Source organism: Achromobacter pulmonis (genome assembly GCF_002885955.2).
Lineage (GTDB): Bacteria > Pseudomonadota > Gammaproteobacteria > Burkholderiales > Burkholderiaceae_B > Achromobacter > Achromobacter pulmonis_A.
Genome location: NZ_POQS01000004.1, coordinates 635,773 through 723,829 on the forward strand (window position 1 = coordinate 635,773; position 88,057 = coordinate 723,829).

The 88,057-nt window shown below is 68.4% G+C and carries 67 protein-coding genes, 2 pseudogenes and 2 riboswitches (1 of these 71 cut by a window edge); of the genes and pseudogenes, 27 read left to right on the forward strand and 42 right to left on the reverse strand.

The annotated features are described in order from the left end of the window. Positions 1 to 158, forward strand: partial view of a dihydrofolate reductase gene (locus C1I89_RS18135; RefSeq protein ID WP_102774020.1) — the 3' end only. It extends 331 nt beyond the left edge of the window; 158 of the gene's 489 nt are visible here — the last part of the coding sequence; its start codon lies beyond the left edge, outside the window; its stop codon occupies positions 156 to 158. A 2-nt stretch (positions 159 to 160) separates the two neighbouring features. On the opposite strand, the gene C1I89_RS18140 is transcribed toward C1I89_RS18135, so the two are convergent. After that, positions 161 to 1,585 (reverse strand): aminotransferase-like domain-containing protein, encoded by a 1,425-nt coding sequence (locus tag C1I89_RS18140; RefSeq protein ID WP_102774021.1) that lies wholly within the window; start codon positions 1,583 to 1,585, stop codon positions 161 to 163. 160 nt (positions 1,586 to 1,745) lie between these two features. On the opposite strand from C1I89_RS18140, the gene C1I89_RS18145 reads away from it, so the two are divergent. The 10 genes from C1I89_RS18145 to C1I89_RS18190 all read left to right on the forward strand — a co-directional run bounded on the left by C1I89_RS18145 (position 1,746) and on the right by C1I89_RS18190 (position 16,596). Then, entirely contained in the window at positions 1,746 to 3,068 is a 1,323-nt protein-coding gene (locus C1I89_RS18145; RefSeq protein ID WP_168202184.1) for an aspartate aminotransferase family protein, read from the forward strand. Between the two features lie 61 nt (positions 3,069 to 3,129). Continuing rightward, positions 3,130 to 4,623, forward strand: coding sequence for a CoA-acylating methylmalonate-semialdehyde dehydrogenase (locus C1I89_RS18150; protein ID WP_102774022.1), 1,494 nt, complete (start codon positions 3,130 to 3,132; stop codon positions 4,621 to 4,623). 190 nt (positions 4,624 to 4,813) lie between these two features. Next, a complete protein-coding gene (locus tag C1I89_RS18155; RefSeq protein ID WP_102774023.1) occupies positions 4,814 to 6,322 on the forward strand; it encodes a M81 family metallopeptidase in 1,509 nt (502 codons plus the stop codon). An 84-nt stretch (positions 6,323 to 6,406) separates the two neighbouring features. Then, positions 6,407 to 7,972, forward strand: coding sequence for an ABC transporter substrate-binding protein (locus C1I89_RS18160; protein ID WP_102774024.1), 1,566 nt, complete (start codon positions 6,407 to 6,409; stop codon positions 7,970 to 7,972). 27 nt (positions 7,973 to 7,999) lie between these two features. After that, positions 8,000 to 8,941, forward strand: coding sequence for an ABC transporter permease (locus C1I89_RS18165; RefSeq protein WP_102774025.1), 942 nt, complete (start codon positions 8,000 to 8,002; stop codon positions 8,939 to 8,941). A gap of 15 nt (positions 8,942 to 8,956) precedes the next feature. After that, complete coding sequence (locus tag C1I89_RS18170) at positions 8,957 to 9,847, forward strand: ABC transporter permease (protein WP_102774026.1); 891 nt, start codon at positions 8,957 to 8,959, stop codon at positions 9,845 to 9,847. 5 nt (positions 9,848 to 9,852) lie between these two features. Then, on the forward strand, positions 9,853 to 11,538 hold the full coding sequence (locus C1I89_RS18175) for an ABC transporter ATP-binding protein (protein ID WP_102774027.1): 1,686 nt from the start codon (positions 9,853 to 9,855) through the stop codon (positions 11,536 to 11,538). 26 nt (positions 11,539 to 11,564) lie between these two features. Continuing rightward, positions 11,565 to 12,971, forward strand: coding sequence for an amidase (locus C1I89_RS18180; RefSeq protein ID WP_102774028.1), 1,407 nt, complete (start codon positions 11,565 to 11,567; stop codon positions 12,969 to 12,971). A 30-nt stretch (positions 12,972 to 13,001) separates the two neighbouring features. Beyond that, positions 13,002 to 14,477, forward strand: coding sequence for a M81 family metallopeptidase (locus tag C1I89_RS18185; protein ID WP_102774029.1), 1,476 nt, complete (start codon positions 13,002 to 13,004; stop codon positions 14,475 to 14,477). Positions 14,478 to 14,640: 163 nt separating this feature from the next. Continuing rightward, positions 14,641 to 16,596: a DUF945 family protein gene (locus C1I89_RS18190; protein WP_102774030.1), complete on the forward strand. Its 1,956-nt coding sequence runs from the start codon at positions 14,641 to 14,643 to the stop codon at positions 16,594 to 16,596. Between the two features lie 80 nt (positions 16,597 to 16,676). On the opposite strand, the gene gcvP is transcribed toward C1I89_RS18190, so the two are convergent. The 9 genes from gcvP to C1I89_RS18235 form a co-directional block, all read right to left on the reverse strand. Next, on the reverse strand, positions 16,677 to 19,550 hold the full coding sequence (gcvP, locus tag C1I89_RS18195; RefSeq protein ID WP_102774031.1) for an aminomethyl-transferring glycine dehydrogenase: 2,874 nt from the start codon (positions 19,548 to 19,550) through the stop codon (positions 16,677 to 16,679). A 79-nt stretch (positions 19,551 to 19,629) separates the two neighbouring features. Further along, complete coding sequence (gene gcvH / locus C1I89_RS18200; RefSeq protein ID WP_102774032.1) at positions 19,630 to 20,007, reverse strand: glycine cleavage system protein GcvH; 378 nt, start codon at positions 20,005 to 20,007, stop codon at positions 19,630 to 19,632. Positions 20,008 to 20,090: 83 nt separating this feature from the next. Next, positions 20,091 to 21,191, reverse strand: a complete 1,101-nt coding sequence (gcvT, locus tag C1I89_RS18205; RefSeq protein WP_102774033.1) for a glycine cleavage system aminomethyltransferase GcvT — start codon at positions 21,189 to 21,191, stop codon at positions 20,091 to 20,093. Between the two features lie 87 nt (positions 21,192 to 21,278). After that, positions 21,279 to 21,402: riboswitch (glycine riboswitch) on the reverse strand. Positions 21,403 to 21,436: 34 nt separating this feature from the next. Continuing rightward, positions 21,437 to 21,532: riboswitch (glycine riboswitch) on the reverse strand. Positions 21,533 to 21,591: 59 nt separating this feature from the next. Continuing rightward, positions 21,592 to 22,485, reverse strand: coding sequence for a ZIP family metal transporter (locus C1I89_RS18210; protein ID WP_102774034.1), 894 nt, complete (start codon positions 22,483 to 22,485; stop codon positions 21,592 to 21,594). Between the two features lie 30 nt (positions 22,486 to 22,515). Further along, complete coding sequence (locus C1I89_RS18215) at positions 22,516 to 23,130, reverse strand: superoxide dismutase (protein WP_102774035.1); 615 nt, start codon at positions 23,128 to 23,130, stop codon at positions 22,516 to 22,518. Between the two features lie 140 nt (positions 23,131 to 23,270). Continuing rightward, positions 23,271 to 24,473 (reverse strand): NAD(P)/FAD-dependent oxidoreductase, encoded by a 1,203-nt coding sequence (locus C1I89_RS18220; protein WP_102774036.1) that lies wholly within the window; start codon positions 24,471 to 24,473, stop codon positions 23,271 to 23,273. 16 nt (positions 24,474 to 24,489) lie between these two features. Beyond that, the gene (locus C1I89_RS18225; protein ID WP_102774037.1) at positions 24,490 to 26,751 is read right to left on the reverse strand and encodes an arginine/lysine/ornithine decarboxylase; all 2,262 of its coding nucleotides are present in this window, start codon (positions 26,749 to 26,751) and stop codon (positions 24,490 to 24,492) included. A gap of 229 nt (positions 26,752 to 26,980) precedes the next feature. Further along, entirely contained in the window at positions 26,981 to 27,889 is a 909-nt protein-coding gene (locus C1I89_RS18230) for an NAD-dependent epimerase/dehydratase family protein (RefSeq protein WP_102774038.1), read from the reverse strand. A 128-nt stretch (positions 27,890 to 28,017) separates the two neighbouring features. After that, a complete protein-coding gene (locus C1I89_RS18235; RefSeq protein ID WP_102774039.1) occupies positions 28,018 to 28,470 on the reverse strand; it encodes a hypothetical protein in 453 nt (150 codons plus the stop codon). 110 nt (positions 28,471 to 28,580) lie between these two features. Between C1I89_RS18235 and C1I89_RS18240 the strand changes: the two genes are divergently transcribed. Then, positions 28,581 to 29,099 carry a GNAT family N-acetyltransferase gene (locus C1I89_RS18240; protein ID WP_102774040.1) on the forward strand — a complete coding sequence of 173 codons (519 nt, stop codon included), beginning with the start codon at positions 28,581 to 28,583 and terminating at the stop codon, positions 29,097 to 29,099. A 30-nt stretch (positions 29,100 to 29,129) separates the two neighbouring features. Next, a complete protein-coding gene (locus C1I89_RS18245; protein ID WP_102774041.1) occupies positions 29,130 to 29,981 on the forward strand; it encodes a GNAT family N-acetyltransferase in 852 nt (283 codons plus the stop codon). 4 nt (positions 29,982 to 29,985) lie between these two features. On the opposite strand, the gene dcd is transcribed toward C1I89_RS18245, so the two are convergent. The 4 genes and pseudogenes from dcd to apbC form a co-directional block, all read right to left on the reverse strand. After that, positions 29,986 to 30,549, reverse strand: a complete 564-nt coding sequence (gene dcd / locus C1I89_RS18250; RefSeq protein WP_043546327.1) for a dCTP deaminase — start codon at positions 30,547 to 30,549, stop codon at positions 29,986 to 29,988. Between the two features lie 89 nt (positions 30,550 to 30,638). After that, a pseudogene (locus C1I89_RS18255) lies at positions 30,639 to 34,417 on the reverse strand (translocation/assembly module TamB domain-containing protein). Next, on the reverse strand, positions 34,414 to 36,309 hold the full coding sequence (locus C1I89_RS18260) for an autotransporter assembly complex protein TamA (protein ID WP_102774042.1): 1,896 nt from the start codon (positions 36,307 to 36,309) through the stop codon (positions 34,414 to 34,416). Before C1I89_RS18260 ends, C1I89_RS18255 begins: the two are co-directional and overlap by 4 nt. A gap of 3 nt (positions 36,310 to 36,312) precedes the next feature. Next, positions 36,313 to 37,404: an iron-sulfur cluster carrier protein ApbC gene (apbC, locus tag C1I89_RS18265; RefSeq protein ID WP_102774043.1), complete on the reverse strand. Its 1,092-nt coding sequence runs from the start codon at positions 37,402 to 37,404 to the stop codon at positions 36,313 to 36,315. A gap of 101 nt (positions 37,405 to 37,505) precedes the next feature. On the opposite strand from apbC, the gene C1I89_RS18270 reads away from it, so the two are divergent. Both C1I89_RS18270 and metG read left to right on the forward strand, forming a co-directional pair. Next, complete coding sequence (locus C1I89_RS18270) at positions 37,506 to 37,781, forward strand: hypothetical protein (protein WP_102774044.1); 276 nt, start codon at positions 37,506 to 37,508, stop codon at positions 37,779 to 37,781. Between the two features lie 230 nt (positions 37,782 to 38,011). Beyond that, a complete protein-coding gene (metG, locus tag C1I89_RS18275) occupies positions 38,012 to 40,078 on the forward strand; it encodes a methionine--tRNA ligase (protein ID WP_102774045.1) in 2,067 nt (688 codons plus the stop codon). Here the strand turns inward: metG and C1I89_RS18280 are convergent. From C1I89_RS18280 to C1I89_RS18290, 3 genes are all read right to left on the reverse strand, one after another. Further along, positions 40,075 to 40,809 (reverse strand): sulfurtransferase, encoded by a 735-nt coding sequence (locus tag C1I89_RS18280; RefSeq protein ID WP_102774046.1) that lies wholly within the window; start codon positions 40,807 to 40,809, stop codon positions 40,075 to 40,077. The two genes, metG and C1I89_RS18280, sit on opposite strands and share 4 nt — an antisense overlap. A gap of 62 nt (positions 40,810 to 40,871) precedes the next feature. Next, entirely contained in the window at positions 40,872 to 41,669 is a 798-nt protein-coding gene (locus C1I89_RS18285) for an META and DUF4377 domain-containing protein (protein WP_102774047.1), read from the reverse strand. Between the two features lie 9 nt (positions 41,670 to 41,678). Then, positions 41,679 to 42,206 (reverse strand): META domain-containing protein, encoded by a 528-nt coding sequence (locus C1I89_RS18290; protein ID WP_102774048.1) that lies wholly within the window; start codon positions 42,204 to 42,206, stop codon positions 41,679 to 41,681. Positions 42,207 to 42,482: 276 nt separating this feature from the next. On the opposite strand from C1I89_RS18290, the gene C1I89_RS18295 reads away from it, so the two are divergent. After that, positions 42,483 to 43,616, forward strand: a complete 1,134-nt coding sequence (locus tag C1I89_RS18295; RefSeq protein ID WP_369008019.1) for an acyltransferase family protein — start codon at positions 42,483 to 42,485, stop codon at positions 43,614 to 43,616. Here the strand turns inward: C1I89_RS18295 and C1I89_RS18300 are convergent. Beyond that, positions 43,597 to 43,968 carry a helix-turn-helix domain-containing protein gene (locus C1I89_RS18300; RefSeq protein ID WP_102774050.1) on the reverse strand — a complete coding sequence of 124 codons (372 nt, stop codon included), beginning with the start codon at positions 43,966 to 43,968 and terminating at the stop codon, positions 43,597 to 43,599. The two genes, C1I89_RS18295 and C1I89_RS18300, sit on opposite strands and share 20 nt — an antisense overlap. Before the next feature lie 493 nt (positions 43,969 to 44,461). Between C1I89_RS18300 and C1I89_RS18305 the strand changes: the two genes are divergently transcribed. After that, on the forward strand, positions 44,462 to 45,274 hold the full coding sequence (locus tag C1I89_RS18305; RefSeq protein WP_102774051.1) for a response regulator transcription factor: 813 nt from the start codon (positions 44,462 to 44,464) through the stop codon (positions 45,272 to 45,274). 351 nt (positions 45,275 to 45,625) lie between these two features. Next, positions 45,626 to 46,837 (forward strand): voltage-gated potassium channel protein, encoded by a 1,212-nt coding sequence (gene kch / locus C1I89_RS18310; RefSeq protein ID WP_102774052.1) that lies wholly within the window; start codon positions 45,626 to 45,628, stop codon positions 46,835 to 46,837. Positions 46,838 to 46,849: 12 nt separating this feature from the next. On the opposite strand, the gene C1I89_RS18315 is transcribed toward kch, so the two are convergent. Then, positions 46,850 to 48,403 carry an EAL domain-containing protein gene (locus tag C1I89_RS18315; protein WP_102774053.1) on the reverse strand — a complete coding sequence of 518 codons (1,554 nt, stop codon included), beginning with the start codon at positions 48,401 to 48,403 and terminating at the stop codon, positions 46,850 to 46,852. An 88-nt stretch (positions 48,404 to 48,491) separates the two neighbouring features. After that, complete coding sequence (locus C1I89_RS34115; protein ID WP_146196919.1) at positions 48,492 to 48,761, reverse strand: hypothetical protein; 270 nt, start codon at positions 48,759 to 48,761, stop codon at positions 48,492 to 48,494. On the opposite strand from C1I89_RS34115, the gene C1I89_RS18320 reads away from it, so the two are divergent. From C1I89_RS18320 to C1I89_RS18335, 4 genes are read left to right on the forward strand one after another with little or no spacing between them, the layout of a single operon-like run. Beyond that, positions 48,760 to 50,196: a cytochrome ubiquinol oxidase subunit I gene (locus C1I89_RS18320; protein WP_102774054.1), complete on the forward strand. Its 1,437-nt coding sequence runs from the start codon at positions 48,760 to 48,762 to the stop codon at positions 50,194 to 50,196. The two genes, C1I89_RS34115 and C1I89_RS18320, sit on opposite strands and share 2 nt — an antisense overlap. Positions 50,197 to 50,200: 4 nt before the next feature. After that, entirely contained in the window at positions 50,201 to 51,208 is a 1,008-nt protein-coding gene (gene cydB, locus C1I89_RS18325; protein ID WP_102774055.1) for a cytochrome d ubiquinol oxidase subunit II, read from the forward strand. Then, positions 51,208 to 51,351, forward strand: a complete 144-nt coding sequence (locus C1I89_RS18330) for a DUF2474 family protein (protein WP_102774056.1) — start codon at positions 51,208 to 51,210, stop codon at positions 51,349 to 51,351. The genes cydB and C1I89_RS18330 overlap by 1 nt, the downstream gene beginning before the upstream one ends. A gap of 15 nt (positions 51,352 to 51,366) precedes the next feature. Beyond that, positions 51,367 to 52,797 (forward strand): aminotransferase-like domain-containing protein, encoded by a 1,431-nt coding sequence (locus C1I89_RS18335; RefSeq protein WP_102774057.1) that lies wholly within the window; start codon positions 51,367 to 51,369, stop codon positions 52,795 to 52,797. Here the strand turns inward: C1I89_RS18335 and C1I89_RS18340 are convergent. The 17 genes from C1I89_RS18340 to C1I89_RS18420 form a co-directional block, all read right to left on the reverse strand. Beyond that, complete coding sequence (locus tag C1I89_RS18340; RefSeq protein ID WP_102774058.1) at positions 52,769 to 53,746, reverse strand: Bug family tripartite tricarboxylate transporter substrate binding protein; 978 nt, start codon at positions 53,744 to 53,746, stop codon at positions 52,769 to 52,771. The two genes, C1I89_RS18335 and C1I89_RS18340, sit on opposite strands and share 29 nt — an antisense overlap. Before the next feature lie 43 nt (positions 53,747 to 53,789). Continuing rightward, positions 53,790 to 55,004 (reverse strand): tricarballylate utilization 4Fe-4S protein TcuB, encoded by a 1,215-nt coding sequence (tcuB, locus tag C1I89_RS18345; RefSeq protein WP_102774059.1) that lies wholly within the window; start codon positions 55,002 to 55,004, stop codon positions 53,790 to 53,792. Further along, entirely contained in the window at positions 55,001 to 56,410 is a 1,410-nt protein-coding gene (gene tcuA, locus C1I89_RS18350; protein ID WP_102774060.1) for an FAD-dependent tricarballylate dehydrogenase TcuA, read from the reverse strand. The genes tcuB and tcuA overlap by 4 nt, the downstream gene beginning before the upstream one ends. A 77-nt stretch (positions 56,411 to 56,487) precedes the next feature. After that, a complete protein-coding gene (locus C1I89_RS18355; RefSeq protein ID WP_102774061.1) occupies positions 56,488 to 57,414 on the reverse strand; it encodes a LysR family transcriptional regulator in 927 nt (308 codons plus the stop codon). A gap of 7 nt (positions 57,415 to 57,421) precedes the next feature. Next, on the reverse strand, positions 57,422 to 58,120 hold the full coding sequence (locus C1I89_RS18360; protein WP_102774062.1) for a glutathione S-transferase N-terminal domain-containing protein: 699 nt from the start codon (positions 58,118 to 58,120) through the stop codon (positions 57,422 to 57,424). A 401-nt stretch (positions 58,121 to 58,521) separates the two neighbouring features. Then, the gene (locus C1I89_RS18365; protein WP_102774063.1) at positions 58,522 to 59,451 is read right to left on the reverse strand and encodes a DUF6708 domain-containing protein; all 930 of its coding nucleotides are present in this window, start codon (positions 59,449 to 59,451) and stop codon (positions 58,522 to 58,524) included. Continuing rightward, entirely contained in the window at positions 59,451 to 62,090 is a 2,640-nt protein-coding gene (locus tag C1I89_RS18370) for a T6SS effector BTH_I2691 family protein (RefSeq protein WP_102774064.1), read from the reverse strand. The genes C1I89_RS18365 and C1I89_RS18370 overlap by 1 nt, the downstream gene beginning before the upstream one ends. Continuing rightward, the gene (locus C1I89_RS18375; protein WP_102774065.1) at positions 62,080 to 62,925 is read right to left on the reverse strand and encodes a DUF4123 domain-containing protein; all 846 of its coding nucleotides are present in this window, start codon (positions 62,923 to 62,925) and stop codon (positions 62,080 to 62,082) included. The genes C1I89_RS18370 and C1I89_RS18375 overlap by 11 nt, the downstream gene beginning before the upstream one ends. 25 nt (positions 62,926 to 62,950) lie before the next feature. Continuing rightward, complete coding sequence (locus C1I89_RS18380) at positions 62,951 to 65,653, reverse strand: type VI secretion system Vgr family protein (protein ID WP_102774066.1); 2,703 nt, start codon at positions 65,651 to 65,653, stop codon at positions 62,951 to 62,953. 16 nt (positions 65,654 to 65,669) lie between these two features. After that, positions 65,670 to 68,348 carry a type VI secretion system ATPase TssH gene (gene tssH / locus C1I89_RS18385; RefSeq protein ID WP_102774067.1) on the reverse strand — a complete coding sequence of 893 codons (2,679 nt, stop codon included), beginning with the start codon at positions 68,346 to 68,348 and terminating at the stop codon, positions 65,670 to 65,672. A 10-nt stretch (positions 68,349 to 68,358) separates the two neighbouring features. Continuing rightward, a complete protein-coding gene (tssG, locus tag C1I89_RS18390; RefSeq protein ID WP_181390983.1) occupies positions 68,359 to 69,456 on the reverse strand; it encodes a type VI secretion system baseplate subunit TssG in 1,098 nt (365 codons plus the stop codon). Next, positions 69,420 to 71,258, reverse strand: a complete 1,839-nt coding sequence (gene tssF / locus C1I89_RS18395) for a type VI secretion system baseplate subunit TssF (RefSeq protein WP_102774069.1) — start codon at positions 71,256 to 71,258, stop codon at positions 69,420 to 69,422. The genes tssG and tssF overlap by 37 nt, the downstream gene beginning before the upstream one ends. Before the next feature lie 55 nt (positions 71,259 to 71,313). Then, positions 71,314 to 71,799: a type VI secretion system baseplate subunit TssE gene (tssE, locus tag C1I89_RS18400; protein WP_102774070.1), complete on the reverse strand. Its 486-nt coding sequence runs from the start codon at positions 71,797 to 71,799 to the stop codon at positions 71,314 to 71,316. Positions 71,800 to 71,868: 69 nt separating this feature from the next. After that, positions 71,869 to 72,372, reverse strand: coding sequence for an Hcp family type VI secretion system effector (locus C1I89_RS18405; RefSeq protein ID WP_006384074.1), 504 nt, complete (start codon positions 72,370 to 72,372; stop codon positions 71,869 to 71,871). Between the two features lie 44 nt (positions 72,373 to 72,416). Beyond that, positions 72,417 to 73,910 carry a type VI secretion system contractile sheath large subunit gene (gene tssC, locus C1I89_RS18410; RefSeq protein WP_102774071.1) on the reverse strand — a complete coding sequence of 498 codons (1,494 nt, stop codon included), beginning with the start codon at positions 73,908 to 73,910 and terminating at the stop codon, positions 72,417 to 72,419. After that, positions 73,903 to 74,427 (reverse strand): type VI secretion system contractile sheath small subunit, encoded by a 525-nt coding sequence (gene tssB / locus C1I89_RS18415; protein WP_006384072.1) that lies wholly within the window; start codon positions 74,425 to 74,427, stop codon positions 73,903 to 73,905. The genes tssC and tssB overlap by 8 nt, the downstream gene beginning before the upstream one ends. A 44-nt stretch (positions 74,428 to 74,471) precedes the next feature. Then, positions 74,472 to 75,146: a hypothetical protein gene (locus C1I89_RS18420; protein WP_102774072.1), complete on the reverse strand. Its 675-nt coding sequence runs from the start codon at positions 75,144 to 75,146 to the stop codon at positions 74,472 to 74,474. A gap of 189 nt (positions 75,147 to 75,335) precedes the next feature. Between C1I89_RS18420 and tssJ the strand changes: the two genes are divergently transcribed. From tssJ to C1I89_RS18445, 5 genes are read left to right on the forward strand one after another with little or no spacing between them, the layout of a single operon-like run. Further along, positions 75,336 to 75,953 (forward strand): type VI secretion system lipoprotein TssJ, encoded by a 618-nt coding sequence (tssJ, locus tag C1I89_RS18425; RefSeq protein WP_246842458.1) that lies wholly within the window; start codon positions 75,336 to 75,338, stop codon positions 75,951 to 75,953. A 51-nt stretch (positions 75,954 to 76,004) separates the two neighbouring features. After that, a complete protein-coding gene (gene tssK, locus C1I89_RS18430; protein ID WP_102774073.1) occupies positions 76,005 to 77,351 on the forward strand; it encodes a type VI secretion system baseplate subunit TssK in 1,347 nt (448 codons plus the stop codon). Positions 77,352 to 77,400: 49 nt separating this feature from the next. Further along, complete coding sequence (icmH, locus tag C1I89_RS18435; RefSeq protein ID WP_247747573.1) at positions 77,401 to 78,156, forward strand: type IVB secretion system protein IcmH/DotU; 756 nt, start codon at positions 77,401 to 77,403, stop codon at positions 78,154 to 78,156. A 9-nt stretch (positions 78,157 to 78,165) separates the two neighbouring features. Beyond that, positions 78,166 to 83,043 carry a type VI secretion system Vgr family protein gene (locus tag C1I89_RS18440; protein ID WP_102774075.1) on the forward strand — a complete coding sequence of 1,626 codons (4,878 nt, stop codon included), beginning with the start codon at positions 78,166 to 78,168 and terminating at the stop codon, positions 83,041 to 83,043. Continuing rightward, positions 83,024 to 83,641, forward strand: coding sequence for a hypothetical protein (locus tag C1I89_RS18445; RefSeq protein WP_258231471.1), 618 nt, complete (start codon positions 83,024 to 83,026; stop codon positions 83,639 to 83,641). Before C1I89_RS18440 ends, C1I89_RS18445 begins: the two co-directional genes overlap by 20 nt. A gap of 6 nt (positions 83,642 to 83,647) precedes the next feature. Here the strand turns inward: C1I89_RS18445 and C1I89_RS18450 are convergent, their stop codons facing one another. The 5 genes and pseudogenes from C1I89_RS18450 to C1I89_RS18470 form a co-directional block, all read right to left on the reverse strand. Further along, the gene (locus C1I89_RS18450; protein ID WP_102774076.1) at positions 83,648 to 84,019 is read right to left on the reverse strand and encodes a hypothetical protein; all 372 of its coding nucleotides are present in this window, start codon (positions 84,017 to 84,019) and stop codon (positions 83,648 to 83,650) included. A 111-nt stretch (positions 84,020 to 84,130) separates the two neighbouring features. Continuing rightward, entirely contained in the window at positions 84,131 to 84,925 is a 795-nt protein-coding gene (locus tag C1I89_RS18455; RefSeq protein WP_102774186.1) for a DUF3304 domain-containing protein, read from the reverse strand. Positions 84,926 to 84,952: 27 nt separating this feature from the next. Further along, complete coding sequence (locus tag C1I89_RS18460; RefSeq protein ID WP_102774077.1) at positions 84,953 to 85,441, reverse strand: hypothetical protein; 489 nt, start codon at positions 85,439 to 85,441, stop codon at positions 84,953 to 84,955. Between the two features lie 107 nt (positions 85,442 to 85,548). After that, a complete protein-coding gene (locus C1I89_RS18465) occupies positions 85,549 to 87,843 on the reverse strand; it encodes a DUF2235 domain-containing protein (RefSeq protein ID WP_102774078.1) in 2,295 nt (764 codons plus the stop codon). Further along, a pseudogene (locus C1I89_RS18470) lies at positions 87,836 to 88,057 on the reverse strand (hypothetical protein); the annotation flags it as partial. The gene C1I89_RS18465 and the pseudogene C1I89_RS18470, both read right to left, overlap by 8 nt.

Sequence of the window (88,057 nt, forward strand, 5' to 3'; positions counted from 1 at the left end):
CGCAGCGCGTGCTGGCCACCGAAGTCCACGCCCAGGTCGAGGGCGACGCCTTCTTCCCGCTGCTGCCGGCCTTCCAGTGGAAGGAAACCGCGCGCGCCCCGCAGCCGGCCGAAAACGGCTACGAATACGATTTCGTCACGTACGAGCGCGCCGCTTAGGGTCACCCGTCCCACGCCCCCGTATTCCGCATGAACCGCCACAACTCGGGCGCATCCGAATACGCCACGTTGAACCGTATCCACGGGGTATCGGCCTCGTCCACCTCGAAGTAGGACCCCGGCGCCAGCCAGATGCCGTCCTTGAGCGCCAGTTCGGCCAGGCCGCTGGCGCCGCGTTCGCGCCATTGCCCGCCCGGCCGAGCCCACAGGAACAGGCCGCCCTGCGGCCGTCCGTAGACCTCGAAGCCGTGCTGCGCCATCAGCTGCGCCACGCTTGCGTGGGCCTCGGCCAGGCGTTCGCGGGTGCGGGCGATGTGGGCGCGGTAGCGCCCTTCGCGGATGACCTGGTGCACGATGCGCTCCATGATTTCCGGCGAGGTCAGGCCCACCGCCATCTTGGTGCGCGCGATGTCGCGCGCCAGGTCGCGGTGCGCGACCACGTAGCCCACCCGCACCGACGGGCTGATGACCTTGGAATAGCCGCCCAGGTAGACCACCCGGCGCGCCCCGTCCAGCGCGGCCAGCATGGGCGTCACGCCGGGCGCCAGTTCGCGCGAGATGTCGTCCTCGATCACCCATAGCCCGTGGCGCTCGGCCGCCTGCAGGATGCGGAAGGCGTTGGCCATGCCGATGCTGGCGCCCGACGGATTCTGCAGCACGGTATTGATGAACAGCGCGCGCGGCCGGTGGCGCGCCACGGCGGCGTCCAGCGCCTCGCAGTCCAGGCCGTCCAGCGTGCGCGGCACGGCCACCGCGCGCAGCCCCGCCAGCCGCAGCATCTGCAGCAGGTTGGCGTAGGCCGGCTGCTCCACCAGCACGGTGTCGCCCGGACGCAGCAGCGTGCGTATCACCATGTCCAGCCCGTGGGTCACGCCCTGGGTCAGCACCACCTGCGAGGCCTCGACCTCCATGCCCTGCGCGCCCAGGCTGGCGGCGATGGTGTCGCGCAGCGGCGCGTAGCCGTAGGGGTGGCCGTAGTTCGCGATGCGCATGGCCGGCACCCGGCCCATGTGGCGCAGGGCCAGGTGCAGCCCTTCCTCGTTCAGCCATTCGCCGGGCAGCCAGCCGCAGCCGGATTTGATGGGGATGGAGTGGTCGGCGAAGATGTCCGACAGCAGCCAGGCCGCGTTCAGCCGCGGCGGCTCCCATGCCGGGGCCCGGGCCGGACGGGCCGGCGCGTCGGGCGTGGCGACGCGGTAGCCGGCGCCCGGGCGGGCCGCCAGCCAGCCCTGCGACACCAGCCGGCTGTAGGCGCTGGCCACGGTGAACGTGCTGACGCCGTACTGGCGCGCGCACTCGCGCACCGAAGGCAGCGCCATGCCCGGGCGCAGCGTCTGCGCCTCGATGCCTTGCAGGATGGCGGCCGCCAATTGTTCGACCAGGCTCGGGGCCTGGCCGCGGGCGCGGATGGGCTGGAAATCGATCACGGAGATAACTGTACAGTTGTGCCGTTTATAACTATACAGTTAGCGGCAATTGCGCGGATCGTATATTTGCATTCCCCGGCGTACGCACCAGAATCGTCTGCATGCCGCTGGCTGCGCGATCGCCGCGCCGGCCCGGCGTCCACCTATTTCAGGAGCCGCCATGAACGCCCCCGCCCTGCCCGACCTGTCCCATCTCTGGATGCCCTTCACCGCCAACAAACAGTTCAAGGCGCAGCCGCGCCTGCTGGCCAAGGCCAAGGGCATGTACTACACCTCGGCCGACGGGCGCCAGGTGCTGGACGGCACCGCCGGCCTGTGGTGCGTGAACGCCGGCCACGGCCGCGAGGAAATCGTCGCGGCCATCGCCAGCCAGGCGGCCACGATGGACTACGCGCCGGGCTTCCAGCTCGGCCACCCGCTGGCCTTCGAAGCCGCCACCGCCGTCGCCGGCCTGATGCCCGAGGGCCTGGACCGCGTGTTCTTCACCAACTCGGGCTCGGAATCGGTCGACACCTGCCTGAAGATCGCGCTGGCCTACCACCGCGCCCGCGGCGACGGCCAGCGCACCCGTTTGATCGGCCGCGAGCGCGGCTACCACGGCGTGGGCTTCGGCGGCATCTCGGTCGGCGGCATCTCGGCCAACCGCAAGACCTTCTCCGGCGCGCTGCTGCCGGCCGTGGACCACCTGCCCCACACCCACAACCTGGAGCAGAACGCCTACTCCCAGGGCCAGCCCGCCTGGGGCGCCCACCTGGCCGACGAGCTGGAACGCATCATCGCGCTGCACGACGCCTCCACCATCGCCGCCGTGATCGTCGAACCCATGGCAGGCTCGACCGGCGTGCTGATCCCGCCCAAGGGCTACCTGGAAAAGCTGCGCGAAATCACCGCCAAGCACGGCATCCTGCTGATTTTCGACGAGGTCATCACCGCCTACGGCCGCCTGGGCGCGGCCACCGCCTCCGAGTACTTCGGCGTGAAACCCGACCTCATCGCCATGGCCAAGGGCGTGAGCAACGCCTCGGTGCCCGCCGGCGCCGTCGCCGTCAAGCGCGAGGTGCATGACGCCATCGTCAACGGCCCGGCCGGCGGCATCGAGTTCTTCCACGGCTATACGTATTCGGCGCACCCGTTGGCCGCCGCCGCCATCCTGGCCACCCTGGACGTGTACCGCCGCGAGGACCTGTTCGCCCGCGCGCGCAAGCTGTCCGGCGCCTTCCAGGAGGCCGCGCATTCGTTGAAGGGCGCGCCCCACGTGATCGACGTGCGCAACCTGGGCCTGGTGGCCGGCGTCGAGCTGGCGCCGCGCGACGGCGCCCCGGGCGCCCGCGCCGCCGAAGTGTTCCAGCGCTGCTTCGACAGCGGCCTGATGGTGCGCTACACCGGCGACATCATCGCCGTCTCGCCCCCGCTGATCATCGACGAGGCCCAGATCGGCCAGATCTTCGAGCAGATCGGCAAGGTCCTGAAGGAAGTGGCCTAAGCCGCGCGGGGCGGACGGCCGCCCCGCTTTTCATCCGTTTCCCGCCTTGAGCTTTGCACCCATGAAGACGATTCCCCATTTCATCAACGGCCAGCGTTACGACGGCAGCAGCAGCCGCTACGCCGACGGCTTCAACCCCGCCACCGGCGAGGTCACTTCTTCCATCCCGCTGGCCTCCAACGAGGACGTGGCGCTGGCCGTGGCCGCCGCCCGCGCGGCCTTCCCGGCCTGGTCCGAAACCCCGGCGCTCAAGCGCGCCCGCATCCTGTTCAATTTCAAGGCGCTGCTCGACCAGCACCAGGACGAACTGGCCGAACTCATCACGCGCGAGCACGGCAAGGTGTTCTCCGACGCCAAGGGCGAAGTCACCCGCGGCATCGAGATCGTGGAGTTCGCCTGCGGCATTCCGCAGCTGCTCAAGGGCCAGTACACCGACCAGATCGGCGGCGGCATCGACAACTGGAGCATGCGCCAGTCGCTCGGCGTGGTGGCCGGCATCACGCCGTTCAACTTTCCCATGATGGTGCCGTGCTGGATGTTCCCGGTGGCCATCGCCTGCGGCAACACCTTCGTGCTCAAGCCTTCCGAACGCGACCCGTCGGCCTCGCTGCGCCTGGCCGAACTGCTGACCGAGGCCGGCCTGCCTCCCGGCGTGTTCAACGTGGTGCAGGGCGACAAGCAGGCGGTGGACGCGCTCATCGCGCACCCCGACGTCGAGGCCCTGTCCTTCGTCGGCTCCACGCCCATCGCCGAATACATCTACGCCGAAGGCACGCGCCGCGGCAAGCGCGTGCAGGCGCTGGGCGGGGCCAAGAACCACCTCGTGGTCATGCCCGACGCCGACCTCGACCAGGTCACCGACGCGCTGATGGGCGCGGCCTACGGCTCGGCCGGCGAACGCTGCATGGCCATCTCGGTGGCGGTGGCCGTGGGCGACGTGGCCGACGAGCTGGTCGAACGCCTGACGCCGCGCGTCAAGGCGCTGGTGGTCAAGGACGGCATGCAGGCCGACGCCGAAATGGGCCCGCTGGTGACGGCGCAGCACCGCGGCAAGGTGCTGGGCTATATCGAGGACGGCATCGCCGCCGGCGCCGACCTGGTGGTCGACGGCCGCGACCTGAAGGTGGCCGGCAACGAGAAGGGCTTTTTCCTGGGCGGCACGCTGTTCGACAACGTCAAGCCCGCCATGAACATCTACCGCGAAGAGATCTTCGGGCCGGTGCTGTGCATCGTGCGCGTGCCGGACTTCGCCACCGCGGTGGACCTGATCAACGCCCACGAGTTCGGCAACGGCGTGGCCTGCTTCACGTCCGACGGCGGCGTGGCGCGCGCCTTCGCCCGCCAGATCAAGGTCGGCATGGTCGGCATCAACGTGCCGATCCCGGTGCCCATGGCCTGGCATTCCTTCGGCGGCTGGAAGCGCTCGCTGTTCGGCGACCACCACGCCTACGGCGAGGAAGGCATCCGCTTCTATACGCGCTACAAGAGCGTGATGCAGCGCTGGCCGGACAGTATTTCCAAGGGCGCTGAATTCACGATGCCTGTAGCCAAGTGATGGTCCCCCCCGAAGCGCTTACGCGCTTCCCCCCCAGGGGGGCGTCGCTGCGGACCGGCGGAGCCGGATCCGCGCGACCCGGCTTGGGGAGGGCCTGGTGGTTTGGGGCGGTTTGCTTTTTGTGTAGGGGTTCGCAGGGAGGCGCGGGTGATTCCCGCGCCTTCCTGCGTTTGGAGACTGGGGGATTTTGATGCGTATCGGGATCGGCGGTTTTCAGCATGAGACGAATACGTTCGCGCCTTCGCGCGCGGCGTGGGAGGACTTTGCCGAGAAGGGCGGCGGCTGGCCGAAGCTGGTCAGCGGGGCGGCGATGTTCCAGGCGGTGGCGGGGGCCAACATACCGGTGGCCGGGTTCATCGAGGCGATGGGCGGGCATGTGCTGGTGCCGACGACCTGGGCGGCGGCCAGTCCGTCGGGGCCGGTCACCAAGGATGCGTTCGAGCGCATCAGCGCCATGATCCTGCAGGGGCTGTCGCAGGCGGGGCCGCTGGACGGGGTCTATCTGGACCTGCACGGCGCGATGGTCACCGAGCACCTGGACGACGGCGAAGGCGAGCTGCTCAGGCGCGTGCGCGAGCTGGTGGGACCGGACGTGCCGGTGGTGGCCAGCCTGGACCTGCACGCCAACGTGACGCGCGCCATGGTGCGCCACGCGGACGCGCTGGTGTGCTATCGCACTTATCCCCACGTCGACATGGCCGAGACCGGGCAGCGCGCCGCGCAGTTGCTGGCGCGCCGCCTGGCCGGCGAGCCGCGGCCCTGCGCGGCGCTGCGCTCGCTGCCCTACCTGATTTCGCTGTGCTGGCAATCGACCGACATCGAGCCCTCGCGCAGCCTGTACCAGCTGGTGGGCGAGATCGAGGCGCGCGGCGCGCTCAGCCTTTCGTTCGCCACCGGCTTTCCGGCGGCCGACTTTCCCGAATGCGCGCCCACGGTGTGGGCCTATGGCCAGACCCAGGCCGAGGCCGACGCCGCGGCCGACGAGATGACGCGCGCCGTGCTCAACGCGGAACGCGATTTCGGCGGGCGCCTCTACACGCCGGACGAAGCCGTGCAGGAAGCCATGCGCATCGCGCGCGAGGCCTCCAAACCGGTGGTCATCGCCGACGCGCAGGACAACCCCGGCGCCGGCGGCAGCTCGGACACCACCGGGCTGCTGCGCGCGCTGATCCGGCACGACGCGCGCGACGCCGCCATCGGCCTGATCGTCGATCCGGCCGCCGCGCTGGCCGCGCACCGCGCGGGCGTCGGGAAGAAGATCCGGATTGCATTGGGTGGACACTCGGGAATACCCGAGGACGAACCGCTGGACACCGAATTCATAGTCGAGAAAACTTCGGATGGGCGCTTCGATACGCACGGCGCGTTCTACCGCGGATTCCACATGGACCTGGGCCCCAGCGCCTGTCTGCGCATCGGCGGCGTACGCATCGTCGTCGCCTCCAACAAGGTGCAGATGGCGGACCAGGAAATGTTCCGTTTCGCGGGCGTGGAACCGCGGCGTGCGGCGATCCTGGTGGTCAAGAGCTCCGCGCACTTCCGCGCGGATTTCACTTCCATCGCGCAGACGATACTGGTGTGCGCAGCGCCCGGCTCCATGCTGATGGACGCCGCGAAACAACCGTGGACACGGTTGCGTCCGGGCATCAGAATGGCGCCTTGCGGACCGGTCTTCGCGGGCCGGCCCGCTACCGCCTGAACCTCGCACGCCGCCTCTCGCGGGGCGGATCAACGACGCAGCGGCGCGAGAGCGCCGCTCATTGACGCATCAAGGGGAAGATTCATGCTGAAGTTCGTCCGAGCCGCCGCGCTGGCCGGCGCAACCCTCATGGCGGCTCACGGCGCCTATGCCGAGACCGTGATCAAAACGGTAATGCACTCGCCGCTGCGCCTGACCGATCCGCACGCCACCACCGCGTACATCACGACGTGGCATGGCTACATGATCTACGACACCCTGCTGGCGACCGACGCCGACAACAAGATCCAGCCCCAGATGCTCGAAAAATGGGAGGTCTCGCCCGACGGCAAGACCTACACCATGACGCTGCGCGACGGCCAGAAATGGCATGACGGCAAGCCCGTGACCTCCGAGGACTGCGTGGCCTCGATCAAGCGCTGGGCCGCCGGCGACGGCATGGGCCGCACGCTGATGAAGTTCACCGACAAGATCGAGGTGGTCGACGACAAGACCTTCCGCATCGTCATGAAGGAGCCCACCGACCTGGCGCTGCGCGCCCTGTCCAAGCCCACCGGCACCGCGCCCTTCATGATGCCCAAGCGCATCGCCGACCTGGCCATCGGCCAGCCCATCACCGACATGACCGGCTCGGGTCCGTTCAAGGTCGTCGAGTTCAAGCCGGGCGTGAAGACCGTCTACGCCAAGAACACCGACTACGTGCCGCGCAAGGAACCCGCCAGCGGCCTGGCCGGCGGCAAGGTGGTCAACGTCGACAAGGTCGAATGGGACGTCATGCCCGACGCCCTGACCACCGCCAACGCGCTGCTGGGCGGTGAAATCGATTTCGTCGAGCAGTTCCCCTACGACCTGCTGCCGATGATCGAAGGCAACCCCGACCTGAAGGAAGAATCCCTCAGCCCGGTCGGCTACTTCACGATGTACCGCTTCAACTTCAAGTACCCGCCGTTCAACAACAAGAAGATCCGCCAGGCCGCCATGTACGCCATCGGCCAGGAAGACGTGATGAAGGCGCTGGTGGGCAATCCCAAGTACTGGAAGACCTGCGCTTCGCTGTGGGGCTGCGGCACGCCGCTGGAAAGCGACATCGGCAAGGACATGGTGGTGCCGTCCAACATCGAGAAGGCCAAGGCCCTGCTGAAGGAAGCGGGCTACGACAACACGCCGGTGCTGCTGATGCACGCCACCGACGTGGGCACGCTGTCGGCCCAGCCCGTGGTGATGGCCCAGGCCCTGCGCAAGGCCGGCTTCAACGTCAACCTGGCGGCGATGGACTGGCAGAGCGTGGCCACGCGCCGCGCCTCCAAGGCCGCGCCCGCCGAAGGCGGCTGGAATATCCACAACACCAACTGGTACGCCACCGACGTGATGGACCCGGTGCGCTCGGCCCCGGCCGCCGCCAACGGCGACAACGCCTGGTTCGGCTGGCCCGACTTCCCCAAGATCGAGGAACTGCGCACCAAGATGGCGCTGACCTCCGATCCGGCCGAGCAGAAGAAGATCGCCGACGAAGTGCAGCGCATCGGCATCGACGAGGGCCTGTACGTGCCGCTGGGCCAGATGTCCGTGCCCACGGTGTATTCGGCCAAGCTCTCGGGCCTGGTGCACGCGCCGGTGTTCGCGTTCTGGAACGTCAAGAAAGCCCCTTGACGGGCAGCGTTGTTGAAGGGGTATTACATGCTGGCATTCGTCTCGCGCCGGCTCCTCGCGACCATCCCCGTTCTGGTGATGGTCGCGGTGGTGGTCTTCGCGATATTGCGCTTCAGCCCGGGGGACCCGGCCATCATCATGGCCGGCGACGGCGCCACGCCTGAACGTATCGAGCAGATACGGCAGACGATGGGCCTGGACCAGCCGGTCGCAAAACAGTTCTTTCTCTGGGGCGGCAGGCTGCTGCAGGGCGACCTGGGCACCTCGCTCATGTCCGGCGTGCCGGTCACCAAGCTCATCGGCCAGCGCCTGGAGCCTTCGCTCAGCCTGGCGGTGCTGACCCTCGTCTTCACGCTGATCGTCGCCATTCCGCTGGGCATACTCGCGGCCTGGCGCCAGGGCCGGCTGCTGGACCGCGCGGTGATGGGCTTCTCGGTGCTGGGCTTTTCCGTGCCGGTGTTCGTCACCGGCTACGTGCTGATCTGGCTGTTCGCCATCAAGCTGGGCTGGTTCAACGTGCAGGGCTATACGCCGCTGGCCAAGGGCTTCTGGCCGTACCTGCACCGGCTGATCCTGCCGTCGCTGGCGCTGTCCACGGTCTACGTGGCGCTGATCGCGCGCATCACGCGCACCAGCGTGATCGAAGTGATGGGCGAGGACTTCATCCGCACGGCCCGCTCCAAGGGCCTGGGCGAGACCGGCGTGCTGCTGGGACACGCACTGCGCAACGCGGCCGTGCCCATCGCCACGGTGGTGGGCCTGGGCATCGCGCTGCTGATCAGCGGCGTGGTCGTGACCGAATCGGTGTTCAACATCCCCGGCCTGGGCCGGCTGGTGGTGGAGGCCGTGCTCGCGCGCGACTATCCGGTCATCCAGGGCCTGACGCTGTTCTTCGCGTTCGTCTACGTGTTCATCAATCTGGTTGTCGATTGCGCCTACACGGTGTTCGACCCGCGCATCAGATACTAGGTAGGGGTCCGAACCATGCAAACGCCAACCGACGTCGCCGACCTGCCCGGCGGCGGCAATCCTCAGACCACGGCCTGGCGGCAGATCCGCCAGGGCCTCAGAAGCTGGCCCGTCATGCTGGCGCTGGCGGTGCTGGCCGCCATCGTCGTCATCGCGCTGTTCGCCCCGCTGCTGGGCACGGTCGATCCCACGCTCATCAATCCGGGCGCGCGCCTGAAGCAGCCCTTCACCGACTACCTGTTCGGCACCGACGCCTTCGGCCGCGACGTCTGGTCGCGCGTGGCCTACGGCGCGCGCGTCTCGCTCATCGCGGGCCTGGGCGCGGCGGTGGTCAGCGTCGCGATCGGGCTGGTCATCGGCGTGATCGCCGGCTGGTTCCGCTCGCTCGACGGGATCATCATGCGCACCATGGACGCCATCATGGCCATCCCCGGCATCCTGCTGGCGATCGCCCTGGTGTCGGTCACGGGCGCCAGCCTGGCCACCGTGCTGGTGGCCATCACCATCCCGGAAATCCCGCGCGTGGTGCGGCTGGTGCGCGGCCAGATCCTGACGGTGCGCGGCGAGCCCTACGTCGAGGCCGCGCTGGCCCTGGGCACGCCGCTGCCGCTGCTGCTGTGGCGCCACATGGTGCCCAGCACCATCGCGCCGCTGACCGTGCAGGGCACCTACGTCTTCGCCTCCGCGATGCTGACCGAGGCCATCCTCAGCTTCCTGGGCGCGGGCATCCCGCCGGAGATCGCCTCGTGGGGCAACATCATGTCCGAAGGCCGCATGTATTTCCGCATGCTGCCCGGGCTGATTCTGTTTCCCGGGCTGTTCCTGTCGCTGACCGTGCTCAGCGTGAACATCCTGGGAGACGCCTTGCGCGACGCGCTGGACCCGAAAATGGTGCGCAGGATCTGATGCCGATGACCTATACCCCCACTCCCCCCGCGGGCGACACCTCGTCCGCCGTGCTGGCCATCCGCAACCTGTCGGTGGAAGTCGCCGGCGCCGGCAACCGCGTGGTGCGCAACCTCAGCCTGGACGTGCACGCCGGCGAAACGGTGTGCGTCGTCGGCGAATCCGGCTCCGGCAAATCGGTCACGTCGCTGGCCGTCATGGGCCTGCTGCCGCCGGGCGTGCTGGCCGTCAGCGCCGGTTCGATCCGGGTCGAGGGCGAAGACGTGGTCGGCGCCACCCAGCGCCGTCTGCGCGAAATGCGCGCCACCCGCATGGCCATGGTGTTCCAGGAACCCATGACCGCGCTCAACCCGGTGCACACGGTCGGCAAGCAGGTCGACGAGGTGCTGCGCCTGCACCGCAAGAACATGTCGGCCGCCGAGCGCCGCGCCAAGGTGCTGGAGATGTTCCAGTCGGTGCACCTGCCGGACGTGGAGCGCATCTACGACTCCTATCCGCACCAGCTGTCGGGCGGCCAGCGCCAGCGCATCGTCATCGCCATGGCGCTGATCCTGGAGCCCAAGCTGCTGATCGCCGACGAGCCCACCACCGCGCTGGACGTCACCACCCAGAAGCAGATCCTGGCGCTCATCAAGGAGCTGCAGGTCAAGCACCGCACGGCCGTGCTGTTCATCACCCACGACTTCGGCGTGGTGGCCGAAATCTCCGACCGCATCGTCGTGATGAACCGCGGCGACCTGGTCGAAAGCGGCACGCGCCACGAGATCCTGGCCGAGCCCAAGCAGTCCTACACGCGGCGCCTGGTGTCGTCGGTGCCCAGCCTGGTGCCGGCGCGCCGCGAGGCCCCCTCCGGCATGCCGGTGCTGCACGTCAAGGGCCTGGGCCGCACCTACGGCGGCAAGCGCGCGCTGCTGTCGCGCAAGTCCGCGCGCGACATCGTCGCCGCCGCCGACGTCAACCTGACGCTGCGCAAGGGCGAGATCCTGGGCATCGTGGGCGAATCCGGCTCGGGCAAGTCCACGGTGGCGCGCTGCATCGTGCGCCTGATCGAGCCCAGCGCCGGCCACATGATGATGGGCGGCGAAGACCTCAGCACCCTGTCGGGCGCGGCGCTGCGACCGGTGCGCCGCCGCATCCAGATCGTGTTCCAGGACCCCTACCGTTCGCTCAACCCGCGCCGCACCATCGGCGAGTCCATCATCGAGGGCCTGCTCAATTTCGGCGTGCCGCGCGAACAGGCCCTCAAGCGCGCCGGCGAGACCCTGGCCGTGGTGGGCCTGAGCCCGGACGCGATGCGGCGCTATCCGCACCAGTTCTCGGGCGGGCAGCGCCAGCGCATCTGCATCGCGCGCGCGCTGGTCATGGACCCGGAAATCCTGGTGGCCGACGAGGCCGTGTCGGCGCTGGACGTGTCGGTGCAGGCCCAGGTGCTGGAGCTGCTGGAGCAGGTGCGCCAGCGCACCGGCGTGGGCGTGCTGTTCATCACCCACGACCTGCGCGTGGCCGCGCAGATCTGCGACACCATCATGGTGATGCAGCGCGGCAAGGTGGTAGAGACCGGCACGGCCGAAACCGTGCTGACCGAACCGCGCCACGAATACACCCGCGCCCTGATCGACGCGGCGCCCGGACGAGACTGGGACTTCCGCAATTTCCGGCCGCTGTCGGCCGGCATGGCGCCCGCGCCATGACGCATTGATACGCTACAGGAACCGAAATGCCGCAACCGCATGAACTGTCCGCCGTCGAGCTTATCCAGGCCTATCGCGACAAGACCCTGTCGCCCGTCGAGGCCACGCGCTCCGTGCTCGAGCACATCGGGCGCTGGGAGCCGCGCCTGAAAGCCACCTATGCGCTGGACCCCGACGCCGCGCTGGAGGCGGCGCGCGCGTCCGAAGCCCGCTGGATGAAGGGCCAGCCGCTGTCGGCCGGCGGCTACTCGCTGGACGGCGTGCCGTCCACGATCAAGGAAAACATCGCCACCCGCGGCGTGCCGGTGCCGCTGGGCACGGCGGCCACCGACCTGACGCCGGCGGCCGCCGACGCGCCGCCGGCCGCGCGCATGCGCGAGGCCGGCGCCGTGCTGCTGGGCAAGACCACCATGCCCGACTACGGCATGCTGTCCTCGGGGCTGTCCAGCTTCCACGAACTGACGCGCAACCCCTGGGACCTGTCCAAGAACCCGGGCGGCTCCAGCGCCGGCGCAGGCGCGGCGGCGGCGGCCGGCTACGGCCCGCTGCACGTCGGCACCGACATCGGCGGCTCGGTGCGGCTGCCGGCGGCATGGTGCGGCGTCGCCACGCTCAAGCCCAGCCTGGGCCGCATTCCCATCGACCCGCCGTTCATGGGCCGCTGCGCCGGCCCCATGACCCGCACGGTCGCCGACGCCGCGCTCATGATGGGCGTGCTGTCGCAGCCCGACGCGCGCGACCACATGAGCCTGCCCTACCAGGCCTTCGACTGGCTCGACCTGGAGCGCGACCTGCGCGGCCTGCGCATCGGCCTGCTGCTGGATGCGGGCTGCGGCCTGCCGGTGGACCCCGAAATCCTCGACGCGGTGCAGGCCGCGGCGCGCGCCTTCGAGGCCGCCGGCGCCATCGTCACGCCCATGCAGCCCTGGATGACCCCAGACATGCTGGACGGCGTGGACCGCTTCTGGCGCACCCGTTCGGCGCTGGACCTGGCGGCGCTGCCCGAGGAACGCCGCGCCCGCATCCTGCCTTTCATCCGCGCCTGGGCCGAAAGCGGCGGCGGCCAGTCCGGCGAAGCCGTGTTCCGCAGCTACTACGAGACCCTCAACGTGCGCGCGCGCACCGTCGCGGCCTGCGCGCCGTACGACTACGTGATCTCGCCCGTGGCGCCGGTGGTGGCCTACAACGCCGAATGGCCCTCGCCCACCAACGAGGTCGCCACCACCATGCACCACATCGGCTTCACCCTGCCCTACAACATGAGCGAACAGCCCGCGGCCTCGGTCAATTGCGGCTACACCCGGGCCGGCCTGCCCATCGGCCTGCAGATCGCCGGCCCGCGCTTCGACGACCTGGGCGTGCTGCGCATGGCGCGCGCCTGGGAACGGATGCGCCCGGCGCAGCACCCCTGGCCGCAGCCGCCCGAGGCCTGATTCTTTCCCCCCAACCCGACAGGAATCCCCATGCGCTGGCTTTTGGCAATGATCAAGCACGAGACGAACACGTTCTCGCCCGTGCCCACCCCGCTTGAACGCTTCTTCCGCGGCAATCCCGAAATCCTGGCCGGCGAGCGCGCCATCAAGGCCTACGAGAACACCGACAGCGGCCTGGGCGGCTATATCGAAGTGGCGCGCCGCGAAGGCGCCGAAATCGTGGTGCCGGTGGCGGCGGAATCCTGGCCCAGCGGCCCGGCCAGCGCGCAGACGCACGAGCAGCTGTGCCGGCTGGTGCTGGACGAAGTGGCGCGCGGCGGTTTCGACGCGATCCTGCTGGACCTGCACGGCGCCATGGTCGCGCAGGGCGTGGAGGACGCCGAGGGCGACCTGCTGCGCCGGCTGCGCGAGATCGATCCGGTCACGCCGGTGGGCGTCACGCTGGACATGCATGCCAACATCTATGACGACATCGTGCGCAACGCCACGGTCGTCAGCGGCTTCCATACCTATCCGCACGTGGACATCCGCGAGGCCGGCGTGCGCGCCGCCGACGTGATCGCGCGCACCCTGAAAGGCGAGATCAAGCCCGTCATGGCCTGGGCCAACAAGCCCATGCTGCCGCACATCATGCGCCAGGGCACCCATGCCGCGCCCAACCAGCCGCTGCAGGCGCGCTGCAAGGAGCTGGAAGCCGCCGGCGTGCTGGCCGCCTCGGTCTTCGTCGGCTTTCCGCACGCCGACATCGCGCAGGCCGGCCTGAGCGCCGTGGTCTGTACCGACGGCAAGCTGGACGAAGCCGAACGCCACCGCGACGAGCTGCTCGAACGCGCCTGGGCCGGGCGCGCCGACTGGGTGTTCCATCCCGAGCCGCTGGCGCCCACCATCGCCCGCGCCAAGGCCATCGAACAAGGCCCGGTGGTGCTGCTGGACCATTACGACAACACCGGCTCGGGCGGCACCATGGACACCACCGCGGTGCTGGCCGAAGTGCTGCGCCAGGAGCTGGACAACGTCGTCTTCTACGCGATCTGCGATCCGCAGGCCGCGCAGCAGGCGGCCGCCGCCGGCGTCGGCAGCAACGTCACGCTGCAACTGGGCGGCAAGATGGCCATGCCCGCCATCAAGCAGCCCAGCGAACCGCTGGCGGTCACCGGCCGGGTCAAGCTGGTGTTCGACGGCGTCTATCTGAACCGCGGCCCCATGTACCGCGGCGTGCGCAACGACACCGGCCTGACCGTGGTGATCGACACCGGCCGCGTCGAGATCGTGGTGGTGTCGCGCCACCAGGAACCCTTCGACGTCAACTGCCTGCTGTCGGCCGGCATCGACCCGCTGCAAAAGCGCTACGTGGTGCTCAAGAGCCGCGTGCACTGGCGCGCGGGCTTCTCCGACATGGCCACGGCCGTCATCGAATGCACCGGCGTGGGCGTCACGACCTCGGATTACGGCGAACTCGAATTCAAGAACGTGCGCCGTCCGATCTATCCGCTGGACCCGCTGTAGCCCCCCAAGCTCGCGCTTGAAAGGCCGGCGCCCAGCGCCGGCTTTCATTTTGAAATCTTCTGTAACTGCACGCGCGCTCGGCCGCCCTGCCGCCTCGGTATACTCGCCGCGGGCCTGACAGGCCGATGAATACAACTAGATAATCAACGATATAAGCAGAACGATGAAAAAGAGCGTAGCGATCACCCTCGGCGTGGTCATAGTGGGAGCGGGAAGCTGGGTAGGCGCCACGTGGTACACCGGCAAGCGCATCGAAGAAAGCTCGCAGCGTCATCTGGCCGAGGCCAATGAAAAGCTGGCCAAGATCACGCCGCTGTTCGGCCTGCGCATCGACCAACTGAAGTACGAGCGCGGCCTGTTCTCGACCCAGGCGCGCTACGGCCTGTCCTTCGTCAAGAGCGACAAGGATTCCGACATGCCCGAAGGCATGGTCGAATTCGACACCGCCATCGAGCACGGCCCCTTCCCCAAGAGCGCCGTGGCGCAGGGCGCGATCGCGCCCAAGCTGGCCTTCGTGCGCACCGAAGTGGCCAAGACGGACAACCTCAAGGAACTGTTCGAGCTGACCAAGAACGTGACGCCGGTGGCCGGCGACGCCATCATCAGCTTCGGCGGCCAGGCTACCTCCAGCGCCCGGATCGCGCCGGTGCAGGTCGAGCACGAAGGCACCAAGGCCGAGTTCAGCGGCATGACCATCAACGGCACCTTCGACCGCAAGCTGCAGGCCGTCACCGCCCATGCGCTGATGGAAAAGCTGTCGGTCGACGGCGAGAAGTCCGACGATCCGATCAAGATGACGGTCGCCGGCCTGACCATGGACATCGACAGCCGCATGGGCAAGTTCGGCCTGTCCATCGGCGACTCCAGCCTCAAGGTCAAGCGCCTCGACATCGCCAGGCCCGACGAAGACGTCAAGGTCTCGCTCGACAACCTGGGCTACGGCGTCAAGCTGACCGAGGACGACAAGACCCTGAGCGCCGAGGCCACCTACCAGACCGGCGACATCGTGCTCAACGACGTGGCGCTGGGCAATGGCCAGGCCGTCATCCGGCTGGCCAAGCTGGACGGCCCGGCCGTCAAGCAGCTGTCGGACACCTATAACCAGATCCTGCGCCAGGTCATGATGGGCGCCAGCGACGAGGGCCTGCAGGACGAGCAGTTCGACGTGCTGCTGGACAACGCCGGCAAGCTGCTCAGCGGCAACCCCTCCTTCAGCATCGACCCGATCAGCTGGAAGACCGCCAAGGGCGAAAGCAAGCTGACCTTCGCGCTGGACCTGGCCAACCCGAAGGACGTGAAGAACCTGACGCCGCAGGAAATCGCGGTCCAGGCCATCAAGAAGATCGACGCCACGCTGGTCATCTCCAAGCCCATGGTGCGCGACCTGATGGTGCAGTACGCCATCAAGCAGGAGGGGCTGGACGAAGTCGCCGCCGGCGGCCAGGCCGACGAGCAGATGCGCTCGGTGTCCGGCATGGCCGAAATGCTCAACGTCGGCAAGAACGACGGCGACAACATCATCGGCAAGTTCACCTTCGCCGACGGCATGGGCGACCTCAACGGCACCAAGATCCCGGCCGAGGAGCTGTTCGCCGGCCTGCTGGGCGCCGCCGGCATGAATGGCATGGACGAGGAAGGCGAGCCGGAAGACCCGACGCTGGGCGGCGAGCTGGAGCCCGCCGCGACGGCCAGCCCGGCCGAGCTGATGCAGGACTTCGACCTCGACACCGTCAACGCCATGCTGACCGACATGGCGTACTCGACCCGCAAGGAAGACGGCGAAGAAGGCCCGGTGCTGATCATCGACCCGGCCCAGACGGGCGCCAGCGACCTGCGCATGCAGCTCCTGTGCAACGACTTCACCGAACAGTGCCAGGACCTGGTCGCCACCGCGACCTTCCGCAGCAAGAAGCCGGTCTCGCTCAAGGCCATCAACGCCTGGAACCAGCAATACCGCTGGACCCGCGCCTACCTGGACGACAAAAACCAGGCCGTGCTGCAGATGGACATGAACGCCGAAGGCGGCATCGGCAAGGAGAACCTGCAGATCATGCTGAACACCTACTTCAGCATCGTGGAGGATTTCTCCGCCACCATCGAGGCGACGCCGGCGCGCTAAGCCAGCGCGTCAGGAATAAAAAATCCCCCATCGTTTTTTCGATGGGGGATTTTTTTTGCCGGCGTGCGCCGGGCGGCGGGTTACGCGTAGGCCTCGACCGGCAAGCAGGCGCACACCAGATTACGGTCGCCGTAGGCGTTGTCCACGCGCGCCACCGGCGGCCAGTACTTCGCCTCGCGCAGCGACGCCACCGGATAGGCGGCCTGCTGGCGCGGGTAGTCGTGCAGCCATTCTTCGGCCAGCAGCATCTGCGCGGTGTGCGGCGCGTTCTTCAGGACGTTGTCCTCGCGGTCGCGTTCGCCGCGCTCGATCTGGGCGATTTCCTCGCGGATCGAGATCATGGCGTCGATGAAGCGGTCCAGCTCGGCGCGGCCTTCCGATTCGGTCGGCTCGACCATCAGCGTGCCGGCGACCGGGAAGCTCATGGTCGGCGCATGGAAGCCGTAGTCCATCAGGCGCTTGGCGATGTCCTCGGCGCTGATGCCGCTGGTTTCCTTGAGCGGACGCACGTCCAGGATGCACTCGTGCGCGACGCGGCCGTCGCGGCCCGCGTACAGCACCGGGTAGTGGTCGCGCAGGCGCGTGGCGATGTAGTTGGCGTTCAAGATGGCCACTTCGGTGGCGCGGCGCAGGCCGTCGGCGCCCATCAGCGCGATGTACACGTAGGGGATGGGCAGGATGCCGGCCGAGCCGAAGGGCGCGGCCGAGACCGGGCCGACCTTGGCGTCGCCCGACAGCTTGCCCTGCTCGTTGACCACGCCCGGCAGGTACGGCGCCAGGTGCGCGCGCACCGCCACCGGACCCACGCCCGGGCCGCCGCCGCCGTGCGGGATGCAGAAGGTCTTGTGCAGGTTCAGGTGCGACACGTCGGAACCGAACTTGCCCGGCTTGGCCACGCCGACCATGGCATTCATGTTGGCGCCGTCCAGGTAGACCTGGCCGCCGGCCTGGTGCACCAGGTCGCAGATTTCGGTGACGGCTTCCTCGAACACGCCGTGGGTCGACGGATAGGTGATCATCAGCGCGGCCAGCTTGTCGCCCACCTGGGCGATCTTGGCGCGCAGGTCGGCCAGGTCCACGTTGCCGTTGGCGTCCGAGGCCACCACCACCACATCCATGCCGGCCAGCTGGGCCGAGGCGGGGTTGGTGCCGTGCGCCGAGGCCGGGATCAGGCAGATGTTGCGCTGGTGCTGGCCGTTGGCCTGGTGGTAGCCGCGGATCGCCAGCAGGCCGGCGTATTCGCCCTGCGCGCCGGAGTTCGGCTGCAGGCTGATGTTGTCGTAGCCGGTGATTTCGCACAGCGCGGCCGACAGGCGGTCGATCAGGTCGACGTAACCCTTGCTCTGCTCGGCCGGCGCGAACGGATGGATCAGCGCGAATTCGGGCCAGGTGATGGGGATCATCTCGGCCGTGGCGTTGAGCTTCATGGTGCACGAACCCAGCGGGATCATGGTGCGGTCCAGGGCCAGGTCCTTGTCGGCCAGCTTGCGCAGATAGCGCAGCATGTCGGTCTCGGACTGCACGCTGGAGAACACCGGATGCGCCAGGATCGCGCTTTCGCGCGCCAGGCCGGCCGGAATGCCGCCGGCGGCGGCCGCGTCCAGCGCGTCGAGGTCGAGTTCGACGTCGTCGCGCTGCAGGCCGGCGGCGAAGACGTTGACCAGCGCCTGCAGGTCGGCGGCGGTCACGGTTTCATCCAGCGACACGGCCAGGCGCGCGCCGTCGACGCGGCGCAGGTTGATGCGGGCGCAGTCGGCCGCCGTCACGATGGCGGGCGTGGCCGCGCCGGTTTCGAGCAGCAGCGTGTCGAAGAAGGTGTCGTTGGCGACCTTCACGCCCAGCTTGACGAGCTCGGCGCGCAGAATGGCGGTGCTGCGCTGCACGCGCTCGGCGATGCGGCGGATGCCGGCCGGGCCGTGCCAGACGGCGTACATGCCGGCCATCACGGCCAGCAGCACCTGCGCGGTGCAGATGTTGGAAGTGGCTTTCTCGCGGCGGATGTGCTGTTCGCGCGTCTGCAGCGCCAGGCGCATAGCCGGGTTGCCCTGCGCGTCCTTGGACACGCCGACCAGGCGGCCGGCCATGTTGCGCTTGAAGGCGTCCTTGCAGGCCATGAAGCCGGCATGCGGGCCGCCGAAACCGAACGGCACGCCGAAGCGCTGGGCCGAACCGATGGCGATGTCCGCGCCCCACTCGCCCGGCGCGGCCAGCAGGGCCAGCGCCAGCAGGTCGGTGGCCACGGCCACGATCGCGCCCTGCGCGTGCGCGGCCTCGGCCAGTTTGCGGTAGTCGGCCACCGAGCCGGTGCTGTGCGGGTACTGCAGCAGCACGCCGAAGCACTCGGGCAGGCCTTCGGCCTCGTCGCCCACGGCCAGTTCGATGTCCAGGCCCTCGGCGCGCGTGCGCACGACTTCGAGGGTCTGGGGGTGCACATGGCGCGAGACGAAGAACACCTGGCTCTTGGACTTGGCGCTGCGGCGCGCCAGCGTCATGGCTTCGGCCGCGGCCGTGCCTTCGTCCAGCAGCGAGGCGTTGGAGATGTCCAGCCCGGTCAGGTCGGCGACCATGGTCTGGTAGTTCAGCAGGGCTTCGAGGCGGCCCTGCGAGATTTCGGGCTGGTACGGCGTGTAGGCCGTGTACCAGGCGGGATTCTCGAGGATGTTGCGCAGCACCACGTTGGGCGTATGGGTGCCGTAGTACCCCTGGCCGATGTAGCTGCGGTAGACCTGGTTGCGGCCGGCGATCTGCTTGAGCTCGGCCAGCACGTCGGTTTCGCTGCGCGACTGCGGCAGCGCCAGCGGGGCCTGGCTGCGGATCTTGGGCGGCACGACTTCGTCGATCAGGGCGTCCAGGCTGGGGCTGCCGATGACGGCGAGCATGGCGGCCTGGTCGGCGTCGGAAGGGCCGATGTGGCGGGGAATGAAGTCGGTATGGGTGGCTAGGGCGCGCGACATGGGGGGAGATCTCGGGATGGCGGGGACGGACGCGATGGCGGCTTGCGCGGGCGGACGGACCGCCCGCGCAAGAACCGGCTTAGCCGTTGGCGACGGCTTCGTAGCCGGCGGCGTCCAGCAGCTTGTCGGCGTCGGCGGCGTTGACCGGCTTGATCTTGAAGATCCAGGCGGTGAAGGCGGATTCGTTGATCAGGTTGGGGTTGTTTTCGAGTTCTTCGTTGAACGCGACGATTTCGCCGGCCACGGGCGCGTAGATGTCGGAGGCGGCCTTGACCGACTCGACCACGCCGGCGGTCTCGCCGGCCTTCAGCTGGGCGCCGACCTTCACGTCGCCGACGAAAACCAGGTCGCCCAGCTGGTCCTGGGCGGTATCGGTGATGCCGACGACGAACACGTCGCCCTCGGCTTTGACCCATTCATGGGACTCGGTGTACTTGCGATCGGTGGGCAGACTCATGGGAGCTCCTGGGAATACGGGTAGATGAATGGTGTTGCGCGCCTCGCGCGGGCGGCCATGGCGTCCCGCGCGAAGCTTCGAGTTTACGAGTGTTCGACGGCCTTGCCGTTACGTACGAAGGGCAATTTGCAGGCCAGGGCGGGCACCCATTTGCCGCGGATGTCGACCTCGACCGTGTCGCCGGGCTTGACGCTCTGCGGCAGGCGGGCGAAACCGATGGACACGCCCAGCGTGGGCGACATGGTGCCGCTGGTCAGCTCGCCCATGCCGTCCTTGGTGCGCACGGCCATGTGCGCGCGCATGACGCCGCGTTCCTGCAGCTTCAGGCCGAGGAAGGCGGCCGGGGTGGCGAACTGTTCCAGCGCCTCGCGGCCGATGAAGCGGCGCTCGGCGTCCTTCAGCGACACCGTCCAGGTCAGGCCGGCCTGGTTCGGCTGGATCAGTTCGTCCATGTCCTGGCCGTAGAGGTTCATGCCGGCTTCCAGGCGCAGCGTATCGCGCGCGCCCAGGCCGCAGGGACGCACGCCCTGGGCGGCCAGGTCGCGCCACAGCTGCACCACTTCGGTGGCGGGCAGCACGATTTCGAAGCCGTCCTCGCCGGTGTAGCCGGTGCGGGCCACCAGCGTGTCGTCGCCGACCACGGCGGCCACGAACGGGGTCAGCGGCTCGGTGGCGGCCTGCCAGGCCGGGCGCGCGGCCCACACCTTGGCGCGGGCGTTGGGGCCCTGCACGGCCACCATGGCGAGGTCGCGGCGGGCCGTGATGGCCACGTCGAAACCGCCGGCCTGCCTGACGCGCTGCATCCAGGCGATGTCCTTGTCGGCGGTGCCGGCGTTGACCACCACGCGCCATTCGTCGGCGGCGAAGAAATAGATGATGAGATCGTCGATCACGCCGCCCTGCGGGTTCAGCATGCAGCTGTACAGCGCCTTGCCGGGCACGGTCAGCTTGGCCACGTCGTTGGCGACCAGGCGCTGCAGGAAGGCGAACGCGTCCGGGCCGGCGATGTCCACGTTCAGCATGTGCGAGACGTCGAACATGCCCGCGTCCTGGCGCACGGCGTGGTGCTCTTCCAGTTGCGAGCCGTAGGCCAGCGGCATGTCCCAGCCGCCGAAATCGACCATTCGGGCGCCGGCGGCGACGTGTTCTTCGGCTAGCGGGGTGCGTTTGAGGGTTGCGGACATGCGCGGAAACTCCGGGGCGGCTTGGTTGCCAGGGTTACGGAATGCCGGTGGTGCCAGGCGGGCTGCGCCCTGCACTACGGCTGAATCTTCCGCCCCTCTGTCCTTTTGCCTGAGAGTTGCCCCGCTAGGCGGGTTTGCACCTTCGGCGCCTGGGCTGCTCGACATGTCCCTTGTTTCAGGGGCGGCGCCAGGTCTCTCCAGAGTACTGTTTTGCCGTGTCCACGCGGTGATAAACCGGGACGGGGCAAGCATGGGCGGTATGGGTTACCTGAGCGATTCCGGGCGAATTGCGCCTTCGGCGGCGGCCGGATGGACAGGCCGCTCTCTCCCGCAACATGCGTGACAGCGGCGAAAGCATACAACGAAAGCCATCGGCAGGGAATGGGAACCGCGGCCCGTGCTAGCCCAACGCGGTATCCAGCAGCATCATCAGCACGAAGCCCAGCATCAGCCCGCAGGTGGCGTAGACCTCGTGCCCCTTGCGGTGCGACTCGGGGATGATCTCGTGGCTGATGACGAACAGCATGGCGCCGGCGGCGAAGCCCAGGCCCCAGGGCAGCATCGGCGCCGACCAGCCGACCACGGCCGCGCCCAGCACCGCGCCCAGGGGCTCGACCATGCCCGACAGCATGCCCAGCGCCGCCGCGAAGGCCCGCGGATAGCCCGCGGCCAGCAGCGCCACGGCCACCACCAGCCCCTCGGGGATGTCCTGGATCGCGATGCCGGTGGCCAGCGCGGTGCCGCGCAAGGGATCGTTGCCGGCGTAGCCCACGCCGATGGCCAGGCCTTCGGGCAGGTTGTGCAGCGTAATGGCGAACACGAACAGCCAGGTGCGGCGCAGCCGGTGCGCCTCGATGCCTTCGCGTCCCTTGATGAAATGCTCGTGCGGCAGCGTGCGGTCCATGAGCAGCAGCACCGCGGCCCCCAGCAGCACGGCGCCCGCCACCGTAAGCCCCGCCCCCCAGGGGCCGTAGCCCAGCCCGCGCGCCGCGGCGATGCCGGGCGCCACCAGCGAGAAGGCGCTGGCCGCCAGCATCACGCCGGCGCCGAAGCCGAACATGCTGTCCTGCAGTTTCTGCGGGATGCTGCGGGCGAACAGGATGGGCACGGTGCCCAGCGCCGTCGCGGCGGCCGCCACCAGCCCGCCCAGCAAGGCATCGGCCACGTGCGGCGCGCGCACGTCCAGGTACGCCCACAACTGGTGCAGGGCCAGGCAGGAAACCAGCACGGCCAGCGTCCAGACGCTGATGCTGGTGGCGGCGGGCCGCACACGATGGCGGCTGAAGGTATTCATACGGCGCTGCCCTCCTTCAGAGAGTCGCGTTCAGCGCTGCGCCGCGGCGTAGCGGCGCGCCACTTCAGGCCAGTTGACGACATTGTAGAAGGCCGCGATGTATTCCGGCCTGCGGTTCTGGTACTTCAGGTAATAGGCATGCTCCCAGACGTCCAGCCCCAGGATGGGCGTATTGCCGTGCATCAGCGGGCTGTCCTGGTTGGCGCTGCTCTCGACCGTCAGCCGGCCCTCGGGCGTGACCGAGAGCCAGGCCCAGCCGCTGCCGAAACGGGTCAGCGCGGCCTTGGTGAACGCCTCGCGAAACGCGTCCATGCCGCCCAGCTCGGACGTGATGGCGGCGGCCAGCGCGCCGTCGGGCGCGCCGCCGCCGGCCGGCGACATCACGGCCCAGAACAGGCTGTGGTTGGCGTGGCCGCCGCCGTGGTTGCGCACCGCGCCGCGCACGGCCTCGGGCAGCTGCTCCAGGCGCGCCACCAGCGCTTCGACCGGCTCGTCGGCGGCGATGCCCGCCCCTTCCAGCGCGGCGTTCAGGCTGTTGACGTAGGTCTGGTGATGCTTGCTGTAGTGGATCTCCATCGTCATCGCGTCGATGTGCGGCTCCAGCGCGTCGTAGGCGTACGGCAAGGGGGGCAGTGTGTAGGCCATGTGTATCTCCGTGGGTGGCGCGCCCAAAATAGGACGGGCGAACTCAATCCTTGAAATACAAATGATATTTATTTTTATTTAATGCCGCAACGCCGATATTTCCATCCCGGCCATAGCCGCGCGCTATCGGCGCCGCCGTCCTACAGCGCGCGCCCGCAGGCCACGCCCGAGGCCCAGGCCCACTGGAAGTTGTAGCCGCCCAGCCAGCCCGTGACATCCACGGTTTCGCCGATGAAATAAAGGCCGGGCACGGCCTTGGCCTGCATGGATTTCTGGTCCAGGCCGCGCGTGTCCACGCCGCCGCGCATGACTTCGGCCTTCTTGTAGCCGGCCGTGCCGCTGGGCACCAGCGTCCATTGGTGGATGTCCTGGGCCAGCGCGCGCAGGGTCTTGTCGGGCGCGTCGGCCAGGCGCAGCGCCGCCAGCCCGGGCTTGCCGGCCTGCTCGGCCAGGTGCAGCCAGCGGTCGGCCAGGCGCTTGGGCCACAGCCCGCCCAGCACGGTGTGCAGCTGCTGGCGGTTGCCGGACTTCGAGGCCAGCAGCTCCGCGGCCAGGTCGCGGCCCGGCGCCAGGTCCACCACGATGGGTTCGCCCGGCTTCCAGAAACTGGATATCTGCAGGATGGCCGGCCCCGACAGGCCGCGATGGGTGAACAGCAGGTCTTCCAGGAATTCGCCGCGCGCCTTGCCCTGCCCCGTGTGCAGGCCGACTTCCAGCGCCACGCCGGACAGCTCCGACAGCGGCTGCCATTGCGCGGCATCGAAGGTCAGCGGCACCAGGGCGGGCCGCGGCTCGACCACTTTCAGGCCGAACTGGCGCGCGATCTTCAGGCCGAAGTCGGTGGCGCCCAGCTGCGGGATCGCCATGCCGCCGGTGGCCACCACCAGCTTGGCCGCGCGGATCGTTCCCTGGCCGGTGTGCAGCGTGTAGCCCTGTTCGCCGTGGCCGATCTCGGCCACCGGACAGTTCATGCGCCACTGCACCGCGCCGGCGTCGCATTCGGCGCGCAGCATGTCGATGATGGATTCGCTGGAATCGTCGCAGAACAGCTGGCCGCGGTGCTTCTCGTGCCAGGCGATACGGTGGCGCTTGAGCAGCGCCAGGAAGTCCTGCGGCGTGTAGCCCGCCAGGGCCGAGCGGCAGAAATGCGGGTTCTCGGACAGGAAGTTGGCCGGCCCGGCGCCGATGTTGGTGAAGTTGCAGCGTCCGCCGCCGGAGATGCGGATTTTTTCGGCCAGGCGCTGCGCGTGGTCGACCAGCACCACGCGCAGGCCGCGCTGGCCGGCCACCGCTGCGCACATCATGCCGGCGGCGCCGGCGCCGATCACGGCTACATCGAACATCGACACGCGCGACCCGTCACTCTTCCTTCAGGCAGTCGACGTAGTAGCGCTTCTCGCCGTCCTCGCCCACTTCGTCGGCCAGGCCGTGGATGTAGGTCTCGAAGCCGGGGAAGCGTTCGTTGAACTCGCGCGCGAACTGCAGGTACTGGACGATGGTGCGGTTGAAGCGCTCGCCCGGGATCAGCAGCGGGATGCCCGGCGGGTACGGCGTCAGCAGCACGCCGGTGACGCGGCCTTCCAGCTTGTCGATCTCGACGCGCTCGACTTCGCGGTGCGCCATGCGGGCGAACGCGTCCGAGGGCTTGAGCGCCGGAACCATGTCGCTCAGGTACATCTCGGTGGTCAGGCGGGCCACGTCGCGCTCGCGGTAGGCCTCGTGGATCTGCTGGCACAGGTCGCGCAGGCCCATGCGCTCGTAGCGGCGATGGTCGCGGCAGAATTCCGGCAGGATGCGCCACAGCGGCTGGTTGCGGTCGTAGTCGTCCTTGAACTGCTGCAGGGCGGTCAGCAGCGTGTTCCAGCGGCCCTTGGTGATGCCGATGGTGAACAGGATGAAGAACGAATACAGGCCGGTCTTCTCGACCACCACGCCGTGCTCGGTCAGGTACTTGGAGACCAGGGCGGCCGGGATGCCGGTTTCGCCGAAGCTGCCGGACATGTCCAGGCCCGGGGTGATGACCGTGGCCTTGATCGGGTCCAGCATGTTGAAGCCTTCGGCCAGGTCGCCGAAGCCGTGCCAGTGGTCGTTGGACTCCAGGATCCATTCGTCGCGGTTGCCGATGCCTTCGGACACCAGGCGGTTCGGGCCCCAGACCTTGAACCACCAGTCGTTCTTGCCGAACTCGGATTCCACCTTGCGCATGGCGCGGCGGAAGTCCATGGCCTCGCGGATGCTTTCCTCGACCAGCGCAGTGCCGCCCGGCGGCTCCATCATGGCCGCGGCCACGTCGCAGGACGCGATGATCGCGTACTGCGGCGAGGTGGACGTGTGCATCAGGTAGGCTTCGTTGAAGACGTTGCGGTCCAGCTTGCGGGTCTCGGATTCCTGCACGATGATCTGCGAGGCCTGCGAGATGCCGGCCAGCAGCTTGTGCGTGGAGTGCGTGGCGAACACCATCGCGTCCTGGCTGCGCGGGCGGTCCTGGCCGATGGCGTGCATGTCCTGGTAGAACTCGTGGAAGGACGCGTGCGGCAGCCAGGCCTCGTCGAAGTGCAGCGTGTCGACGTAGCTGCCGAGCTGCTTCTTGATCATTTCGACGTTGTAGATGACGCCGTCGTAGGTGCTCTGCGTCAGCGTCAGGATGCGCGGGTTCTTGTTCACCGCCTCGCGCGCGAAGGGGTTGGCCTCGATCTTCTTGCGGATGTTGTCCGGGTGGAATTCTTCCAGCGGGATCGGGCCGATGATGCCCAGGTGGTTGCGCGTGGGACGCAGGAACACCGGGATCGCGCCCGTCATCGTGATGGCGTGCAGGATGGACTTGTGGCAGTTGCGGTCCACCACCACCACGTCGCCGGCGGCGACGTTGGCGTGCCACACCACCTTGTTGGAGGTGGAGGTGCCGTTGGTCACGAAGAAGCAGTGGTCGGCGTGGAAGATGCGCGCCGCGTTCAGTTCGGATTCGGCCACGGGACCGGTGTGGTCCAGCAGCTGGCCCAGTTCGTCGACCGCGTTGCAGACGTCGGCGCGCAGCATGTTCTCGCCGAAGAACTGGTGGAACATCTGGCCGACCGGGCTTTTCAGGAAGGCCACGCCGCCGGAGTGGCCGGGGCAGTGCCACGAGTACGAGCCGTCCTGCGCGTACTTGACCAGTTCGCGGAAGAACGGCGGCGGCAGGCCGTCGACGTAGCTGCGCGCTTCGCGGATGATGTGGCGCGCCACGAATTCGGGGGTGTCCTCGAACATGTGGATGAAGCCGTGCAGCTCGCGCAGGATGTCGTTCGGAATGTGCTCCGAGGTGCGGGTCTCGCCGTACAGGTAGATGGGGATGTCGGCGTTGCGGAAGCGCAGCTCGCCGATGAAGGCGCGCAGGTTCTTGATCGCGCTGGCCACGTCCTCGGGCGAGTCCTCGTCGAATTCCTCGTCGTCGATCGACAGGATGAAGGCGCTGGCGCGGCTCTGCTGCTGGGCAAAGGAACTCAGATCGCCATAACTGGTCACCCCGATCACCTCGACGCCCTCGGCCTCGATCGCGGCGGAAAGGGCGCGGATGCCCAGGCCGGACGCGTTCTCGGAACGGTAGTCCTCGTCGATGATGAAGATGGGGAAGCGGAATTTCATGCGGGCGCTCCTGGGGGCAAGGCGGAATCGGTCGCGTACGGCGACACGAATGTACAGCTGGTAAAAATCCGCCTGATGACAGACGGCGCGAGCACCCGCCGGGGCGGCGGGAATGGGCGAATTGTAGGGCGGTTTTTCCTGCAGGCCTAAGGGAAATCCCGAAATGCCCCGAACGCCGTTGTGATCACGCTAAAACCCGCCCCGGCCGCGCCGGCCCGAACGCCCCTGCTCAGCCCCGCAGGCGCCGCCGCACGTCGTCGCGCGGCGCGTAGCCGATGGTCGCGCGCCCGTCCTCCACGTCCCAGGCGCTGCCCTGGTTGGCCGACACCCCGTTGACGATGACGCTGCCGTCGGGCCAGCCCGAGGCGTCCGCGGTCAGGGCGGCGACCAGCAGGCGTTCGAAATCGCCGTTGGACAGCCACATGTCGTGGAACCACGCCAGGGCGCGGCGGGCGGGCTCGTCCAGCGCCTGCGGGTCGGGCGCGCGCCGGTGGGCCACGCCGGAATACGTCATGTCGCGCGGATCGTTGTCGCCCGGCAGGATCCAGCCGATGCGCGCGGCCACGGTGGACAGGCGGCCGCCGGTCATGGCCGAGCACGCGCGGCACAGGCGCTCGCCCATCTCCTTCGAGGTGGCGTAGGCCAGCGCATGCACTTCGCGTTCGCCGTCGAACCAGCGCGTGCCCGGCGCCGGTTCGCAGCGCACGGTGAGCCTGCCCGGCCCCATCGAGGCGGCCAGCGGCTCGTCCTTGTAGCCGCCCATGACGTGGTTGGACGAGGAGAAAAACAGCCGCCGCGCGCCGTGCGTGGCGGCGGCCGTCAGCACGTTCAGGGTCATGCCGTAGGACGCCAGCGCCTCTTCCCAGCTGGCGTCGGGCGTGGAGTGGCGGGCCGCCAGGTGCACCACGGCGTCCACGTCGGCGAAATGGCGGGTCCAGGCCGGGTCGGGACGCTCCAGGTCGGCCGCGACCAGCGTCAGGCGCTCGCGCAGCGCCGGATCGAACGCGCCGGCGTCGACCTGCACGTCGATGCCGGTCAGCTGCGCGCACCAGGGCTGGCGCGCCAGGATGGCCAGGGCCTTGCGGCCGAGATGGCCGGCGGCGCCGGTGACGAGGATGCGGGCGGGCGGTGGGGGCATGTCAGTCTCCTGGTGGCGCATCGCGTTCGGGCAGCGATGCAGGCGACCTGGTAGGAGCTGAGGCCAGGCGTGGGCCGATCCAGTGTCTGGAAAACCGGCGGCGCTGTCAATGCGCCGCCCGCGGGCCGCTACCGGATGGTGCGGGCCTCGCCCGCCTGCAGCGCCGCCATGAATTGCTCGAAATAAGGCGGAATCGCTTCGGCGGCGCCGTAGCGGATGCGGCGTTCGACCTTGGCGATCGCGCCGAAGCAGACTTCGGTTCCGGGTTCGCCGCAGACCAGCACCACCGGGTCCTCGTCGTCGCACACTTCGTACAGGCCGCCGTGCGCGCGGCGTCCGACCTCGTAGAGGTAGGCGGCGGCGCCGACGGTCTGCATGGGGGTAAGAGGCAGGTTGCCCAGGTGGGCGGCCTCCAGCGCTTCATCGAGCGCGTGCACGCTGGATGGTGAGTAGTCCAGCACTGCGCCGGTCTGGCCGGCGGCTTGGACAAAGTCCTGCGCGGCATCCGCCACGCGCGCTACGAATTCTTCCTGGACTTCGTTGCGCTTGGCGTCCTGGTTTATCTTGAGGAAACCGAACATCGATGGCTCCTTTGTGAAAACCGCAAGCGGCATTGAACCCATTATAGGCAACCCGACCCTCTATACTGCCCCAAACGCCCTCAAAACGTTACCTATTCCCAACACTCTCCATGTCCTCTCCCCTGGTCCGTCGCCTGGTTCCCGCCGATGCCGCGGCCCTGCGCCAATTGCGCCTGGACGCGCTGGTCGAAACGCCCGAATCGTTCGGATCGAGTTACGAAGAGGAACACACCCTGACACTGGAAGACATACGCGCCTGGATCGCGCCGGCCAACGACGGCGCGATGTTCGGCGCGTTCGACGGACCGGCGCTGGCGGGCATCGTGGGGGTGTCGCGGCAGGGCAAGCTGAAGATGCGCCACAAAGCGCACATCTGGAGCGTCTACGTCGCGCCCGAGCGGCGCGGCCGCGGCCTGGCGCGACTGCTGATGCAGGCCGCCATCGCGCACGCCGCGACCATGCGCGGCATCCGCCACGTGCAATTGAGCGTGACCTCCAACAACGCCGCCGCGGCCGCGTTGTATCTCGGCCTGGGCTTCGTCGAATACGGGCGCGAGCGCGAGGCCCTGTGCGTGGACGGCCGCTACTACGACGAAACCCTGATGACGCTGGCGCTGCCGGCCCGCTGAGCGCCCCCGACAACCACAGAAGCGACTCCCATGCGTATCCTCGTCAATATCGACGTGCCCGAGCTGGAACCCGCCATCGATTTCTACCGCCGCGCCTTCGGGCTGCGGCTGCAACGCAGGCTGGGCTCCAAGGTGGCCGAAATGCGCGGCGCCGAAGCGCCCATCTACCTGCTCGAAAAAGCCGCCGGCACGCCCGCCGCGGGCGCCACGCGCCAGCCGCGCGACTATGCGCGGCACTGGACGCCGGTGCATCTGGACGTGGTGGTGGACGACGCCGATCTCGCGGTCGAGCGCGCCGTCGCGGCCGGCGCGCGGCTGGAAGACCCCGCGGTGTCGCATGACTGGGGCCGCATCGCGCACCTGAGCGATCCGTACGGGCACGGCATCTGCATCCTGCAGTTCCTGGGACAGGGCTATGACGCGCTGGCGCGGCCGGCGCTGCGCTACGAGCCGGTCGGCGAAGCCGATTTCGAAGCCCTGCTGGCGCTGCGCATCGAGGCCATGCGGCCCAGCCTGGAGCGCCTGGGGCGCTTCGACCCGCAGCGCGCGCGCTCGCGCCTGCGCGCCACGTTCCGGCCGGAACATACCTGGTCCATCGAGCTGGACGGGCAACGGGTGGGGTTTTATGCGCTGCGCCCGGACGGCGACGGCCTGCGCCTGGACCATCTGTACCTGCGGCCCGACGCCTCGGGCCAGGGCCTGGGCGGCCAGGTGCTACGGCGGATACTGGACGAGGCCGACCGCCTCGGGCTGCCGGTGCGCGTGGGCGCGCTGCGCGGCAGCGACTCGAACCGCTTCTACCGCCGGCATGGATTCGTCCAGACCGGCGAAGGCGAATGGGATATCGATTACCTGCGGCCGGCGCCCGCGCCGGCCGGCTGAGGCCTCAGGTGCGCGGCAGCGTCACGCCGCGCTGGCCCTGGTACTTGCCGCCGCGGTCGCGGTACGAGGTTTCGCAGATCTCGTCGCTTTCCAGGAACAGCATCTGCGCGCAGCCTTCGCCGGCGTAGATCTTGGCCGGCAGCGGCGTGGTGTTGGAGAACTCCAGCGTCACGTGGCCTTCCCATTCGGGTTCCAGCGGCGTGACGTTGACGATGATGCCGCAGCGCGCATAGGTGCTCTTGCCCAGGCAGACCGTCAGGACGCTGCGCGGGATGCGGAAGTACTCGACGGTGCGCGCCAGCGCGAACGAATTGGGCGGGATGATGCAGACATCGCCCTTGAAATCCACGAACGAGCCTTCGTCGAAATTCTTGGGATCGACGATGGTGGAATTGATGTTGGTGAAGATCTTGAACTCGTCGGCGCAACGCACGTCGTAGCCGTAGCTGCTGGTGCCGTAGCTGACGATGCGCCCGCCATTGGCCGTGCGGACCTGCCCCGGCTCGAAGGGTTCGATCATGCCGGCTTCGGCCTGGCGGCGGATCCAGCGGTCGCTTTTGATGCTCATGGTGGCAATGGTGCTAGGGGATGGAATGGCCGTCATTTTATCCCGAGCGGACGGCCCCCGCCCGAGGCGGGGGAACGGCGCCGTCCCCCTCAGTTGCCGAAGAAGGTCCGGTACACCAGTTCGATGCCGTTGACCGAGCCGCCTTTCAGGTCCAGCGACAGGCCGCGCGCCAGGCGGTAGCTGGCCCGCCCGACGGTGTCGCTGCCGGCCAGCGCCTGCTCGACGCTGAGCGTGATGCCGTTGGCGAAGGACTTGCTGGCCACCAGGAATTGCGTGGCCAGCTGGCTGTCGCTGTCGCGGTTGACTTCGCCGGCCACGGTGCGGTCGGGCAGCAGGCTGCCCGAACTGCCGATGTTGCCGGTGCGGATGCTGACGTCGTCCAGCCCGAACTGCTTGTAGAACGGCTGCCCGCCGCCCAGCAGCGCCGTGCCCACCGACATCAGCAGCGCGGCGTCGCCGCCGCTTTCGTCGGGGCCGCGACCCAGCAGCAGCCAGGACAGCTTCTCGACGTCGCTGACGTCCGGATAGGACACCAGGTCGATGCGCGGGCGCTGGGCGGTGCCCACCACCTTCACGCCGGCCTCGACCTGCTCGCCGGTGCGCAGGGCCTCGATATCCAGCAGCGGATTGTCCAGCCGCCCCTGGAACGTGAGCGTGCCGCGGCTCAGGCGCAGCTTCTGGCCATAGGCCTCGATGCCGCCGCCGCGCGTGCGCAGCTGGCCCCAGCCGGTCAGCCGGCCCTCGTTGAGCCGGATCTGGATGGCGCCCAGCAGGCCGGCGTCCAGCCCCATGCCGGTGATGTAGAAGCGCGGCCCCATGTCGAACTTGAGGTCCATGCTGGTCTGCAGCGGGGTGGACACCGTGTTGGGGTCGTCGCCGGCGCGGCGCACCTTGACGTCATCGTCCAGCGACGGCACGCCCTGCAGGATCTCCAGGCTGAACCAGCCGGCGTCGGCCTTCAGGTCGCCCACGATCTCCAGGCGCGGCATGGCCGCCTTCAGGTCGATGGTGCCCGACACCATGGCGTAGCGGTCCGAGCGCTGCAGCGCCGGGAACCGGTACAGGGTCAGGCGCACGTTGCCGCCGCCGTCGATGAAGTTCCATTGCCCCTTGGCCTCGGCGTAGCCATCCTTGGCGCCGGGGTTGGTGGTGATCCATTCCTTGGTCCGCCATTCCGCCGGCATGACCCGCAGCGAAGCCGGAAAGCGCAGGCTGTCGAGCACCAGCGTGTCGCCGTTCACGCGCGCGGCCAGCGTGCCGTCGATCAGGCGCACGCCGTCGTCGATCCGCACCACCCGCAGCTTGTCGCCGCGGATATTGCCGCTGGCGCTCCATTTGCCGGCCAGCGTGCCCTGCGCCTCCAGGTTGGCCTTGAGCGTGCCGCCGACTTCCATCGTGTCGCCCACGAACAGGCCGAGCCAGCCCAGGTCGGCGATGTCGGCGTCGAGCTTGGCGCGCAGCGGCTGGCGCGCGTCCAGCGCCATGCCGCCCTTGGCGTCGACCAGCAGCACCGCGCTGCCGGTGCCGCTGACCACGCCCATCTTCTCCGTGACCACGTTGAGCTTGGCGTCCAGCCGGCTGGCGTTGGCCGAGATGGGCGTGGCGTTCAGGTCCAGCACCAGCGTGCGCAGGCCCAGCGGCGTGGGCGGATCGCCCGGGATCAGCAGGTCGCCTTCGCGGCGCGACAGCCGCGCGGCGCCGGCCAGTCGGCCGTCGAACTTCAGGTCCCACAACGCGTCCAGCGCGATGCGGCGCTGGCCCTCGGGAATCATCGCGTTTACGCGCCCCGGGCGCTTGCCCAGCCGCGCCGCGGCCTCGGGATCGAGCGCGGCGGCCACCTCGCGCGCCATGGCGGCGGTGATGACCAGATTGTCGGCCTGCCCGGCCGTCTCCCAGCGCTTGCCGCCGCCGCGCGAGCCCTTGTGCGCCAGCGTCAGGCGTTCCTTGCCCGGCAGGGTCAGGCTGAGCGCGGTCTGGCCGACCCGCCATTGCCACTGCGGCGCGACGGCCGCCGGCAGATAGGCGACGGCGACCGGCCGGTCCACCGTCACCGTGAAGCCGGCGGTATCGGCGCTCAGGCGCGAGATCTCGCCACGCCAGCCGGTCAGGGCGGCGTCGGCCTCGCCCTGGCGCCCCAGCCCCCAGCCGCCCGTGAACGTGACGCTGGCCTGGGCCTTGGACGCGCCCAGCTGCTTGGGGCGCGGCTTGGCGGGCGTGTAGCTGGCGGTGAGATCGCCGCGGTGCGCGGCCGCCGTTCCGCTCAGCTTGCCTTTGAGCTCCGCGCCGCCGGGCACGTCCGGCCAGAAAGCATCGAGCTGCGGCGCCTGGACGTCCAGCGCCAGCGCGCTGTCGGCCGCGCCCAGCTCGCCGCTGGCGCGCACGCGGTTGCGCCCCAGCTTCAGGTCCACGTCCAGGCCGTGGATGCGCAGGCCGGCCAGGGGATCGGCCGCGGCGCCGGAGGCCTCGGCGGGCGCGCCGGAGCCGGTCACGTCCACCTGGGCCTTGAGCGCGCCGGCCAGGGCCTGGCGGTTCCAGCGGCTGCCTTCCTCGAAGCGCAGGTCCACGCCGGCGTGGCGCAGCTGGCTCAGATTTTCGATCTCGGCCTGCACGTCGGCGCGCAGGCTCAGCAGCGCCGGGGGAATGGCCTCGCCCAGCCACGGCGTCAGGTCCAGGCGCTGGGCGCTGAGCGAGCCGGTCAGGCGGTCGCGCCCCTGCCCCGGCTGCAGGTCGAACTGCGCGGCCAGCGCGGACTTGTCGGGCAGCGCCATGTTGGCACGGGCGCTGCGCAGCACCAGGGCCGTGCGCGGCGCCAGGTCGGCGACCACGTCCAGCACCAGGCCGGAGCCCGAACCGTCGAGCTTGGCCTGGATGCCGTCCAGCGAACCGGCGGCATCCGCGCGCAGCAAGACCTGACAGGACGGCGCGCCCTCGCCCAGCGCCGGCGGCGGCGCCCCCGGGGCCTGGGTNGGCCGGAGCCCGAACCGTCGAGCTTGGCCTGGATGCCGTCCAGCGAACCGGCGGCATCCGCGCGCAGCAAGACCTGACAGGACGGCGCGCCCTCGCCCAGCGCCGGCGGCGGCGCCCCCGGGGCCTGGGTCGCGGCGCGGATCGCGGCCTGTTCCCGGGCCTGCCTGGCGGACACGGGGGGCTTTTTGGGTTGATACCGGTCGCGCAGCCTTTCCGGCTCGCACAGCGGAGAATCGGGGCCGGCGCCGTGCGCCGTGACGTCCAGCCGCGCGGTGAACGGCCAGGGGTCGGCCAGCGCCTGGAGATCGGCCTGGCCGCTCAGGTCGGCCGTGCCAACCTCGTGGCCGACTTGCAGGCTCGCGATGCGCAGCTGCGCGCCGCCGGTGCGCCCAGCGGCGAACGTGGCTTCCAGGCCGCCCAGCGTCACCGGCAGCGGCTCGCCGTCCTGCCGCAGTTCGAAGGCGCCCAGCGCCACCCGGTCGACGGCGATGTCCACCGGCAGTTCGGGCAGCGTGAACGGCGCGTCGTCGCCGGCCTCCGCGGGCGTTTCGGGCGTGGAGGTCAGCGCCACCTGCACCGATTCGGCCGCGATCTCGCGCACGTGCAGCCGCCGGTCGCCCAGCGCGCGCCAATGCACGTTCAGGCTCAGGCCATCGATGCCGATGTGCGTGCCGTCGAAATCCAGCTCCAGCCGGCCCACCGTCAGGCCCCGCAGCAGCGAACCGTTCACGTCCAGCGCCTGGCCGTTCAATTGCTGCGCGGCCGTGGTCAGCAGCAGCCGCGTGCCGTTCTGCGAGCCGGCCAGCCAGAATACGAAGCCGCCGGCCAGCACGGCCAGCATCGCCAGGCCCGGCAGCCACCACACCAGCACATGCCGCAGAAACTTGCGCAAGCGCTTCAAAACGCAATCCCCAGGGAAAAATGCAGGCGCAGGTCGCGCTCGCGCTGGCCGTAGGCGACGTCCAGGAACAAGGGGCCGGCCGGCGTGCGCACGCGCGCGCCGACCCCGTAGCCCAGCGCCAGCGACATGTCGCCGAAGGATTCGGCGGCGTCGCCCGCGTCCACGAACACGCCCATGCCCCAGCGCTCATTGAAGTAGTGGTCGTACTCGATGCTGCCGACCAGCAGCGTGGGCGCGCCCACGATCGCGTCGTCGCGCTTCACGCCGATGCTCTGATACTTGTAGCCGCGGATCGAGCGCGCGCCGCCGGTGCGGAAACCGAAGTCGTCGGGCACCTGCACGTCGCTCTTGGCCCACAGGCGGCCGACCTCGCCGCGCACCGTGAGCACGTCGCGCTTGCCTATCGGCCACCACTTCTGCGCCCGCAGCCGCAGACGGGTGTAGGGCTCGCCGGTGTCGAGCGTGACGCCGACGCCGCCGCCCACCGCGATCAGGTTGCCTTCGCGCGGATCGTATTTGTTGTCCACGTCACGGCGCAGCCACTCGGCCGTGCCGGTCAGCGTGGGCAGCGTGTATTCGTCGCCGCCGTCGATCTTGACGCGGTCGTGCGCCAGCAGCATGCCCCAGCGGGTTTCGTATTCGACCCGGCTGTCGCCGGCGCCCTTGCGCAGCTGCGTGCGCGTCGCGCCCAGCGCGTAGCGCGTCACGTCCAGGCCCTCGATGTCGGAGTGGTCGGCCAGCAGGCCGATGGAGTCCTTGTAGCCGCGCTCGGTGGGCGGCATGAAGATGTCCAGGTAGGCGCGCTGGCGCAGGCGGTCCACGCCGAAGCCGGTCTCCATGGTGACCGGCTGGCCGAACACCACGTTCTGGCGGTACAGGCTCTCCAGCCTGGCGCCGGCCGTATCGTCCACGCCCACCGAGACCGACAGCCGCTTGGGCGGCGCCTCGACCACGCGCACCTGCACCGGCAGGGTCACGTCGCCGTCGGAATCGTACTTGGCGGGCGGCGGCGGCACGGCGCCGGACACGGTCGGGTCGCCCGCCGGCGCCGAGGTCGCGGCGTCGGCCGCCCCCGGCGCGCGGGCCCGGTCCGAGACGGGATCGGTGGGCTGGGCGCTCTCGTCGCCAGGCTGCTGCAACGACACGAAGGCGCCGCGAAAAAACGCGGTGGACTGCAGGTCCTGCTGCCATTGGTCGAGCCGGTCCTGGTCGTAGGCCGAGCCTTCCGAGTAACGCACGTAGCGGTCGATCAGTTTTTCCGGCACGCGCTTCAAGCCCAGGACGGTGAGTTCGCCCATGCGCACCTGCGGCCCGCTGTCTATCGTGACCCGCAGCGCCGCCGTGGCCTCGTCGGCCTGGATCTCGGCCTCGGAAGCGGTCATGCGCGCCAGCAGGAAATCGCGCGTGGACACCGAATCCAGCAGCGTGGCCTTGGCCTTGTTCCAGTCGCTGTTGATGAACGGCTGGCCGACCTTCAGCTGCCAGTCGTCGCGCAGCTTGCGCACGCGGTCGGCGTACTCCGGACGCGTGATGCGGCCGGTGAATTTCAGGTCCACGGAACCGACGGTCGTGCGCTTGCCCGAGACGATGCCGATGTCCCAGGTTTCGCCGCCGATGTCGGTGCCCGCTTCCAGCGTCACCGTGGGCGAGAAATAGCCCTGGGTGGCCAGCGCCGCCAGCGTCGCGTCGCGCGCGCGCCGGCGCAGCCGGTTGATTTCACCGCCGTCCTGGTCTTCGGCCAGGCGCGCGATGGCGTCGACCGCCTCGGTGATGGCCTGCAGCGCGGCCGGCGGCACGCCGCCCGGGTCCACGATGATCTCCGGGCGCTTGGCCAGCGCCTCGCCCGCCATCACACAACATCCTGCCAAGAAGGCGCGCGCTGCCCACCGCATGCTTCAGGTCGGTTGCTGCACGACGATGGACGGGAACTTGCCGGCCATATCGCGGGGAAGCGCGGCCACGCCGGCCGCCAGCTTCCTGGCGATGGCGCGGTACAGCCCCGCGGCTTCGCTGCCTGCGTCGGACACCACGGTGGGCGTGCCGGCGTCGGTCTGCTCGCGGATCGCCAGGGTCAGCGGCAGGCTGCCCAGCCACGGCGTCTCGAACTGCTCGGCCATGCGCTGGCCGCCGCCCGCGCCGAAGATGTGCTCGGCGTGCCCGCACTGCGAGCAGATGTGGATGGCCATGTTCTCGACCACGCCCAGGATGGGCACGTCGACCTTCTGGAACATGCGCAGGCCCTTGCGCGCGTCGGCCAGCGCCACGTCCTGCGGCGTGGTGACGATGACGGCGCCCACCACCGGCACCTTCTGCGCCAGCGTCAGGGCCACGTCGCCCGTGCCCGGCGGCATGTCCACGATCAGGTAGTCCAGATCGCGCCAGTTGGTCTGGCGCAACAGTTGTTCGAGCGCCTGCGTCACCATCGGGCCGCGCCAGATGGCGGGCGAATCGGCGTCGATCAGGAAGCCGATGGAGTTGGCCTGCACGCCGTGGCCGACCAGCGGCTCCATGGTCTTGTTGTCGCGGCTCTCGGGGCGTCCCGAGACGCCCAGCATGGTCGGCACGCTGGGGCCGTAGATATCGGCGTCCAGCAGCCCGACCTTGGCGCCTTCGGCGGCCAGGGCCAGCGCCAGGTTCACCGCCGTGGTGCTCTTGCCCACGCCGCCCTTGCCTGAGGCCACCGCAATAATGTTGCGTACGTTGGGCAGGGGCTTGAGCGTCTTCTGCACCGCGTGCGCCGCGACCTTCCAGGTCACCGAGACCTGGGCGTCGGGCGCGCCGGCGCCGGCCAGCGCGGCTTGCGCAATGCCGCGCACCTGTTCGAGGGTGGCGGCGTCGGCGGGATAGCCCAGTTCCAGCGCCACGGCGACCCGCCCGCCGTCCAGTTGAATGTCACGATCTTTTACAGAAACGCCCAGATCCAGACCGGTATTCGGGTCTTGCGCGGCGCGCAGCGCGGCGCGGATGTGTTCTATCGTTATACTCATATCACTGTGGTTCCGTAGACAGCACGGCTTGTGCGGGCCGCCATCCCCTAAAGGATAGCGGATACCCGGGAACCTTTCGCTGCGTTTTCCGTCCGAACTTCATGACCAACACACTTATCCGCTTCTTTCGTGCCGTACTGTTCGCCGCCCTGGCCTTGATCGGCATGGCGATGGCGCTGGTCTTCATGCTTTCCACGGCGATCGCCGTGGCGATCCTGTACGTGGTCGCCAAGGTGCGTGGCAAGCCGTTCGGCGTGCGCGCCTACTGGAGCCAGCGCCAGGGCGCCCGCCCCGGCCCGTTCCAGTCGGCCGCCGCCCCGTTCGCCACGCAGCCGCGCGGCGACGTGATCGACGTCGAAGCCCGCGAGATCCGCTGACGGCGCGGTTCCCGATGCCCGCGGCGCAAACCGCGCGCGGGCATGTTGTGTTTTCGTAACGCTGCGCCCGTAGCGCCGGCCTTACCCCTCCCCCGACACCCGATGTCCGCCCGGACCGCCTTGCGCGGCGGGCGGATCGCGCCATTGGGCCGCCCGTCCGGGGCAAGTCTGCGCCGTTGCCCTAAAATGGCCGGCCAACCCCTTTTTCCCCTCAACCTCTATCGACAACCATGTCTCGCACCCTTTTCGTCACCACTGCGCTGCCCTACGCCAACGGATCTTTCCACATCGGCCACATCATGGAGTACATCCAGGCCGATATCTGGGTTCGTTCGATGCGAATGGCGGGCCACACGGTGCACTTCGTGGGTGCGGATGACGCGCACGGCGCGCCCATCATGCTGAAGGCGGAAAAGGAAGGCATCACGCCGCAGGCGCTGGTGGCCCGCTACGCCGCCGAACGCCCCCAGTACCTGAACGGCTTTCACATCCGTTTCGACCACTGGCATTCCACCGACTCGGCCGAGAACGTCGCGCTCTCGCACGACATCTACCGCGCGCTCAAGGCCCAGGACCTGATCGAGACCCGCTCCATCGAGCAGTTCTACGATCCGGTCAAGGGCATGTTCCTGGCCGACCGCTACATCAAGGGCGAATGCCCCAAGTGCCACGCCAAGGACCAGTACGGCGACTCCTGCGAGGTCTGCGGCGCGGTCTACGCGCCCACCGACCTGATCGCGCCGTACTCGGCGCTGACCGGCGCCACGCCGGTGCTGAAGTCTTCCGACCACTTCTTCTTCAAGCTGTCCGATCCGCGCTGCGTCGAATTCCTGCAGGAATGGACCACCGGCTCGAACGCCGCCGGCGGCAAGCACCTGCAGCCCGAAATGCTGGCCAAGACGCGCGAATGGCTGGGCGCCGACGACGGCGAGGCCAAGCTGGGCGACTGGGACATCTCGCGCGACGCGCCGTACTTCGGCATCGAGATCCCGGACGCGCCGGGCAAGTACTTCTACGTCTGGCTGGACGCGCCGGTGGGCTACCTGGCCTCGCTGAAGTCGTACTGCGCGCTCAAGGGCCTGGACTTCGACGCCCTGCTCGATCCGGCGGGCAACACCGAGCAGGTCCACTTCATCGGCAAGGACATCGTCTACTTCCACGCGCTGTTCTGGCCCGCGATGCTCAAGTTCGCCGGCCGCAAGACGCCGGACGCGGTCAACGTGCACGGCTTCATCACCGTCAGCGGCGAAAAAATGTCCAAGAGCCGCGGCACCGGCATCTCGCCGCTGCGCTACCTCGAACTCGGCATGAACGCCGAGTGGATGCGCTACTACATCGCCGCCAAGCTCAACGCGCGCGTCGAAGACGTGGACTTCAACCCCGACGACTTCATCGCGCGCGTCAACAGCGACCTGGTCGGCAAGTACGTCAACATCGCCAGCCGCGCCGCCAGCTTCATCACCAAGCACTTCGACGGCGTGCTGGCCTACAGCGGCGACACCGCGGCGCTGGCCGCGGAATACGCCGAGCAGGCGGAATCCATCCGCGCCGCGTTCGAGGCCCGCGAATACAACCGCGCGATCCGCGAGATCATGGCCTACGCCGACCGCATCAACCAGGCGTTCGACACCGCGCAGCCCTGGGTGCTGGCCAAGGGCATCGCCACCGCCGACGACGAACGCAAGGCCGCGCTGCAGGACATCTGCTCGCGCTCGCTGGCGGGCTTCAAGGCCCTGTCGGTGATGCTGGCGCCGGTGCTGCCGGCCCTGGCCGAGCGCGTGGCGCTGGAGCTGTTCGGCGCGCAGGCCCCGTTCACCTGGGCCGACGCCTCGGTGCTGCCGCAGCGCGTGGCGCCGTTCAAGCACCTGATGCAGCGCGTCGAGCCGCAGATGCTGGAAGACCTGTTCGAGCCGCCCGCCGCCCCCGCCGTGGTGCCTGGCGGCGAGCCCATCGCCGAGACCATCTCCATCGACGATTTCGCCCGCGTCGACCTGCGCATCGCGCAGATCGTCAACTGCGAGCACGTGGAAGGCTCGACCAAGCTGCTGCGCCTGACGCTGGACGTGGGCGAAGGCCGCCACCGCAACGTGTTCTCCGGCATCAAGTCGGCCTACCAGCCCGAGGACCTGATCGGCAAGCTGACCGTCATGGTGGCCAACCTGGCCCCACGCAAGATGAAATTCGGCGTCTCGGAAGGCATGGTGCTGGCCGCCAGCCACGCCGACGAGTCGGTCGACGCCGGCATCTACGTGCTGGAACCGTTCCCCGGTGCCAAGCCGGGCATGCGGGTGCGCTAAGCCGAGGGCGCGAGCGCCGGGTCCAGGGCGATGCGTTCGTCGAAGACGAAGCAATTGCCCTGGTAGCCCGGGCCGCCGGTTTCCTCGAAATACTTCAGAATGCCGCCGTCGAGCTGATAGACGTGCTCGATGCCGGCCTCGGCCATGTAGATGGCCGCTTTTTCGCAGCGGATGCCGCCGGTGCAGAAGCTGACCACGGTCTTGCCTTCGAGCTCGGCGCGATGCGCCTGCACGGCGGCGGGAAACTGCGTGAACCGCTCGATGCGCCAGTCGATGGCGTTTTTGAACGTGCCTTCATCCACCTCGAAGGCATTGCGGGTGTCGAGCATGACCACCGGCCGCCCCGCATCGTCCACCCCCTGCTCCAGCCAGCGCGCCAGCGTATGCGCGTCCACGCCGGGCGCGCGCCCCGCCTCGGGGCGGATGGCCGGGTGGTTCATGCGGATGATCTCGCGCTTGATCTTCACCAGCATCTTGCGAAACGGCACCGAGGCGCTGCGGCTGAACTTCACTTCCAGGTCGGCGAAGCTTGCGTCGGCCCGCAAGAGGCGCAGGAATCCGTCGATGCCGTCGGCCGAGCCGGCCAGAAACAGGTTGATGCCCTCTTCGGCCAGCAGGATCGTGCCCTTGAGCTGCGCCTGGACGGCGGCGTCCAGCAGGCGCTGGCGCAGCTCGGGCAGGCGGTCGAGGGTGACGAACTTGTAGGCGGCGATATTGACGACGGAAGTCATGGAAAAGCGGGCAAAGGCGGTCGGCGAAACCCGTAATAGTAATCGCTGGCCGCCGGCCCGCTTCAGCGCGGCACGATCTCCTGCTCGACCACGGCGTCCAGCACCCAGCGCACCGACGACGCATCGGCCGGCGGATTCGGGTCGCGCACCTCGACCACGCGCAGTCGGTAGCGGATGCCCGGCTGGAAGCGAAAGCCGGTGATGTCGCCATACCAGAGCTGCCAGGGCTGCGCGGCGCTGTCGCGCACCTGGTAGCACATGGCGCGGCCCGCGCCGGCGCTGCATGGCACGCGCTGCGAGTTCACGTAGACCAGCTTGGTCGGCCCCTGCTGGCCGCCGGCGATGGGATCGGTGCGGCGGCCGAAGTCCAGCGTGTCGCCGGAGCTCAGCACCCAGGTCATGCGCTGCGGATTGTTGACGTTGTCCAGCGAGCTGGCGGTGATGCGCGTCATGCCCGCCAGGAAATCCTGCTCCAGCTTCATGCTGTCGGGCGCGCAGGCCATCTCGGTGGCCACGGGCCGGTCGCGCACGATCAGCAGGCCGTTGGCGACCGTGTAGGAAGCGCTGTACTGGTTGCAGCCGGCGTAGCCCGCCATGCGCGGCGCGCCGCGCTCATGGAAGAAGCTGACCGTCAGCGGCCGCGAACGCTTGGACGCATGCGGCACCGGGCGCAGCGCGCCGCCCGGACGGGTCCAGCGCGCCAGCTCCCAGCCGGTCTGCGCCAGCATGTCGGAAGCCGCGGCCGGCTGGAAGCGCGGGTCCTGCCCGCCGACGGCGCGCTCGGGCGTCGACGAGCAGGCCGCGAGGCCCGCCACCAGCAGGCAGGGCGCCAGCCGGCGCAGGGAAACGGAATACGGCATGCGGTTCTCTTACGGCGTGGGCGGGTCCTGGCGCCGCGCGAACTCCAGCACGTCGCCGCCGCGCAGGTTGAAGGTCAGGTGGCGCGGCGCGCCGCCGCTGTCCAGGGTGAAGGTGTCGATGGCGCCCAGGCCGCGCAGGTAATCGGCCTCCAGGCGCGCGCGCTCGGGCGTGAGGCAGGCCATGCGGGTGCTGGCGGGCGCGTCGATGTAGAGCTTGCCGCCCTGCAGCTTGTACGTGCCCATGTAGCGGTTGCAGCCCGAAAAGCCGTTGACGCGGTACTGCTTGCCCTGCGCCAGGAAGGTCAGGCGCACGGGTTCGCCGTTGTCGCCGTGCGGGATGTCGCGCAGCGCGCCGCCCCGCTCGGTCCAGCGCACCAGTTCCCAGCTGGTCTGCGCCAGCGAATCGGCGCTGCTGGCGGCGTTGGCCGCGGCCGCGCCCTGCGGCCGCGCGCCGCCGGTGTTGCCGGCGCAGCCCGCCAATGCCGCAACCAGGCCCAGATACAGCAGCCGGCTGCGCGTAGACATCAAGATAGACATGAACTGGGCTCCCAGAAATTGACTACCCCTAACTGTAACCGCCCGCCGCCCCATCCGCCCAACAGCCGAAGCCGAATGCACCATCGCCCGTCTTGCGGCCATCGCTCCGATGGCGCGGCCGGATGCATCGTATGCCGCATGGCGGGGCGGGTGGCGCGCGCGCAGAATCCGTAAAGGGTCTCCCTCCGGCGGGGCCTGGCAGCTCCAGGCTGTGCGGAACGGGCCGCAGGGCCAGACAACATTCCAGGGGACACGGCGATGGGCTTCTTGAGAACCTTGTTGGCATTATCCGTGGTGCTGGACCACCTGGGCGGCGGCAAGGCCGACCATCTGGTCGGCGGCCGGCTCGCGGTGCAGCTGTTCTACGTGATCTCGGGCTTTCTGATCTCCTACGTGCTGACGGCCACCGACCACTACCAGGGCGCCGTCGGCAAGTTCTACGCCAATCGCTTCCTGCGGCTGTTTCCGATCTACCTGGGCGTGGCCGCCATGACGCTGGCGGCCCATGCGCTGAGCGGCGGCGAGTTTTTCCAGTTCTATGAAGCCCTGCCTTCGAGCGCGGAACTGTTCCTGGTGCTTTCCAATATTTTCATCCTGGGTCAGGACTGGCTGATGTTCTTCGGCATCAAGGACTCGGCGCTGGCCTTCACCGGCAGCTTCGCCAACAGCGAGGTGCCGCTGTACCAGGGGCTGCTGGTGCCGCAGGCCTGGACCCTGGGCGTGGAAATGAGCTTCTACCTGGTCGCGCCCTTCATACTGTCGTCGCCGCGCCGCCTGCTGACGCTGCTGGCGGCCTCGCTGGCGCTGCGCGGCGTGCTGATCGCCACGGGCATCGGCCTGGGCGACCCCTGGACCTACCGCTTCTTTCCCACCGAACTGGCGCTGTTTCTCATCGGCTCGCTGTCGCACCAGGTGCTGCTGCCGCGCTACAAGGCCTGGACCGTGAAGGCCGCGCGCCTGCCCGAGCTGGGCACGGCGGTACTGTTCGCGTACTGTCTGCTGCACTTTTCCATCGGCGTCAATCCGACCGTGCGCGACGGCCTGGCGGTGCTGCTGTTCGCCGCGCTGCTGCCGGCGGCGTTCCTGTTCCAGTCGCGCTACCGGCTGGACCGGGCGATCGGCGAACTGAGCTATCCGGTCTACATCTGCCATGCGCTGGTGATCATGATCCTGGACTGGCTGTTCGACGAGATCGACGTGCACCAGCCCATGCTGTTCGCGATCGTGGTCATCACCAGCTGCATCGCGTTCTCGGCGCTGCTCAACGCCCTGATCGCCGATCCGGTCGAACGCCTGCGCAACCGCCTGCGGACCAATGCCGGCGAACCCGACGCGCCGGCGCCGGCCGCGGACGCGCGGCGGCGCCCCGCGGCGGCCCGGCCGTTGGGTTCTATTCGCCGCGCGCCTTGATGTAGGCCGCCAGCACCAGCTCGATCTGGCGCTTTTCCTGCGGGCTCAGGCGGTTGTAGGAAGCGTATGACACGGTCTCGAAGGGCCAGACGGCGGGCGCCGCCTCGCCCGGCTCCGGACTCAGCATCGGCCCCTCTCCGGCGCTCAGCCACATGGGATTGACGCGCAGCGCGCGGGTCAGCTTGATGAGCGCGTCGCTCGACGGCTGCAGGCGATGCCCGCTTTCATAGTTGCCGATGGCGCTTTGCGACAGCTTGCTTGCGGCCGCCAAGTCCTTTTGTGTCCACCCCTGGAGCATTCTCGCGTTGCGCAGACGATGGCTAAACGTGTCCAATCGATCGACCTGGGCCATTATTAATATGAATTTATATTTTTGATTAAAGCACCCGGATACCGGCAGCAAATAACCGGATTGCGCACCAATTCCGGGGCTAATCCGCAAATCGCGGCGCCGCGCCGATGGCCCGCGGCCAGGCTCCGCTCCCGGCGTCGGCGGGCCTCCCCGTCCGGCAAAAAAGCCATACCCATCATCGACTTAGTTCGATACGGACGTGCCGGCGCAGGACCATGCCGGCATGCGTCGGCGCGCCAGTGTAGGCCGGCGATGTATCAAAAATAGAAAATAATGTATCGGCAATACTTAATATGCCGGCGGCCGGATTTTCAAAACAAACAGTATTTCAAGCGTTTCCGGCCGGGCGCGGATCGGCGCCAGGTTACTCCCGGAAACCGTAGAAACTTATCTTCACAAAAAAACACGCTCGTGTTCAAATGAAACACGGACGTGGCGGAGCCGCGCGCCCCTTCAAACAACAACGCCGGACGGCGGCGTCCTGGAAGCATTGATGAACAACACGCTGGATGTCATTTTTCTCGGCCATAACGACGCCAGACATGCCAGACTCGCCGAGGCCCTGAGCCACCTGGGTTTCAGCGTCTGCCGCTGCCACGACCTGGCAGAGGTCTACAGGCGGTACTTCGACCGCCCCAGCCCCCTCATCGTGCTGGAAGCGCCGCTGCCCGACATCCAGAACGCCGCCGTGCGGCTGCGCGCGGCCGACAGCGGCCTGGGCATCGTCGCCATTTCCGCATTTCCCGATGCCGAAAGCCGCATCCGCACCCTGCTGTGCGGCGCCGACGCCTGCCTGCCGGCCGACGTCAGCGGGCTGGAACTGGCGGCGGCGCTGCAGGCGCTGGTGCGCCGCTACAGTGCCCACGAAAACGCCGGCGCCGCGCCCGCCGCGCAGCCGCCCGAGCCAGGCCAGGAAACCTGGCGCCTGGCCAACAAGGGCTGGACCCTGATCAGCCCGGCCGGGCAGCTGCTGGGCCTGACCACCGGCGAGCGCGACTTTCTCTCGCGGCTGGTGCACGCGCCCGACCGCAAGGTCAGCCGCGACGCCTTCCTGGCCGACGAACCAGACGAGGCCGGCGCCGGCATGGCGCGGCGCCGTTTCGTGGACGTGATGATCAGCCGGCTGCGGCGCAAGGCGGCCGCCCGGCAAATGGTGCTGCCGATTCGCACCGTGCACGGCTGGGGCTATATGTTCGCGGCGAACATCCGGTTCGATTCGGATTCGGGAGACAACGCCGGGGAAGCGGGCCGGCCGGAGACGGCGGCGGGAGACTGGCGCGACGCGACGGAAAACGCCTGCGTATAGGGCCGGGGCGAAAAAAACGCGGCGCGGCCCCGAAGAGCCAAGACGCCGCGCTAAAACAACACGTGAACCTGGAGTCATCAGCCGGCACTGATGTCTACTACCCGGCACACGCGATTCCAACATTCGTGCCTCAAACACACCTCATGCACGGCCTGGGCCGTGGACTCTTGCGGGGTCTCTAGTCCCTGCGCGAGCCGCGTTGCGGCCGCCACGAGATGCAAGCGAGTTTAGGACCTTGCGCCCGTTTCCAGTAATTCTTTGTTGATAGCGTTCAATACTTATTTGATATAGCGCCGGCATGGACGGCCAGACGCCGGCGGCCGCCCTAAAATGCCGACTAAGGATTCCTCCATGCCCATCATGCCCTCTTCTCTCAAGCACCGCGTCCGCAAGGTGCTGGCGCTGTTTCCCCCCAACTGGTGCCTGGCCATCCTGGTGGCGCTGGACGGCTACGCCTTCATGCATCCGGTGCTGCGCGAAGTGCGCGCCCGCGACTACTCGTTCTGGCTGGCCCTGGACAACTGGCAGGACATGATGAAGGTCGTCGGCCTGCTGGAAATCCCGCGCCTGGTGCTGGGGGTGGGGCTGCAGGTCATCGCGCTGGGGCTGATCCTCAAGGCCCGCATCGCCTGGGCGTTTTCGCTGGTGCTGCTGGTCGGCACCGGCACCTTCGCCATACTGGGCGATCACGGCCGCGCCGCGCTGGGCGTCTACACGCTGGTGCTGGTCATCGCGCTGATCGTCTACTGGCGGCGCTTCGACCGCGCCAGCGTCACGGCGGGCTCGCTGTTCGCGGCGGTCAGCATGCTGTCGCTGCTGATCTACGCGGTCTTCGGCGCGCTCTACCTGGGCCAGGAATTCAATCCGCCGATCGAGGACACCGGAACGGCCTTCTATTTCTCCATCGTGTCCATGTCCACGGTGGGCTATGGCGACATCACGCCGCACACCGGCACCGCGCGGCTGTTCACCGCGTCGATTATCATCCTGGGCATCACCATTTTCGCCACCTCCATCAGCGCGATCGCCGGGCCGGTGATCGGCGGCAATCTGAAACGGCTGGTCAAAGGCAGGTTTTCCACCGCCATGCGCAAGAACCACATCATCATCGCGGGCGCGACGCCCCTGGCGCTCAGCGTCTACGACGGCCTGCGCCGCCGCGGCGACGAAGTCACCGTCATCGTGCCCACCGGCGTGGCGCAGGAATACCCGGCCGCCACCGACCTGATCGAAGGCGATCCCTCCAGCGTGGAAGTACTGCGCAGCGCGGGCGTGGCGCGGGCGCGCTACGTGCTGGCGCTGCGCGACGACGACGCGGAGAACGCGTTCATCGTGCTGGCCGCGAAAGAAGCCACCGGCGACTCGGGCGCCAAGACGGTGGCGCTGGTCAACACCAGCAAGCACCTGGAGAAGATCCGCCGCGTGCAGCCCGACCTGGTGTTCTCGGTGCAGCTGCTGGGCGCGGAACTGCTGACGCGCGCCATCAGCGGCGAACCGCTGGACAGCCAGGCCATCACCGACCTGTTCTTCGCCAAGGCCGCGCCCGGCGCCAAGCCGGCCTGAGGCCCGGCAGGGTCACGCCTGCTGGCCAGCGTACCAGCGCGCGAACTCCGTCGCCGACATGGGACGCGCCAGAAAATACCCCTGCAGGAACGTGACCCCGCGCGCCTTCAGGTAATCGAACTGCAGCTGGGTCTCCACGCCTTCGGCCACGACCGCCAGCCCCAGCCGGTGGGCCAGCGCGATGATCGCGTCCAGGATCGGCGCCTCTTCGCCGGCCGGCCCGATGGCCTGCACGAAGCCCTTGTCGATCTTCAGGTAATCGACCGGAAATCGCTGCAGGTACGAAAACGAACAGTGCCCCGTGCCGAAATCGTCAATGGCGACCAGCACGCCCTCGGCGCGCAAGGCGTCGATGTTGCGCCGCGCCTGGCCGTTGTCGTCCGCGATCAGGCTGCGCTCCGTGATCTCCAGCACGACCTGCGGACGGCCCGCCGCGATGCTGGCGACGAAGGCCCGGATGTCGGACAGCAGCTGGTCGCTGGACACGTGCTCGGCCGCGAGGTTCACGCCGACGTGAAAGCCCGGCGGCATGCTCCAGGCGCCCACGTCGCGCTCGACCAGCGTCAGCAGATGCCGGGTCAGTTCGACGATCATGCCCTCGGCCTCGGCCGCCGCGATGAAAATGTCCGGACGCACCGGTCCGACCCCGGGGCAGTCCCAGCGCATCAACGCCTCCACGCCTTCGCAGCGGTCGCTGGCCTGGCCGTACACCGGCTGGTAGTACACGTGGAACTCGCCGGCCCGCATGGCGCGGCGCAGCTGCTCCCTGAACGAGCGCCGGCTGGCCTGCAGCCGGTAGGCGCCCAGCCCGAGCAGCACGCTGGCCAGCAACGCCACCGGCAGGTAGGTCAGCATGCATTGCGTCCATGCCCGCGCCAGCGCGTCGGGCGGCACCCTGACGCTGATGCCGATCGACGCGCCGCTGGGCGCGCTGACGGTTTCGCGGTACAGCGGCATGGCCGAACTCGCCACGCGCGCCCAGGAATCGCTGCTTATCGGATCGCCGCTGCCGATGACGAGCTTGAGTTGCAGGTCGTCGGCGCTGGCCACGGCATTGAGCAGGTCCTGCAGATAGCGCCCGTCCACCTCGACGATGCCGCCATAGCCGTCCGGCCGGACCTTGCTGAACAGGACCGCGGAACGCTCGGGCGCCAGCGGCGTGCCGGCGACCGTATGCGGCCTGCCTTCGGACGACTCCAGCACGGGCCATCGGCTGAAATCGTCGACCGAGGCGTCGACCTCGCCCAGCGCCGACGAACAGTAAACCAGGCCGTCGCGCACCAGCGCCAGCGAACGGAAATACGGATTGAGCGTGCCCCAGCGCTGCAGCTCGGCCAGCCGTTCGGGACACGGCCCGGTCGCCAGCTCCGCCACGCGGTCCAGCATCTCGCGCGACTGGGCCAGAATGCGCTCGACCTGCACGCGCACGATGCGCGCCGCGGTCGCCGCGTCCTGGCGTTGCGTGCTGTTCGCGTACAGCCAGGTCCATCCGACGCAGACCAGGAGGGGGACCACCAGGGCCAGCGCCACCGGCAGATAGCGCCAGGACGGTGCGCCGTCAGTCATTCCCGAAGTAGGCATATCGCCCCGCCGCATTAATTGTCACCGGCTGCAACCGGTCCAGTCTGGATAGGACACTATGACGCCCTTGGCGTCAAGAAGCGGGGCCGGATGAACGTGCGAAAAGTGTGCGCCGCCGACGCGCGCAGCAGGCGGCGCAGGCCCGCCTGCTGTGCTGCTTTTTTTGTAACTTGAAAGCGCAGGACATATTTGCATCCAAGCCGGTTTTCCCTATGAAGACTGCGGAAAATCCGCTCATCCCATCAAACTGATACGCTTTTTTTAATAGATATTGAATCTGTACTGATTTTGCTGCGGGATCTACTGTTCTGGCGTAGGAAACACCCGTCAGGAACACCGCCATGGACAGCGACGCGCTATTGCTAGCCCGAATACAGTTCGGCTTCACCATCTCGTTTCACATCATCTTCCCCGCCATCACCATCGGGCTGGCCAGCTACCTCGCGGTGCTGGAAGGGCTGTGGCTGCGCACGCGCAACACGGTCTACCGCGACCTCTACCACTTCTGGACCAAGATCTTCGCCGTCAACTTCGGCATGGGCGTGGTCTCCGGCCTGGTGATGGCCTACCAGTTCGGCACCAACTGGAGCTTTTTCTCCGACTTCGCCGGCAGCGTGACCGGCCCGCTGCTGGCCTACGAGGTGCTGACCGCCTTCTTCCTGGAGGCCGGCTTCCTGGGCGTGATGCTGTTCGGGTGGTCGCGCGTGGGACCGGGGCTGCATTTCTTCTCGACCGTCATGGTGGCGCTGGGCACGCTGGTCTCGGCCACCTGGATTCTGGCCTCCAACAGCTGGATGCAGACGCCCGCCGGCTACGAAATCCTGGATGGGCGCGTGGTGCCCACGGACTGGCTGGCGGTGATTTTCAACCCCTCGTTTCCCTACCGCCTGGCGCACATGGGCATCGCGGCTTTCCTGGCCACCGCGCTCATGGTGGGCGCCTCCGGCGCCTGGCACCTGCTGCGCGGCGACCGCAGCCCGGCCGTGAAGAAGATGTACGCGATGGCGATGGGCATGCTGCTGCTGGTGGCGCCGCTGCAGGCCGTGGTGGGCGACCTGCACGGACTGAACACGCTGGAGCACCAGCCGGCCAAGATCGCCGCGATCGAGGGCCATTGGGAGAACGAGCCGGGCGCCGGCGTGCCGCTGACGCTGTTCGGCATTCCCGACATGGCGCGCGAGGAAACCCGCTACGCGCTGAACGTCCCGCGCCTGGGCAGCCTGATCCTCACGCATAGCTGGGACGGCCAGTTCCCCGGCCTGAAGTCGTATCCGCCCGAGGACCGGCCCAACGCCACGGCCGTGTTCTGGTCGTTCCGCGTCATGGCGGGGCTGGGCATGTTGATGATCGCGCTGGCCGGCTGGGCGCTGTGGTCGCGCTGGCGCGGCCGGCTCTACGAATCGCGCGGGCTGCAGCGCTTCGCGCTGTGGATGGGACCGTCCGGGCTGATCGCCATCCTGGCCGGCTGGTACGTGACCGAGATCGGCCGCCAGCCCTGGGTGGTGTACGGCGTGATGCGCACCGCCGACGCGGCCACGCCGCACGGGCTGGGCGAGCTGACGCTGACCCTGGCGCTGTTCGTGGCGGTGTACCTGCTGGTGTTCGGCGCCGGCGTCTCGTACATGCTCCGGCTGATCCGCATGGGCCCCGGCCCCGCCCCCGGGCACGCGCCGCTGTCCGGCGGCCCGGGCGAGCCGCGCCAGCCGTCGCGGCCGCTGTCGGCCGCCTCCACCCTGGCGGGCGTCGAGCCCGCGCAACACTCGCATTCGGGAGTCTGAGGCCATGGGCATCGACCTTGCACTGGTATGGGCCGTCATCATCCTGTTCGGCGTGATGATGTACGTGATCATGGATGGCTTCGATCTGGGCATCGGCATCCTGTTTCCGCTGATCTCCGACCGCGACGAACGCGACGTGATGGTCAACACCGTGGCGCCCGTGTGGGACGGCAACGAAACCTGGCTGGTGCTGGGCGGCGCCGGCCTGCTGGCGGCGTTCCCGCTGGCCTACTCGGTGATCCTGCACGCGCTGCACCTGCCGCTGGTGTTCATGCTGCTGGGCCTCATCTTCCGCGGCGTGGCGTTCGAGTTCCGCTTCAAGGCCGACGAACACCACCGCCCGCTGTGGGACCGCGCCTTCGTCGCCGGCTCGGTCTGCGCCACCTTCTTCCAGGGCGTGACGCTGGGCGCCTACATCGAAGGCATCCCGGTGACGGACCGCGTCTACAGCGGCGGCCCCTGGGACTGGATCAGCCCGTTTTCGCTGTTCACCGGCGCCGGGCTGGTGGCGGCCTATGCGCTGCTGGGCTGCACCTGGCTCATCATGAAGACCGAGGGCCGCCTGTACCGCCACATGTGCGCCATCGCCCGGCCGCTGACGCTGGCGCTGCTGGCGGTGATCGCCGCGCTCAGCGCCTGGACGCCGCTGGCGCAGCCGCAAATCGCGCAGCGCTGGTTCAGCCTGCCCGGCATGTTCTGGTTCCTGCCCGTGCCGGTGCTGGTCGCGGCCGCCGGCTTCGAGCTGTTGCGCCGCGTGCGCGGCGCGCCCGGCGCCGGCCCCTTCGTGCTGTCGCTGACCCTGGTGTTCCTGGGCTACAGCGGCCTGGGCATCAGCATCTGGCCCGCCATCATCCCGCCCGACGTGTCCATCTGGACGGCCTCCGCGCCGCCGCAAAGCCAGGGTTTCGCGCTGGTGGGCGCGCTGGCCATCATTCCCGTGATTCTCATGTACACCGCCTGGTCCTACTATGTGTTCCGCGGCAAGGTGCGCACCGGCGAGGAGTTCCATTGATGAACCGTACCCCCGCCACCCTGCCCTCGTGGCGCAGCCGCCTGCTGTGGCTGGCGATAATCTGGACATGCAGCGTCGCGGCGCTGGGCGCGGCCGCCTTTGCGCTGCGCCTGGTCATGAGATCCATCGGCATGTCGACCTGAACCCACGGACCCGCCATGAAACGCTATGAACGGCTGACAGAAGAAATAACCGCCTCGATCCGCTCGGGACTGCTGCAGGCCGGCGACCGCCTGCCCTCGGTGCGGCAGACCAGCGCCAGCCGCGGCGTGAGCCCCTCGACCGTATTCAAGGCCTATTACCTGCTGGAGGCGCGCGGCCTGATCCGCGCGCGCGACCGCTCCGGCTACTACGTGCTGCGCGCGCCGCACGCCGCGCTGCCCGAGCCCGACGGCCTGTCCAGCGCCAGCGCCGGCCGCCATCCGGTGGACGTCAGCGACAACGTGCTGCAGGTGCTCAACGCCACCCTGCGCCGCGACATGCTGCCCTTCGGTTCGGCCTTTCCCAGCCCGTCGCTGCTGCCCTACGGACGGCTGGCGAAGTTCATGGCGGCCTCGGCGCAGCGCCTGGACCCCTGGAGTTCCATCGACGACCTCAGCCCCGGCGACGCCGCGCTGCGCCGCGCCATCGCGCTGCGCTACCTGGCCGACGGCATGTCGGTGCCGGTCGACGACATCATCATCACCAACGGCGCGCTGGACGCGCTGAACCTGAGCCTGGCCGCGGTGACCGAGCCGGGCGATGCCGTCATCGTCGAATCGCCCACCTTCTACGCGGCGCTGCAATCGCTGGAGCGCAACCATTTGCACGCCATCGAGGTCGCCACCCACCCGCGCGAAGGCATAGACCTGCAGGCGCTGGAAGCGGCCATCGTGCAACACCATCCGCGCGCCTGCTGGCTCATGACCACCTTCCAGAACCCGCTGGGCAGCCTGATGCCGGACGAAAAAAAGGAAGCGCTGGTCGCCCTGCTGACCCGCCACGGCGTGGCGCTGATCGAAGACGACGTCTACGGCGAGCTGTACTTCGGCGAGCAGCGCCCGCGCCCCGCCAAGGCCTATGACCGCGAAGGCATCGTGATGCACTGCTCGTCGTTCTCCAAGACCCTTGCGCCGGGCTACCGCGTGGGCTGGGTGGCCGCGGGCCGCTACACGCGCCGGATCATGCGCAACAAGCTGACCACCAGCCTGGCGACGGCCGCGCCCACCCAGGCCGCCATCGCCGCCTACCTGGAGAAAGGCGGCTTCGACCGGCACCTGCGCCAGTTCCGCCAGGCGCTGGCCCAGCAGCAGGGCGAACTGCTGCAGGCCATCGCCCGCTACTTCCCCAAAGGCACGCGCGCCACACGGCCGGCGGGCGGCTACTTCGTGTGGGTGGAGCTGCCGGCGGGCATCGACACGCTCAAGGTCCATCGCGCCGCGCTGGGGCACGGCATCAGCATCGCGCCGGGCCCGCTGTTCTCGGCCTCGGGGGCCTTCGGCAACTTCCTGCGCCTGAACGCCGGCCATCCCTGGAACCCGGAGATGGAGCAAGGCATGGCCACGCTCGGCAAGCTGCTGGCTAGTTCGCCGTCGCGCCCGAATCCTTGACCGCCTTGGCCCAGGCCGCGATCTCGGCCTGGATGAAGGCGCCGAACTCGGCCGTGCTCAGGCCGGAAGCCTGCGCGCCTTCTTCCATCAGACGCTGCTTGACGGCCGGGGAAGCCAGCGCGCCGCCCAGCGCCTGGTTCAGCCTGGCCACGACCGCGTCGGGCGTACCCGCGGGCGCGACGATGCCGTGCCACGAGACCGCCTTGAAGCCCGCCAGGCCGGCCTCGGCCATGGTGGGCGTATCCGGCATGGCCGGCGAACGCTGCGGCGAGGTCACCGCCAGCGCGCGCAGCGCGCCCGCCTTGACCTGCGGCAGCACGCCGGGAATGGTGGTGAACATGAAGTCGATCTGGCCGCCGATCAGATCCGTGATGGCGGGGCTGCCGCCCTTGTAAGGCACGTGCGTGAACTGCAGGCCGGCCGCGCTCTTGAACATCTCGCCGGCCAGGTGGCCGGGCGTGCCCGCGCCGGCCGAACCCATGTTGATCCGGTCACCCTGCGAGCGGATGAAGGCGATCAGCTCCTGCACGTTGGACGCCTGCACCTGCTTGCCGATCACCAGCACGTTGGGCACGGTGGCCAGCAGCGTGACGGGGGTGAAGTCCTTCACCGCGTCGTACGAAATGCGCGAGTACAAGGACGGGTTGATGCCGTGCGTGCTGGCGGTGGCCAGCAGCAGCGTATAGCCGTCCGGCGCGGAAGTGGCCACCTGCTTGGCCGCGATGGTGCCGTTGGCCCCGCCCTTGTTCTCGACGACGATGGTCTGCCCCAGGGTCTTGGCGGCCTCGGCCGCCACGGTGCGCGCCAGGATGTCCGAAGTGCCGCCGGCGGAATGCGGCACGACCAGCGTGATCGGCTTTTCGGGAAAGGACTGGGCTTGCGCCGCCGGCAGGGCCGGCAGCAGACAGGCGGCCAGCGCGGCGCGCGCCAGCAGGGAAGTGCGGAACATTGAAGTCTCCTGGTTTCGTTATTGTGGAAAGCGGCGCGGCCGTTCAGTCCGAGCCCAGCTGCAGCTTGTTGGGCTGGCGTTTCTCGATGGCCCACTTCAGCAGCGCGGCCGAACGGTAGATGCCGTGGGCGAACTTGCCGTAGGGCAGCGTCAGGAACAGCGCCATCACCACGCCCAGATGGATCGCCAGCAGCAGCGCCATCGCCCCGCCGTCGCGGCCGGCCAGCAGCGCCAGCCCGGTGGCGCTGGTCAGGAACAGCAGCGCGATGAAGCCGCGGTCCATGGGCTTTTGCGCGGCGTCGCCCTGCTGCGGATGGCGCTTGAGGTTCAGCCACAGCAGGCCGGCCGGCCCGATCAGCAGGCCGATGCCGCCGGCCGTGCCCAGCAGCACCGGCGCGCTCCAGAACGGATACGGCGCCGGCTGCCCCAGCAGGTAGTGGTACAGCGTGGCCACGCCGGTGGCCGCGAAGCACAGCATGAAGCCGTAGAAAGTGCAGTGGTGGAAGCGCCGGCGCCACAGCGTGAAGGCGTCGTCCGCGTTGTTGCAGCCCTTGCCGTGACCGCCGTCCAGGTAGCGCAGGCGCAGCGCGTCATGCGCGGCCTCGGCCACCGCCGCGCCGGACGCCGCCCCCGGGCTGACGTCGCGCCAGAAGCGCGTCACGCCCACGCCCAGCGCCAGCACGGCCAGGCCGAAGACCACGCCGAACATCAGCGCCAGCGTGTTGTGCGGGAACACGGCGTAGAAATCGCCGGCCAGCGGCTCGTGCAGCAGCCCGCCGCCCATCAGCGCCGCCAGGGCCAGGAACAGCGCCAGGCCGGCGGCCGTGGCCAGCGACAGGGCCAGGCCGTTGCGCTTGTACAGCCGGCCCAGCGCCGGCGGCCAGGCATAGTCGGTATAGGTCTGCACCCGCACGCGCGCCATGGCCTGCGGCACGTTCACCGCGAACTCGTGCGGCGGCGCGTACTGGCACGCGTGCAGACAGGCGCCGCAGTTGTGACACAGATTGGCCAGGTAATTGATGTCTGCCTTGCCGAACTCCAGGCGGCGCGTCATGGCGGGAAATACCGCGCAAAAGCCTTCGCAATAGCGGCAGGCGTTGCAGATCTGCATGACGCGCGCCACTTCGGTTTCGTCGTCCGTCAGCGCGCCGGCCTGCGGCTTGGCGCCGCCATGCCAGTGTATGGTCTGCTCGGTCATGGCCGGCTTCGATCCCGGGAAAGACTGCGCCTCGCGGGCCAAGGCTTCAAGTTGCTTCATGTCGTGCTTTCCGCGTTGTGCCGGGTGCGCGCCGCTGCGGCGGCGGCCCGGGTGCCGGCGATGCGGCCGAAGGCCGTGCCGATGGACATGCCCACCCCGGCCGTATAGCCCTTGCCCAGCACGTTGCCGGCCATCATTTCGCCCGCGACGAAGAGGTTGTCGCTGGGCACGTCGTTGAAACGGACCGCGGCGGTGTCGTCCACCTTCAGGCCCAGATAGGTGAAAGTGATGCCGGGCCGCAGCGCATAGCCGTAGAACGGCGCCGTGTCGATGGGCCGCGCCCAGTGCGTCTTGGCCGGCGTCAGGCCTTCGGTATGGCAGTCGTCCAGCGCCGTGTGGTCGAACTTGCCGACGCGGCAGGCCTCGTTGTATTGGCGGATGGTCTGCTCGAAAGCAACCGGGTCCAGGCCCAGCTTGGCCGCCAGCTCCGGCAGCGTATCGGCCTTCACGCCCGGAAACACCGGCGGCATGAAGCGGCCCACGGCCTTGGCGTCGATGATGGAATACGCGATCTGGCCCGGCTGCATGGCCGTCAGCCGGCCCCAGATGGCGTAGCGCTTGGGCCAGAAATCCTCGCCCTCGTCATAGAAGCGGCGCGCCTCGCGGTTGACCACCACGCCCAGCGACACGCAGTCGATGCGGGTGCAGATGCCGCCGTCATACAGCGGCGCGCGCGCGTCGATGGCCACGCAGTGCGACTGCGACGGATCGCCGATGCCGTCGGCGCCGGCGTCCAGCATGAACTTCAGCAGCACGCCCATGTTGAAGCGCGTGCCGCGGATGAGGAAGTTGTCGGCCGGCCATTCGCCGCGCTCGTTCTGGCCCCAGGCCTCGCGCAGCCATTCGCGGTTGGACTCGAAGCCGCCCGCCGCCAGCACGCAGGCGCGCGCCTCGATACGCTCGGCGCCGATGCGCGCGGCCACGAAACGGCCGCCGTCCAGCTCCAGCGCATCCACGGGCGCCTCGTAGCGGATCCGCACGCCCAGCGCCTCGGCGCTGCGGTAATAGGCATTGACCAGGGCCTTGCCGCCGCCCATGAAAAACGCGTTGGTGCGCGCCACGTGCAGCGCGCCCGACAGCGGCGGCTGGAAATTCACGCCGTGGCGGCGCATCCAGTCCCTGCAGGTCGAGGACTCGCGGATGACCAGCCGCGCCAGGTGTTCGTTGGTCAGCCCGCCCGTCACCTTGAGCAGGTCCTGCCAGTATTCTTCCTCGGGATAGGCGTCGACCAGCACGTCCTGCGGCGCGTCGTGCATGCAGCGCAGGTTGCGCGTGTGCTGCGAATTGCCGCCGCGCCACTCGCGCGGCGCCGCTTCCAGCAGCAGCACGCTGGCGCCGGCCTCGCGCGCCATCAGGGCCGCGCACAGCGCCGCGTTGCCCCCTCCTATCACCAAGACGTCGACCATGCCGTTGTTCCTCTTTCAAGGAACGCACTGTAGCCAGCGCGGCCGCCGGCCGATATCAGCCAGCCGTCAACGGGTCTTCATGAATCGTGAAGGGTCACCACCGGCCATTTGCCCTCGCGCGCCAACGCGCGCGAGACGTCCGCCAGCACCAGCCGCGCGGCCAGCGCCGCGGGCGACAGCTCGTCCTCGGACAGGCTGGCCAGCAGATTCGGGCGGAACAGGTGGGCATCGTCGATGCGCGCCATGTGCAGCTGGCCCGGCGCGATCCGCGCCATGGCCGAACTGGGCTGGATGGTGGCGACGTGGCCCAGCTGCACCACGTCCATGAGCACCGGCAGGCCATCGACCTCCACCGCCACCAGCGGCGCGTGGCCCGACTGCTGGTAGGCGTGGTTGACCAGCGCCCGCAGCCCGTGGCGCCCGCTGGGCAGCACCAGCGGCAGGTGCGCGATGGCCTCGATGCGCGTGGTTTCGCCCGGCGGCAGCCCCGGCATGCCGGGCCGGGCCAGCAGGAACAGCGGCTCGTCCAGCAGCGGCATCACGCTCCAGCGGCGCGCCGACTCGGCCTGGAACACAATGGCCAGGTCCAGCATGCGGCCGTTGAGCATGTCGCTCAAATGGCCGGACAGCGCCTCCACCAGGTGCAGGCGGATATCCGGATAGCGCTGGTTCATGGCCTGCACGAAGGCCGCGCCCAGGATGGCGGCCGTGGTGGACGGCAGGCCCACGCTGACGTGGCCGGCCAGCCGGGCCTGCTGCGCGGCCTGGACGGCGTCGTCGGCATGGCGCAGCGCCAGCTGCGCCTGCCGGAAAAACGCCAGCCCCGCGTCGGTCGGCTCCACCCCGCTGGCGCTGCGCCGCAGCAGCCGCGTGGCCAGCTCGCCCTCCAGCCGGCTGATCTGCTGGCTGAGCGCCGACGTGACCATGCCGATGGACTGGGCCGCGCGGCCGATGCTCCCGGCCTCCACGACCCGTACGAAATAACGCAGCTGGCGCAGTTCCATGAGCGGCTCAGGCCGGTATCGTCAGGCCCCTGGCCACCGCCGCGCGGGCCACGAAGGCTTCCAGCACCCGGCCGACGTTCTTGTAGCGGGAAAACTCCACCAGCTCGCCCGCGCCGTAAAAGCCCACCAGATTGCGCACCCAGGGCAGGATGGCGATGTCGGCGATGGTGTATTCGTCGCCCATCACCCAGTCGCGCCCTTCCAGCCGCTTATCCAGCACGCCCAGCAGGCGCTTGGACTCTTCCACATAGCGGTCGCGCGGACGCTTGTCCTCGAAGTCCTTGCCGGCGAACTTGTGGAAAAAGCCCAGCTGGCCGAACATCGGCCCGATGCCGCCCATCTGGAACATGACCCACTGCAGCGTCTCGTAGCGCCCCGCCGTATCCGCCGGCAGGAACTTGCCAGTCTTGCCGGCCAGATAGATCAGGATGGCGCCCGACTCGAACAGGCCCAGCGGCTTGCCCTCGGGACCATCGGGATCGAGAATCGCCGGAATCTTGTTGTTCGGGCTGAGCGAAAGGAATTCCGGCGAGAACTGGTCCTTGGTATCGAAACTGACCCGGTGGGCCTCATAGGGCAGCCCGGTTTCCTCCAGCATGATCGACACCTTCACCCCATTGGGCGTGGGCAGCGAATACAGCTGGATGCGGTCGGGATGCCGGGCGGGCCACTTCTTGGTGATGGGAAAGGCGCTGAGGTCGGCCATGCGGGGGGCTCCAGAGAGGACGGCGGGAAATTGCTGCGGCTAATCCTAGCGCAAAACCCCGCCTGCCGGTGGCCGGCCGCCGCCGGCTCCGCTACTTCCAGCGTTGCCGCTGCCGATGCCGTTCGGCCGCGCGCCGGTAGATTGCCCGGTCCCGCGCGAACTCGTACCGCGCGCACGTGGTTTTCATGGCGCCAGTAATGGCCCACGGTAAACGTCTGCATCACCCGATCGTTCCTGAGCACAGGGCAACGCAGATCGGGAAGATTCCCGTTCTGAGCGCCGCGCCCGATGTGAAAGAACACGGAGGCATCGCCCCAGGGAACCGTGACCGCGCCGCCCAGCCCGTCATGCACGAAAAAGCGCACTTGCCGGGTATTGCGGTCGAAGCCGACGCTTCATCCCTAACGCAGGTCCTCGGGATTCATCGACGCGTCCCGCACGTATTTGTCGCCAGGCTCGGGCTGCAGCGTGGCCTCGATCTCGGGGGGGAACGCCGGGATCTTGCTGGTCCGCATCACCATCCAGCGCATGATGGCGTGCAGGTAGTTGAACGGAATCAAGGTCAGGTACATGAAGCCGGGGCCGCGCGCGTCGTTGGCGAACACGCGCTCCTTGGAGAAGGCGAAGCTCTCGCGCTTGCCGTCCACCGGCATGCAGTACAGGACCGCGTCCTGCACCGCCTGCGGGCCTTCCTCCATGTAGCGGCGCAGGAATTCCCAGTGGGCATGGGCGTTCTCGATGCGGCCCGTGGCGATGCTGAAGGCGAAAGTCTCCTCGACCGTGACGCCGTCCCGGGCCAGGATCAGGCCGCGGATATCCCAGTTGAACCAGCCCATCGCGCCCTTTCCCCGGCCCAGGGTGAAATAGATCTTGTCCCAGGGCGCGGTCAGGATACTGCCGTCCAGCCGGAATACGTGCACCAGCCGGCGCTTGCGGTCCAGCGCAATGGGGTACCAGGTCCAGCGGAACATCTCCTTGCACGCGACCCACGCCCCCGCCGCGGCCAGCGCCGCGCACATCGCCATGCTGATGAAGATGCCCTCCCACAGGCCGTTTTCGTTGGGCAGGTCGTGCGCCAGCAGGATCCAGGCCAGCATCAGGATGCCGCCCACGCCGAAGGCCACGCCTATGCCGCCGATCAAGGCGATGAAGCCGCGCCAGCCGTACCAGCGGTCCACCGACAGCAGGGCGTTGGAATTCATCCTGACGACGCAAAGCTCGGCATGCGGCGCCACGTCCAGGCGCTTTTTCTGCGACAGGCGGTGTTCGCGGTCGAATTCCGAAAGCGGACGATTGTCGGGAAACCTGGACATCAGGCCCGAGAAGTCCATCACGAGCCTCCAAGCGCCACGCGCAGGCTGTTCATTTCTTGCTGCACCCCGTAGTAATAGTCGGCGCCGGGCTGCCCCTGCAGCTTGCCCCACAGGCAGCGCTTGAGCCACTCGTCGATCTTGTTTCCCTTGAACTTCTCGATCAGCACCGCCACGATGATCAGGAACACCGCCGCGATCAGGCCCACCAGCGTGGCCGACATGGCGAAGGCGCTGATGACGATCAGGCTGAGGATACCCGAGGCGACGTACAGGCCGCCCATCAGGCCGTTCTTCTCGATCACGAACTGGTCCGTGGCCGACTTGAAATCGAACACCGCCATGATGACGCCGGTGACGACCCCGACCCGGCTACCCCAGCGGGCGAGCAATGAGCCGGTGGCGTCCAGAGACACGCCCACGCCCAGGCGCATGCCGCCGGCGGCCCTGGCCTTGAGCGCCGCGCCCAGCACGTCGGCCACCGAGCCGCCGGCCGAAGCGATGCCGACCACGAATTTCCAGCTCGCGTCGCTGCGCTCGTGCGGCATGGCCGATTCCAGGTCGCTCCAGAGCTTGTACACCGCCACCGTCTGGAACACGCAGCCGACCACGCCAAGCCGCACGTCGGTATTGATCGTCGTGCGCCAGCGCGACAACTCCCTGGCCTCGTACTGCTCGATCGTCATGGTCGTCTGCGCCAGCGCCCGGGCCCGGTCGCCGGCCCGCATGTCCGCCGGCACGCTGGCGGCGGCCTGTCTGTCCACGAGCATGAACCAGCGCTTCTTGTCGCTGCCTTCGATCTGTTCGCCGCGCACTTCCAGGCGGCGCAACTCTTCGGCCACCGCGCGCTCCATCTGGCGCAGGTCCACCCTGCCGCCATGCTGGCGCATGATTTCCCGGATCAGCGCGGCGCGGAATGATTTTCGGCCGCCCTCGACCTCGACGATCGCCACGTCCTGGCGCGACAGCAGCCCCATATACATCGCCAGCCTGCGCGCGACGGCGCTATCCACGCCCAGCCTCAGGACGTGCACCAGCGGCCCCATGATCTGTTCGAGCAGGCGTGCGGTCTTATCCATCTGGCCTTCGCTCAGCACCTTGAGCCCGGTCTTGTAGGCCTCGTGCAGATTGCTCCAGGGAATTCCCTTCCAGTCGACGGCCGCCTCGTGCGCATCGACGACCTTCTTGACCACGAAGTCCTGGTTGTGGAACATGGCCCGCAGCACGATGTTGCGAGTGTCCTCCGGGTTCCCTTGCAGCCAGTCGGCGTACAACTGGAAGCAGACGCGCTTGTCCTGGGTTCCGTCGATGCACAGGGCGAGAACGGTCTGGTAGACCTCGCCGCTGTCGGCATTGTTGGCGTCGTAATTGCACTGGAACGACTCCAGCGTGTTTTCGCAGGTCATCCACGCCACGTGCGCCTTGGCCATGGGCACGATGATCCCGGCGTCGAACTTCGCCAGGCGGTCGTCGAAACCGCTTTGCCACGCCCTGCGGGCGTTCTCGTCATAGTTGTCGAAGTATTTGCTCCAGGCGTCCCAGCGCACCTTGCGCCGCTCTTCCTCGGTCGGATGGCGGTAATTGTCGGCCTCGGCCAGGCGGCCCTCGCGGTTCTCCGGCATCAGCCAGTCCAGCAGCAACTGGCCCACCGCCAGGCCCTCGGCCCCGGCGCCGCCCGGGCCGACCGCCATGTGCGGAGTGCTGGTCCCGTAGACGGAATAGTTGGTCGCATCCTGGCCGCGCCGGCGCAGGAAGTCGCTTTCCGCGGACTGCATGACGATCTCGCTGATCGACTCGATGGACTTCGACACGGTCAGCGGCCGCAGGTCCTCCTTGTTCGAGACGAAATCATCGAAACGCATGCGCATCAGCCGCGCGATGTCCTGCAGGATTCCCGTGCCGTCCGGCAAGGCCAGCATCAGCCCGTTGCCCGGCGAGAACGCCTCGGCCGCGTCCTCGATCGGCTCGCCCATCCAACCCTTGACGTTGTAGTAGCCGACGGTGCTCCAGCCCAGCAGCTGCTGCTTGCCGTAAGGGTCCAGTTCGCGCTTGCGGTGGACCACGTAATCGGCCACCGTGTCCTTCAAGGTCTTGATGCTCTTGGCCTGCGGGTGCTTCTTGCCGCTCAGCCAGGCTTGCACGTCGAACTTGAACATGTGCCGCTGGCGCATCTCGGCGCCCTTTCTGCCCTTGTGGGCCTTGCAGACGTCCTTGGTCCATTGCACGTCCGAAAACGCGAGCCAGACGAAGGTCGCGTTCCTGGCGTTGGGAATCGTCAGCAACGACGCCTTGGCCTCATGGTCCTGGGAGGCGCACGTGAACGCCCGGTCGCAATCTTCCACCGGCTTGTCGAGGTCGAAGTTGTACAGGGTGGCGTTCTCGTTGACGTAATAGCCTTTCAGCTCGGAGCGCGCTTCGTCATAGACGTACAGATAGCCGGTGCGCAGCAGACGCACGCCATAGCGCGCGCCCTCGCCCAGCGGCCGTTCGCGCAGCTCGGGCATGTCCAGGTCGCCATCGAGCGCGGGGAAGATCGCGTCGTTCTTCAACACCGCGTAGCGCAGCGGCATGATGGGCAGGCCGATACGGTGAAACGGGCAATCCTCGCCGCAATCCAGCGACGAACGCCTTCTTTCGCAGTTCTTTACTTCATCGGCCATCGGGCTCTCCAGTTCGTTCCATATCCGCGCGCACGGCGGCCCAGTCTTCGTCCGACAGATCCTGGACCGCGGCCAGGTATGGATAATCATCTTCCGGCTGCATGGCCGCCAGGCAGGCGCGCACCCGTTCGTGGCGATGGAAGGCCGGATGCACCTCCAGCCCATGCCGCGCGAACGCCTTGCGCTCCTCGAGCGATTTCAGCCCCAGGTCCCGGGCGGCGCGGAAATGCCCCATCACGGCCTGCCCCAGGGCCACGCGCCCGTCCGGCGCCAGCGTTTCCAGGCCGGCCAGCACTTCGTTCAACGCCTGCATATGAATCAGCGCGAACGACTGTTCCGCGCTCAGGCGCAGGCGCGGCGACGGCGCGGCATCCGGCCGGTCCACCGCCTGCCACGCCCCGTCCAGGCGGAACATGCAGCGCTGCACCGGCCCGCAAAGCCAGGCCAGTTGCGCCGCGTCGAGGATCCACGGCAGTTGCGCCAGCACGCGCGGATCGAAGAAACGGAAGAAGCACGGCCCCTGGCCGTCGATGTCGACGATCATGCGCGAACGGCAATGCGCGGCCACGGCGTCGACTTGCCGGTCCGATTGCAGCAACAGGCCCAGCCAGAATTCCTCGTCATCGACAACCGCCTGGTTCAGGCCCGCCAGGACCTGCGCCTTGTGCACGGCCTGCATGGCGGACAGGTCCACCAGCCTCGGCATCAGGCCGGGCATCTTCCGCAGCGCCGGCGGCACCAGGACCTCCGGCTGAACGAACGCCGGCACGCCGCGCGCGCGCTCGTCCTGGATAAGACCGAAGCCGAAGGCGTCGAACGCCTGGTAATCGAGCATGCCGCCCTCCTCTCGCAACGCCCGTTCAACTCAGCGGCACCACGGCGCCGCCGCGCTGGGCCGCGCCGCGCACGCGCGCCTCGCACAAGGGGCCGGCTTCGCTGAAGGCCAGATTCGGCTGGCTGCTTTCCGGCCCCACCCAGCTGTGCACCCCCGCCTTCAATTCCACCTTGCCCGGCGCATGCAGCTGAATGCCGCCGCCCTCGACCCGCAGATAGGCGCCGCCCGCGGTGGCCAGCAGGCGCTGTTTGGCCTCGACCGTGACGCTGGCCGCGGACGACGAGACGGTCACTGCCTTCTCCGCGGACAGCGCCATCTTCGCGTCCTGGCTGTGCAGCCGCAGCCTGCCGCCGGCGGCGTGCAGGCGCAGGCCCTGATCCTTGACCGCGCGCGCGCCCGAAGGCGGGTTGCCCAGCGTGAACAGCACCGCGCCGGCGGCCACGCCCAGCGCCACGTTGGCGCTGCTGACCCAGTTCACGTCCGGCGCCACCTGCGCGAAGGTGCCGCCCGCCGCCAGGAAGGCGTCGGCCGGCGTGTACTGGCCGATGCCGCTGGGCGCGCTGACCTGGACATGGGGTTCGCTGTAGGCCGCCACCGGCTCGCCGGACGAATCGCCCGCGCCTTCCTGCGTCGCTTCCACCACCTCCAGCACGTGTTCGAGCGCGTCCTGCGCCGGCACGGTTTCCGGATCGTCTTCCAGCACGGCCTTCTGCCTGGCCGCCATGTCGGCCAGCTCCCTGGCCGATTCCATGGCGCGTTCGATCTGCCTGGCGGCCTCGGCGCTGTCGAGCAGCGCGCCCTCGGCGTTCTCGCGCAGGTCGGCGCTGATCAGCAGGCCGGCGCCGGCGCGCAGCGCCATGGACTCGCGCGTGGACAGCTCGGCGCCGTGGCCCAGGTCTTCCAGCCGCTCGTTGTCGCGCTGCTGCTTGATGTGCCCCAGGTTCAGGCGCGTATCGGCCTGCGTGGTGGAGGCGGTCAGGCGCGCCTGTCCGGGCGTGTCGTCCTGCACCAGCTGGTTGTAGCCGCCGGTGCCCGCGCCGCTGGCCGGCAGGGCCTGGGTCTTGAAGCCGGACATCACCGCGTTGTGCGCGTGGCCGTCGCTGCCGCCGGCGAACCAGGCCGGCGCATTGCCGGTGGCGTTGGCCGCGCCCGCCTGCACCTGGTTGTGCGGCGCGTCCTCGGCGCCTTCGCCGTTGTAGAGCGCGCCCACCACCACGGGCCGGTCGATGTCGCCATGCAGGAATTCCACCAGCACTTCCTGGCCCACGCGCGGCACGAAATGGCCGCCCCAGTCGCCGCCGGCCACCGGTTCGGCCACGCGCACCCAGGCGCCCAGCTCGTCCGCGGCCGGCGCGTTCTCGTCGCCGGACGGATGCGCCAGCCGGCTGCTGGCGGCCTTGCCGCGCTGCCAATGGAATTGCACCTTGACGCGATGGTCGCGGTCGGTATGCACCGGCTCTTGCGCGCCCACCACCAGCGCGGTCTGCGCGCCGAAGACGGTGGGGCGCGGATGCAGCCGTTCGCCATGGCCGTCCCGCGTGGCCGGGCGGAACTCCGTCTCCATGCCGATGCAGGTGAACGTGTTGCGGTAGAAGTCCGCCCGATCGTGTGCGTCCGCGCCGCCGCCCTGCGCCCGGCCCAGGTCGGCGTCGAAGTTGTTGCGGGCCTGGTGGTCGATGGCGATCACCACATAGGCCGACGGCCCGCCCTGCTGGTAATGGCCGGTCAGCTCGAAGCGCTGCCCCGGCGCCAGCGTGCGCACGGTGCCCGCGCCCTCGTAGCTCTGCTCGCGCACGCGGATGGCGGCCAGCGCGTTGTGCGCCAGCCGTTCGCCCTGCGCGCCGTCTTCGTACGCGTACTGCCCGGGGTAGTCGTTGCAGGCCAGCTCGATGGCGCCCGCTTGCGCATCGGCATGCGCCTCCATCTGCGCCTGCGCCGCCACCGGCCGCGCCTGGACGCTGCGGTAGTCCCAGCTGGCCAGGCGCACCGCATTGGTCTGCCAGCGCTTGCGCTGGCTCCATTGCTGGATGCTGTCCTGCGTCTCGGTGACATCGGCGCGCGCGAAACGCACGCTGGCCTGCGGCCCGGGCTGGAACGCGCCGTTGTGGTCGGCGATGACCAGGGTGTGGCCGTCGGCCTGGTGCTCGACCCAGTAGAACAGGCCTTCTTCGGCCAGCAGGCGCTCCACGAAGGCGTAATCGGTTTCACGGTACTGGATGGTCAGGCTGCGCCTGGCATAGGCGGCGCGGTCCTTCACGTCCCAGCGCCATTGCGGCGCCAACGTGCCCTGCCCGTTGTAGTCGCCGAAAATGCTCTCGACGATGTCGAACACCGTCTTGTCCTGATAGGCGAAGCTGTCGCGGCGGGCGCGCAGAAAGGCCAGCCAGGGCTCCACGGTCAGGCCGTAGCGCGCCAGGCCGCCGTTGGCGCCGCGGAATTGCGCCGCGGTCACGTGGCCGTGCCAGATGCGCGGCTGCGCGCGGTCCAGCGCGGTCTGCAGGCGCAGCGTCACGGGCTGGCCCAGCAGCGCTTTCAGCGGGATATGGGCGTCGTCGGAGAGCGCCGTGAGATCCAGCCGGCAGGCGCCCGCGCCCAATTGCTCGCGCGCCGACAGCGTCTCGGCCACCAGGCGGTTTTCGCCCAGCGGCGTGCTCAGGTTCAGGAGACGGTTGGCCTGCTCGATACCGGCGGTCGACAGGCGGGAAAGTCCGGAGGAATCCTGGGGCATGGCGGCGGCTCCGGGTTCAGGTCAGGCGGTAGCGGAAGTCGCCGTTCTTGCCGGCGGTGACGCGGATGCGCGCGATGGCCTCGCCCTGCGCCATACGGCTCAGCACCTGCTCGGCGATCTGCGGCAGCAGCGTGCCGTTCAGGATGTGGTCGACGTTGCGCGCGCCCGTGTCCACCTCGGTGCAGCGGGCCAGCACGGCCTCGACCAGCGCCTCGTCCCATTCGAACACGGCGCGGTGATTGGCCTGCACGCGCTCGGCGATGCGGCCGAGCTTCAGGCCGATGATGCGGGCCAGCGCGTCGTCGTCCACGGGGTAGTAGGCGATGGTCTTCATGCGGCCCAGGAAGGCGGGCTTGAAGGCCTTGTACAGCTGCGGCGCCAGCAGTTCCTGCAGCGCCTCGGGGCCGGGCCGTTCCTCGGCGCTCTTGTTCAGGCAGGCCTGCATGATGGCCGACGAGCCGACGTTGGAGGTCAGGATGATGAGCGTGTTGCGGAAGTCGATCTCGCGGCCCTCGGCGTCGTCCATCACGCCCTTGTCGAACACCTGGAAGAACAGCTCCAGCACGTCCGGATGGGCTTTCTCGATCTCGTCGAGCAGCACCACGCTGTAGGGCTGGCGGCGCACCGCCTCGGTCAGCACCCCGCCCTCGCCGTAGCCCACGTAGCCCGGCGGCGAACCCTTCAGGCCGGAAACGCTGTGGGCCTCCTGGTACTCGCTCATGTTGATGGTGATGAGCTTGCGCTCGCCGCCGTAGAGTACGTCGGCGACCGCCAATGCGGTCTCGGTCTTGCCCACGCCCGAGGGGCCGACGAACAGGAACACGCCCTTGGGCTTGTTGGGATCTTCCAGGCCGGCGCGCGCCGTGCGCACGCGCTGGGCGATGGCGTGCAGGGCGTGGTCCTGGCCGATGACGCGCTCGGCCAGCAGCGGCTGCAGTTCCAGCACGGTGCGGATCTCGTCGTTGACCATCCGGCCCAGCGGTATGCCGGTCCAGGCCGAGACGATCTCGGCGATGACCTGGGCGTCCACATAGGCCGGCACCAGCGGCGTTTCGCCCTGCAGCGCGCGCAGCTCCTGCTGCAGCGCGGCCAGCTGCGCCTGGGCCGGCGTGGGTTCGGGCGCCTTGGCGGCGCGGCGCTTGGCGGCCGGCTCCGGCGCGGCCTCCTCGCCCGCCGTCTCCAGCTCTACGCGCAGCGCGTGGATCTGGCGCACCAGCTCGCTTTCCTGGGCCAGCCGCGCCTCGGATTCGGCCAGCGTCTTGCGCGTGGCGTCCATTTCCTCGTCCAGCTCGCGCAGGCGCGCGCCCTGGGAGCCGCCGGCGGCGGCCTCCCGGCGCAGCGCGGCGCGCTCGGTTTCCAGGCGCGCCAGGCGGTGGCGCGCCTCGTCGATCAGGGCCGGCGTGGCGCTGCGGCCCAGGGCCACGCGCGCGCAGGCGGTGTCGAGCACGCTGACCGCCTTGTCCGGCAGCTGGCGGCCGCTGATGTAGCGGTGCGACAGGCGCGCCGCCGCCACGATGGCCTCGTCCAGCACCCGCACGCCGAAGTGCGCTTCCATCAGCGGCGCCATGCCGCGCAGCATGCTGGCGGCCAGCGTCTCGCTGGGTTCTTCCACCTTGACCACCTGGAAGCGCCGCGCCAGCGCGGCGTCTTTCTCGAAGTACTTCTTGTATTCGCTCCAGGTGGTGGCGGCGATGGTGCGCAGTTCGCCGCGCGCCAGCGCCGGCTTGAGCAGGTTGGCCGCGTCGTTCTGGCCCGCCTGCCCGCCCGCGCCTATCATGGTGTGGGCCTCGTCGATGAACAGGATGATGGGCGTGGCGCTTTGCTTGACCTCGTCGATGACGTTCTTCAGACGGTTCTCGAATTCGCCCTTGACGCTGGCGCCGGCCTGCAGCAGACCCATGTCCAGCGTGCGCAGCGCCACGCCGGCCAGCGCCGGCGGCACGTCGCCGGCCACGATGCGCAGCGCCAGGCCTTCGACCACCGCGGTCTTGCCCACGCCGGCCTCGCCGGTCAGGATGGGGTTGTTCTGGCGCCGGCGGGTCAGGATGTCCATCATCTGGCGGATCTCGGCGTCGCGGCCGATGACCGGGTCGATCCTGCCTTCGCGCGCGCGCTCGGTCAGGTTGGCGGTGTACTGGTCCAGCGCCGGCGTCTTGGACAGGCCGGCGGCCGGCGCCGGCTCTTGCTGCGCGCCCTCGCCCAGCGCCACCGACTGTCCGGCCTCTTCCGAGCCGGCCGTCAGCGCGGCGAAATCATGCTTCAGTTCTTCCAGCCGGAACGATTCGAACAGGCGCGAGCCGCGCCGCGCGAGCTGGGCCAGGTCGGGCTCGGTCAGCAGCGCCAGCAGCAGATGGCCGGAGCGGATGCGCGTGGTCTGCGTGTCCAGCGACGCGATCAGCCAGGCATGTTCGAACAAGCGCGGCAGGTGCGGCGAGAACACCGGCGTGCGGGTGTTGCCGTTCTTGAATCCGCGGATTTCCGCGTTCAGGTCGGCTTCCAGCCCCGAGGCGTCGATGCCGCTGCGGCGCGCCACGATGCTGAAGTCGCTGGCGGGCTTTTCCAGCAGCGCCAGAAACAGGTGCTCCAGGTCCACTTCGTAATGGCCTTGCGCCATGCACAGGCTGGCGGCGCGCTCGGCGGCCTGGCGGCAGGTCTGGTTCAGTTTCCCGATCAGGGTTTTCAGGGGTGTGGCCATGGTGCTTGTTCTAGTGAATGGTGTGCAGTTCGTAGCTGGCGTCGTCGCGATCCGACGCCGCGGGTTCGGTGCAGAGAAAAGAGTTCCAGCCCAGGCGCGCGCCGGCGCCGCCGTCGCCGCCGAGCATGCTGCCGGCCACGTCCGCCCTGGCCATCACCAGCCGCACCTCGTATTCGAAGCTCATGCCGCCGAACATGGTCAGCAGCTTCTCCAGCGCCTGCGCGCGCGCCCCGCCCGGCAGGAAATCGCCGAACGCGGCCTTGGACAGCGGGCCGATCCACAGCCGGATGCGCATGTCGCGCTGCCAGATGCGCTCGCCCGCCATGGCGGACACGCCCAGCACCGCGCCCGGCATGCCCAGGCGCGTGCGATGCTCGAGCGGCACGTGGTACCAGCGGCCGACGAACTGCTCGACGCGGATGTCCACCTGGAAGTAATCGGCTAGCACCCGCTGCAGGTAGGCGGCCGACACCGGGCGCTGGCGCGCCGCGGCGGCGTAATGGGCCAGCGATTCGTCGTACACCTGGCCCTGGCCCGCGTGCAGGCGGTCGCGCAGGGCCGGATGACCGATGCCGCCCAGCGCCAGCAACAGCGGCAGGTAGTGATGGTCCTGCTCGGTCTCGTGGCGCAGCGGCATGCGGTACTTCTTCCAGGCCGCATAGAAAAGCGCCGCGGCGCGGTTCGAGAAGATGTCGAAGAACGCGCGCGCCCCGCGGTCGCGCCGGGCGCTTTCGCGGTGGCTCAGAATCTCGGAATAATGCAGCGGCAAGGCGCCCTGCGCGCCCAGCAGGCCGAAGAAGGCCGGCTCGATCTCCACCCGCCCCAGCTTGCCTTCGGCCAGCGCCGCCAGGCGCGCCTGCGCGTCGTCCAGCGCCTGGCCGTCCTTGTCGTAGGCCGTCAGGCCGGCGATCTCGCTGGCCGGAAAGCCCAGCGAAGACGAATTCAGGAAGCGCAGGTGGGCCGGCACGGCGTTGCGCGCGCGCGTGCCCTCCTGGCGCGCGAACCACAGCTCCAGCACGCGCACGGCCTGGAAGAACTTGAAGCGCTGCGGCTCGGCCAGCAGCGCCTCGATTACGCTAGGATCGCGTCGCCGTTGCATGGGGGACACCGTAGGATTTCTTCCGAGCCGCGGCGCGACAGCACCACCAGCTGCACGAAGCTGTTGGCGTGCACGTACAGGCCGAAAAAGCGGTTCAGCACCGCGACGAAGGCATGCAGGCTGGTGCCGACGAAATTGTCTTCATTGATCGTGAGCCGGATCTCGATGCCGCGCACGAAGGTGGCGAACGGCTCGCCCGGCATCCAGTGCGTGGCGGGCTTGTAGTCCAGCCCCACCAGCCCTTCGATCTGGCGGGCCGCCACCGCGGCGTGCGACAGGTCGTACAGGCGCAGCGTTTCCTTCAGCGCCGGCAGGCCGCTTTGCACCAGCGACAGATGGTTCAGCGCCAGGTGCGAGATCAGGCGCCAGTGCGCCGCGCGGCCCTGCTGGAAGCGATGCGTATGGGTGGGACGGCGCAGCATGCGGATTTCGCGCGCGACCGAGCCGCCCTCCAGGAACAGGTCGCCGCCGGGCTGGCCCACCGCCAGGTGCGAAGGCAGGTCCCGGTTGGTGCAGGTCAGCTCCAGGCTCAGGGTTTCGGTCTGCGGCACGGACGGATCGAAATCGATGTCGACGATGGACAGCTCCATCTCGTAGCCCGGGCTGCGCTCGGCCACCATCGCGTCGCGCCGCGCGGTCCAGTAGTGGCTGGCGCCGTCGGGCGTCTCGCCGTGGTGCAGCGAATAGAAGGGCCGGAATTCGACGACCGAATCGCCCCTGGCGTTCTGGCGCACCTGGCGCACGCGGTCGATGGAATAGACCTCGTAGCCATAGGCGCGGCGCGCGTCGGCCACCACCGGATAAGAGGCCGCGGCGTGCGTGACGCGGATGGGGTCGGCGCGCTGGGCGAACAGGTTGACCACCGGCGTGCAGCCCAGCCGGAAATTGTCGGCGGACGCCGATTCCAGCAGCCGCGCCGTATTGGAGTCGGCGCGCAGGCCGGCGACCGGCAGATGCAGCGTGAATTCGCGGACCGCGCCCAGGGCGGGCCCCAAGGCCGCCAGGTCGATGTCCACGAAATTGAATTTCTCGGCGAAGACGAAATACTCGGCCAGCAGCCGGTAGGCCGGATGCGAGCTGGCGGGAAAATCGATCAGCGCGTCCTCTTCGGCCAGGCCCACCTGCGCCAGCGGCGCCTGCGCCAGGCGGTTCCAGCGGCCGGGCTGCGTCTCCGTGTAGGCGGCCGCCGTGCGCAGGAACAGGCAGTCGCGCAGCGCCGCGACGAAGGACGGTTCGCCGTGCAGATAGACGCGCAGCCTGTCCACGGCCAGCGTGGAGAAGTTCTGCGTCTCGGCCAGGCAGGCCAGGGTCAGCGACAGCCGGCCCGTCACGCCCGGCGGCAGCGAGGTGGACGACGGCGCGTTGGCGGTGGACGCGAAGCCCGCCTGGCGGATCGCCACCGGCGCCAGCGTCACGTCGTAGGCCGTGCGGAAACGGCAGGCCACGCCGCGCACGGCATGGGACTTCAGCTCGGTGCCGCGCGGCAGGCGCACCGGCGCGGTCAACTGGGCGGCCACGCCGCCCATGTCGAACTGCGCCACCGAGCACGCAGGAAACGGGCGCAAGTAATGCGGGTACATCACCTCGAACAATGCTTCCGTGAACTCCGGATAGTCGTCGTCGAGCTTCTTGTTGATGCGCGCGCCCAGCAGGGCGAACGACTCGATCATCCGCTCCACGTGCGGATCTTCGCAGGTCTCGCCCGACAGCCCCAGCCGCCCGGCGATCTTGGGATAGCGCTGCGCGAAATCGCGCGACGAACTGCGCAGGAAACCCAGTTCGCGTTCGTAATATGGCAGCAGTTCTTCCATCTTTCCCTTCTCCGCCGGCGGCGTGGCGCCGGCGCCCGCGTGTTCTGTTGTTGGTTCAGGCGGCGGCCGCGGCCTTGGCCCAGCCCTTGCTCACCGAATACTGCAAAGTGGACGGCTGCAGCGTCGCATCGAAGGTCACCGGCTCATGCGCCGGGCCCACGTCCAGCATCGCGGTGATCGCGAAATACAGCACCGACGTGGCGCGGCCATCGACCTGCAGCATGACCCGCACATGCGTCAGCCGCGGCTCGTGGCGGGCGATCGCCTGTTCCAGCGAGCGGCAGATGAATTCGCGGTCGTAATGGCTGGCCAGGCTCAGGCCGGAAAAATCGGACAGTCCATAGGTGAGGATGGAGCGCTGGCAGTTCGGATAGCGCTTGAGCGATTCCTCGGTGAAGACCATGCGCGTATTGAGCAGGGCCTCGATGTCGCGCGCGACGGTTTCCTTGATTTCCTCCACCGACAGGCGCCGCAGCGCATGCGGCGCTTGCCCGTCGCCGTCGAACAGCTTGTCGAACAGGCTCGGTTCGAATCCTTTCATGCGGACCTCATTCAGGAAAGGCAGCGGCCCGCGGCGGGCCGCTGCCTTTACCGTCTTACGCGGTCAGGTTCAGACCGAATACGTCTTGTCGTTCTTGGTCAGGCTCCAGGCGCCCTGGGAGTTGCCGCCCTGGTTGCCGCCGACCTTCTGCTGCGTGTACTTCCACTGCACGGCGGCGTACTTCAGCGAGAACGATTCATGCGGCAGGCCTTCGCTGACGACCTCGGGGGCCACGCGCGAGATGATCACGTACTTGAGCTTGATTTCCAGGTACTTGACGCGGTTGCCCTCGCCGTCGGCGCGCAGGAAGTCGATGGTGACTTCGTCGAAGGTGGTGCCGCCCGAGGCATGCTGATACAGCAGCGGGCTGACCACGTCCAGGTCCTTGGTGAAGACCATCTCGCCATGCTCGGTGCGCTCGGCCGTGTGGCCGCCCGAGGTCGAGGCGGTAGCCGAACGCGGCTGAATGATCTCGTGGCGCCACGATCCGACTTCGATCCAGTCAGGGTGGTCCTTGTCCTGGGATTCGCCCTTGAGCGCAGGATTGCCGAATTTGACGTAGATGTCCTTCATTAATAGCCTCTCCAGTAAAAAATCATCGAATCCAGCCTAGGCGCTTACGACTTCTGGGCCTGGGCCGGCAGCTCCGCGACCAGGCGCAGCGAAATCGAAAGCTCGTCGAGCTGGAAATGAGGCCGCAAAAACGCCACGGCCCTGAACACGCCGGGGCGACCCGGCACTTCGGCGACTTGCACCGATGCCTCCCGCAGGGGGAACTGCGCCTTCTGCTCCTGATTGGCGTTGTCGTCCAGCAGCACGTACTGCGAGACCCAGCGGTTCAGGAAGCTTTCGACCGATTGCGCGGAGGCGAAACTGCCGATCTTGTCGCGCATCATGGCCTTCAGGTAGTGGGCCACTCGCGATACCGAGAATATGTATTGCAGCTGCGCCGACAGCACCGCATTGGCGTTGGCGCTGTCGGTGTTGTATTTCTTGGCCTTCTGCACCGACTGCGCGCCGAAAAAGGCCGCGTAGTCCGAGTTCTTGCAGTGCACCAGCGGGATCAGGCCCAGGTCGCTCAGTTCCTTTTCGCGGCGATCGGTGATGGCGATCTCCGTGGGGCACTTCAGCGCGATCTCGCCGTCGTCGGTCTTGAAGGTATGGGTGGGCAGGTTCTCCACCAGGCCGCCGCCTTCGACGCCGCGGATCGCCGCGCACCAGCCGAAGTCCGCGAACGCCGCCGTCAGGCGCGCGCCGAAGGCCCAGGCGGCGTTGCACCACAGGTACTTGGCGTGATCGGTGCCGTCGACTTCCTCGACGAAGTTGAAGCCCTCGACCGAGGTGCCCTCCTTCGGGTCATAGGGCAGCCGGCCCAGGAAGCGCGGCATGGTCAGGCCCACGTAGCGCGAGTCTTCCGAATCGCGGAAGCTGCGCCACTTGGTGTATTCCACCGTGTCGAACACCTTGGCCAGGTCGCGCGGACGGCCCAGGTCGGCGAAGCTGTCCAGGCCCAGCAGCTCGGGCGAGGCCGAGGCGATGAACGGGGCGTGCGAGGCCGCGGCCACGTGCGACATCTGCTCGATGAAGTACATGTCCTCGGGCTGGCGCGTGATCTCGAAATTGCCCAGCAGCGCGCCGAAGGGCGAGCCGCCGAAGGTGCCGAACTCTTCTTCGTAGACCTTCTTGAACATCAGGCTCTGGTCGAAGTCGATCGCGGTCTGGAAGTCGCGCACCAGGTCGCGCTTGGTGACGTTGAGCACCTTGATCTTGAGCATGGGGCCGGTGTTGCTCTCCTGGCACAGGTAGTGCAGGCCGCGCCAGGTGCTTTCCAGCTTCTGGAATTCGGCGCCGTGCATCACCTCGCTCAGCTGGGCCGAGATCAGGCGGTCCAGCTCGGCCACCCGGGCGTCCAGCATCGCCGACAGGTTGTCGGAGACGACCACGGTGCCCTTCATGACTTCGCGCGCCAGTTCGCCGATCAGGTCCTTGGCGCGGTCGTGTTCGGCGCTGGACTTGGCGACGCGGCTCTGCTCGACGATCTGGTCCAGCAGGCCCGATTCGGCCTCGGCGGCCGGCGCGGACGCGTTCTGCGCGGCGGCGGAATTACTCATTGCTGCCTCCCTTGCCGTCCTTGCCGGCTTCGCTGGTCAGTTGCTGCAGTTTCTCGGTGCTGCTGAGCACTTCGCCCAGCAGGTCTTCCAGTTTGTCGTTGCCCGCCAGCTTGTTGCGCAGGTCGGCCAGCTTGGTGCGGATCTCCAGCAGCTCCTTGAGCGGCTCGATCTGCTGCACCACGGCCTCGGGACGGAAATCCTCGATGGAGCGGAACTTCAGGTCCACGCCGAAGGTGCCGCCCTCGTCGGTCAGGCGGTTCTTCACGCGGTAGGCGGCGCGCGGCTCCAGCCCGCGCATCACGTCGTCGAAGTTGTCCACGTCGATATTGACGAACTTGCGGTCCTTCAGGCGCGGCAGCTCGGCTTCGGACTGCGCGCTGAAATCGCCCACCACGCCCACGACGAAGGGAAGCTCTTTCTGTTCGATCGCGTCGCCCTTTTCCACGTCGTAGGTCAACTGGACGCGCGGCGGACGGACCTTCTGGAGTCGTTTCTGAACGCTTTCTTTCTTAGCCATGGGGGCTCCAAGCGAAGTGCATAGTGACGGGGCCGGATGCCCGATCAGGGTTTGAGGAGATTGCCGAACGGGTCCGGCGCCCGGCCCGCAGGAGCGGGCGCCGGGGCCGGGGCCGGCGTCGGCGCCGGGCTGGCTGCTGTATTGGTAGCGGGGCTGGCCACCGGCTTGGCGGGCACGGCCGCCGACTGCGCGGCCGCGGGCGCGACGGCGGCGGCCGCAGGCGCGACGGCGGCGGCCGGCGCGGCGCGCTGCGCGTCATTGCGGCGCGGCTGGCGGCGCGGCGGCTTGTAACCTTCGGGGAACAACACGTCCTGGCCCAGGGTTTCGCGCATGGCGGCGGCCAGCGCCACCGCGTCGGTCTTGGCGTTGCCGGCCAGCAGTGCGTCGGCGCGCAGGTCGGCCAGCGACTGCATCGCCACCCGCAGCCCGCCCACGGCGCGCACGGTCTTGGCGGTGAAATCCTCGGGTTCCCGGTTCAGCGCCTCGTCGGCCGCGACGATGGCCTCGCCGTAGCGCTGCTCGTCGAAACGAATCTTCGCGATATAGGACCACGGCTCGCCGCGCGACGGATTGCGCAGCGCGATCTCCTGGAATTCGGCGACCGCCTGGTCGTTGCCCTTGTTGGCCAGCGTCTCGGTGGCGTGCGTCATCGACTGTTTGTATTCGGCCTCGGTCGGCGGTTTGGACGAGGTCGCGCAGCCGGTCGCGAAAGCCAACATGGCGCTGATAAGGAGAACCCTGGATATGTGCATTTTTCTGGCTTGTAGGTGGGTGTAACCAAGGCCGCGTATTTCAACAACCTTTTGTTAGCGCCACACTACAGAGGATTACTTCATGTAACTCACAACGAAACGTCGGCTAACGTGCAGCGATCTGTATGTTGTCGCAGGCTTCCGGTATAAAGAGCCATGTCAAAACATCTCTATTTTTCACGGCGCGTGGCGGCGCTGGCCATGATCGTCGCAAGCCCCGTAATCAGCGGCTGTGCAGCGGTTTCAGCGATTGGAGCGGTGGCGGGAATGACCGGCGGCGTAATGGATATGGCGGGCCTGAAAAAAGACCCGAACGCGCCCGTCGAAGTGAAATTGGCGATACACGCCGGAGAAAATTTGAACTCGAGCAGCGGCCAGTCGATGGCCGTGGTTACGAAAATATACTATTTGAAGAACGCAGAGGCATTTCAGCGCGCACCGCTCACGCAATTGGTTGATACTGACGCCGAAAAGTCGGCGCTTGGAGAAAGCGTCATCGCCTCGCGCGAGGTCACTCTGACACCGGGACAGCGTTACGAACACCTCGAAAAGGTGCCGAAAAACGCCACCTATATCGCGGTCGCGGGCCTGTTTTATGCGCCCGCGCCGCAACGCTGGAAATACGTGTTCGAAGTGGAATCGGCCGAGGACACCGGCATCGTCATGGGCGCACATGCCTGCGCGCTGACCGTCGTGACCGGCAAGATGACCCTGCCGCCGGGCGTGCCCGACTTCGACCCGGCGCGGCTGGGCTCGGTGCAATGTCCGGGCTGAGCGCCCCGGTCCGTCCGCCGTCTTCAATAATATGAACAAGAGCCAGAAAACGTGAGCCATTCCGCGAAGATCCTATGGGGTGAGGGGCTGTTCCTGCGGCCCCAGCATTTTCAAAGACAGGACGCCTACCACGAAGCCCGCCTCGCGGAGATGAGCCGCGCGCTGCATCCCTATTCCTGGGGCCTGCGCGCCGCGCGCTTCGACGCCGCGGCGCTGGCCAACGGCATGCTCCGGGCCACCGAGCTCTCGGCCATCTTTCCCGACGGCGAGATCTACAGCGCCCCGCACAACGACGACCTGCCGCCCGCCGTCGCGCTGGACGGCCTGGACGGCGCCAGTTCGGCCGTGTTCTACCTGGCGCTGCATCCGATGAAGGACATCGGCGGCAACTACCGCGATGCGCAGCAGGGCCAGGGCTTCGACGCGCGCTACGCGCACCAGGACAGCCCCGCGCCCGACCTCTACACCAACGCCAGCACCGCCGAGCTGGCGTTCCTGCGCAAGAATGTGCGCCTGCTGTCGGAGCACGAGCCGCGCGACGCGCTGCTGACGATCCCGGTGGCGCGCGTGCGCCGCACCGCCAGCGCCGGCTATGAACTGGACACGGGCTTCATCGCCCCCAGCCTCACGGTCCAGGCCTGCGGCGCGCTCTTCGAACAGCTGCGCCGCCTGCTCGACGCGCTGCAGGCCAAGGTCAACGCGCTCTACGGCTTTCACCGCGAGCCCAACAAGAACATCATCGAGTTCCGCTCCGGCGACGTGGCCTCTTTCTGGCTGCTGCACACGGCCAACGAAGCCTACGCGGCGCTCTCGCACCTGTTCCACAACCCGCAGCTGCATCCGGAGCGCCTGTTCCAGGAAATGCTGCGCCTGGCCGGCGCGCTGATGACCTTCTCCAAGGTGCACACGCTGGCCGACCTGCCCGCGTACCGCCACGACCAGCCCGGCGCGGCCTTCGCGCGGCTGGACGAAATCCTGCGCGACCTGCTCGACACCGTCATCTCGACCCGCTACTTCTCCATCGTGCTGGAAGAACTGCGCCCGTCGTTCCACGTGGGCCGCCTCGATTCCGACAAGCTCGACGAGACCACCGCGCTCTATCTGTCGGTCTCGGCCGCCACGCCGGCCAGCGAACTGGCCGAAACCGTGCCGCTGCGATTCAAGGTCGGCGCGCCCGACGACGTGGAAAAGCTGGTGCTCTCGGCCATGCCGGGCGTGCAGCTGGTTTACACGCCGCAGGTGCCGCCGGCCGTGCCGGTCAAGCCGGGCGCCTGCTATTTCACCTTGCAGACGCGCGGCTCGCTGTACGACCGCATGCTGCAGGCGCGCAGCATCGCCATCTACGCCCCGTCCGGCATCCCCGACCTGAAGCTGGACCTGATCGCCGTCACCCGCTAACCGACGCCTACCGCAAGAGCCCGCCATGACCGCCGACTCTCCTTCCCTGATGCCCGGAGCATCGCTGCCTGCCCGAGCCGCCGAGTTCTACGGAACCCGCCCGGCCAAGTCGCTGCTGGACCTGCTGTACGACGGCTTCCTGATGCTGTTCCTGCTCAAGAGCGGGCAGGAGCCGGCCAGCGCCGCGTCGTTCTCGGCGCGGGTGCAGCAGTTCCTGGCCGACTTCGAGCGCAGCGCCAAGAAAATGGACATCCCGGCCGAGGACGTCTACGCGACCAAGTACGCCTTCTGCGCCGCGGTCGACGAGACCGTGCTGAACTCGCGCTTCGCGATCCGCGACGCCTGGATGCTGCAGCCGCTGCAGCTGACCCTGTTCGGCGAACAGCTGGCGGGCGAGAACTTCTTCGCGCGCCTGGAAGACCTGCGCGCCCAGGGCGCGCCGCGCCTGCAATCGCTGGAAGTGTTCTACATGTGCCTGCTGCTGGGCTTCCAGGGCAAGTACATGATCGAAGGCCAGGAGAAACTCGGCTACCTGACCGCGCGCCTGGGCGACGAGATCGCGCTGCTGCGCGGCAAGCGCGCCGGCTTCGCGCCGCACTGGCCGCTGCCCGACAAGATCGCCCACACCCTCAAGCGCGACGTGCCGCTGTGGAGCATCGGCGCCCTGTTCGCGCTGCTGGGCCTGCTGGCCTACCTGGGCATGAGCCACTTCCTGAACGCCGACATGCAAACCGCCATGGCGCCGTATCACGACATCGTCAAGCTGGGACCGCGCGCGGCCCACCTGACCATCTCGCTGCCCTGAAGGTCCGCCATGACCGACCGCTCCTCCACGCCGGCGGGTTTCAGCCGCCTGGATGCCGCCTCGCTGTCGCAGAACGCCCGCATGCTGCAGGTGCGCACGCCGCTGGGCGACGCGCTCACCGTCGAACGCATGCAGCTGCGCGAAGGCGTGTCCGAACTGTACGCCCTGACCCTGGACTGCCTGGCGCCTTCGGCCGAACTGGACATGGAGCCGCTGCTGGGCAAGGAGATCAGCGTCGGCCTGCTGCTGGCCGACGGCGCGCGGCGCCTGTGGCACGCGGTGGTCGAAGGCGTGGATGCGCTGGGCGCCGACGGCGGCCTGGCGCGCTACCGGCTGCACGCCGCGCCCTGGCTGGCCACGCTGCGGCTGCGCCGCGACAGCTTTCTCTACCAGGACAAGACGGCCACCGACATCCTGAGCGAGATCTTCGCCGACTATCCGCTGGCCTCGTTCGCGTTCGAGATCGCCGATCCGCCGCCCGCGCGCCCGGTGCGCACCCAGTACCGCGAAACCGACCTGGACTTCGTGCTGCGCCTGATGGCCGAGGCCGGCCTGAGCTTTCGCTTCGATCATCAGCAGGAAGAGAAACAGGACGGCGCCGGCGGCGGCGCGCAGCACCGGCTGGTGGTGTTCGACGCGCGCGCCGCGCATCCGGCCAATCCCGCGCCCACGCTGCGCTTTCACCGCAGCGACGCGACCGAAACCGAAGACAGCGTCACACGCTTCGGCGCGGCGCGCGCCATCCAGCCCAACGCGGTCACGCGCGTGGCCTGGAACGAGCGCAAGCTGGTCGCGCACGGCGCACACGCCCAGTCCGGCCTGGACGCGGGCGCGCTGCCGCCGCTGGAAGACTACGACTATGACGGCCACGGCCGCTACGCCGACGACGCGGGCGCCGAACAGCAGGCCGCCCTCAGCCTGCAGGCCCACGAGGCGCGCATGGTGCGCTTCGACGGCGCCGGCACCGCGCGCCAGATGGCGCCGGGCCACGACTTCACGCTGACGCAGCACGACCGCTACGCCGAGGGCTCGGGCCAGGCCGTGGACGAACTGGGCGGCAACCGCTACACGCTGCTGCACGTGCTGCACGAAGCCGCCAACAACCTGGGCAGCCAGGCCGCCCAGGCGCTGGGCGCGGCCGACCTGGAGCGCGGCACGTATCGCAACAGCTTCAGCGCCCAGCCCGCCGCCGCCGCGCTGGCGCCGCCCTGGATCGCCAAGCCCACCGCCCCCGAAGGCGTGACCGCCATTGTCGTGACGGCCCAGGACGAAGCCATTTCGTCCGGCCGCGACCTGCGCATCAAGGTGCAGTTTCCGTGGCAGCGCGGACGGCGTCCGCTGGCCGGCGGCCTGCCCCACCGCAGCCACGGCGACGAAGCAGGCAACGCGCCGGGCGACCACAGCTCCGGCGCCTGGCTGCGCGTGGCCGGCGCGCAGGCCGGCCCCAACTGGGGCGCGCATCACCTGCCGCGCAAGGGCACCGAAGTGGTGGTGGAATTCCTGGACGGCGACATCGACCAGCCCGTGGTCGCGGCGCAGCTCTACAACGATGCCGACCTGCCGCCCTGGTCCGCCGGCGTGGACGCCGAGGCCAACCACCCCGGCACGATCAGCGGCTGGCACAGCCGGGGCCTGGATGGCCAGGGCCACAACCAGTGGCTGTTCGACGACACAGCGGGGCAAGGCCGCACGCGCCTGTCCAGCTCGGCCGCCGCATCGCAGCTGGGCCTGGGCCATCTGGTCGAGCAGGCGCCCGAGGCGTCCAGCCGCGGCGCATGGCGCGGCACCGGCTTCGAACTGCGCTCGGATGCCTGGACCGTGCTGCGCTCCGGCCAGGGCATGCTGCTCTCGGCCACCGCGCGCGAGGACGCCCGCTCCACCCAGGCCGACGCGCGCGAGGCGCTAACCCTGATGCGCGGCGCGCAGCATGCCGCGCAACGCATCAACGATGCCGCCACGCGGCGCCAGGCGCGCGCGCTGGCGGCCACCGATCAATACGACGCGCAGATCCAGGCCACCGACCCCAAGGCCGACGGCCGCTATCCGGACAGCGTGGGTGGCCAGCAGGCGATCAAGGCCAGTGGCGGCGAACGGACCGGCGCCGAACCGGTGGAACGCATCGACGGCGCGCGCATGCTGATCGACGCGCCGAACTCGCTCAACCTGTCCACGCCCGCCTCCGCCATCCTGCACGCAAGCGAAAACCTGCACGTCACCACGCAGGCCGACGGCCACGTCGCCGCGCGCCAGACCTTCGCCAGCGCCTCGGGCCGGTCGACCAGCCTGTTCGTGCAGGACGGCGGCATCCGCGCCGTCGCGGCCAACGCGCCCGTGTCGCTGCACGCGCACACCGACATGCTGGAAATGCTGGCCGGCCAGGACATCACCGTCACGTCCAGCACCGAAGGCATCGAGATCCTGGCGAACCAGCGCATCACCCTGCAGGCGGCGGGCGCCAGCATCGTCATGGACGGCGGCGACATCGTGTTCAAGGGCCCGGGCATGTTCTCGGTCAAGGGCGCCTCGCACAACCTGATCGGTCCGGCCAGCGACGCGGCCGCGCTGCCGGCGCTGCCCTCGACCCAGGTCGGCGACCCCATGATCGTCAGCGCCGAACTGGTGCACCGGCCCAAGGCCAAGGCGCTGGCGCAGGCGCAGACACCGGCGCAGGCCGGCTCGGCGGCCGCGGATGTCGGCGCGGCGGCCGCCCCCGCCGCGCCGGGCGGCGGCGCGATTCCCGCTTCCGCCGCCGACACCGGGTTGGCGGGCCGGGCGTCCGCACTTGCCGGGCAGGCCGGCGAACTGGCTTCCGGCGCCGCGCAATCGGCCATGGACGCCGCCAACGCCGCGGCCTCGGCGATCGACGGCGCGAAACAGGCCGGCGCAACGGTGATGGCCCGCGCCGCGGAACAGGCCGGCGCGCTGGCGCGTTCGGCCGTCGACACCGCCACGCCCTCCTTGATGGCCGGGCCCGGCGCAACGGCCGGCAATAGCGCTTCCGCCGCCGGCGGCGGCATGCTGTCCGGCGCGGCCGGCATGCTGGCGGCCGCCGGCGACGCGGCCGGCCGGATCGGCGATTTCGTCAACCCCGCCATGGCGCAGGCCCTGACCGCCAGCGGCGACCGCAATGCGGCGATAGGCGCCGCGGTCAACGGCCTGCTGGGCTCGACCCGCGCCGGGCAATACGGTCTGCCTGCGGTCGCCGGGGCCATCATGCGCGCGCCCAGTCTGGACACCTCCGCGTTGCCGGCCGTGGCGGCCGCGGTGCTGCAGTCGCCGGCCGTCAGCGGCTCGGGCCTGCCGGCGGTGGCCGCCACCGTGCTGCGCACGCCCGGCTTCTCCCCCGACATGCTGCCCTCGCCCGTGGCCAAAGTGCTGCAGATGGCGGGCATGCTGCCGGACGGCGCGGCCCAGGGCGCGGGCACGCCGGGCGCCGCGCCGGCCGGCGTCCCCAGCGGCGCGCCCGCCCAGGACGCCGGCGGCGAACCGGCCGTCTCCAACGCGCTCACCACCTACCGCGGCCGCACCGGCGCGCACCTGCAGTTCGTCAACTTCGCCGAAGAGGACGAATTCTGGAACGACGGCGCCGTGCTCATCAGCGAGGACCGCCAGACCGCCAGGCCCAGGATACGGGTCAAGTTCAGCAAGGCGGACGTGCACAAGTTCAGCATCAAGGTCATCGCCGGCAAGGACAACATCGCCTACACCCAGGCCGAAAAGGGCCGCCACGCCGCCTACCGCGGCCCCGAGGGCAAGACCTTCCAGTACCAGACGGACCCGGACGGCACCAAGGTCGTGGACGACATCGCGCTGCCGGCCGCCGGCCTCAATACCTACACCTTCGAGGTGCGCGACGCGCGCAACCAGCGCATCGCCACCGAAACCGTGGAAACGGCCCGCCGCCTGTACATCCAGGAGCTGGTCCTGCCGGGTCCGGACCCGATGGCGCGGGCGCAGGACAACAGCGCCGCCGTGGCCGAATACCGCCGCCACGGCATCGACGTGGCCCACCTGCCGCCGCGGCAGGGCCGCGGGCAGGCGAACTACGACGTCGACCAGGCCGACGCCGACATTCTGAAAGGCCACGCCCGGGCAGTCTACGACCAGTCCGAAGGACCGAACCACGAGCCCTACACCATCGTCGTCTGCCACGTCGAACGCCTGGCCTTCAAGGCCCCGCAGCACACCATCTACCGCGACGCCTACGCCGGCCCCGGCGAACTCAAGGTCTATGTGCCGCTGGTCGGCGGCGACGGCGCCGTGCACTACCTCTGGCACGGCATCGACAACGACCCCTGGTTCCTGGACGCCACCTTCGAATACACCGACGCGTCGGGCCAGCGCCGCCGCATTCCCATCCCGCCGGATCGCGTCTTCCCCGTGCCTGAAAAACAGGGCGTGCCCGAGCAATGCCGCGGTGTGGGCGTGATCGTCGACGGCCTGACGCCGCAACGCACGCTGGGCAAGATCCACCTCAACGTGCAGTTGATGGACTCGGCGGCCACCGGCGTGGCCTTCCCCGGCACCAACCTGCTGTGCGTCGCTGCGCGCACCCCGTGGGACCCCGCCGACCCGGCCGGACGCCAGCAGACGCTGGTGCACGAGATCGGCCACCTGCTCTACATGGTGCCCGGCGGACCCGCCTGGGCGCAGGCCAACGGCTACGGCGACGACGACTCGCAACTCGAGCCCGGTCCCTACTTCTATTCCTCCCACGGCCGCCATTGCCACTACGGCCTGCGCAAGCTGGCCAATGTCGAGGACTACGCGTACGAGTCGGGCTCCTGCGTCATGTTCGGCATCAGCGGCGCCCCGATACGTTTCTGCCCGGCCTGCGCCAAGGCCGTGCGCAAAGTAGACTTCTCAGATGGCTGGTATTCCTTCTAACCGCGCGCCGCGCCTGCGCCCGCTGCTGGCCGCGCTGTGCGCGGCCACCGCCCTCGCGCTCGCGTACGCGCCTTCCGGCGCCGCCTCGCCGCCCCCGCCCATGACTACCGACTGGATCGATCCCCCCGCCTTCGCGACCGCCCCCGTGGGCACGACCCGAGAACATGCCTGCATGCCCGCCAACCGCGACGACAGCGAGCCTCAGCTGCACCTGGCCGGCCCCAGCCGGGTCAGCCTCCGGGCGGCGGACAAGCTCGTCGTGCCGGTCTGCGCCCGCGGCATCATCCCCGTCTCCACCAACATGCCGCCGCCCGCCGTCGTCGCGACCGACAAGGCCACGGGCAAGATCTATCGCGGCATCGCCTACCAGCGCAAGCGGCCCCAGCCGCGCGGCATGGACGTCGACATCGCGCCGGGCTCGGTCCCGCCGCGCGACACGCCCATCGATGCCGGCGTCAGCGTCGGCACGCAGTTCAGCACCGACGTCGCCGCGGCCGCGGGGCTGCCGCAGCGCGAAGCCGTCTACGAGGTCTACGTGGAAGCCAACGGCCTGCGCTCGAACGCCGTCACGATCGAGATCCAGGCCGCCAGGCAATAAGCGCCTTCAGCCCTGCCCGGCCTTGCCGGGCAGGACCAGGCGCAGCACGCGGTCGCGGATCGACCGCCCATAGGCCCAGCACGACACCGACAAGGCCAGCATCGCGACCATGAGATAGGCGCGGTACTCCATCGGCACGGGATTGAGCGCCGACAGCGTCAGGAAAGGCTCGAAGCCCATGAAATCGCTGGCGGCCAGCGTGCTGAAGAACAGGGCCAGGACCGGCCCCGTGAAATGCGGGCGTTCGCCGCGCGCGCCCTTGTCCGCCCACGCGAACCAATGGATGAAACGGATAAGCTGGATCGCCACCGCGCATAGCGGCACCACGACGGCGAGCAACAGAACGAGTAAAGCGACGGCGACTTGAGGAGGAAGCATGGGGGGATTTTAGCGGCTGCGGCCCGCAGCAAGCGCAACCTACACGACGCGCCGGACACGAGCACGCAACACCAGCCCGCACACCGCCATTCCTATGGATGCCATGGAACTTCAGCCATTCTTGTCGCCGGGGGCCGTGCCCGTCGCCTTCAGCCTGGCGATCTTCTCTTCGGACATGGAGCCCACCGCCTTGGCGAAATCACCTGGCTTGCGTTCTGGCTTGGCCAACACCGCCGCGATCTCCGGATCGTCGTCGAAATTCGATGCAACCGTGAAATACAGGTACATGTATTGCCGCATGTCCTGCTTGTCCTCGATGCGGTATTTGATCCAGGCCGTCTTGGCTACCTTGGCTACGACACGCCTGACTTCAGAACTGTCCCGATAATTCTGCAGGGCATCACGATGCTGCGAATACAGCCAGCGGGTGGCGTCGACGATGGGAATGCGAACCTGGCCGAGCAGTTTGCGGCTGAGCGCGATTTCCATGTGCTCATCCGGATAGATGTGCAGTTCGAGATAAAGCGGACCGTCTCCGGGTGGGATAGCCGAAGGTGGAAAGTGCACGGATGTTTCCTTGTTGAACATCAGCTCGTCCAACTTTTCATCGGATATCCGTCCATTGGACATGTGCTTTCTGATTTCCTCTGTATCCGCGCCTGTCCATTCAACCTTGAAATCGGTGCCTTTCAGCCGGTAGCAACAAGTCACCGAACCCTCCCCGCCTCCCGCGATAATCGCACCCGTTGCAGCCAGATTCCCCTCGCTGTCCTTAATTTCGATACTATCCAAATCCCAGGGCGTGTAGTTGTAAGTAATGAAGGACAGGCCTCCATAGCTGGGCTCGCCGTTGCAGCCCGCCAGCATTCCCAGGCATGTCAGCCCGGCTATCAGGCGTTTGCGCATCGGCATGCTCCCGGTTCATTTCGTCGATTACGGGCGCACCCACTCGCCGCTGTTCCACACGGACTCCGGCACCGCCATGGGCTCGGGCATTTCGGCGGCGGTGGCGAACCGGGCTTGCACCTGGTCCGGCGCCGTGAAACGCAGCAGCAGCACCGCCGCGTCATTCGGGCGCGGGACTTTCAATTTCGCGCTATGCGGAAAGCCATTCCCCTGGCCGTCCGCCGCCCCCCATCGGACCTCAACCGGCTTGCGGCGGCTGTCCGGCCCATAAAGGCAGCCAGGATCGAGCGGGCCCAGCGGCGCCCCGGAAGCCCTTGCGGTCCAGTCGCCCGGAAATGCGCCCGATGCGTCCTCCAGCCGGTAGGCGATGTCGGCATCGGTGTCATTGCGGGCCTCGCACAACAGCAACGGCGGCAACAGCGCCGTGTAGGCCCAGCGGTAGGCCGGCGGCCCCAAAAACGCGGCCGCCACGACCGAGATGAGGGCAATCCAGGCCCAGCCACGTTTCAGCGTCATGCAATCCTCAACCGATCGAATAACCAGACCGCGATTCCTGAGGAACCCGTGTCCTGTCCCACAGGCGACTAGGGCCTGTTCACACTAAAAGGAGCCATGCACAGGCCCTAGGGGCGAACCGGGACGGAACCGGCCAGTTTGGCGTTCATTTCGTCGACCCGCGACGCCACCTCCTTCTGCAATTTCAGATCGGCTTCCTCGGCCTTGAAATCGGTCTTGCCGAATATGTCCTTTTCACGCACCCGGAAATACATCGAGGTGCTGGCCAGCAGGTGATCGGGCCAGCTGCTCAGCATGGCGTCATGCACGAGGAAATCGAACAGCGCCATGACCTTGGGAGGCAGAGGATTCTTTCCCTCGCTCGCCTCGCGCCAGACCTCGAGCAGGCGCCGCTGCATGGCGCGCTTGGCCTTCATTTCGGCGAGGAGATCTTTCGGTGTGTCCGCTTCCGTCGGTTCACCGCCGTTTCGCCTTATTATTTCGTTGCGCATGTTCTGCTGGTCCTGCCCCCAGTTCTCCAAGGCGTTTGCCCGGACGGGATCGGCTCGCCAGTATTCCTCCCTGCGCCGAGCCTCATCCCGCACCTCTTTATCGAGTTCACGATATTCGTCTTCCAGGCGCTTCCATAGCGGCTTGAAGCGCTGCGGCGGCCGTTCGCCGCGGCTGGCGACCGCGCGGTTCCAGCGCTCTTCCTTCAGCGCCTTCAGTTCATTCAGGCGAGCCGTGTTCTCCGGCTTTTTCCGCTCCTCCGGAGGCAGGTCCATGACGCGACGGAACTCTTCGTTGTAGGCTGTCTCAGGTGTAAAGAAGTCCCGGTCCTGTATCCATTTTTCGGCCGGATCGGATAATTCCTCCTTGAACACCGGATCCTGGTACCGCACCGCGAGCCAGCGCAGGAATACTTCCATGTGCGGCATGAAGTCGACGCCGGGCTCGTACTTCACGACTCCGCGATAGGCCTCGACCAGATCGGTGATGTAGTAGCTTTGTCCGCCGTCCTTGATCTGGACGTTTAAAGAAAACTTGTCGTAAGTCTGCGGGCGCTTGGCGCGCAGCTGCTCCATGCTGTAGATAGCCACGCCATTCGACAATGCGGCATTCAGCATGTCCCGCAGCGGCACTCGCGACAGTTCCGTGCGCGAGCCCAGCGAGCCCTCGGGGCTGACGCCCATCACGTCGCCGCTGGATCCGGGATAGAGGAATTGTTCCCCACGGGTCTTCTCCAGACTGTCCAGACGCTGATTCGCACGCAGTTCGTGCGCGGCGGCGAAATGAATGCATTTCCCGACAGCGCCTGGCACGGTCAGCGTACGGTCCTTGTGCGTTTGCTTGAGCAGATCCGTAAATGGAACGAACTCGAGGAAGGCGTTCTCTTCCATGATGGACGCCACCGAATCCAGCAGGCCCAGGAAGCGTATCTGAATCTCCGCTGCGCGCGCGCCATTCTGCCCGGGAAAGACCAGATCCCTGTCATGGCGGCGACGGTACTTCTTGACGACGTCGTTGACGAACTGACGGGCGATGACGCCGCCCCGGTCGCCGCCGAACACCGAAATCTCTATCCGCCGCACATTGTTCATATCGGCGCTTACAGCCTCGTGGGCCGCCTTGAGCTGGCGCAGCGCCGCGTCTACCCGTTTGTCCACGCCCGAGCCCAGGTAGTAAGCCACGGTCTCGTTGTCGCGTACGACCGGAACGCCTTCCAGCGCGGTGGACTTGACGATTTCCTTGCCCGCCGTCCACGCGGCCTTCAGGGGATTCTTCTTGAAACCGTTCCAGAATCCCCGGACGGTGCCTTTTGCGCGGTCGGCCATGCGTTCCGGATCCCACGCATTCCAGATCCGGACGACCTTGTCGGGCAGCGTCTTGACGTCTTTCACGACGTCCTTGTAGGCCTTTACCATGGGCTGGAACGAGCCGTCCTTGATCGCTTTCTGCGTGGCGCCTTTCGCCCGCTTCATTACGTCGTGCTCAGGGATCTCGTCGAGCCGCGTAATGTTCATGGCCGCGTTTTTCGCGTTCTTGGCCGCCTCGCTGAGCATCTTTCTGCCGGCTACCGTCGCGCCGTAGATGAAATCGTCGCTCTTCGCATCCTCGTTCAGGTCCGTTCCCAACCCCGAATAGTAGAAACGGAACCAATATTGATTCACCGGCTTGCCTGTGTCATTGTGCGCATAGTGCGCCTCCCAGAGCCGGCAGATATTCGAATAGAACGTAGGATGCTCACTGTCAAAATCCCGATGGCGGCCAAACCCATCGAAGAAAAAGCCAATGCGCAGCACTGCACCACATTCGTTGCAGTCCTGCTTGGGATAAGCCGCCTCGTTCTCCGCCATCTTCTTAAGCACGGAGGCCGGCGTGCGATTCACTTGCGGCAATCCACCGGGCTCCTTGTCAGCCATTCTTGTCTCCTGGGGCCGTACCTGTCGCCTTCAGCCTGGCGATTTTCTCTTCGGACATGGACGCCACCGCCTTAGCGAAATCACCCGGCTTGCGTTCTGGCTTGGCCAACACCGCGGCGATCTCCGGATCGGCGTCGAAATTCGATGCAACCGTGAAATACAAGTACATGAATTGCCGCATGTCCTGCTTGTCCTCGATGCCGTACTTGATCCA

Excerpts from the sequence above, each read along its gene's own strand:
- C1I89_RS34115 (WP_146196919.1), bottom strand. The coding sequence starts at position 48,761 with ATGGCGGTGTTCCTGACGGGTGTTTCCTACGCCAGAACAGTAGATCCC.
- C1I89_RS18330 (WP_102774056.1), top strand. The coding sequence starts at position 51,208 with ATGAACCGTACCCCCGCCACCCTGCCCTCGTGGCGCAGCCGCCTGCTG.
- C1I89_RS18420 (WP_102774072.1), bottom strand. The coding sequence starts at position 75,146 with ATGTTGGCTTTCGCGACCGGCTGCGCGACCTCGTCCAAACCGCCGACC.
- C1I89_RS18460 (WP_102774077.1), bottom strand. The coding sequence starts at position 85,441 with ATGACGCTGAAACGTGGCTGGGCCTGGATTGCCCTCATCTCGGTCGTG.
- C1I89_RS18445 (WP_258231471.1), top strand. The coding sequence starts at position 83,024 with ATGGCTGGTATTCCTTCTAACCGCGCGCCGCGCCTGCGCCCGCTGCTG.
- C1I89_RS18175 (WP_102774027.1), top strand. The coding sequence starts at position 9,853 with ATGACCTATACCCCCACTCCCCCCGCGGGCGACACCTCGTCCGCCGTG.
- C1I89_RS18225 (WP_102774037.1), bottom strand. The coding sequence starts at position 26,751 with ATGAAATTCCGCTTCCCCATCTTCATCATCGACGAGGACTACCGTTCC.
- C1I89_RS18180 (WP_102774028.1), top strand. The coding sequence starts at position 11,565 with ATGCCGCAACCGCATGAACTGTCCGCCGTCGAGCTTATCCAGGCCTAT.
- gcvH (WP_102774032.1), bottom strand. The coding sequence starts at position 20,007 with ATGAGTCTGCCCACCGATCGCAAGTACACCGAGTCCCATGAATGGGTC.
- C1I89_RS18260 (WP_102774042.1), bottom strand. The coding sequence starts at position 36,309 with ATGCGGTGGGCAGCGCGCGCCTTCTTGGCAGGATGTTGTGTGATGGCG.
- tssE (WP_102774070.1), bottom strand. The coding sequence starts at position 71,799 with ATGAAAGGATTCGAACCGAGCCTGTTCGACAAGCTGTTCGACGGCGAC.
- C1I89_RS18220 (WP_102774036.1), bottom strand. The coding sequence starts at position 24,473 with ATGTTCGATGTAGCCGTGATCGGCGCCGGCGCCGCCGGCATGATGTGC.
- C1I89_RS18210 (WP_102774034.1), bottom strand. The coding sequence starts at position 22,485 with ATGAATACCTTCAGCCGCCATCGTGTGCGGCCCGCCGCCACCAGCATC.
- C1I89_RS18335 (WP_102774057.1), top strand. The coding sequence starts at position 51,367 with ATGAAACGCTATGAACGGCTGACAGAAGAAATAACCGCCTCGATCCGC.
- C1I89_RS18375 (WP_102774065.1), bottom strand. The coding sequence starts at position 62,925 with ATGCTCGATTACCAGGCGTTCGACGCCTTCGGCTTCGGTCTTATCCAG.
- dcd (WP_043546327.1), bottom strand. The coding sequence starts at position 30,549 with ATGAGCATCAAAAGCGACCGCTGGATCCGCCGCCAGGCCGAAGCCGGC.
- C1I89_RS18235 (WP_102774039.1), bottom strand. The coding sequence starts at position 28,470 with ATGTTCGGTTTCCTCAAGATAAACCAGGACGCCAAGCGCAACGAAGTC.
- tcuA (WP_102774060.1), bottom strand. The coding sequence starts at position 56,410 with ATGGTCGACGTCTTGGTGATAGGAGGGGGCAACGCGGCGCTGTGCGCG.
- gcvT (WP_102774033.1), bottom strand. The coding sequence starts at position 21,191 with ATGTCCGCAACCCTCAAACGCACCCCGCTAGCCGAAGAACACGTCGCC.
- C1I89_RS18455 (WP_102774186.1), bottom strand. The coding sequence starts at position 84,925 with ATGCGCAAACGCCTGATAGCCGGGCTGACATGCCTGGGAATGCTGGCG.
- C1I89_RS18365 (WP_102774063.1), bottom strand. The coding sequence starts at position 59,451 with ATGGACTTCTCGGGCCTGATGTCCAGGTTTCCCGACAATCGTCCGCTT.
- C1I89_RS18285 (WP_102774047.1), bottom strand. The coding sequence starts at position 41,669 with ATGCCGTATTCCGTTTCCCTGCGCCGGCTGGCGCCCTGCCTGCTGGTG.
- C1I89_RS18315 (WP_102774053.1), bottom strand. The coding sequence starts at position 48,403 with ATGACTGACGGCGCACCGTCCTGGCGCTATCTGCCGGTGGCGCTGGCC.
- C1I89_RS18465 (WP_102774078.1), bottom strand. The coding sequence starts at position 87,843 with ATGGCTGACAAGGAGCCCGGTGGATTGCCGCAAGTGAATCGCACGCCG.
- C1I89_RS18370 (WP_102774064.1), bottom strand. The coding sequence starts at position 62,090 with ATGGCCGATGAAGTAAAGAACTGCGAAAGAAGGCGTTCGTCGCTGGAT.
- tssJ (WP_246842458.1), top strand. The coding sequence starts at position 75,336 with ATGTCAAAACATCTCTATTTTTCACGGCGCGTGGCGGCGCTGGCCATG.
- tssC (WP_102774071.1), bottom strand. The coding sequence starts at position 73,910 with ATGAGTAATTCCGCCGCCGCGCAGAACGCGTCCGCGCCGGCCGCCGAG.
- C1I89_RS18320 (WP_102774054.1), top strand. The coding sequence starts at position 48,760 with ATGGACAGCGACGCGCTATTGCTAGCCCGAATACAGTTCGGCTTCACC.
- C1I89_RS18230 (WP_102774038.1), bottom strand. The coding sequence starts at position 27,889 with ATGCCCCCACCGCCCGCCCGCATCCTCGTCACCGGCGCCGCCGGCCAT.
- C1I89_RS18155 (WP_102774023.1), top strand. The coding sequence starts at position 4,814 with ATGCGTATCGGGATCGGCGGTTTTCAGCATGAGACGAATACGTTCGCG.
- C1I89_RS18280 (WP_102774046.1), bottom strand. The coding sequence starts at position 40,809 with ATGACTTCCGTCGTCAATATCGCCGCCTACAAGTTCGTCACCCTCGAC.
- C1I89_RS18170 (WP_102774026.1), top strand. The coding sequence starts at position 8,957 with ATGCAAACGCCAACCGACGTCGCCGACCTGCCCGGCGGCGGCAATCCT.
- C1I89_RS18160 (WP_102774024.1), top strand. The coding sequence starts at position 6,407 with ATGCTGAAGTTCGTCCGAGCCGCCGCGCTGGCCGGCGCAACCCTCATG.
- tssF (WP_102774069.1), bottom strand. The coding sequence starts at position 71,258 with ATGGAAGAACTGCTGCCATATTACGAACGCGAACTGGGTTTCCTGCGC.
- C1I89_RS18245 (WP_102774041.1), top strand. The coding sequence starts at position 29,130 with ATGCGTATCCTCGTCAATATCGACGTGCCCGAGCTGGAACCCGCCATC.
- C1I89_RS18290 (WP_102774048.1), bottom strand. The coding sequence starts at position 42,206 with ATGTCTATCTTGATGTCTACGCGCAGCCGGCTGCTGTATCTGGGCCTG.
- C1I89_RS18185 (WP_102774029.1), top strand. The coding sequence starts at position 13,002 with ATGCGCTGGCTTTTGGCAATGATCAAGCACGAGACGAACACGTTCTCG.
- metG (WP_102774045.1), top strand. The coding sequence starts at position 38,012 with ATGTCTCGCACCCTTTTCGTCACCACTGCGCTGCCCTACGCCAACGGA.
- C1I89_RS18355 (WP_102774061.1), bottom strand. The coding sequence starts at position 57,414 with ATGGAACTGCGCCAGCTGCGTTATTTCGTACGGGTCGTGGAGGCCGGG.
- C1I89_RS18190 (WP_102774030.1), top strand. The coding sequence starts at position 14,641 with ATGAAAAAGAGCGTAGCGATCACCCTCGGCGTGGTCATAGTGGGAGCG.
- cydB (WP_102774055.1), top strand. The coding sequence starts at position 50,201 with ATGGGCATCGACCTTGCACTGGTATGGGCCGTCATCATCCTGTTCGGC.
- C1I89_RS18165 (WP_102774025.1), top strand. The coding sequence starts at position 8,000 with ATGCTGGCATTCGTCTCGCGCCGGCTCCTCGCGACCATCCCCGTTCTG.
- C1I89_RS18340 (WP_102774058.1), bottom strand. The coding sequence starts at position 53,746 with ATGTTCCGCACTTCCCTGCTGGCGCGCGCCGCGCTGGCCGCCTGTCTG.
- tssB (WP_006384072.1), bottom strand. The coding sequence starts at position 74,427 with ATGGCTAAGAAAGAAAGCGTTCAGAAACGACTCCAGAAGGTCCGTCCG.
- C1I89_RS18305 (WP_102774051.1), top strand. The coding sequence starts at position 44,462 with ATGAACAACACGCTGGATGTCATTTTTCTCGGCCATAACGACGCCAGA.
- C1I89_RS18270 (WP_102774044.1), top strand. The coding sequence starts at position 37,506 with ATGACCAACACACTTATCCGCTTCTTTCGTGCCGTACTGTTCGCCGCC.
- C1I89_RS18405 (WP_006384074.1), bottom strand. The coding sequence starts at position 72,372 with ATGAAGGACATCTACGTCAAATTCGGCAATCCTGCGCTCAAGGGCGAA.
- kch (WP_102774052.1), top strand. The coding sequence starts at position 45,626 with ATGCCCATCATGCCCTCTTCTCTCAAGCACCGCGTCCGCAAGGTGCTG.
- C1I89_RS18150 (WP_102774022.1), top strand. The coding sequence starts at position 3,130 with ATGAAGACGATTCCCCATTTCATCAACGGCCAGCGTTACGACGGCAGC.
- tcuB (WP_102774059.1), bottom strand. The coding sequence starts at position 55,004 with ATGAAGCAACTTGAAGCCTTGGCCCGCGAGGCGCAGTCTTTCCCGGGA.
- icmH (WP_247747573.1), top strand. The coding sequence starts at position 77,401 with ATGCCCGGAGCATCGCTGCCTGCCCGAGCCGCCGAGTTCTACGGAACC.
- tssH (WP_102774067.1), bottom strand. The coding sequence starts at position 68,348 with ATGGCCACACCCCTGAAAACCCTGATCGGGAAACTGAACCAGACCTGC.
- C1I89_RS18300 (WP_102774050.1), bottom strand. The coding sequence starts at position 43,968 with ATGGCCCAGGTCGATCGATTGGACACGTTTAGCCATCGTCTGCGCAAC.
- C1I89_RS18380 (WP_102774066.1), bottom strand. The coding sequence starts at position 65,653 with ATGCCCCAGGATTCCTCCGGACTTTCCCGCCTGTCGACCGCCGGTATC.
- C1I89_RS18215 (WP_102774035.1), bottom strand. The coding sequence starts at position 23,130 with ATGGCCTACACACTGCCCCCCTTGCCGTACGCCTACGACGCGCTGGAG.
- C1I89_RS18440 (WP_102774075.1), top strand. The coding sequence starts at position 78,166 with ATGACCGACCGCTCCTCCACGCCGGCGGGTTTCAGCCGCCTGGATGCC.
- C1I89_RS18145 (WP_168202184.1), top strand. The coding sequence starts at position 1,746 with ATGAACGCCCCCGCCCTGCCCGACCTGTCCCATCTCTGGATGCCCTTC.
- C1I89_RS18450 (WP_102774076.1), bottom strand. The coding sequence starts at position 84,019 with ATGCTTCCTCCTCAAGTCGCCGTCGCTTTACTCGTTCTGTTGCTCGCC.
- C1I89_RS18240 (WP_102774040.1), top strand. The coding sequence starts at position 28,581 with ATGTCCTCTCCCCTGGTCCGTCGCCTGGTTCCCGCCGATGCCGCGGCC.
- C1I89_RS18360 (WP_102774062.1), bottom strand. The coding sequence starts at position 58,120 with ATGGCCGACCTCAGCGCCTTTCCCATCACCAAGAAGTGGCCCGCCCGG.
- gcvP (WP_102774031.1), bottom strand. The coding sequence starts at position 19,550 with ATGTCGCGCGCCCTAGCCACCCATACCGACTTCATTCCCCGCCACATC.
- apbC (WP_102774043.1), bottom strand. The coding sequence starts at position 37,404 with ATGAGTATAACGATAGAACACATCCGCGCCGCGCTGCGCGCCGCGCAA.